Source organism: Microbacterium proteolyticum, from assembly GCF_014192415.1.
Classification (GTDB): Bacteria; Actinomycetota; Actinomycetes; order Actinomycetales; family Microbacteriaceae; genus Microbacterium; species Microbacterium proteolyticum.
Map to the genome: position 1 here is coordinate 683,104 of NZ_JACHXY010000002.1, position 112,814 is coordinate 795,917.

Here is a 112,814-nt window from a genome sequence, read left to right on the forward strand (position 1 = left end):
ATGCCACCGCGCCGGACGCGGGGGCATCGTCTAGGGGTGGACCGGCGCCGTCCCGCGGCCTCGGGCGAAGATACGCGCGACCATGTCGTCGGCCGTGGTGTTCTCGCCGGGCAGGTTGGGCTTGCCGAGGCCGTGATAATCGCTCGAGCCGGTCACGATGAGATCGCGCTCCGCGGCGAGTCGCGCCAGCAACGCGGTCGGCTCGGGCAGGTTCTCGCGATGAGCGATCTCGAAACCCGCGAGACCCGCGTCGAGCATCGCCTGCAGCACGCTGTCGGGCAGCAGAGCGCGGCCCGCCGGGTGCGCGATGATCGGCACACCGCCCGCACCGACGATGAGCTCCACCGCCGCCACGGGATCGGGGGCGTAAAGCGCCACGTAGTAGTCGCCCGCGGGATGCAGGATGCCGGCGAACGCCTCGGTGCGATCGACCACGATCCCTCGCGCCACGAGAGCATCGGCGATGTGCGGGCGCCCGACGGTGGCCCCATCGCCGGTCTGCGCGACGATGTCGGCCCACGCGATGTCGTAGTCGTGCGAGATGCGCTCGGCCATGATCTGCGCACGATCCACGCGGGACGACCGGATGCGATCGGTCATCGCCCGAAGCGCCGGGTCATCGGGGTCCACGAGGTAGGCGAGCAGGTGGACGCTGCGCCACCGGTGCCGCGCCGACAGCTCCATGCCGGGCACGAACGTCATCCCGAGAGATGTCGCCGCCTCCGCCGCCTCCGCCCATCCCGACGTGGTGTCGTGGTCGGTGAGGGCAGCGGTGCGCAGACCGTACCGGTGGGCCGCCGCCATGACCTCCGCGGGAGGTTCCGTGCCGTCGGAGTGCGACGAGTGCAGATGCAGGTCGCTCGGTCCGGTGAATCGAGGAGCGTGCGGCACCCATCGAGCGTAGCGCTCCGATCCCGCACCCGGACGGTGTCGCACCCGTCCTCCCCCGCAGGCGGCATCCGGCCGACGTCGGTCGATCTCCCAGACGTCTGACCTAAGGTCGGGTGCGTGCGTCGACTGCTCGGTTCCCTCGTCGCGCTCGTCGTGGCGGCGGGCGCTGCGGTGCTGACGTGGCCCTCCGCATTCGGTGTGGAACGCGTCTTCCCGATCGCGCAGGTGATTTCGTTCCGCGCTCCCCTGGCCGCCGTGATGATCGCCACGGCACTGCTCATGCTGCTGTTCGCGTTCATCCGCCCGCTGCGGGCGCTGGCTCTCGTGCTCGCTCTGATCTTCGGCGTCTCCGGCGGCGTCAACGCCGCCATCCTCTCGCAACGCGGCCTCGGCTCCGAGGATCTCCCCGCCAAGACGGCCACGAGCCTGCGCGTCATGACGTGGAACACCGCCGGGTCGGCCACGTCCGCCGAATCCATCGCCCAGTTCGCGGTGGGGATGCAGGCAGATGTCGTGACGCTCCCCGAGACGACGATCGACACCGGCGCCCAGGTGGCGGAGATGATGCGCGACATGGGCCAACCCATGTGGGCGCACCACGCGGAGTACGGCGAGTACGGCATCACCGGATGGGATGCCACCTCGACCACCGTCCTGATCCGCCCCGAGCTGGGCGACTACTCCGTCATCGAGTCGTCGCTCGACGGCTCCAGCAACACCTCCACCGTCCCAAGTGCGGTCGCCATGCCGACCTCCGGCGACGGCCCCATCATCGTCGCCGCCCACGCGGTCGCTCCGCGGCGGGACTACATGACGCAGTGGCGCAGCGACCTGCAGTGGCTAGCGGACCAGTGTGCGAGCGACAACGTCATCCTCGCGGGAGACTTCAACGCGACCCTCGACCACATGACGGGTATGGGCGTCGACGGGGGCACGCTCGGGCGTTGCCACGACACGGCATCCGAGAGCGGGAACGGCGGCGTGGGCACCTGGCCGACGGACGCCCCCGCGATGCTGGGCGCCCCCATCGACCACGTCATGGCCACCCCTGACTGGACCGTGTCGGGCTCCGTCGTCATGCGTTCGCTCGACGGCTCGGGGAGCGACCACCGCCCCATCGTCGTCCAGCTCGAGCGCACGGCCGGCTGAGAGGGTTCCCGAGCCGCGCCCGGTCGCGGCGCGCGTCGAACGAATCGGACGCCGCGCCCCCGTCCACGACCCCGTCGATGGAGTGGGGAAGCCGCAATCGCCGACCCCGTCGAGCAGCGGAATGCCACGGACCTCGACCCCGTCGAGCAGCGGAATGCCACGGACCTCGACCCCGTCGAGGCAACCGGATGCCGCGGGCGTCGACCCCGGGAAGGGAGCCGATGCCGCTCCTCCCCCGGCATCGACGAGCGCCGCGGCCCGTGGCATCCGTGCGCCCGTCACGAACCGATGCGAGACTGGAACGATGGATGCCCCCTCCACCAGCGACACGACCGCGCCGACCGCCGAGCCCCAGGCCGACGATGCCAAGCCCCTCGACGCCCCGAGCAATCGCAAGGCGCCGTTCCCCCGCGGCTTCCTCGACACCATCTCGACGGGGTGGGCAGAGCATCCGGACGCTCTCTCCGAGCCGCGGGAACAGGCCGCGTGGGCTGCGCGTCGGCGCGCGCGTGTGTCGGAGGCGTTCCCCGGCCGGCGGATCGTCGTACCCGCGGGGGTCCTGAAGCAACGCAGCAATGACACCGACTACCCGTTCCGCGCCCATTCCGCGTTCGCCCACCTGACGGGCTGGGGCCGTGACGCCGAGCCCGACGCCGTGCTCGTCTTCGAGCCGCGCGACGAAAGTCACGAGGCCGTCCTCTACTTCCGCGAGCGCGCCGATCGCACCACCGCCGAGTTCTACTCCGACGCCACGGTCGGCGAGTTCTGGATCGGGCCCCGCCCCGCGCTCGACGGCGTCGCCGCCGACCTCGCGCTCGCCACGGCGCACCTCTCCGACTTCCAGCCCGGCGACGACGATCGCACCGTCGGTGACGACGACGAGGTCACCCGGTTCGTGTCGGAGCTGCGTCTGGTCAAAGACGAGTACGAACTGGCCGAGATGGCCCTGGCCGTCGAGGTGACCGGACGCGGCTTCGACGACATCGTCGCCGAACTGCCCCGCATCATCGAACACCCCCGCGGCGAGCGTCTCGTCGAGGGCGTGTTCCACCAGCGCGCCCGGTCCGACGGCAACAGCGTCGGCTACGACACGATCGCCGCGTCGGGCCCGCACGCGTGCTACCTGCACTGGACGCGCAACGACGGTGCGGTGAAGCCCGGCGACCTCATCCTCGTCGACGCCGGCGTCGAGGTCGACAGCCTCTACACCGCCGACATCACCCGGACGCTGCCGGTGTCGGGCACGTTCACCGACGTCCAGCGCCGTGTCTACGAGGCGGTCCGCGAAGCCGCCGACGCATCGTTCGCTGCGGCGAAGGTGGGTGTGCCGTTCCGTCGCCTGCACGAGGCCGCGATGGAGGTCATCGCCGCGCGCGTAGCCGAATGGGGTCTGCTCCCCGTGACCGCCGAAGAGGCCCTGGATGCCGACACCGGCGGCCAGCATCGCCGTTACATGGTGCACGGAACGAGCCACCATCTCGGCATCGAAGTGCACGACTGCGCCCAGGCGCGGCGCGACATGTACTACGACGGTGCGCTCCAGCCGGGTATGGTCTTCACGATCGAGCCGGGTCTCTACTTCCAGATCGACGATCTCACCGTTCCCGAGGAGTACCGGGGCATCGGCGCGCGTATCGAAGACGACATCGTCATGACCTCCGACGGACCGGTCAACCTGTCGGCGGCGATCCCGCGCACCGCCGACGAGGTCGAGGAGTGGATCGCGCGGCTCTCGCGATGACGTTCACGCCTCCGGCATCGTTCACCACTCGTCCGACCCTGCGGGGCACCTTCGGCATGTCGGCGTCCACGCACTGGACGGCCACGGCGACCGCCCAGGCGGTGCTCGAGCGCGGGGGCAACGCGTTCGACGCCGCCGTCGCCGGCGCGTTCGTGCTGCACGTGGTCGAGCCGCACCTGAACGGTCCGGGCGGCGATCTCGTCGCCCTGATCCGACCGGCGGGAGAAGACCGTCCCCTGGTTCTGATGGGCCAGGGCCCGGCGCCCGCCGCCGCGAGCATCGACCATTTCCGCTCGCGCGGCCTCGACCTCGTGCCCGGAGCGGGCGGCCTGTCCGCCGCCGTTCCCGGCGCCGTCGACGCGTGGTTGCTGCTGCTGCGCGATCACGGCACCTGGGAGCTCGCCGACGCTCTCGCCTACGCCGTCGGCTACGCGCGTGACGGACACCCGCTCGTCGCGGGGGCCGCGGCCACGATCGCGAGGGTCGCCGACCTCTTCCGCGCACACTGGCCGACATCGGCGGAGCGGTGGATGCCGACCGGCTCGCCGCCGGCACCCGACACGGTCCTGAAGAACCCGGCGTGGGCGGATGTCCTCGACGGTCTCGTCGCGGCCGGATCCGACGCGACGGACCGAGAGGCGCGCATCGACGCGGCACGATCGCGGTGGATGACAGAGGTGCTGCCCGAGGCGGCCGCGTTCATCCGGCGTCCGCACCGGCACGCCGATGGCCGCGATCATGCCGGCATCCTGGATGCCGACGACCTCGCCTCGTGGCGTTCCGGGTACGAGCCCGCCGTGACCGTGCGATTCCGCGGGTGGGACGTCTACAAAGCCGGCATGTGGTCGCAGGGCCCCGCCCTGCTGCAGACGCTGCGCCTCATCGAGGACGCTGATGACGCCCACCTCGACCCCGCGACGGTAGACGGTGCACACCTGCTGCTCGAGGCGCAGAAGCTCGCCTACGCCGATCGCGACGCGTGGTTCGGCGATACCGACGGGGCCGTCGACATCGACGCCCTGCTCGACGACGACTACATCGCCGCTCGGCGCGCGCTCATCGGCACCGTGGCCTCGACCGAGTTGCGCCCCGGATCGCCTGACGGGCGGCCCCCGCGCCTTCCTCCCCTCCGCACGGACGCGGCCGCGGCCGACGGGTCGACGGGCGAGCCGACCGTCGATCGTTCGGGGCAGACGCGCGGAGACACCTGCCACATCGACGTGATCGACCGGTGGGGCAACGCCGTGTCGGCGACCCCGTCGGGCGGCTGGCTGCAATCGTCGCCGACAGTGCCCTCACTGGGGTTCTGCCTCGGTACCCGACTGCAGGCGACGTGGCTCATGCCCGACCACCCGGCATCCCTCGCACCGGGCCGACGACCGCGCACCACCCTGACCCCCACCCTGCTCACGCGGGGCGTCGAGGTGATCGCGATCGGCTCACCCGGCGGTGACCAGCAGGACCAGTGGCAACTGCCTGTCCTGCTGCGGCTGCTGGTCGGTGGGTACGCCGGTCAGCAGGCGATCGACGCGCCGACGCTCAACACGACCGCGCTCATCGACTCGTTCTGGCCGCGCACCTGGACGCCGGCCGGCGCGACCGTCGAGGACCGCCTCGGCGATGAGGTGGTCGCCGCCCTCGAAGCGCGCGGTCACCGGGTGCGCCGTACCGGCGACTGGTCGCTCGGGCGTGTGACCGCGGTCGGTCGTGACGCCGACGGGGTCTTGTGGGCCGCCGCCAACCCACGGGGTGCGCAGGGATACGCCGCCGGACGCTGACCCCGCACTGGCCTTCGGGCGAGCGCAGTGATGAATTCCGTGCCCTTATCCACAGGCGGGAAACGGGAGCGCGGGCGCTTTCACTAGCATCCGGGCATGTCGTTTTCCGTCCAGCCCGATGAGATCGTCGGCATCGCCGATCGTGTCCGTCTCGCCCTCGACGACGCCCTCGACCGCTCGCACGCACTGCGTGATGCGGTCGAGGCGTTGGACGCCGCTCTCGGCGGTCTCGCGCCGGCTCGCTCGGCGTTCGACGAGGTCGCCCGAGCTCGGGTGCAGCTGTCGCTCGGCATCGTGTCGCGAGGGCGCGCCGTGCTCTCGATACTCCGATCGGTCGTCCTCACCTACGTCGGCGCCGATGACGAGATGGCGACCACGACCGGACGCATCGACGACGCCACGCCGCTGTTCGACCCGTCGCGGTTCGGGGCGCGTCGCCGATGACACCGGCTCTCGACGACATCCCGACCTGTCCCGCCGATCCCGCCGAGTTGCGTCGACTGGCCGCGTCCGTCGCGGCAGCAGGATCGGCCCTGCGCGTGTCGACCGAGCACGTGGGGTTCGTCTGGGGGCTGCTCCCTGGGGTCTATCGCGCACCCGAAGCCCCCGAGCTGCAGCAGAGCATGCGCCTGTTGAGTCCCGCAGGGGCTGAGATCGAGACGGGTCTGCGCAGCGTGCGCGCGGCGATCGAAACCCTCGCCGACGACGTCGAGGCCGTGAACCTCCGACGCGACGCCCTGGTGGATGAGCTCCGCAACCTCTCGGCGACCGAGATCCTGGCCCTCCCGGAGCCCGACGACGCGTTCGTCGGACGCCTCCGGAATGCCGCGCACGCCGACCAGGCGACCGCATTCCGGCGGGATTGTGCGGCGCTCGTCGAGGGCTGGGCTGACGCGGCGAGGGCTTGCGCCGCCGCGCTGCGAGCGATCCCCGACCTGTCGTGGACCCTGACCCGAGATCTCGTCGTCGACGAGGCCGCGCTGGAGACCCCCTCGGCCTCGATTCTCGACGACGCGGCGGTCCCCCTCCTCCGACGCCTTGCGCGCGGAGGGGCCGCGGATGCCGCTCGGCTTCTCCGCGAGAACCCCGAATGGGCCGCGATCATCCGCCGTGGGCGACCCGAGGCGATAGCCGGGTGGTGGACGAGGATCTCGCCCTCCACCGCTGCCGGGCTGATCACCGGCGTACCCGCCCTGATCGGCACTCTCGACGGGATCGCCCTCGACGATCGAGTGGCGGCGAATCGCAGCCGCGCCGCGGCGCACCTGGCCGAGCTCCGCGCGAAGCGCGACAGGGCGGTCGGTATCCATCCCTCCCCGGGCGCTCGACGATCCCGCGCCCTTCCCTCGGCCGATATCGATGCCATTGATCGCGAGACGGCGTATTTCCAGGCAGTGGCCGACGGTCGGAAACAGCTGTACGCGTGGGACCCCCGTCACGGTTCACTGATCGAGATGTCGGGGAATCCGTCCACCGCGAAGGCCGCGCTCTTCGTCGTCCCCGGCACGAACACCACGGCCGACTCGTTCTACGGCGATGAACCCGTAACCCGGTTCGCGGACTGGCAGGTGCGAAGCGGACGCGAGCAGGTTGTGGCCTTCACCGTCATGACCGGCCCCATGCCCCAACTGAGCGATATCCCGTTCAACGGCGGTCCTCAATGGAACCAGTATGCGCACCAACGCGCGCCGGAGTATGCCCAGTTCGTCCAGGGTGTGCGCGCCGCAGAACCGAGCGTCCGGACCATGAGCTATGAGCATTCCTATGGCGGCGGCGTCGGTAGTGCCGCCGAGGCGTACGGCGGCATCGTCGATGCGCGGTTCCTGGCCGCGTCCGTTGGTGCTGTGGACGGGTACGAACCTTTGGACGGAACTACCTACTATTCGGCACAAGGGCCGGACGACATCAACCGCTATTACGCGGGCTTACAGCTGGGGCCGCTGGGGTTTGGTGAAGGGCCTGAGTCATTCGAGGGCGTCCGGCTGGTCGAGTCGGGGCTCCCGGGCATCAACCCGGCCAACGTCGCCCTCGGTGTCCCCTTAATCGTGGCCGAGAGCGTTGAGCATCACAACGCGCTGATGAGCGATGACGAGAGAGTTAACGGGACAGTTTTGAACGCGGTCAACCAAATACTGAACGAGTCAAAGGCACATCAATGAGACGACTGACGGCATCAGGCGTGATAGCTATGGTGGCATTCCTCTGCGGATGCTCCACGCCGGCAACCACCTACCCGGAGGTGCGCTCCGAGACACTGGATGCCCTGCAGATAGTTTCGGACTTCGTCCCAGAGCCGAAGGAGATACTCGTCACCCCAGAGTTCGAACCGTATCCGTGCGGAGAGGAGCTGGCGCTGCAAACCGGCCGTGGCGCGTTCTATACGGGCCAATGGGCGCTCTTCGTACAGGACGGTTTTGACATCCCCCAGTTCGTTCGAGAGGTCCCACGTCTCCTGGGTGAGGATTGGCGAGTCGAGGAGCTGGGCATACCGGTGAACTTTGCGGAGGTTTACCTCGTGCGGGATTCGCCGCGCATGACCCTGAAAGTCGAGGAGTCCACGATCGACGGGCGCAAAGCAATCGATCTCCTCGCGATTTCTCGATGCGGCGCCATGTCCGACGAGGAGCGATCCGCGACGTTCCCGCCGCCGACACCTCGACCGGCACTGTAAGAAGCGAGCGCCTCACAACACCCGGCGAACGAACTCCCCCACCACCGGAGCCAGCCCCGCGCCGATCTCGAGTGCCAGGCGCCGCGCCCCTTTCACCTCGAACGAGTGATTCCCGCCGGCGACCCAGTGCACCCGGGCATCCTGGCAAGAGGCGACGACCTCGTCGAACTGCGCGCGCGGGTGGATGAACGGGTCGTTCTCCCCCTCGATGAACAACTGGGGCACCGCGATCGCGGGGAGGTGCTCGCGCCGCGGCTTGTCGGAACGCCCGGGTGGGTGCAGGGGGTACCCCAGGTACACCAGCGCGGCCGGGTCGATGACCGCCTCTGCGCACGCGACCGACGCCATCCGTCCGCCGTACGACTTGCCGACGGCAGCCCAGGCCCCCGGTGCAACGTCACCGAGCCACGCCTGTACGCCCGCCCACGTCGCGACAGCGTGTGCGGCGGGCCCCGGCATCCGCCGTCCCGCTTCGACGTAGGGGAAGACGAACCGCAGCACCGACACACCGTCCGCCACCAGAGCGTCCGACAGTCCGATGAGGAACGGATGGTCCATGCCCGCGCCCGCTCCGTGAGCCAGGGCGACCGTGGCCGTCGGCGACTCGGCGCACGCCCACAGCCCCGATACCTCGGAGGGGCCGCTCGGCAACCCGACGGGAATGCGGATGTGTTCGGTCGTCACCGGGTGGGGCGCGCGGAGTCGCCGTCGGCGTCCTCGTCACCGCGCGACGACGGCGTCACACGTTCGCCGTAGCGGGGCGGCTGCTCACCGGTCGGAGCGGGCGACGAAGCGGGAGGCGTCGGCGCGCGCGGCGGAGCGGCGGGGGCATTGCCCGCGGGCGGCACGCGCTCTCCGTACTGCGGCGGCCCGGCTTCGCCGACGGGGACGGACACGGGCGGACGAGGCGGAGCCGCGGGGGCCTCGGTCCCCGGTGCCACCCGCTCGCCGTAGCGCGGGGGCTCCGCGTCATCCGGAGCGGGCCGCGACACGACGGTGCGCTGCGATCCCGTGGGTCCGACGATGCCGCGAGCCTTGTGGACACTGCTCGCGGCGACGCACACGTCGTAGTGGTCGGCGGCGACCTGCATGACCGACGCGAAATCACGACGACGGCGAACGATCGAGTAGGTGCCCAGGCTCAGCAGCATCCCGAGCGCCATTCCGACCAGCAGCACGCCGACGAAGGCGGAGATCTGCACCGTCGGCGTCCCGAGCACGAAGATGAACGCGAAGAGCAGACCGAGCATGAGGCCGTTCAGGGCACCCGAGCGGGCGGCCGTGGCGTAGCCGAGCTTGCCGGTGATGCGCTCGATCGAACGCAGACCCGACCCCACGATGGCGATGTCGCGCGCGGGGACCTCGCCGGCGATCAACGACGAGACCGTCTTCTGCGCCTGCTCGTACGTCGGAAACGAGGCGATCTTCTCGCCGACCTCGTCGCGACCGGCACCCGGACGCTGCGCGAACATACTCATTTCACCATCCTGTCACGCGCGCCTGACCGTTCCCGAGGTGTTCACCGAGACCTGCGGACTACGCTGGACCGGTGAGCACGCAGAGGGTTTTCGTCGCCCGCTTGACGGGCTGCACGGTGTTCGACCCGGCGGGAGACCGTCTGGGCAAGGTGCGCGACGTCGTGGTGATCTACCGCGCGTCTGCGGCGCCGCGCGTCGTGGGGCTCGTCGTCGAGATTCCCGGCCGTCGACATGTGTTCGTGTCCATCGGGCGGGTCACCTCCATCCAGTCCGGTCAGGTGATCACTACCGGCCTCATCAACGTGCGCCGCTTCCAGCAGCGCGGTGGCGAAGTGCGGGTGATGGCCGAGATGCTCGGGCGCCGAGTGAGCCTGGTCGACGGGTCGGGCGGCGCGGTGATCGAAGACGTCGCGATCGAACGCAACCGGCTCGGCGAATGGGACGTGGGCCAGCTGTTCCTCCGTCGCCCGCGCACGAGCGCCTCCCCGTTCGCCAAGGGAGCGACGACGTTCGCCGCCTGGGGCGAGGTGCGTGAGAACCAGACGCCCGGCGAGGCGCAGTCCGCCGAACAGCTCGTCGCCACCTACTCCGAGCTCAAGCCCGCCGATCTCGCCAACACCCTTCTCGACCTGCCCGAGGAGCGCCTCATCGAGGTGGCGGAAGAGCTCAGCGACGACCGCCTCGCCGACGCCCTCGAAGAGATGCCCGAAGACGAGCAGGTGCACATCCTCGAGCAGCTCGGCGACGAGCGCGCCGCCGACATCCTCGACGCCATGGAGCCCGACGACGCGGCCGACCTCCTCGGCCAGCTGCCCGAGTCCCGCTCCGAGCAGCTGCTCGAGCTGATGGAGCCCGAGGAGGCCGACGATGTGCGCGCCCTGCTGCAGTACGGGCCCGACACCGCCGGCGGTCTCATGACCCCCGAGCCCATCGTTCTGTCGGCGGATGCCACAGTGGCCGAGGCTCTCGCCCTCATCCGCCGTCACGAGCTGCACCCCGCACTCGCGGCATCCGTGTTCATCACCCTCCCGCCGTACGAGACGCCCACCGGGCGGCTTCTGGGCACGGTGCATTTCCAGCGGATGCTGCGCTACCCGCCGCACGAGCGACTCGGCGCCATCATCGACGACACCCTCGAGCCCGTGCCCGCCGACGCCAGCGCCGCCGAGGTGGCGCGCCTGCTCGCCAGCTACAACCTCGTGTCGCTGCCCGTGGTCGACCGGGCGCATCGTCTCGTCGGCTGCGTCAGCGTCGATGACGTGCTCGACTACCTGCTGCCCGACGACTGGCGCACGCACGACAGCGACGATCCGAAACCCAAGACGACGACCCGGCAGCTCGCGACGGGGAGCATTCCCACCCAGGTCCCGCACACCCCGAGGAGGCGCTGATGGCACGCACCAACCGACGTCCCGCCCTCGACGCACCCCGTGGACGCACCGGGGTTCTCGCCCCCCGCGCCCCGCAGCCGTCCCGCGATCGTTTCGGGCGCTTCACCGAGTGGGTCGCCCGCGCGATGGGAACGCCCACCTTCCTGCTCTCGCTCACGCTCTTCTGCGTCGTGTGGATGGCCTTCAACTCATTCGCACCCGACGAGTTGCGCTTCGACTCCGCCGCGATCGGCTTCACGGCTCTGACCCTCGTGCTCTCGCTGCAGGCATCGTATGCAGCCCCTCTCATCCTGCTCGCGCAGAACCGGCAGGACGACCGCGACCGCGTGCAGATCGAGCAGGACCGCCAGCGCGCCGAACGCAACCTCGCCGACACCGAGTACCTCGCCCGCGAGATCGTCGCACTGCGCATGGCCGTGCGTGACCTGACCGACGAGGTCATCACGAAAGACACGCTGCGCGCCGAGCTCAAAGCCGCCCTCGAGCGTCTCGACGAGCACGACGAGCACCCGCGGTCCGGCTCGTGACGGCGGCGCTCACGACGGCCGAGCTCGTTGAGCGCGTCCGCGCGTCCGTCGCAGCCGTCACCGATCCCGAGTTGCGCCGTCCCCTCGGGGAGCTCGACATGCTGCGCGGCGTCGAGGTGCACGGGTCCACCGCCCAGGTCGCGATAGCACTGACGATCGTCGGCTGCCCGGCCGCCGATCGCATCGAACGCGATGTCCGGGATGCCGCGGCCTCGGTCACCGGCATCGACGCCGTCGACGTGCGGATCGGCGTGATGTCGCCCGACGAGCGCAAGGCCCTCACCGAGAAGCTCCGCGGCGGGCGGGCGAAGCGGGAGATGCCCTTCGGCCCCGACTCGCTCACCCGCGTCATCGCCGTGACGAGCGGCAAGGGCGGCGTCGGCAAGTCCACCATCACCGCCAACCTCGCCGTGGCCCTCGCGGCGCGGGGCCTTCGCGTCGGACTCGTGGATGCCGACGTGCACGGCTTCTCGATCCCGGGCCTGCTCGGCCTGGTCGACGCCGACGGCCTGCCGCCGGCACCGACGAAGCTCGACGACCTCATCCTCCCGCCCGTCGCCTACGGCGTGAAGGTCATCTCCATCGGCATGTTCCTGCGCCGCCCGGGAGAAGACGCCGCGGGCGCGGTGGCCTGGCGCGGTCCGATGCTGCACCGTACCGTGCAGCAGTTCCTCACCGACGTGTTCTTCGGCGATCTCGACGTGCTGTTGCTCGACATGCCGCCGGGCACGGGCGACGTGGCGATCTCGGTCGGCCAGCTGCTCCCCCACGCCGACGTGCTCGTCGTGACGACCCCGCAGGCGGCCGCCGCCGACGTCGCCGTCCGGTCGGGGCTCGTGGCTCGCCAGACCGGCCAGCGCCCCATCGGCGTGATCGAGAACATGTCCGCGATGACCCTCCCCGACGGGACCCTGCTCGACCTGTTCGGCGCCGGCGGCGGCGAAGCCGTGGCCCGCGCCCTCTCGAGCGGGAACGACGACGTGCCCCTGCTGGCATCCGTCCCCCTGAGTTCCGCCCTGCGGACCGGCGGCGACGACGGGCGTCCGGTCGTCGTTGCGAACCCCGACGATCCCGCGGCCCGCGCGATAAACACCGCCGCCGCGGCCCTCGCGGTGCGTCCGCGTGGACTCGCCGGCAAGCCGCTGCGTCTCGGCGTCTGACCCCGATCCCTCAGCTGTCCGCGCGAGGGGCCGGCGTCAGGTGGCCTCGTCGTCGAACGGGGGACGCTCCCCCGCGACGAAGGGCGTCGTCTCGGGCTTCTCGCGGGCAGCCAGAGCCGCCGCTCCCGCCGCGCGCATCGTCGCGGTCGGAGTGTCGTCGAGCAGAGCCTCGCGGATGATGCGGCGCGGGTCGTACTGACGCGGATCGAGCTTCTTCCAGTCGACGTCGTCGAACTCGGGGCCCATCTCGTCGCGCATCCGCGACCGCGCGCCCTGCATGGTCTCTTTCGCGCGCCTCGTGAACTTGGCCAGCGCCTCTGCGTAGCGGGGCAGGCGCTCCGGTCCGATGAGGACCGCCGCGATCACGCCGATCAGCATGAGCTTCTCGATCGTGAGCCCGAAGAACATGGCTACAGATTACCGGCCGCGCCTGGGGGTCCCGCACCGATCGGCCGTCTAGCCTGAACGAGGAGGTCCACGTGAGCGGTCAGCAGGCGAACGAGCGGTTCGTGCAGGAGTCGACGGTCGAGCCCGAGCACATCGCTCGCGCACGGGCGCACGCTCTCGAACTGGGCGCTGCGCCCATCAGCGCGGCGGTCGGTGCGCAGGCGGCGGTCATCGCGGCGGCCTCCCGAGCCCTGAACATCGTCGAGGTCGGCACCGGCGGCGGTGTCTCCGGCCTCTGGCTGCTCCACGGTTCACCGCGCGCGACCCTCACGACCATCGACAACGAACCCGAGCATCTCGGTGCCGCGAGGTCCGCGTTCATCGAGGCGCGCGTCCCCGCCGCGCGTGCACGCTTCATCACCGGTCGGGCATCCGATGTCCTGCCGCGCATGAACGAGGCGTCGTACGACATCGTGTTCATCGACGCCGATCCCGAGGGCGTGATCGAATACGTCGAGCATGGGCTGCGACTGGTTCGCGCCGGCGGCACGGTCCTCATCCCCCGTGTGCTCGCGAACGGGGCGGTCGCCGACCCCGTGCGGCGCGACGCCGTGACGACGGCCTACCGCTCGCTCATCCAAGAGGTGCAGACCTCGCCCGCCGTGATCGGCGCCCTGTCGACCACCGGCGAGGGCCTCCTGCAGTTGACGACGCGCCCGACCGACGCCTGAGCGACGGAGAGCGGTCTCGCGATCGGTGGATTCTTCGTGGGTCCCGAGCCGATGGACCAGGCCTCGCTGTTCACCGGGCATTCCCGCGCACGCGGGGTTTCTTCCGCGCACGCCGGCAGGGCCCGTCGGAAGCACGGATCATCCGCAGAACCCGCGCAGCCCACCCGCCCCGGAAAACACGGAAGGCCGACCCCGAGGGGCCGGCCTTCACACGTTGACGGTCGTCAGGCGGTGACGACGCCACCGAGGACGTCGTAAAGTTCTTTCGCCTCGGCATCGTTCACGGAGACGACGAGTCGTCCACCCCCCTCGAGCGGCACGCGTACGATGATCAACCGACCCTCCTTCACGGCCTCCATCGGTCCGTCACCGGTACGTGGCTTCATGGCTGCCATCGCGGCCCCCTTCTCATGATTGCTCTTCGACTAGTTTAGTCGGTCACCGGCGCAACCCGCCGTCAAAGGTCGTCACCGGGCGACGCGAGGTCAGGGAATCTGCCAACGCCCCTGAACGACAGGTGGCGACTGGGAACGCAGGTACCGTGCCAAGTTCGTGCCAGCTTTGCTTCGACAAACGACCGCCTCAGGCGTACATGCCAGCAGGAGGTCAAGATGACGAAGGACACCGGGAGCGTTCGTAAGCTCCCGTCGGGCAAGCACCAGGCGCGGCGCTGGGACGCTGCACGCGGAACGTACGTGTCACTGGGCACGTTCTCCACGCCGCAGGAAGCTCACCGCGAACTGATGCGGGCCGACATCATCGCGGAGGCCGGGTACGTCCCAGTGTCCAGCGTGACGAAGGACCACAGCATCGCGGCGGGCAGGGAGCCGTTCGAGCGGTACGCGGAACGCACCCTAAGCACCCGGTACAGCAGTGGCGCGATTCAGAGGAGCACGTTCCATAAGTACAACAAGCTCCTCCAGGGCTACCTCATCCCCACCTTTGGGAAAATGGCCGTTGCTGACATCAGGATTTCCGACGTAGAACGTTGGTGGGCCGCGATGGACAACAACAGAAACCAGCGCAGGGGTGCGTACATGGTCATGTCCCGCCTCATGAGGAAGGCGCTCAAGGACGGACTCACCAAGAAGAATCCTTGTCAGGTGGAGGCCTCTAGCCGGGACCACTCCAACAAGCGCCCCACTTTCACCCTGGAGGACGTGAAGCTCCTCCTCTTGTTGGAACCCGACCTTCAGATGAGAACTCTCCTGTGGGTACTCCTGGGAACCGGGATGCGGGTTGGTGAGGCGCTGGCACTCGATTGGCAAGACGTAGACCTGAACCAGGGCATGATTCTGGTCAACAAGCATTATTCCGAGTTTGGGATGACGGAAGGCACCAAGGGCAAGAAGGACGGTAAGCGTCATCTTGCGGTCCCTCAGGAAGTTGTAGACGCCCTCCTGAGTCTCTGGAACGAACGGAAGCCCAGCGCCGAAGAACCGGTCTTCAAGACGAGCTTAGGGAAACGCATGGGCTACTACGGCTTGCTCAAGAGATTTACAGCCCTTCGCTCTCAGGCAGGTCTGACGGACTTGCACATTCACGACATCCGTCACGTGCACCTGACCCTGTTCGGTCAGCACGCGACTCTTGCCGACCTCATGGCGAGAGCAGGACATGACGACTACAGAAGTGCCATGCGGTACCAGCACAGCGACGCGGAGCGTCAGAAACAAATTGTGGGACAGATGAGTTTCTAGAAAGACGACGGGCATAGATAGCGCACCGCACCATGAACGTTGCGGCATGTGTACTGGCCCGCGCGTAAGGTCATCGGTGCGCGATATATAAAGCATGAATCTCCTACATGCAGTCGCAGAACTGCGCGCACTCAACCTTCCCGAGCTCCGCCAACGGCAACTCGTCGCGGAAGCCGCTTACGCACCCACAGACGACGCCAGAGGGCTTCTTGTGGCTCGTGCGCGCAGCGAGGCCCAGAAGGCCGTACATGCCAGCGCAGAGGCTTTCACAGCCCTCCAGACCGCGCGTGCGGAGTGGGCGGCACGCAATCCCCATGAGGTTCGGAGGGGATGCCCCGATGACCACCCACACGGCTCGACAAGTACCTGTTACAGCAAGCACGACTGCCGGTGCGACTCTTGTGTGAGCGCGCAGCGTGCTCGCACGGAGACACGTAGGCGTCAGCAGCGGGACATGACCCTCAGGCCCGTGGAGGTCAAGTTCGTGACCCCGACCAAGCCGGATGCAGTGCGTGTGCAAAAGCGTGCAGAGAAAATCAACACAACGCCCGTGGTAGGGACGCCGACCCGTAAATCTCCTGTTCGGCCTCTATCGGGCAAGCCCCCGGTCGACCTTCCCGAAGGGCAGGAACACGGCCAGCCAAAAATCTATTGGCATCACAAGTGCCGATGTGATGCCTGCACGCTGGCAGTTCGCGCCTATAACCGCGCCCTCCTTGAGAAGAAGAAAGCGCTGGAAGAAGAAAATAGGAAGTAAAATGGGGAAACGCCCTCCGCGGGGTTCTTTCCTCAAATCTGCACCGCGGAGGGTGGCTCGTTTTGCGCGATATATAGGAGGGACGTATAAGAGGTACGTCCAAACGATTTGAGGAAATCATGGCAAAGCCAAGCGACCCACAACAGTTGTCCGCTCCGGAATTTCGTGAGTTTCTGGAGCACATCCCGAATTACACCCTTGCCCTGAACGGAATCACCCGGCGAGCAGTATGGGGAGTCGGGATGTCCCTCGCTCAGCACGTGGATTATGGTTCGGGCACCCGTGCACGTGCAACTCAAATCACCCTGGCCGAAGATTCGGGAACCGACCGCAAGACGGTTCGACGCGTTCTCACCTTCCTGAAGGCCAAAGAAGTTCTTAAGGTCACGGGTGAGCAACGGCACAACGTAGGCACCACGAGCGAGATTTACAGCTTCCGCCGTTCAGTGTTCGTGGACCAGGTACTGAATCTGAAAGACCGGCACTGGACCCCCGAGGCCTTCACAGAGGAAACCTCAGCGGAAGAAATCCCACAGGCGCAAACTCCCGAAGCGAAACAGGAAGTGGTCAATTCCTCACCAGAAGGTCTCTATTCCCCATTGGAGGGGTGCGCAATCCCCATTGGAGGGGTGCGCAATCCCCACAATAAGACCTGTAACACAGGTAAGACCCTCGCGCCCACAGTCGCTCTCTCGCCTGACGGCGCGAGCGACGGCGCGGTGAAGATTGATGATGTGATTTCTGAATCGTGGATGGGTTCTGAAGTTGACTTCCTAGTAGCTGGGATTTGACCCATGAGCTTGCTTGCTGAATATGACCTAGTACTCAGCCGCATGTCGCTACGCGACGACAGGCTGACAGAAGCAGTGAAGCAGCTTGAGCTCATTCTTGAAAATAGCTCCCGTGACACGTATAGGAAATCATCATGAGCAATCACTCAGAACCCGCTACGCCGGGCCAAATCAGGCTGGGCCGTGGGATGGAGAAGCGCCTTCAAGTGGCACTCTCGCCGTGGGATTCCATGACACGCTCCCAAGCGACAGACCGCATCAAGATGCTGAGGGCTCTTAGCTCCTGTGTGTGGGACAGGGAGAAAACAGTCATCAATGAATGGAGCCCAGGTCACTGGACATGGGGATATGACCCTAACCGGGAGGTTGATGTCTCAGGCCTGTTGGGATAGCCCTTCGATAAACTGCGATACTTTGCCCATCCGTCGATAAGCCGAGTGAGAACGAGCGATAGTAATAGTAGGGCCGGTGTCTTGACTGGAATCCGCACCGGCCCTACATACTGACAAAACATTGGGAAATCATGGGGCGAATCAGTACTGTAAAGTCACATCCTGCTCGGGAAGAAATCGAGCGCGGAATCCTAGAGGGTGTCCCCATTGCCACGCTGGCACGTAAGTGGACGCTCTCTGAATCGAGCCTGCAAAGGCACAAATCCATCAGTATGAGCGATGTGCTAGGCAAGGTGCCGTCCGATGAGGCGGATATTCCTGATGTCCTTGCACGACTCCTGGCCCTGGCCAACTCCACGCGCCAGGCACGAGAGGTTGCCGACCGCACTGGGACACCGGCGTCACGAGCTACCGCGCAGAAGAACGAACTTTCCGTGTTGTCCATGCTCTCTAGCCGTCTCGGCGTCACGAATCTTGAAGAACTGGACTGGGCCAAGGCAACTCGTGATATCTCGCTGGGATTGCGGGACTTTCTCCTCATGAATCCCAGCGCGTTCGACTCTCTGAGCCGTGCACTCCTCTCACGTAGCGACGACCTCCGCGACCTTGTGGACCAGCTAGAGGCCCAACTGAAGAAGGACGACCGATGACCACGTACGAGACTTATCCGCGCCGAATCCGAGCGCTGAGCTTCTTCACAATGGCGGACGAGGGCGTGAGTGGCTACCCAGTAGCACCCGGCGACGTTATCGACATCAGCGCTCAGATGTTCGAGAACACCCGTGACACCCAGGGCCGTTCATGGCTCCAACTAACCCCAGCAGAGCAACGAGCCGCCTACGGTTCCGAGCGTTTTGAAGTACTTCTTCCCTAAGGACTAACCATGACAAACACCTTCCCGAAGACGCTCCATGCGTTGACGACCATCACCCTTCCCGACGCGAACCCAAACGCTGGCTGGGGGTCGATGGGGACACTCGTAAACCGTGGTCAGCAGGTAGAAATCTCTCAAGCCCGCTACGACGCGACCAAGGATGTCAACGGCGATAGCTGGCTGGACTACTCAGAAGACGAGCAGCAGGCCCGCTGGAACGAGGTCAGGTTCCGCTGGGGCGAGACTCCTGACAACGTGCGTCCGTGGGATAAGGACCCAAGCCTGGCAAATCTCCTACGCGAGACAGAGCTTGCCGAAGCTCGAAAGCTTGAGAACACAGCAGAGCGGGCCGACGCCGTAGCCGCCATTTTCCAGAAGTACGGTCGCGGCCAGACCTCGCAGACCATCGCCTACATCGGCTGACACAGGAGCACACCATGACCGACGACGCAGAATCCCGAGCCTGGCGCAGCGAGATGCGGAAGACCGCACTAGCCGAAGAGGCCATGCTGAAGACCATCTACCAGCCCGCACGATTCGGTGACGACCAGACCGAAGCCGACCGGGCCGCAATCGAACGGCTGTCGAACCTCTAAACCCCAGACTTGCCCGCTCCTCGACAAAAGCCGAACCTGCCGCTGTGTAGGACCGGGAGGAGGGGCACGAGTCACCCCCAGCCGTATGGGATTCTCCTCCTGTAGGGCGGCTGGGGGTGACTCACCACAAACTGCCCGCTCCTCGGCAAATACCGAACCCGTCCAGTGCGGGACCGGGAGGAGGGGCGAGAGCTTCACGTGATGCCTCGAACCCGGGACTCCTTAGCCCTTAGTCAGCCGGGGCGTCACGACGGATGCTCACAGCACGGCCCACCCTTTTTGAGATGCCGGGGTGGGCCGTTGCTGTCTCTCAGAAATGAAGGTCTGGTGAGAGTACGTGTAGGCACCCTCCCAGCTTGAAATCCTTCTCTCAAAAATATCTCTCACTTGAGGTAGTAATGAGAGCCAGGTTTTGAGAAACTTCTTTCATGGCAAGCTTCGGGTACATCCGCACCAGCACCAAGGACCAGTCCAGCCAACTCCAGCGTGACGCTATGGCAGGGCTGGACCTCAAGAAGATTTACGCCGACGAGGGCGTGAGCGGCACCCTGGCGTCCCGCCCTGAGTGGGACAAGCTCATCGACCGGCTGGAGGAGGGTGACGAGGTAGTCATCTGGAAGTTCGACCGCGTTGGACGAAAGACGATGCACGTACTTCAGGCAGTGGAGGACATCACCGCCAAGGGAGCCACGTTCCGGTCCCTCACGGAGAAGATTGATACCTCTGGGCCGATGGGACAGGCCATGCTCACCATCATGGCCGCGTTCGCTCAGCTTGAGCGAGACACCATCGTGGAACGCACGAAGGCAGGACTGGAGGCCGCGAAGGCACAGGGCCGCGTAGGTGGCCGTCGCTCCGTGGTGGACGCCAAGAAGCTGGCCACCATCAAGAAGCTCGTGAAGAGCGGTGACCACAGCCGCGCCGACATCGCCCGCATGGTCGACATCAGCCCGGCGACCTTGTACCGGGTTCTGGCGACCCTGTAGAAGATTCTGTAGTCGGAGTACTCCTCCACGATGCTGTCGTGGCAGGGAGGCCCGTAGACGACCATGCGTGCGTGCGCTTGACATCAAGACAAGCGTGCTTGCCCGGAGGTTGCATACATGCAACAGTTTGCGCGTACGATTATCCAAACGGATAGCCCCAAGGCCCACTCACAGTTGGCGCTGTGAGCAGGCCCTGCGCGGGGCAACCGTTAGTAGTCAGCCAGGACTACCGCTGTTCACGGTCAGACAGGACCGGAACTGTTTCTCAGGAGAAGGCTTCGGGTTCATAACTCCCGGAGCCTTTCTCCGTTCATAGCGTACGACGCCGTACGGACATCGCAGGGGCTTACGCATCTGTTTTTGCCCGCACAGCCTGCACAGACGGCTTAGGTATGACGGGAAATAGTCCCGTTACTCCCCCGCCGAGCGGCTACAGCCTTGGGTACACCAACGGCTGCACCGCGACACCAGAGAACCCCACATGCCACTGCATACCCACCGTTGCCACTGTCGACCTTTGGTTTCCGGGACCAAAGTTGAGGGCAAAAAATCGTGAGGTCGCGTTGGCACTGTGCCTACATCTGCCAATAGACATGGTCATGTAACGATTAGATTACGGCGCTCCACTAGTGAGTTCTCCACAGCCATACGTGACTGTGGACAAGTTGGCAAACGGTGTCCCGGCTGCCAGGCCTCGTTCGTGCCAACTCCGTGCCAACTGAGCTAGCCTGGTGCCGCCTGAGAGGTCGGGCAGTTTCTAGAAAATAGAACGAGAAGACGCCAAGTCAGGGAATCTGCCAATACGTGTTGCCAAGGGCGTACATGTTGTAGATCCACCACCACTGCCCGACCAGGGCGAGGGCGAGCATCCCGAGACGCCACGGCAACGATCGCGGCACCGCGAGAGCGCCGAAGAGTGGCGACGCCGGCACGAGCAATCGGAAGACGCTGGACTGCGGGAAGAACACCAGCAAGAGGTAGATGAGATAGCTCGCCGACCAGAGGCGCACCTCGATCCCGAGCTTCTTCACCTGCGGCAGCAACAGCAGACCCGCCGCGACGGCGATGACCAGGAGAAAGAGGAAGATGTAGCCCGTCTCGGGCCCGAGGCCCCACTGGGTGAACCAGAACCCCGCGGCCTGGACCCACCCGTCGACCGGCACGAACCCGCTCTCACCGCCGAGCCAGTTGCGCCGCCAGGCGAGTTCGGTGGCGAGGTAGGCGCCCGGGTCGCCGGTCACGACAGCGGCGATCCACTGCCATGAGAACCCCACGAGGGTGGCGAGAGCGCCCAGCGACACGATGTGCACCACGTCACGCGTGGGGAGTGTCTCGCGGCGTCGGCGAAGGAAACGATGGATGCCGTAGAGCCCGAGGAAGAGCGCGAAGGCCAGGATGCCGGGGCGGGTGAAGCCCATCGCCGGCACCAGGAGGTACAACCAGCCCCACCGACGTTGCTGGACGCACCGGATCGACAGGAACAGGAAGAAGAGGAAGAGCGTCTCGGCGTACCCGACCTGGAACAGCGCGGCGAGCGGGCCGCACGAGAAGAGCACGACCGCCCACATGGCGGCATCCGCTCCGATGCGTTCCCGCAGCATCGCGTGCAGCACGACGCACGCCCCGTAGCCCGCGACGAGCGAGACCATGACGGCGCCCGCGCCCCACGACCCGAAGAAGAATCCCAGGCCAGCCGAGAGATAGGCGTACAGCGGCATGAACGCCCACGCGTTCTCGGCGATGTGCCCCGCTTCGGCCAGCGGCAGCTGCGAGGGGTACCCCGACACCGCCACCGTCCAGTACCACTGCGCGTCCCAGCCGATGGCGAGATCCGACAGCGAGGGGGCGATCCCGAATCGCGACCCCTCGGTCGACAGCGACGCCGCGAACAGGAGGAACGCCGTCGTGATGAGACGTGCGACCACGTAGACGATGGCGATCCGCGCCGCGACGGGGAGTCGCGTCCACGCGTTCGCGGTGGTGGTGACGGCTGCGGGAGCGGTCACGACGCGCTCAGCCACGCGCGGAGTCCGCGCTCGACCGCGTCGATCTGGGCGACGGGCACGCGCTCCTCGTCGTGGTGCGCGAGGTGCGGATCACCGGGGCCGTAGTTCACCGCCGGGATGCCGAGCGCCGAGAATCGCGCCACGTCGGTCCAGCCGTACTTGGGTGTGGGCGTGGCGCCGACGGCATCCACGAATTCTTTCGCGAGAGGCGCGTCGAGCCCCGGGCGCGCCCCCTCGGCGATGTCGACGATATCGACCTCGAAACCGGTGAACACATCGCGGACGACGCGTGCGGCGCCCTCGGCGTCGCGGCTGGGGGCGAAGCGGTAGTTGACCTCCACCTCGCAGGCGTCGGGGATGACATTGCCCGCGACACCGCCCGAGATGCGCACGGCGTTGAGTCCTTCGCGGTAGACGAGTCCCTCGACCTCGATCTCGCGGGCCCGGTACTCGGCCAGGCGGGCGAGGATGGGGGCGGCCTTGTGGATCGCGTTCTCGCCGATCCAGGAACGGGCGCTGTGCGCCCGCACGCCGTCGGTGCGGATGAGGGCGCGGAGCGTGCCGTTGCAGCCCCCCTCGACCTCGCCGTTGCTCGGCTCACCGAGGATCGCGAAGTCGCCCTCGAACAGGTCGGGGCGGTTGCGCGACAGACGCCCGAGACCGTTGAGCGTGGAGTCGACCTCTTCGTGGTCGTACCACATCCACGTGATGTCGACCGCGGGGTCGGTGAGTTCCGCGGCGAGCTTGAGCTGCACCGCGACGCCGGCCTTCATGTCGACGGTGCCGCGACCCCAGAGGAACGCCTGTCCGTCGATCTCCCGGTCCTCGACGGGCAGGTTGCGGTTGATCGGGACCGTGTCGATGTGCCCGGCGATGACCACGCGTCGGCTGCGGCCGAGCGAGGTGCGCGCGACGATCGTGTCGCCGTCGCGGATGACCTCGAGGTGGTCGTAGGCGGAGACGGCGGCCTCGATGGCATCCGCGAGAGGAGTCTCGTCATCGGACACGCTGGGGATGTCGCAGATCGCCCGGGTGAGGTCGACGGACGAGGCGGTGAGGTCGAGCGCGGGCATGCCCCCGATCATTTCACACGCGCCCGCGCCGGTAGCCTGAAGGGGTGAGCAACGAACGACGCATCAGCGCTGCCGGCCTCTCTACGCGGACCCTCGACGGAACGGTGCTCGACGCCTGGTTCCCGCGTCCGGTCCTCGGCTCCTCCCCCGATCTGCATGCCGAGCAGACCGCCCTCGAGGCCTCGGCCGGTCCTGACGAGCGGCGCGGTGTCGTGGTCGAGACGGTGGCGCTCACGGTCGACGCCGACGCGGCGCCCAGCTCGACCGTCGACGCCTACCTTCGTCTGCACGCGCTGTCGCACCTGCTCGTGCGCCCCAACGAGATCAACCTCGACGGCATCTTCGGACACCTCCCCAACGTCGCGTGGACCAACGCCGGGCCCGTGCACCCCGACGATGCGGCGCGGCTGCTCCCGCAGCTGAAGCGCCACGGCATCCAGCTGCAGGGTCTCGACAAGTTCCCCCGGCTGACCGACTACGTGCTGCCCGCCGGGGTGCGCATCGCCGACGCGTCGCGCGTGCGCCTGGGTGCGCACCTCTCCCCCGGTACGACGGTGATGCACGAGGGCTTCGTCAACTTCAACGCCGGCACGCTCGGTTCCTCGATGATCGAGGGTCGCGTCTCGCAGGGCGTCGTCATCGGCGACGGTACCGACATCGGCGGCGGCGCGTCGATCATGGGCACGCTGTCGGGCGGCGGCACCCACCGCGTTTCGATCGGTGCGCGGACGCTCCTCGGTGCGAACGCGGGCATCGGCATCTCCCTCGGCGACGACTGCGTGGTGGAGGCAGGGCTCTACGTCACCGCCGGTACGAAGGTGAAGGTCGGCGACGACACGCTCAAGGCCGGCGAGCTGTCGGGCCGCGACGGCATCCTGTTCCGTCGCAACTCGCTGACCGGCGCCGTCGAGGCGTCGGCGCGCGCCGGTGTCGGCGTCACGCTGAACGAGGCGCTCCACGCCTGACGCCCCCTCCGAGAAACGCCTTCCGCGCGAAGAAACGCCCCGTCACGGCGTTTCTTCGGGCGGAAGGCGTTTCTCGCGGACAACGTGCTGCCGTCAGTCGCGCAGGCGCACCGACAGGCAGGTGACGCAGCCCTCGAGCTTCTCGAATTCGCTGACCTCGACCGTGACGACCTCGAGCCCGCGATCGCGATGCGACGCGGCCGTCAGCGGGGCATCCGCCGACATCAGCACCGTGCGCTCGTCGAGCACGACCACCGCGGTGCCGTGCTCCTCCGGAACCGCCGCGAAGACGGGAAACAGCGCGGGGTCGTCGACGAGCGGCTCGAACCCGACCACGGTGCCGTCCGGCAGCGCGGTCACACCCGACTTCAGGTGCAGCACCTTGGCCACGGGGATTTCGCGCACCTCCCAGCCGCGCGGTTCGACGATCTCGCGCAATTGCGCGATGCCCGCGGCGTTCGACCGCGACGAAGCGCCCACGTAGACCGTGCGACCGACCTTGAGCACGTCTCCGCCGTCGAGTGTCCCGGGTGCGACGATCTCGGCGGTCTCGATTCCGGATGCCACGAGCCCGGCACGCACCGTCTCAGCCTCTCCGCGGCGGGAAGCGGCGCCGGCTCGGCACAGCACGGCAAGCTCACCGCACATCACCACGGCATCCTCGACGAACACCCCGTCGGGCTGGCCGTCGGCGGGAGCGATCTGCACGATGTCCCAGCCGAGCCTGCGGAAAGCGTCGACGTACGCGTTCCATTGCGTGAGCGCGAGATCGGCGTCGACGGGGACCCGATCGAGGTGGGTGAGTTCGCCGTCGGCGAGCAGCGGCGAAGGGCGACGGACGAGCAGTCGTGGCATGCCCCGACCCTACTGCTCGCCTCGTCGGGCTCGGCCCTCCGTTCACCGGCATCCACCATCCGAGCCCAGACGTCGACATCCGGCATCCGTCATCCCCGTCCGGCGCCCGGTGCTCGGAACGCGTCGACAAACGCACTCCCGTCGAAGAAACAACTCGACGAGGCGTTTCTTCCACGCCGGTGCGTTTCTCGCACCTACCGCGTGACCGCACGATCGCGGCCGGCACACCGCAGCCCCCGCTCAGCACCGGGAACGACGGAACCAGCGCCCGGAACGACGAGACGCCCCACCCCTCGCGTGGAGGGACGGGGCGTCGTGGCGCGGCGTGTCAGCCGATGCCGGGGTAGTTCCGCTCGGCAGCGCCGGTGTACAGCTGCTGCGGGCGACCGATCTTGGTCTGCGGGTCGGTGATGGCCTCGCGCCACTGGGCGAGCCAGCCGGGGAGGCGCCCGATGGCGAACAGCACCGTGAACATGCGCGTCGGGAAGCCCATCGCCTTGTAGATCACGCCGGTGTAGAAGTCGACGTTCGGGTACAGACGACGCTCCTTGAAGTAGTCGTCTTCGAGGGCGATCTGCTCGAGCTCCTTGGCGAGGTCGAGGAGCGGGTCGCTGACGCCGAGGGCCTCGAGCACCTCATCTGCCGCACCCTTGACGAGCTTCGCGCGCGGGTCGTAGTTCTTGTAGACCCGGTGGCCGAATCCCATGAGCTTGACGCCTGCTTCTTTGTTCTTCACCCGCTCGACGAAGCGTTCGACGCTCTCGCCGGAATCGCGCATGCGTCCGAGCATCTGCAGCACGGCCTCGTTCGCTCCGCCGTGCAGAGGACCGGAGAGGGCCTGGATGCCGGCGGAGATCGACGCGAACTGGTTGGCGCCGGTGGAGCCCACCAGGCGGACGGTCGAGGTGGAGGCGTTCTGCTCGTGGTCCTCGTGCAGCATCAGAAGCAGATCGAGGGCCTTCGTCATGACGGGGTTGATCTCGTACGGCTCGCTCATGACGCCGAAGTTGAGCTTGAGGAAGTTGTCGACGAAGCCCATCGAGTTATCGGGGTAGAGGAACGCCTGCCCGATGCTCTTCTTGTGCGCGTACGCCGCGATCACCGGAAGCTTGGCGAGCATACGTACCGTATTGAGCTCGACGTGCTCGGGGTTGTGCGGGTCGGACTCCGACTCGTAATACGTCGACAGAGCAGCCGTCGCCGCCGACAGCACCGACATGGGGTGCGCGGTCGGCGGAAGCGACGAGAACAAGCTCTTCAGGTCTTCGTGCAGCAGTGTGTGACGACGGATGCGCTCGTCGAACGACGCCAGCTCGGACGCCGAGGGGAGCTCTCCGTAGATGAGCAGCCACGCCACCTCGAGGTAGGTGCTGTTCTTCGCGAGCTGCTCGATCGGATACCCGCGGTACCGCAGGATGCCCTGGTCGCCGTCGATGTACGTGATGTCGGACTTCGTCGAGGCGGTGTTGACGAACCCGTAATCGAGCGCCGTATGACCGGTCTGCTTGGTCAGCGACGCCATGTCGATGCTCGGTACACCGTCGGTACCTCGCAGCACCGGGAATTCGGCGGTGGTACCCCCCACCGTGAGGGTGGCCTTGTCGTGCTGCGTACCCGCGTAGCTCACCGCGCCTCCTTGCGATTTCTGGTCGCCCGTGTGGTCGATAGCGGGGTCCTGGGGCTCCCGCGTCACGTCGACCGGTGGATGCCACGGGTGTGTCATCCGGGTCGGCACGCGCACGGATGGTGACCCGGGCACAGTGCTTTTACAGCCTAGTAGGCACGCCGACGTACAGACGACACCGCCAAAGGATGTCCCCATCGAATGGAGGGATCCTCCTGAGAACCTCGCGTGGCGCGCCGGGCGAACCGCCTCAGCGAGCCCGCGGCGATGCGCGGGACTACGCCCGGAGCCGCTCCGCCGCCGCTGCGATCCGCTCGTCGGTCGCCGTGAGCGAGAACCGCACGTGGTTCGGAAAGTGCTCCCCGTAGAAGTGCCCCGGTCCGACCAGGATGCCGAGATCGGCCAGGCGGTCCACGCTCTCCCACGCGTCGCGCCCCTCCGTCGCCCACAGGTAGAGGCCGCCCTCGCTCCGGTCGATGGTGAAGCCGGCCGCTTCGACCGCAGGCTTGAGCAGGGCGCGACGGCGGGCGTACAGCGCGCGCTGCGCGGCCACGTGCGCGTCGTCGCCGAGAGCGACGGTCATCGCCCGCTGAACGGGAGCGGGCGGCATCAGCCCGAGGTGCTTTCGCCCTGTCAGCAGTCGCGCCACGAGCGCCGGGTCTCCGGCGAGGAACGCCGCGCGGTACCCGGCGAGGTTCGACTGCTTGCTGAGCGAGTACACCGACAGCACGCCGGCCAGGTCGTCGCCCACCACGGCCGGGTCGAGCACGCTGGGCACGCGTTCGGTGTCCCACGGCGCGTCCCACCCGAGCTCGGCGTAGCACTCGTCGGATGCCAGGACGGCGCCGATCTCGCGCGCCCGCGCCACGGCATCCTGAAGTTCATCGACCGAGAGCACGCGTCCGTCGGGATTGCCGGGCGAGTTGATCCAGACGAGCTTCGCCGCGGCGGGCCACTCGGCCGGGTCATCGGATGCCACGGCCTCGGCGCCCACGAGACGGGCACCGACCTCGTAGGTCGGGTACGCGGCGCGGGGGTGGACGACGACGTCACCGGGGCCGAGATTCAACAGGAGGGGCAGCAGTGCCACGAGCTCTTTCGAGCCGACTGTGGGAAGAACGTTCGCGGCTTCGAGACCGGGGACGCCGCGGCGGCGGTGATACCACTCGGCTATCGCCTCGCGGAGCGCCGGGGTGCCGGCGGTCTGCGGGTACGAATGAGCGTCGGTCGCGTCGGCGAGAGCTGCAGCCACGACGGCCGGCGTCGGGTCGACCGGGGAGCCGATCGAGAGATCGACGATGCCGTCGGGGTGTAGTCGAGCGCGCTCCGCATAGGGCGCGACCGCATCCCAGGGGTAATCCGCGAGGTCGGCGACGCCCACGGCTCAGTGGCTCTGCGGGGGCAGCTGCGAGATGACCGGGTGATCCTTGGCGATCACGCCGACCTTGGCGGCTCCACCGGGCGAGCCGATGTCGTCGAAGAACTCGACGTTGGCCTTGTAGTAGTCGGACCATTCCTCGGGCAGGTCGTCTTCGTAGTAGATCGCCTCGACGGGGCAGACCGGCTCGCACGCACCGCAGTCGACGCATTCGTCGGGGTGGATGTAGAGCGATCGTTCACCCTCGTAGATGCAGTCGACGGGGCACTCGTCGATGCAGGCGCGGTCCTTCACATCGACACACGGGAGGGCGATCACGTAAGTCACGCCCCCAGTCTAAGCGCGCTCGGGAGCTCGACTCCGCAGCGAGACCGGGGTCCTAAGATTCGGCGGGACGTTGAGCGGCGCGCAGCTTCGAGAAGTCGGGCCACATGGCCACGAGGACCATGAGCGCCGGACCCACGACCGTCCACACCAACGGGACCCACTCGGTGCCGACCGTCGGGGCCGAGACGATCGCGGAGCCCCCGGGGCCTACCTGCGAGAAGAGATAGGTCGCCGCGGTGATCCCGAGGCCCCCCGCGAGGGCGTTCACCCGATCACCGGTGAGGGTGCGAAGCGCGACCAGGAGCGCAGCGCTCCCGACGGTGGCCAGGACCAACCCGACCGGGACCGGCCCGACGAGGAACGCCTGGCCGACGGTTCCCGCCGTGCCGTAGAACGCGCCGATGAAGAAGGCGACCGCCCACCCGATGACGCGCAGAATCGTGGAACTCACCGCGTCAGTCTAGGAGCGGGCGTCGATGGTGAGGCTGGGAACAGGAATCGCCGGCGAGGTCGCCTCTCCACCTCGCAGCGGTCCACGGACTCATACGGCCCAGCCCCACAGCCGCAGAAGCGCCGCCGTCACCGCCGCGCCCGCGACAACAACGAGGAACGGCGCTCGCGCCCACAGCAGCAGGGCCGCCACCGCCACGGCGGGGAGTCGCGCGTCCACGACGATCGCCGGACCGGCCGCGACGGTCTGCACCATCACGAGCGCAGCCAGCAGCGCCACGGTGAGGAGGTCGGCGATGCGCGCCGGGCGCGGGGCATCGAGCCACCGCGCGGGGAGCAGATACCCCACCGCCTTCAGCGCGACACAGATGATGGATGCCACGAGCACCGCGGTCCACAGGGTCATGGCATCCCCGTCTCTTCCGCCGTCGCACCCGGCGCGGGCGACGGTGAACGCGGGTCGAACAGTCCCACCGCCACGGCCACGCCGGCGGCGGCGATGACGGGGATGCCGGGCATGAGCCACGGCGTGAGGAGTGCCGCGACCACCGCGGCACCGGCGGCGACAGCGAGGGGCTGGCGCCCGCGCAGCCGTGGCCACAGCAGCGCGAGGAAGGCCGCCGCCGCGGCGGCGTCGAGGCCGTAGGTGCGGGGGTCGCCCAGCACGTCACCCAGCAGGGCACCGACCAGCGTCGACACGTTCCATCCCAGCCAGATGGCGATGCCGGTGACCCAGAAGCCGCTCTGGCGTGCTCGCGGGGTGCTCTGCGACAGTCCGACAGCGACGGACTCGTCGATGGTGAACTGCATCGCGGCGGCCTTGCGCCAGAACCCGCCGGCGATGACCGGGGCCATCCGCATCGCGTAGGCGGCGTTGCGCACGCCGAGCAGAGCGGCCGACGCGATGGCCGCCGGGGCGGCGGCGAGTCCCCCGGCCGCGATGACGCCCACGAAGGCGAACTGCGACCCTCCGGTGAACATCAGCAGACTCAGCACGCACGTCTGCCAGACGTCGAGACCGGATGCCACCGACAGGGCCCCGAAGGAGATGCCGTATGCGCTCGTGGCCAGGGCGACGGCCAGACCCTGTCGGGACGCCACACCCTCGGGTGTTCGGTGAAACGAACGCATGAACATCATCGTGAACGACGACGAGGCGTTCGTCAAGTCGAACGATCGGTGAGCATAATGAACACATGACGGATCTCGGCGACCGTATCGCGACGACCCTCCGACGCGAACGCGAGAGGCGCGATCTCAGCGTCTCGGAGCTCGCCCGCCGCGCCGGCGTCGCGAAGGCGACGGTGTCCCAGCTCGAGAACGGCGGCGGAAACCCCAGCGTCGAGACGCTGTGGGCCCTCGCATCCGCTCTCGACGTGCCGTTCGCGATCCTCGTGGACGAGGGGGTGCGCTCCCCCACCCTGATCCGCGCGGGTGAGGCGGCCACGGCGGTGTCGTCGTCGGCATCCGACTATCTCGCTGTGCTGCTGTCGGCCAGCCCCCCGCACGCGCGGCGCGACATCTACCTGTTGAGCGCCGAACCGGGTTCACCACGCCTCTCCGACCCGCACCCCCGGGGCACGGTGGAGCACCTCGTGATGGTCACCGGCAGCGGCCGGGTGGGCCCTGCCGACGAGCCGTACGAGCTCTCGCCCGGCGACTACCTCTCGTATCCCGGTGACGCGCCGCACGTCTTCGAGGCGCTGACGCCCGGCATGAGCGCGGTGTGCGTGGTCGAGTCGCGCTGACCGCCGCCTCCCCCTCAGGTCGAGTGTCCAGGACACTCCGCGCCGACGGGTTCCCGCGCGGCGTTTCCTGGCCACTGAACGTTGTCTTGAGGCGGGACGGGTCGACGGGAGCGGGGAGGCGGACTAGCCTGCCGGGCATGTCCCGCATCTTCGGCGTCGCGTTCTCGGCCGTCTACCCGCTCTACATCGCGAAGGTCGAGCGCAAGGGACGCACCAAGGACGAGTTGGATGCCGTGATCCGGTGGGTCACGGGCTTCGACGATGAACAGCTCGCCCGTCACGCGAGCGGCACCACGACGTTCCGCGAATTCTTCGACGACGCGACGCTCAACCCGCGCGCCGACCTGGTCACGGGCGTCATCTGCGGCATCCGGGTCGAGGAGATCGAGGATCCCCTCATGTACCGCATCCGGGTGCTCGACAAGGTCGTCGACGAGCTGGCGAAGGGACGGCCGCTCGCGAAGGTGCTCCGTGAGGGTACGACGGCACCGGCGCCCGCGAGGTGACTGTCCGCCACACCTGGAGCCGTCGAGACGACGGCCGGGTGTCTCGGGCTTTCGACCCAGACCCCACGACGCGCAACCCGCGTCGCGAGCCGCCCGGGGCGTGCCTCGACCGCGGCATCCATCGGTCGAGTGTCCGAGACACCCGGAACCACCGACGGCTCGACCGGGTGTCGTGGACACTCGAACCGTGCCGCGACGACGAAAAGGCCCCGCCGAGCGCGAGGCTGGGCGGGGCCGATTCGAGGGGATAACGCTTACGCGTTGGCATCCTGACGCTTCAGGCGCGAGGCGGAACGGCCGCGCTCGGTCGCGTCGAGCACGACCTTGCGGATGCGCACCTTCTCGGGCGTCACCTCGACGCATTCGTCGTCACGGGCGAACTCGAGCGACTCCTCGAGGGTGAGCAGGCGCGGGGGCGTCATCGACTCGAAGGAGTCGGAGGTCGACGAACGCATGTTCGTGAGCTTCTTCTCTTTGGTGATGTTGACGTCCATGTCGTCGGCGCGCGAGTTCTCGCCGATGACCATGCCTTCGTAGACCTCTTCGGTCGGCTGCACGAAGAAACTCATGCGCTCCTGCAGGGCGATCATCGCGAACGGGGTGACGACGCCCGTGCGGTCGGCGACGATCGAGCCGTTCTGGCGCGTGGTGATCGCGCCGGCCCAGTCGTCGTAGCCGTGCGAGATGGCGTTGGCGATACCGGTGCCGCGCGTGACCGTGAGGAACTCGCTGCGGAAGCCGATGAGGCCGCGCGAGGGGACGACGAACTCCATGCGCACCCAGCCGGTGCCGTGGTTGGTCATGTTGTCCATGCGGCCCTTGCGGGCGGCCATGAGCTGCGTGATCGCGCCGAGGTGCTCTTCGGGGGCGTCGACGGTCAGGTGCTCGAAGGGCTCCTTGAGCTTGCCGTCTTCGCCGCGCTTGGTGACCACCTGGGGCTTGCCGACGGTGAGCTCGAAGCCCTCGCGGCGCATGTTCTCGACGAGGATCGCGAGCGCGAGCTCGCCACGGCCCTGGACCTCCCACGCATCGGGACGCCCGATGTCGACGACCTTCAGCGAGACGTTACCGATGAGCTCGCGGTCGAGGCGGTCCTTCACCATGCGCGCGGTGAGCTTGTGGCCCTTGACCTTGCCCATGAGCGGCGAGGTGTTGGTGCCGATCGTCATCGAGATGGCGGGGTCGTCGACCGTGATCGCCTTGAGCGGCCGCACGTCTTCGGGGTCGGCGATGGTCTCGCCGATCGTGATGTCGGGGAAACCGGCGATCGCGACGATGTCGCCGGGGCCGGCGTCTTCGGCGGGGTAGCGCTCGAGCGCGCGGGTCTTGAGCAGCTCGGTGATGCGGGCATTGCTGGTGCTGCCGTCGGCGCGGACCCAGGCGACCGTCTGACCCTTCTTGAGCGTGCCGTTGAAGACGCGCAGCAGCGCGAGGCGGCCGAGGAAGGGGCTCGAGTCGAGGTTGGTGACCCACGCCTGCAGCGGCGCCTCGTCGTCGAAGGACGGGGCGGGCACGTGCTCGAGGATCGCGCCGAACAGCGGCTCGAGGTCGTCGTTGTCGGGCAGCGAACCGTTGTCGGGACGGTTCAGCGATGCCGCACCCGCGCGGCCCGAGGCGTAGACCACGGGCACGTCGAGCAGCGCGTCGACGTCGAGGTCGGGCACGTCGTCGACGAGGTCGGACGCCAGGCCCAGCAGCAGGTCGTGCGCCTCTTCTTCGACCTCGGCGATGCGCGCGTCGGGGCGGTCGGTCTTGTTGACCAGCAGGATGACGGGGAGCTTGGCCTCGAGGGCCTTGCGCAGCACGAAGCGGGTCTGGGGCAGCGGGCCCTCGGACGCGTCGACGAGAAGTACGACGCCGTCGACCATCGACAGGCCGCGCTCGACCTCGCCTCCGAAGTCGGCGTGACCGGGGGTGTCGATGACGTTGATCGTCACCGGAACGTCGCTGTGCAGACCTTTGTAGGTGATCGCCGTGTTCTTGGCGAGGATCGTGATGCCTTTTTCACGCTCGAGGTCGTTGGAGTCCATCGCGCGTTCTTCGACGTGCGCGTGGTCACCGAACGAGCCGGTCTGGCGGAGCATGGCATCGACGAGGGTCGTCTTGCCGTGGTCGACGTGCGCGACGATCGCGACGTTGCGGAGGTCAGGACGAAGGGCGTGCGCCATGGAGGGTCTCCAGGAAAATTCGGGGTGGCGCCCGGAATCGGGCCTGCTCAGTCTACCGGGCCCCCGCGACACTCCCGGCAGGCGACGTTCAGGAATGGCTCGGGCACCCGATGGGGCCGGAATTCCGCACCTCCCGACGGAGTGCGAATCCCCGCAAGGGGAGGCGAATCCGCGAATCGCCCGGACGTCCCGACGAACGAGAAGGGGCGGCGTCCGCCCGGACGCCGCCCCTCGTGGCACCGATCAGGATGCCGGAGTGTTCTTCAGCAGCTCGTGACGCAACTCGCGGCGGGCGGCCTGCACCTCGACGTCGGGGACGGGGATCGCCGCGATCAGGCGCTGCGTGTACGGCTCCTTCGGCGCGCGCAGGATCTCGTCGCGGGTGCCCTGTTCCGCGATCTTTCCGCGGTTGAGCACGACGATGCGGTCGGCCATGGCATCCACCACGGCCAGGTCGTGACTGATGAACAGGCAGGCGAAGCGGTGTTCTTTCTGCAGCTCGCTCAGCAACTCGAGCACGCGCGCCTGCACCGAGACGTCGAGGGCGCTGGTCGGTTCGTCGGCGACGAGCAGACGCGGCTGCAGCGACAGGGCGCGGGCGATGCCGACGCGCTGCTTCTGTCCACCCGAGAGTTCGTGCGGGTAGCGGTTGCGGTAGCTCCGCGGCAGGCGCACCTCATCGAGGAGCTTCTCGACCCGGGCATCCAGAGCAGCACCCTTGGCCTCGCCCGCCAGGAACAGCGGCTCGCCGATGGACTCCCCGATCGGCAGACGAGGGTTGAGCGACGACGACGGGTCCTGGAACACGATGCCCACACGGCGACGCAGCGACTTGATGAGCTTGCGCGATCCGCTCGAGATGTCGACGCCGTCGACGACGAGCCGGCCGTCGGCGATGGGCTGGAGGCCGATCGCGGCGCGCCCGATGGTCGACTTGCCCGAGCCGGACTCCCCCACGAGGCCCACGATCTCGCCCTCGGCAATTCCGAGCGTGACTCCATCGACGGCACGGAACGCGGCGACCCGGCCCTTCTTGCCGTACTCGATGGAGACGTTATCGAGCTGAAGGACGGGATGCGCGATCTCGGGGGCGGCGGCGGCCAGGGCGAGGGCCTCGGTGCGCGCCGGACCTTCGGCGACCGCCGTGGCCAGGGCCTCCACCAGGTCGACCGACGACTCGCCCTCCAGCGTCTCGCCCAGGCGCGGCACCGAGGCCAGCAGCTCTTTGGTGTAGGCGTCCTTCGGCGCCCCGAGCACCTGGGCCGCCGGGCCCTGCTCGACGATGTCACCCGCCTTCATCACGACGATCCAGTCGGCGAGGTCGGCTACCACTCCCATGTCGTGGGTGATGAGCAGCACGGCGGAGTCCAGCCGATCACGCAGGTCGCGGATGAGGTCGAGGATCTCCGCCTGCACCGTGACATCGAGCGCGGTGGTCGGCTCGTCGGCGATCAGCAGGGCGGGCTCCAGGCTGATCGACTGGGCGATCATCGCGCGCTGACGCTGGCCGCCGGAGAGCTGATGCGGGTACGACGCGAACGCCTTCGCCGGGTCGGGCAATCCCACCATCTCGAGCAGTTCCAGCGCTCGCGCCTTCGCCTGCGTCGGGGCGATGGTGGTGTGGGCGCGCAGCGCCTCGATGATCTGGGAACCGACGGTGAGCACCGGGTTCAGCGCCGTCATGGGCTCCTGGAAGATCGCCGCGACCTCGGGGCCGCGCAACTGCCGCATCTGCGCGGTCGACAACCCGGTCACCTCGCGACCGTTCACCTTGATGCTGCCGGTGACGCGACTGTTGCGCGGCAGGAGGTCGAGCACGGCCATCGAGCTGACGCTCTTGCCCGAGCCGGACTCGCCCACCACCGCGACGACCTGGCCGCGGGCGATCGAGTACGTCAGGTGCTTCGCCGCGGGGACCCACACGTCGTCGACGGCGAAGTCGACGCTGACATCGGCCATCTCCAGGGCGGGGATGCCGGACTTCTCGGTCGTGCTCATGAGATTGTCCTCTCGTTCCCGCTGAGCGGGAGGGAGTGATCGGGGAATGGAAGAATCGGGGGATGCCACGCCAGACGTTCCGTTCGACGTTCACCCGGGTCCTGTGCGGGATCGTGTGGGCGATCATCGCCGTCGTGGCGGTCGGCCTGCTCGCGACACCTGCCGCCACCGACGCCCCGGCTCTGGTCATCGTGGGCGCACTGGGCGCGGCGGCCCTGGCGGGCGGCATCCTGTGGTCGCCCTCGGTCTCGGTCGACGACGAGGGAGTCCAGGTCGACAACATCGCCCTGCGCTACCGCGTGCCGTGGTCTGCGCTCGTGCACGTCGACACCCGCTATGCGCTGCAGCTGCACACCCCGCGCCGTCGCATCAGCGTCACCGCCGCGCCGTCGCCCGGAGCGGCCGGCGCGCTTCGTGCCGCGCGGGCCCATCGCCGGAGCGAGAGCGCGTCGACGCCGCAGGTGCGCCCCGGCGATCTGCCGAACACCGATTCCGGCCGCGCGGCCGAGATGGTGCGCACCCGGTGGTACGCGCTCCGCGACGCCGGCCGCATCGAGGCGGGCCGGGCCGAACAGACCCCCGTCGCCATCGCCGCACGCGTCGACAACGTCGTGCTGCTCGTCCTCGGCGCGGCCGGCGTCATCGCGGCGATCGCACTCGCGTGAGGTCCACGCGGAGACGGTCGTCATGACGACGGTGTCTCCGGATGCACCCGCGCCTGTGTGCTCGCCGGAGCCGTGACGGACGAGGCCGCCTGCTCCTTGGTGCGACGCAGCGAGAAGCGCTTCTGGCGCGGGTCGAATGCATCGCGCAGGCCGTCGCCGACGAAGTTGACGAGAACGGCCAGGAGCACGATGAACACGGCCGGCCACCAGAACAGCCACGGACGGGTCGAGAAGGCCGACTGGTTGTCGGAGATGATCAGACCCAGCGAGACGTCGGGCGCGCGCACACCGAGCTGCAGGTAGCTCAGCGCGGTCTCGAGGAGGATCGCGGATGCCGCGAGCAGTGTCGCGGCGACGATCACGACGCCGATGGCGTTGGGCAGGATGTGCTTGAAGATGATGCGGGCGTCGCTGGCTCCGGCCACGCGTGCGGCTTCGACGAACTCGCGCTCACGCAGCGAGAGGAATTCGGCTCGCACGAGGCGCGCGATCGTCGTCCAGGAGATCATCGCGAGGAAGAACGCCAGCGGCACGACACCCAGACCGCCCGTCGCGCGACCGACGACGGCACCGATGACGATGATCGGAATGACGATGAAGACGTCGGTGATGCGCATGAGCACGGCATCCACCCACCCGCGGTAGTAGCCGGCGAGGGCGCCGATCACGGTACCGACGGTCGTACCGACGACGCTGATGACCAACATGACGAGGATCGAGTTCTGGATGCCGCGCATCGTCATGGCGAAGTAGTCGATGCCGATGCGGTCCTGCCCGAACGGGTGGTCACCCCACACGAAGGGGAACACCGACAGGGTCGGTGCCCCGCTGTTGTTCTGCGGGTTCAGCGTCGTGAAGTCGTACTTCCACCAACCGGGGATGGGACCCAGGCCGATCGCCGAGACGGAAACGGCCGCCAGCAGGAGGAACAGGATGCCGGAGACGACGGCGACCTTGTTCGCGAGGAAACGCCGGAGGACGAGTCGGCCCTGGCTCACACCGACGGTGTTGCGCTCGTCTGCGGGGGCCGGAGCATCCACGTTCGCGGGCTCGGGAAGCATCTGGGTCATGAGGAGACCTCCGGGAATCGGACGGCGGCGATCATGCGACGACTCGCACGCGGGGGTCGAGCGCCGCGTAGGCGAGATCGGCCAGGAAGTTGAACACGATGGCGGTGATCGCGATGACGATGAAGTAGCCCATCACCGGGTTCACGTCCACGCGCTGGATCGAGGTCACGAACAGCTGACCCATGCCGGGGATGGCGAACACCTTCTCGGTGATCACGGCACCACCCAGCAACGCCCCCACGTCGGTGGCGATCAGCGTCACGATCGGGATCAACATGTTGCGGAGACCATGACGCATCACGACGGTGCGCTCGGGCAGACCCTTCGCGCGCGCCGTGCGGATGAAGTCCTGGTTCATCACCTCGAGCATGCCCGCACGGGCATATCGGGTGTACCCCGCGAACGAGATCAGCAGCAGCGAGATCGTCGGCAGTAGCAGGTGCGTGAACGTATCGATGCCGGTGATCCACATGTCGCCGCCGAATCCCGGAGTCGCCGCACCGACCGTGGCAATCGGGCGGCCGTTGATCCGAGGGTTGTCGACGTAGGCGGGCCACGACTGCATGTAGCGGTCGAGCACGACGAGACCGAACGAGAAGAAGGCGACGATCGCACCGATGCGCGCCGTCATCCCGCGGTCGGGCGCGCCGACGAGGTACCCGGTGACGAGACCCACCACGACGGCCACGACGATCAGGATGATGATCGTGGGGACCGTGGAGATGTCGAACAGTCCCTGCAGGACGTAGTAGGCGATGTACGAGATCGCACCGTTGCCTGCCGCGACGATCAGCGCACGACGGTTCGACAGGCCCGAGATGAGCGCGGTGGTGATGACGACCACTCCGGCGATCAGCAGGAGCAGACCCACCGGGCCGAAGCCGGGGTTGCGGAACCAGTCGGTGACGTTGAAGTACACCAGCAGGGCGATGGTCGCCGCGGCGGCGGTGCCGGCGACGATCGCACGTCGGCGCGCCGAGCCGCCGATCATCGCCTGCCAGATCACCGCTGCGACGACGGCGAGCAGCACGATCACCCACACCGGGATCGATGTCGCCGATTCGAGGAAGCTGTTGAACCCCAGGGCCAAGAACTCCTTGAGGAGCACGGCGACGAGGAACGACGGCAGCGAGAAGAGGAAGAAGCTCAGCAGGGTGATGCCGAAGTCGAAGCCGCTGTATTGACGGAGGGCCGACACGACGCCGACCACGATTCCGAGCACGATCGCCAGCACGAACGACGCCGTCACGAGCTGGAGGGTGGAGCCCACCGCAGTGGGCAGGATGTCGAGCACGGGGGCGTTGCTGATCGTGAGACCGAGGTCGCAGGTACCGGCGAACGGGATGAGGCAGCCGGCGGCACCGCCGAGCCACAGGAAGTAACGCAAGGGGGCGGGAACGCTGAGGTCGAGCGCGGCGACGCGCGCGGCGATCAGCTGATCGCGGTTGGCTGCTGTGCTGTCGCGGAGGTCCTGGAGCGGGTCTCCGGAGTTGGCGGCGAGCACGTACATGATGAACGACGCGGCAAGGAGAACCAGGATCGAGACGGCGATGCGCCTGAGAATGAATCCGACCATCGCGGGAGGTCTTCTTTCGATCGGGTGACGGGCACCGAAAAGGCGCCCTGGACAGGATAGTCGCGGGTGCGGCGAAACGGCGCTGCACGCACGCGAAGTGAGGCGCCGGAGCCGAGCGACTCCGGCGCCTCACGTGAACTCAACGGGTCATCAACCCGCCAGCGTCCACTCCTGCGCGTTCCAGACGATGCCGGTCTGGCCACCGAAGTAGTCGACGCCCGTCACGGAACCGTTGTCGGCGAACAGACCCGGCGACTGGAAGAGCGGAAGACCGTAGAAGTCCTTCGCCGTCGCCGTGTCGATCTGCACCTTGATGTCAGCGAGCTCGGTGGGGTCGACCGTCACCTGGCTCTCGTCGACGAGGGTGTCGACGGCGCTGTTGCTGTAGTTGTTGTAGTTTCCGCCGCCGCCGGTCTTGAAGATCTGCGGGAGGGCGGCGTTACCGGCGCCGGGCGAGACCCAGCCGAAGATCGAGGCGTCGTAGCTGCCGCTGCCGAGCAGCGAGCTCCAGTCGGGCGAGCCCGCGTCTTCGATCACGAAACCGGCCTGCTGCGCCGACTGCTGGATGGCGCGGAAGCTGTCGACACGGTTGGGGTTGTTGGTGTTGTAGAGGATGCGCACCGTCGGAGTCGCACCGTTCAGCAGAGCCGTGGCACCCGCGATGTCGGGCTCCGTGAAGGCGTCGTAGCCACTGGCCGCGACAGCGGTGGTGTACTGGTCGCCCTCGGTGGGGAGGAAGATCTGCGAGTTGAGGACCTCGGCGTCGGGGTTGACCGGCGTGACGATCGACTCGAGGATCTGCTGGCGCGGGATCGTCTTGAGGAAGGCCTCGCGGACGTTCGCGTCGGCGAAGACTCCGCCGAAGCTCAAGTCGACGTGGTCGTAGGCGAGCTGGTTGCCCGAGTGAACCGTGGCGTTCGCGTTCTCGAGAGCGGTCAGCGTGTCGGCGGAGGCCTGCGGCTGGATGGCCTGGACCTCGCCGTTCTGCAGGGCCGTCACCTGGGCGTTGGAGTCACCGATGAAGCGGATGATCAGCTGGTCGTACGAGGGCGACATCTCGCCCTTGTAGTTGGGGTTCTTGCCCAGCGTGATGCTCTGCTCGGGCGTGAAGTCGGTCACGATGAACGGACCACTCGCAACCAGCAGGCTCTCGTCGGTCGGCATGGCGGTGACGTCGTAGCCGGTGTTCCAGAAGTCCGCGGCGGCCTTCAGGGTCTCGTTCGGCGCGACCGGAGCGGCGGTGTCGCCCTTGGGCAGCGTCTTGAGCAGTTCGACGAAGTCGGCCTCGGAGACGCCGGCCTTCTCGGCGAGCACGTGGGCGGGCTTGCCGATCGGGTTGACGAGCTCGTAGTCGACGTACGGCGTCGCGTAGGTCAGCGTCATCGACATGTTGTCGTCGCCGATCTCGGGGAACGCGGTGGTGTCGAGTCCCGCGGTGCTGCCGGCGAGGCTGAAGTACTGGGTACCGCCGTTGGTGACGTCACCGGTCGCCGGGTCGAGGATCGCGTCGTTGTAGTAGCCCGAGTTGATGGCCCAGTTGACGAGCATGTCGTCGGCGTTGATGGGCTCGCCGTCGGACCAGGTCAATCCTTCGTTGATGGTGTACTTCACCGTCAGCGGGTCTTCGGAGACCGTCTCGTAGGTGCCGAAGTCGGTGTTGTTGAGGACCGAGAAGTCCTTGTCGAGGCGCTGGAAGCCGCCGAGACCCAGTCCGCCGCTGACACCGGTCAGGTAGCCGACCATGCCGTTCGTGTCGAGGTTGGCCTCGGGGGTGTCTCCGTTGAACGAGGTGAACGCGTTCGTCGTGGCGATCGTGATCGTGCCACCCGTGTTCGTCTCGCCCTCGGGCGTGGCGGTGGTGGTGCATCCGGCGAGTGCCAGAGCCGCGACCGCGACTCCTGCTCCCGCCGTGAGGGCGCGTGCGCGCCGGGTCTTTTCAGACACTTTGCCTCCAGTGCAAGGTTGACGAGCACCCCACCGCGCAGAACAGCCGGGGGGAGCCGTGGATACCGAAACGATAGGTACATGTCACCGGATGGTCAAAACATTTAGATGTTTCGTTACAGACCTTTAATCTCCGACGTGCTCATCCGAGCATTTTGACAATCCCACGGGTCGTCGCTCCTCGGCCGCCCTCTCTCAGCGGTGGCGCTCATCGGCATTCCATAGGGAGGTCCCGATCGAGCGGTGTTGAATGTGTCCCATGTCCCGGCATCCCTCGGCCACCCGCCCCGGTGCGGCTGACCTGTCGACGTCGACAGAGACGCTCGGCCCGTTTCCCTCCCCCATCGACCGCTCGGATCGTTACCGACGGAGTCGCCTCGCGTGGGAGGTCGCGCTCGTCCTCCTGATCAGCGTCGGCCAGTCCGCGATCTACTCGGTCGTGTCGTTCGTGCGGGCGGCCACGCGCGCACCCATCTCCCAGCAGCAGACGCAGCTGAATCCGTCGCGCAGTGCCGAGCCGTTGTGGGACGCGATCTACCAGTTCCTCGACATCTTCTTCTCGCTGGCCCTCGTCGCCGTCGCGATCTACCTGCTGTGGGAACCGGCGGGCAACGCCCTGCGGCGCATCGGTCTCGATTTCCGCCGGTTCGGGTCCGATGTGCTCCGCGGGCTCGCGCTCGTGCTGCTGATCGGCGTCCCCGGCATCGGGGTCTACGCCGTCGGCCGGGCGATCGGCCAAAGCATCGCGGTCGTCCCCGCGCCGCTCGACTCGTCGTGGTGGGTGATCGCGCTCCTCGTGCTCGCGGCGCTCCGCGCCGGCCTCACGGAGGAGGTCATCTTCCTCGGGTACCTGTTCGATCGGCTGCGCCGCCTGGGCTGGTCGTGGACGGGAGTGATCGTGTCGACCGCGCTGCTCCGAGGGAGCTACCACCTGTATCAGGGGTGGCCGTCGGCGCTCGGCAATGTCGTCATGGGACTGGTGTTCGGCTGGTGCTACAAGCGGTGGGGGCGGGTCATGCCACTGGTCGTGGCGCACACCGTCATCGACATCATCGCCTTCGTCGGTTACCCGCTGGCCGCCGCCTGGTGGCCGGGGATCTTCGCCCCGCCCGCGACCCCGGCGTCGTGATCGGTCCGGCCGCCCCTTACTGCGAGGGCGCGGACCAGGTCCAGAACGCCGGGGGCACACCGTCGGGCTCGGAGGTGTAGTCCACTCCCCCGACTCCCGCTGCCGAAACCACGGCACCCGTGCGTTCGAACAGCGGCACGCCGGCGAATGCGGCGAAGAGCGAGCGGTCGATCTCCTTCGCCTCTGCCAGGATGTCGACCGGATCGGTGTGCACGGTGAGCTCAGCGAAGAGCTCGTCGGTGTTCAGGCCGTCCACCCCCTCGGCGATGCGATCACGCGCCGACCGGTAGAGACTCTCGTCCTCGCCGACCCACGCGAGCGTGGCATCCGCGGTGTCGTCCGCCGTGGCTGCACGCACGGCGATGCCCGCACGCGCGCCCATCGACACGAGTCGTGGGAAGACCTGCGACGACAGCTCATCGGTCGCGTCGTAGGCCACGCGGAGCACGGCGGCGCGATCTCCGAGCGCGTTGCGCGCGGCATCCGCATCGCTGCCCGTGCCGGGCGCTCCGTTGCCCGCGACGAGGTCGTTGTACAGCTGCCCCGTCGCCGACGACGACAGGAACGACTGCAGCGGCTGCGCGTCGGGACGCATCGGACCGAGCACGTCACGCACGATCGAGGAGCGGTCGATGGCCAACGTCATGGCTTGACGCAGATCGGATGCCGTCCCTTCGCCGAATCGCAGGTGCAGGGTCTGGGTCGTGGGCCCGACCTGCACCTGGTAGCCCGCGTCGGTGAGCGTCTCACGTTCGGCCACGTCGATCTCGCCGACGTTGGCGATGTCGACGACCCCCGCTTCGAGGGCGGAGAGCTGCGCCGCCCGGTCGGGGAAGAAGCGCACGCTCAGAGCCTCGAGGCCGGGGAAGTGCGCGCCCTGATAACTGTCGCGTCGGGCGAGGGTCAGCGTGTCTGCTGTCGACTCCGTCACGGTCCAGGGACCGGCGGAGACGACACTCGCCGGGTCGACGGCCGTGCCGGCCGGCACATCGAAGCCGGTGTTCCACGCCTCGGCCGCGGCCATCAGCACCGGGTTGGGTGCGGCCGGAGCCTGCGGGTCGCCCTCGGGGACGGTGAGGATCGCCGTGAGCAGATCCTTCACGCTCACGCCCGCGCGTTCGGCCACGACGTGCACCGGCCGGTCGAGCAGCCACTGCCGGTTCCAGTCCGCGAACGGTTCGTCGTAGGTGAGGGTGAGGGTGTCGTCGGAGCGGTCGATGCTGGGCCGCGCGGTACGCGCGTTCGGGTCGGCGGGCATCGCGGTGTCGAAGTATCTCGTGCCCGAGACGATCTGACCGGCGTCGTCGTAGGTGGCGTCGTCGAAGAAATGCGAGGTGACGGCCCAGCCGAACAGCAGGTCGTCGAGGCTCACCGGCGTGCCGTCGGACCAGACGCGATCGTCGAACAGCTCGTAGCTGACCTTCAGCGGGTCGCCCTGCACGCGGGTGATGCGACCGAAGCCGTCGTTGGGGACCACCTGCAGGTCGCCGTCGAGCGACCCGAGCTTCTCGTCGAGGAGGGATGCCACGGCCCGGTTGGCGGCGGTGTCTCCCGTAGCGCTGGCGGCGTTGAAGCTGGTGAGCGAGCCGACGACGCCCACGGTCAAGGTGGTGGGAGCCGCTTCCTGCTCGGTCTCTGGAGCGGGCTCCGGAGCAGAGCACCCGGCGAGGACGATCCCCACGGCGGCGAGGAGTGCTATCGCGCGTCCCGGGCCGCGTCGTCGGGTCGGTCGAGGTTCCTCTTTCACGCCGTGATGCACATCGGGAACCTTACTAAACGCCCGCTGTGCGAATCCGGGGTGGATGGGGGTGCCGACGTGCACCACCCACCCCGAGGTGCCCGCGCGCTCGACTTCTCGGCGACCCTCACGAAGGACGGCCGCCGAGAAGTGAGTGCGTCAGGTGGACGTGTCAGGCGAACGCCTCCGGCGGCGGGCAGGAACACACCAGGTTGCGGTCGCCGTAGGCCTGGTCGATCCGGCGCACCGGGGGCCAGTACTTGCCACGGATGAGCGAGCGCACGGGGTACACCGCCGTCTCCCGCGGATACGGGTGCTCCCACTCGCCCACGACGACCGTCTCGGCGGTGTGCGGGGCGTTCACGAGCGGGTTGTCATCGGCGGGCCACTCCCCCGCGGCGACGGCGAGGGCCTCGTGCTTGATCGCGACCATGGCATCCACGAATCGATCGAGTTCGGCGAGGTCCTCGCTCTCGGTCGGCTCGACCATGAGCGTGCCGGCGACGGGGAACGACATCGTCGGAGCGTGGAAGCCGTAATCGATGAGGCGCTTGGCCACGTCGTCGACGGTGATCCCGGTCTGTTCCTTCAGCGGACGCAGATCGAGGATGCACTCGTGCGCGACCAGGCCGCCCTCCCCGGCGTAGAGCACCGGGTAGTGCTCCCGCAGGCGGGTGGCGATGTAGTTGGCCGACAGCACCGCGGCGGCGGTCGCCTCGCGGAGTCCCTCGGCGCCCATCATGCGCACGTACGCCCACGAGATCGGGAGGATGCCGGCCGAGCCGTGGGGTGCCGCCGACACGGGGCCACCGTCGAACGTGCCCCCGGCGTGATCGGCGCGCTGCGAGAACGGGTGCGACGGGAGGTGGGGCACGAGGTGCGCCTTCGCGGCGACCGGGCCGACGCCGGGTCCGCCACCGCCGTGCGGGATCGCGAACGTCTTGTGGAGGTTCAGGTGCGACACATCCCCGCCCAGATCGCCGAAGCGGGCGAAGCCGAGCAGCGCGTTGAGGTTCGCCCCGTCGACGTAGACCTGACCGCCGGCGTCGTGGACGGCCTGCGTGATCTCGAGCACGTCGTGCTCGTACACCCCGTGCGTCGAGGGGTAGGTGATCATCAGGGCCGACAGCTCGGCGGCGTGCTGCGCGATCTTGGCGCGGAGATCGCCGAGGTCGACGTTGCCGGCCTCGTCGCACGCGACGACGACGACCTTCATGCCCGCGAGGATCGCGGAAGCGGCGTTCGTGCCGTGGGCCGACGAGGGGATGAGGCATACCGTGCGCTCGATGTCGCCGTTCGCGAGGTGATAGCCGCGGATCGCCAGCAGGCCCGCGAGCTCGCCCTGCGAGCCGGCGTTGGGCTGCAGCGACACGGCGTCGTATCCGGTCACCTCGGCGAGCCAGCGTTCGAGCTGGTCGATCATCTCGAGGTAGCCGTGCACGTCGGCCTCGGGGGCGAAGGGGTGCACGCGCGAGAACTCGGGCCACGAGACCGCCGCCATCTCGGTGGCGGCGTTCAGCTTCATCGTGCACGAGCCCAGCGGGATCATGCCGCGGTCGAGCGCGTAGTCGCGGTCGGCGAGCGACTTGAGGTAGCGCATCATCGCCGTCTCGCTGCGGTGCGTGTGGAAGACGGGGTGGGTGAGGTACTCGTCTTCGCGGTGCAGGGCGTCGTCGACGCCGCGCAGGGCGATCCCCTCCGGCAGATCCTCGGTCGCGAGGCCGAACGCATCAAGGACGGCCGAGATGTCGGCATCCGTCGTCGTCTCATCGACCGAGACACCCACGGTGGCGTCGTCGACCCAGAGCAGCTGGTATCCGCGTTCGCGGGCGCGGTCGACCACGTCCTGCGCACGCCCCGGCACGTGCACGCGCACGGTGTCGAAGAACGCGTCGCTCGCCAGCGTCAGGTCGTACGCACGGAGGGCGGATGCCAGGGCGTCGGCCCGCTGCGCGACCCGCGTCGCGATGCCCTTTAGTCCCTGCGGGCCGTGGTAGACCGCGTACATCGCCGCCATGACGGCGAGCAGCACCTGTGCCGTGCAGATGTTCGAGGTCGCCTTCTCGCGCCGGATGTGCTGCTCGCGCGTCTGCAGCGACAGGCGGTAGGCGGGAGCGCCGACGGCATCCTGCGACACGCCGACGAGACGCCCCGGGAGCTGGCGTTCGAGGCCGCCGCGCACCGCCATGTACCCGGCGTGCGGGCCGCCGAAGCCGAGCGGAACGCCGAAGCGCTGGGTCGTTCCGACCGCGACGTCGGCGCCGAGTGCGCCCGGCGAGCGCAGCAGGGTCAGTGCCAGCAGGTCGGCGGCGGCGACGAGGAGGCCGCCCGCGGCGTGCACGGCCGCGGCGACGGCCGAGAAGTCCCACACGCGCCCGGTGGCGCCGGGGTACTGCACGAACGCTCCGAACGCCTCGGGGAGCTCACCGTCGAAGGAGGTCTCATGGACGCGGATGCCGACGGCCGCGGCGCGGTGGTGCAGCAGCGCCTTCGTCTGCGGCAGGGCGTCGACGTCGACGAGGAACACGCTCGTCTTGGCCTTCGACGCGCGGCGGGCGACGAGCATGCCCTCGACGACGGCGGTGGATTCGTCGAGCATCGACGCGTTCGCCGTGGCGAGTCCCGTCAGGTCGGTGACCATCGTCTGGAAGTTGATGAGCGCCTCGAGACGCCCCTGCGAGATCTCGGGCTGGTAGGGCGTGTACGCCGTGTACCACGAAGGGTTCTCGAGGACGTTTCGCGCGATCACGGACGGAGTGAAGGTGTCGTAGTAGCCCAGGCCGATCAACGGGCGCGCGGACCGGTTAATCGAGGCGAGTTCGCGGAGTTCGGCGAGCGCCTCGGCCTCGGTGGCCGCGGGCGGGATCGAACTCGTGGTGCGGGCCTGGACATGAATGGATGCCGGGACGGCGGTCTCCACGAGCGCGTCGACGCTGTCGTAGCCGACGACCTCGAGCATGCGGGCTTGCGCCGCGGCATCGATGCCGATGTGGCGGTCGACGAAGACGGCGGGCGCGGCGGCATCCGTTCGGGGAGGAAGAAGAGTGCTCATGCGGTGAGGTACTCGTAGGCTGCGCGGTCGAGGAGGTCGCCGGGCAGCTCGCCCTCGACGCGGATCTTGATGAGCCAGCCCCCGGCGAAGGGTTCGGCGTTCACGAGAGAGGGGTCGTCGACCACGGCGTCGTTCACCTCGACGACGGTGCCGGTGAGGGGTGCGTAAAGCTCGCCGACCGACTTGGTCGATTCGATCTCGCCGCAGACGTCGCCTGCCGAGACCGCGGAATCGGCGCCGGGCAGCTCGACGAAGACGACGTCGCCGAGCTTGTCGGCGGCGAAGTCGGTGATGCCGACCGTGGCGATCGTCGCCCCTTCGATCTCTGCGAGGGCGATCCACTCGTGCTCGGACGTGTAGCTGAGGGCGGTGAGGTCGGTCATGCGTTTCTCCGATAGAAGGGAAGGGCGGTGACGATGGCGGGGATGCGGGTTCCGCGCACGTCGATGGTCAGTTCGGTTCCAGGTCCGGATGCCGCGGGGGCGACGAACGCCATCGCGACCGGGTGACCGAGGGTGGGGCTGAGTGCGCCGCTGGTGATCTCGCCGACGGTGTCGTCGCCGTGCAGCACCGCGTAGCCGGCGCGACCGGCGCGGCGGCCTTCTGAGACGAGCCCTACCAGCACGGGCGCATCGGCGGGTCCGGATGAGAGTCCGTCCTTTCCGACGAACGCCTCCTTGTCGACGGCGACGATCCGACCGAGGCCGGCCTGGGCGGGAACGATGTCGCGTGAGAGCTCGTGGCCGTACAACGGCATGCCCGCTTCGAGCCGCAGGGTGTCGCGCGCGGCGAGGCCGCACGGGACCAGCCCTTTCTCGGCACCCGCGGCGAGCGCGGCGTCCCACAGGGCACCCGCGTGGGTGGTGGGGACGAGCAGTTCGTAGCCGTCTTCGCCGGTGTATCCGGTTCGGGCGACGAAGAGCGGCGCTCCCTCGAACGTCCCGTCGGTCCACGCGTAGTAGCCGAGTCCGTCGAGCGCGGTACCGGTGATGTCGACCCCCGGCGTGGAGCTCAGGATGCCGCGCGCCTCGGGGCCTTGAAGGGCGATGAGGGCGAACTGGTCGGTGACGTCTTCGATGGTCGGGCCCGGGGAGCCTGCGACGACGGCGAAGGAGCGGGTTCCGGCGGCCTCCGTCGCCGAGCCTGCGGCAGCGTCCGAGGCGGAAGCGCCCTCGCCGGCGTCGGTGGCTGAGCCTGTCGACGCTCCCGACGAGCGACCCCAGGTCACTTGAGCCGTCTCGAAGGCCGCGGCCACGGCATCCCGGTTTCCGGCGTTGGCGATCACGAGGAAGTGCTGCTCGCCGGTGCGGTACACGATGACGTCGTCGACGATGCCGCCGCTGGCTGCGAGCACGAGGGAGTACTTGGCCTTGCCGATCTTCATCGTCGACAGGCGGCCCGCGAGCACGTAGTCGAGGAAGCCCGCGGCGTGAGGGCCCTCGATGGTGAACTCGGCCATGTGCGAGATGTCGAAGAGCCCGGCCGCCCGCCGGACGGCGTGGTGCTCGGCGAGGTCGGAGGTGTAACGCACGGGCATGTTCCAGCCACCGAAGTCGGTGAACGAGGCGCCGAGGGCCTCGTGCCGATCGTGCAGCGGCGACGTGCGCGGTGGAGCGGGGGTAGTGGTCATGAGTTCTGCCGTTCGCGATGACGGACAGACGCCGGTCAGCGCCTGGAGAACTCCCCCTCTGTCATGGGCCTGAGAGTTTCGCCCGCGGCGTCGTTCACGAACGCGGGCTTTCACCGTCGGCGGATCCGGCGCGGTGCACCCGGATCACTTTCCAGAGTGGCCCGATCGACGCGGTACGCGTACCTGAGAGATTGGCGGGGAGGCTTGCTCCTTCGGTGCCCGGCTGTGTGCGCCGGAGCTCTCCCGCATCGATCATGGGGCCGGTGTGGACTTGTGCGGTCAGCCTACCGGAGCGGGGTGCGGGGTACAGCCCCGGCCTGAATCCCGACATTGTCATGGCCCTCAGGACGAGCCGCAGCCTCGAGCTCTAATACTTGTCGCCGGGCCACACATCCTCCGGAAGACGAATGCATGGTGAGAAGGAGGTGACGTAGACGTCTCCGTCCACGCGGTCGTATCGAACGACCCAGGCGGAGTGATGAGGACCGATGACGTCGATGATCGAGTCCTCATCGTCTTCGCGTCGGCTCACCGTCAGATCGTCGAGGTGCCTGACGCGTTGCTCGACTGGATCTAGTACGTTTTCGACCTCGAGCCCCTGTTGCAACTGAGCGGTCAAGCCCCCCGCCCACTGATAGCCCCCGTCTCGCGAGCACGAGAGGAAAGTCCCTGTTTCCTTCTGCTTCATCATCAGAAGCTCCTGCGCGGGCAGGGCCTCGGCAATCTCTCGCTCGATCGTCTGCGTGTACTCCTTCGCGTCGGGTAGCGAAAGGTCGGAGTCGACGTTCTCGATAATCGGCACGCAGCTGGCAAGAGTAAACACGGCCCCGACGAGGACCAAAAACACTCGAACGATCTTCAATCCCGTACCTCCATCACGCTGTTTCTGAAGTCTTCGCGCGGACGGAAGTTCTCCGGTCGGTCCGAGACAATGAGCTGGTGGTTCTCAAGAGGGCTGAGAGACATGCGCACAGACGGCCCGTGCGGATCGAGAAATGGCGCGAGCTCTCCGCCTAAAGGCACGGTGAAATCCCCAGGCCGATCGTAGATGTGAGTCTCGAATCCGGGAGTGACATCGGGGTTCCGCCCGTTCCCCACCCATCCCACGTCTTGCGCCATTGACAGAAAGTCGGTGTAACTCCAGTGGAAATACGTCGTGGTCGCGTCAGCGGTCCAACCCTGCGGCACCCACGCGCCGGCGAGGGAATGAACGGCGTCGAAATGGGTGCCAGCGAGCTCCGAACTCGTCACCGCGACGAGGCCCCAGCTGTATCCAGCCCCGATCTGACCCGCTCTCGAAATCTGTGGATCGCAGCGCATCTCCGCCGAGAACCGGGCCAACGCTTGTCCTGCCGGAACTGACCGAGATTGCGCGTTCGCTTCCACGATGCCGATCAGCTGCTCGGCCAGAACGGGACCCTCGTCATCTCCCGGGAAATCAGCACCCTTCCACACGAACGCCACCATTCCGGCATCCTGATCCGCCAGCCACGCAGGCATCAACTGGGCCCCACCCCCGTAGAAGCTGTCCACCGACGTGAACGTGCCTGGCACGAAGGTCAGCACACGCCGCGTGCCCGGCCCCGGGGTCCCGATCATCTCCGCGATCCGATTCTCCTCAGGCTGATAAAGCACGAGCTGCACCTCCCCGGCCACGACGTGACCCAGGTAGTCGCGCTCCGCGAGCAGGCGGTCGAGAGCGCTCCGGCGCTCTGCCCGCAGAGTCGCCATCGCACCTTCATCGAGCACCGACTCCAGACGCGCGATCTCCCGCTCCACCGTGGGCAGCCTGTCGCCTGCCACGATGCGGTTCGCTGCGACACGGGCAAGCGGCGGCACGCCTCCGAGGGCCCCCATCACCTCGGGCGCCCCGTCGATCAGCGCCGTCCGCCGCTCCGGCGGCAGCGCATCCCACCATGCCTTCACCGCACCCGGTGCGGGTGGACGCCGTCGAAGCCTTTCCACCCAGTCGGGGTGATCGGCGAGGATCTGCCTCATCCGCCCGGCTCCGCCTCGGGCGGTCTCGACCAGCGGCGTGAGCATCGTCTCGACGGCGACCGCTTCGGTGCGCATCTGCCACGTGATCCGCGGCCCGATCCGCGGCGACACCGCCCCGGTCGCCGCGAGCGGCAGCGGGGGCGGCTCGGCGATCCCGGAGAGGTCGCGGCACGCATCGTCGATAACAGAGGCGACGTCAGACTGCAGGCGCACGGTGGCCGATTCGACGTCCGCCTGACCGAACGCCGACCCCTCTGCCCCGAGAGAGGTCGGGACTTCCTCCTCGACCAGGGCTGAACGCCTTCTCTCCAGATGCGCGAGCGCATCCGCGAGTTCACCCAGCACCGCACCCACTCGCGCAAATGCCTCACTCGTCTGCCGTTCGCCCGTCGCGAGAATGCACATCCTCTCCGTCAGCTCCGCAGCCTCGGGAGCGTCGTAGGTCGTGCCCAGGTCGCGCCACCCCGCGATGATCTCGTCGGCCGCCGGTGCGACCGCGGCCGTGCGATCGCGCAGGCGGTGCGCGGCGTGCTCCAGCTCGTCAGAACGCTCGAGCAGTGACGGCACATCGAAACGCTGCTCGCTCAAGAGACCCTCCAGCGTCCGTGCCCGCGCGAACCGGCGGCGCGACCGGTGTCGACGGCCATCGCGGCGTCCGCGCGGCAGTATTCGATGACCGCGCGCTCGGCAGCCGACAGAACCGCTCCCCCGTGCTCCGCCAGCGCTGTCGCGCGCTCCACCCAAGGGTCGACCGCTCTGGCGAAGGCGCGAGCGAGATCGGGCGTGAGGGCCACGGCATCCCGCACCTCGTCCACGACGAACAGCACGCGGAAAACGGCCTCGGCGAGGGAGTCGAGACGCCGCGCGGTCCGCGACGCCAGGTCGAGGAAGCCGTTCACATCGATCGCATATCGGTCAGCCATGCGGAGACCCTAAGGAAATGCGCTCGGCAGCCTCGAAAATTGTCCACAGGCCGCGCGGGGTGAACCCCCGGCGCCTGTTCCCTCGCGTCTGAAACCGTCGGGCGTACCGACATCGCCGGCGCACCCGCCGACCGTCTCAGCTGCGGGCGGCCGAGTCACCGCCCCGCGCCGCGGATGACAGGGGCGCCCGACGGTCGAGCTCAGCCCCGCGTGCAGCTCCCGGATGCCACCGGCGCCGCCAGCGCGTCGATCTGCGCCATGACCGGCTCGAGCTCGACCGGCGTCATGGCGTACCCGACGTTGTCGTCGGTGTCGGAACGCGCGAAGACGATCCCGCCGACTTCGCCACCCGTGGTGAGGAGCGGTCCGCCGGAGTTGCCGGGGCGGACGACCGCGGCGAGGGCGAAGATGTCGCGCGGCGACGAGGAACCGTCGTAGATGTCGGGGACGGGGACCGTGCCCTCCGACAGCACCTGGGCGCTCCCCGATGTGAACGGCCCGCCGCCGGGGTATCCCTGCACGACGGCCGAGGATCCGACGTCGAGTGTCGAGACGACCGGGAGGGCCGCGGCATCCAGACCGTCGACAGCCACCACGGCTATGTCGTCGATGGGGTCGAAGTACACGACGCGTCCCTCGCGGGCGGGGCGACCGGGCAGTTCCACGACCGGGGTGTCGACACCGGCGACCACATGGGCATTGGTCACGACCCGGTCAGCGGCAACGACGAACCCGGACCCGCTGGATGTCACACCGCACGCGTAAGCGGTTCCCGATATGCGGGCGACCGACTGCGCCGCCTGCGTCAGAGCCGGATCGTCGAGGGCGACGGCGGGGGCGCTCGGCACGGGGCCGATCTGGATGAGCTGGCCGAGGCGCGGAATGCCCTCCGCGAAGACCGTTCCGCGAAGCTCCGCGAGAGCGCCGCGTACCGGCGCCGGAGTCAGGTGGTCGATCGTGCGCACCACGGTCGAGGAACCGAGGGCCGCCGACACGACCGGCAACCCCACGGGGGTCAACGACCCGGCGGCGAACGAGATGGCGAGCGCCGCGGCGGCGACGTTGACCACCCCGCCGAGGAGGCGTTCAGGCACCCGCAGCTTGATGCGATCGGCACCACGACGGACGAAACCGCCCACGGCGGTGCCGAGACCCGACCCGATGAGCAGGAGCAGGATGCCGGTCAGGATCATCGCCGGCCCGCGCCAGGATGGAGATGTGACCCACTGCCCCACGAACGGCGTCGCCCAATAGGCAGCGACCGCACCGACGGCGAGACCGGCGAAGAAGCCGATGGTCGCGAGGAATCCCCTCGACAGGCCCGTGATGAGCGCGATCACCAGAAGGGCGATCAGAACGATGTCGATGACCGGCATCCGACCTCCCCAATCCGACTCTCACGTTAAGCCGCGCGTCTGAGAGAACCCTTTCGACGCGGCCGGGGGTGGTGTGGTCGCGGGCTCGGGCTCCGAGTCGGGCTGACGCTCGGGTGTGGGGCACGTTTGGCGCATCGGGGCGGGCGGATCGCGCCCCGATGCGCAGATCACGCCCCAAACCCGCCTACCTCGCCTCGGGCCCCCGGCACCCGGCCGTCGCGCGCACCCGTCCCCGCCGCACCCCGCCTGCTCCGATTCGCCCTTCGGGTCGCAATGACACTAAGATCGACACGGAGATATGGTCACCATGACAAGAACCCCTGCCCCCGAGACTCGCGACGCCGACGTGCGCGTTGCGGTGTCGACCGTGATCTTCAGCGTGCGCCGGGACGAGCACGACGAACCCGTACTCTCGCTCCCCCTCGTCCGCCGCACCCGTGACCCTTTCGACGGCAGGTGGGCACTGCCCGGCGGCTGGCTCGACGCGACCGAAGGGCTCGACGTCGCGGCATCGCGCACCTTGGCCGAGACCACGGGACTCACGCCGAGCTACCTCGAGCAGCTCTACGCGTTCGGGGCGGTCGACCGCTCCCCCACGCGCGTCGTGTCGATCGTCTACTGGGCGCTGCTGCGCTCCGACGAGGTCGACGCGCAGGTCGCCGCTCACGCGCGGGGAGGCGATGCCCCTGAGAATGTCGAGTGGTTCGACGCCACTGATCTGCCGCCCCTGGCCTTCGACCACGACGACATCGTCGAATACACCCTGTGGCGCCTTCGCAACAAGGTCGGCTACAGCCGGATCGCCCACGGTCTCCTCCCCGACGAGTTCACGCTGGCCGACCTCCGCGAGGTCAACGAGACGATCCTCGGCAAGCGTCTCGACCCGGCGAACTTCCGCCGTCAGGTCGACACGTCCGACACCCTCATCCCCACCGAGCGCTTCCGCACCGGAAGCCACCGCCCCGCCCGTCTGTACCGCTACAACCGCGATGTGGAGCTCGCCGACCGCGGCCCGCTCCCTACCCGTCACTGATCGGAACGCCCATGGCCGCCACTCCCGTCTCCCTGCAGCCCCGACCCGCGATCGACCCGAGCGTCGACCACGCGATCCAGGCGATCGTCTCCGGCGCGTCCATCGACGCCACGTGCACCACCGACCTCGCCGTCGGCCCGTGGGACTTCGACACGCGCCCCGGGTACGGCCCCGGCTCCTCGATGGGCGACGTCATCCCCACCGGCGCGCCGCGCCAGGGTGAACTGCCGCAGCGCTACCGCGACGCTTCCGACGACGAGCTCGACGCACGCGTCCGCGCCGCGAAAGCCACGCTCGGCGACCGCGTCGTCGTGCTCGGGCACTTCTACCAGCGCGAAGAGGTCGTGCGGCACGCCGATTACGTCGGCGACTCGTTCCAGCTCGCCAACGCGGCCCTCGAGCACCCCGAGGCCGAGGCGATCGTGTTCTGCGGCGTGCATTTCATGGCCGAGACCGCCGACCTGCTGTCGACGCCCGAGCAGGCCGTCGTCCTGCCGAATCTCGCCGCCGGATGCTCGATGGCCGACATGGCCGACATCGACCAGGTCGAGGAGTGCTGGGAGCAGCTCGAAGACGTGCTCGGCGACCTCGAGACCCCGGATGCCGACGGCCTCGTTCCCGTCATCCCGGTGACCTACATGAACTCCTCCGCCGCCATCAAGGGCTTCGTGGGACGACACGGCGGTATCGTCTGCACCTCCTCGAACGCCCGCACGGTGCTGGAGTGGGCGTTCGCGCGCGGGCGTCGCGTGCTGTTCTTCCCCGACCAGCACCTCGGCCGCAACACCGCCAAGGCGATGGGAGTGCCGCTCGAGCAGATGCCGATGTGGAACCCCCGCAAGGCCCTCGGCGGCTCGACCGCCGAGCAGGTGCAGGACAGCCGCGTCATCCTCTGGCACGGCTTCTGCTCGGTGCACCGCCGCTTCACCGTCGATCAGATCGACAAGGCGCGTGCCGAGCACCCCGGCGTCCGCGTGATCGTGCACCCCGAGTGCCCGATGGACGTGGTGGATGCCGCTGACGAAGCAGGGTCCACCGACCTCATCCGCAAGGCGATCGCCGCCGCCACGGAGCCCACGACCTTCGCGATCGGCACCGAGATCAACCTCGTGCAGCGCCTGGCCGCCCAGTACCCGCAGCACGAGATCTTCTGCCTCGACCCCGTGGTCTGCCCGTGCTCGACGATGTACCGCATCCACCCCGGCTACCTCGCGTGGGTACTGGAGTCGCTCGTCGCGGGCGAGATCGTCAACCGCATCACGGTCCCGGCCGACGTCGCCGCCCCGGCTACCGTCGCCCTCGAGCGCATGCTCGCGGCCAAGCCCAGCGGTGCGGTGAAATGACCACCGTCGTCGTGGTGGGCAGCGGCATCGCCGGTCTCACGGCGGCGTTGCACGCGGCGGAGAACGGATGCCACGTCACCATCGTGACGAAGGGCGCACTGTCCGACACCAACACGCGCTGGGCGCAGGGCGGCGTGGCCGCCGTCACCCACCCCGCTGACAGTGTCGCCTCGCACGCGGCCGACACGCGAACCGCCGGCGCGGGACTCAATGACCCGGCCGCGGTGAACGTCCTCGTCGGTGAGGGGCCCGCGATCATCGCCGAACTCGTCGCACGCGGCGTCGACTTCGACCGCGCACCCGACGGCGACTTCGCCCGGGGGCTCGAGGCTGCGCACGCGATACCGCGGGTGCTGCACGCCGGCGGCGACGCGACCGGGGCGGAGATCCAGGCGGCGCTCGGCGCCGCCGTGCGTTCCGCCGGGCTGCGTGTGCGCGAGCACGCGCTGTTGCGCGACCTCGTGCTGCGGGGCGGGCGCGTCGTCGGCATCGAGCTCGGCGGCGGCGAGCGCATCGACGCCGACGCGGTGATTCTCGCGACGGGTGGTGCAGGCCAGCTCTACGCGCACACCACGAACCCGCAGGGGGCGACCGGCGACGGCATCGCCGCGGCTCTGCGAGCGGGAGCCGCGGTCGCCGACCTCGAGTTCGTGCAGTTCCATCCCACCGCCCTCGCCGTGGGCGCCCCCTTCCTCGTGTCCGAGGCCGTGCGCGGGGAGGGCGCGACCCTCATCGACGATGCCGGACGACGGTTCTGCTTCGACGCCCACCCCGACGGCGAGCTCGCTCCGCGCGATGTCGTCGCCCGCGCGAACGCCCGAGCGATGGCCGCCCAGAACGGGCGTCCGGTGCGTCTGGATGCCACGGCGCTGGGCGCGAGCCGTCTCGCGCGGCGCTTTCCCACCATCGATGCCGCCGGGCGCGAGCGCGGTCTCGATTGGGCTGTGCACCCGATTCCGGTCACCCCCGCGGCGCACTACCTCATGGGCGGCGTCGTGACCGACCTCGATGGACGCACCACCGTGCCGGGGCTGTACGCGGTGGGCGAGACGGCCCGCACGGGCGTGCACGGCGCGAACCGCCTGGCATCCAATTCGCTTCTCGAGGGAGCCGTGTTCGGTGCGCGAGCAGGCGATGCCGTGGCGCGTGACCGCGCGTGGCCCGTCCCTCCACCGGCGGAGCGCGAGCCCGCCGGGACGCTGCCGCTCCGGCCTCCGACGCCGGATGCCGTCCCCTTCTCTCGGGTCGCCTTGCAGCAGGTGATGTGGACCGAAGCCGGTCTCGTCCGCGACGCCGCCGGTCTGGAACGCGCGGCCGGGATCCTCGCCGCGTGGAACGCCGACCCCTCTCCCCGCTCCGTCGAAGACGCCAACCTGCTCCTCGTCGCCGTCCACGTCGTCGCCGCCGCCCGGGCGCGTACCGGATCGATCGGGGCGCACTACCGGTCGGATGCGCCGGATGCCGGGGTCCCGGTCCTCCCCGCGCCGGGCGGCGCTACGACGAGCGAGGCAGTCGACGCCGCGGTCGTCGCAACGCCCCACCCCGCCCGTTCCTCCGCCGCGCCCGACGACGCGGCATCCGCTCCCCTGCCCCAGGAGGTCCTCGCATGTTGACCCGTGCCGCCATCGATCGCGTCGTCTCGGCCGCCCTCGAGGAAGACGCGCCCTGGGGCGACCTCACCAGCGACACGCTCATCCCGGCCGATGCGACCGCGCGCGCGGCGCTCGTCGCGCGCGTCGACGGGGTCTTCAGCGGCGCCGCCGTCTTCGCGGCGGCATTCACGCTCACGGACTCATCCGTCGTGATCGAGCAGCGGGTCGCCGACGGAGAGCACTTCGCGACCGGTGACACGCTCGCGGTGGTCACCGGGCCCGCGCGAGCGGTGCTCACCGCCGAGCGGATCGGTCTGAACTTCGTTCAGCGCATGTCGGGGATCGCGACGCTGACCAACCGGTACGTGGCCGAGGTCGCGCACACCGGCGCCCGCATCGTCGACACCCGCAAGACCACTCCGGGCCTGCGCGCGATCGAACGTCAGGCGGTGCGCGACGGCGGCGGTCACAACCATCGCTTCTCGCTGTCCGACGCCGTGATGGCGAAGGACAACCACCTCGCCGTGCTCACCGCGAGCGGGCTGTCAGTGACGCAGGCTCTCGAGAGCGCGATCGCGAGGCTCCCGCACACCACGCACGTCGAGGTCGAGGTGGATCGACTCGACCAGATCGACGCCGTGCTCGCCGCGGGCGTCGGCACGATCATGCTCGACAACTTCTCGCTCGACGACCTACGGGTGGGGGTCGCCCGTATCGCGGGAGCCGCCCAGATCGAAGCCTCGGGCGGGGTGACGCTGGAGACCGTACGCGCGATCGCCGAGACCGGGGTCGACGTCATCTCGGTCGGAGCCCTCACCCACTCGGCTCCGTCACTGGACCTGGGCCTGGACATCCGCATCGAGACGGCGTGACGCTCTACCTCGACAACGCCGCGACCACCCCCGTGCGCCCCGAGGTGCTCGAGGCCATGGCTCCCTACCTCGCGCGGTTCTTCGGCAACCCGTCGAGCCATCACGAGGTGGGCGAGGCCGCGGCATCGGCCCTCGACGATGCCCGACGCCGCGTCGCCGCCGTCCTCGGGATGCGCGCCGGCGACGTGATGTTCACCTCCGGCGGTACCGAGTCGAACAACGCCGCCATCAAGGGGCTCGTCTTGGGGTCCGGGCGCCGGCACCTCGTCACGACGGCGATCGAGCACGAGTCGGTTCTCGCCTCCGCCGATTACCTCGCGCGCCTGCACGGCGTCGAGGTGACCCATGCGGCGGTCGACGCGACGGGGACCCTCACGCCCGAGGCCCTGGCCGCAGCGCTCCGCGACGATACGGCGCTGGTCAGCATCGGTTACGCCAACAACGAGGTCGGCACGATCCAGGATGCCGCAGCCCTCGCGGACGTCGCCCACGCCCGCGGCGTGCCGCTGCACCTCGACGCCGTCCAGGCCGCCGGATGGCTGCCCCTCGCCGGGCTCGGAGCGGATGCCGTGACCGTGGCCGGCCACAAGATCGCGGCCCCCAAGGGCACCGGCATCCTGGCCGTCCGGGGCCGGCTGCCGTTCGAGCCGCTGCTGCACGGCGGCGGGCAGGAGCGCGGGCGCCGTTCGGGTACCCCCGACGTCGCCGGCGCGGTGGCGATCGCCCGCGCGCTCCAACTCGCCGAGGCGGAGCGTCTCGACGAGGCGGCGCGACTGTCTGCCCTCCGCGACGCCTTCATCGCCCGGGTGCTCGCTCTCGTTCCCGGCGCCCGGCTGACCGGTCACCCGACGCGGCGGTTGCCGGGAACGGCGAGCTTCGTCTTCCCGGGCACCAACGGCGAGACGGTGCTGCTCGAGCTCGAACGTCGCGGGATCGTCTCCTCGAGCGGGTCCGCGTGCGCCGCGGGCAGTGACGAGGCTTCGCACGTGCTGACGGCGCTCGGCTTCGCACACGACGATGCGCGCACCGCGGTGCGTTTCACCCTGCCGCACGCGCTCGCGGCATCCCTCGATCCCGTCGCCGATGCCGTCGCCGACGCTGTTTCGGCCATAGGATCGCGCGGGTGAACTCCCCCGCGGTCACCGTCATCGTTCCCGGCTTCGACGTCGCCGAGTACGCCGAGGAGGTGCTGGACTCCTTGCGCGCGCAGACGCACGCGCGGTGGACCGCCGTGCTGGTCGACGACGCGTCCACCGACGACACGACCCGCATCTTCGCCGACGCCGCGGCCGCCGACCCGCGGTTCCGTTTCATCCGCCACGACCGGCAGCGCGGCCTCGGCGCCGCACGCAACACCGGACTCGCCCACGTCGACACCCCTTACACGGCCTTCCTCGACGCCGACGACCGGATGCGGCCCGATGCGCTGACGCGTCTCACCGACACCCTCGAACACACGGGCAGCGACTTCGTCGTCGGCGCGTACGTCCGTCTGCGACCCGATGCCGAAGGTCACGGCTACACCCCCGGCGACGTGCAGCCGTGGGTCGCCGCAGCCACCGACCCGCCGCGGGAGCGGACGAGCCTCGCGGCGCACCCCGCGGCATCCGGGAACATCGTCGCGTGGTCGAAGGTGAGCCGTACCGCCTTCTGGCGCGCGCACGACCTGCGCTTCCCCGAGGGGCGGTACTACGAGGATCAGGTGCTCGCGCAGCGCATGTACACGCTCGCTGCGACGTTCGACGTGGTGCCGGATGTGGTCGTCGAGTGGCGGCAGCGCCGCGACGGCGGCTCGATCACCCAGCGCCTCGGTGAACTCGACGTGCTACGCGATTACCTCGACGCGCTCGGCGAGGGCATCGCCCTGTTGCGGGCGGCCGGGGCCGACGCAGCGGTGCGGGAACGCGCGGTGCTCATCCGCACGCTCGACCTTCCGCCGTTGCTGCGCATCGCCGAGACGCATGCCGACCCTGCGTACCGGGTGGCGCTGGAGGCGTTCGTGGAGACGCTGCCCGACTGAGCAGGCGCGCCGGCCGGGGCGACTGTGCCCGGCTCCGCGTCGTGCTCGTGCCGGACGGGCTCTAGGCCGGAGCCTCGTCGGCCCGGCGGGTGGGCAGCGCGGCGCGCGCGAGGCCGGCCGCGTCGTGCTGCTCTTCTGCAAGGACGAACGAGGACGCGAGCTGCTCGGCGGCGAGGCTCGCGTAGAGGCCGCCGGCGGCGAGCAGCTCGCTGTGCGTCCCCGACTCGACGATGCGTCCGGCGTCGACGACGTGGATGCGGTCGGCGCCGATCACCGTCGACAGCCGGTGTGCGATCGACAGGGTGGTGCGCCCGTGCGACGCGGTCTCGAGAGCTTCCTGCACGATGCGTTCCGACACGGTGTCGAGGGCGCTCGTGGCCTCGTCGAGGAGGAGCACCGGCGGGTCCTTCAGCAGCACACGCGCAATGGCGATGCGTTGCTTCTCGCCGCCCGACAGGCGGTACCCGCGTTCCCCGACCACGGTGTCGTAGCCGTCCTCGAACGATGCGATCACGTGGTGGATGTTCGCGGCGCGGCAGGCGGCCACGATCTCATCGTCGGTGGCATCTGGACGCGCGTAGCGCAGGTTCTCGCGCACGGTGGCGTGGAAGAGGTAGGTCTCTTGCGAGACGATGCCGATCTCGTCGACGATCGAGGCGCGGTCGAGGGTGCGCACGTCGGCGCCCGAGAACATCACGGCGCCGCCGGACGCTTCGTACATGCGCGGCGTCAGATAGAGGATGGTCGTCTTGCCCGCGCCCGACGGTCCGACGAACGCGACGTGTTGCCCGGGCTCGACGGTGAACGACACCCCGTCGAGCGTGGGGCGCGTGTGCGCCGGAGCGTCGGGATAGCGGAACTCGACATCGCGGAACTCGATGCGTCCGAGCGGTCCGGGTGCCGCCGACACGAGTAGCGCCTCGGGCACGTCGACGATCGCCGGCTTCAGGTCGAGGTATTCGAAGATGCGGGCGAACAGCGCCGACGAGGTCTGCACGTCGAGCGCGACGCGCATGAGTCCCATGAGCGGCATGAGCAGTCGCGCCTGCACCGTGGTGAAGGCGACGATCGTTCCCGCCGTGATCGCCCCGGCACCCCCGCCGATGAGGTAACCGGAGACGAGGTAGATGATCGCCGGCACGCTCGACATGATCACCTGGACGACGGCGAAGAAACCCTGACCGCTCATCGCCCGGCGCACCTGCAGATGCACCTGGTTGTCGTTCTCGGCATCGAAGCGCGCTGATTCCGTCCGCTGGCGGTTGAACGACTTCGACAGCAGGATCCCCGAGACGCTCAGCGTCTCCTGCGTGATCGCCGACAGCTCCGACAGGGACTCCTGCGTCTCGCCCGCGATGCGCGCCCGCACTTGACCGACCCGCCGCTGCACGAAGATGAGGAACGGCATGAGCGCGACGGCGATCAACGTCAACCGCCAGTCGATGAGGATCATCGCGACCAGCGACGCGATCACGGTCACGGCGTTGCCCAGGATGCTGGTGACGGTGTTGGTGAGAACGCCCGAGACACCGCCGACGTCGTTCTGCAGACGCGACTGGATGACACCGGTCTTCGTGCGCGTGAAGAAGCCGAGCTCCATCGACTGGAGATGATCGAACAGACGCGTGCGCAGATCGCCCGTGACGCGATTGCCCACCGTGGCCGTGAGCCACGTCTGCCCGACGTTCAGGCCCGCCGAGAGCAGGAAGAGCACGATCATCACGCTGACGAGCTGTGCCAGCAACCCCAGGTCGGGGCTCGATCCGTCGACAGGGAACAGCGCGTCGTCGAAGATCCGCTGGACGAGCAACGGCGGGATGACGGCGACGGCGGCGCCCACCACGACGAGGAGAGCGGTGAAGGCGATCCTCCAGCGGTAGGGACGGAACAGCTCGACGACGCGGCCACCCAGGTCGGCGACACGCGGCGCCTGGGCGTTGCGTCGGCGCTGCACGTCGGCGTCGACGCCGCGGAACATGCTTCCGCCCACACCACCCGGGTTCATGCGGGCCAGCCTACGTCCGACCACCGACACCGGCTCGGCCTGACGGGTGTCGGAGGCGCCCGATAGACTCGGGCATCGCCCTCTGCGGCATCCCTCCCCCGGGTTTTTCTCTCGACGTCGGAATATCTCGACGTTCCGCTCCGTTTTCGCTCATCGCAGTCACCCCCGTGGCGCCACGAAGCCCCCCGTACGAAAAGGACCTCGTCATGGCCGCCACCGGCACCGTCTCCTCCGCTCCGCCCCAGACGTCCTCGGGCGTCACCGCCGAGCAGAGCCGCGTCATCTGGCTGCTGCTCACCGCTGCCTTCGTCGCGATCTTGAACGAGACGACGATGAACGTCGCGATCCCGTTCCTCATCCGCGACCTCGGCATCACCGCCGTCGCTGCCCAGTGGCTGACCACCGCGTTCATGCTGACGATGGCGGTCGTCATCCCGATCACCGGATTCCTTCTCCAGCGCTTCACCACGCGCCAGGTGTTCGTCACCGCGATGTCGCTGTTCTCCGCGGGCACCCTGGTCGCCTTCCTCGCCCCCGGGTTCGAAGTGCTCGTCGTGGCCCGCGTCATCCAGGCGTCCGGTACGGCGATCATGATGCCGCTGCTCATGACGACGATCATGACGATCGTGCCGCCCGCATAGCGCGGACGCATGATGGGGCGCGTCAGCATCGTCATGGCGCTCGCGCCCGCCATCGGCCCCACCATGTCGGGACTCGTCCTGCAGTCGCTGGGGTGGCACTGGATCTTCGGCATCGTTCTGCCCATCGCGCTGGTGGCGCTGTTCGTCGGCGCCCGGTGGATCCACAACCTCGGTGAGACCCGCAACGCCCCCATCGACGTGACCAGCGTCATCCTCTCGGCATTCGGTTTCGGTGGCCTCGTGTTCGGTCTCAGCCAGATCGGCGGTGGACACGGCGGTGACGCCGAAGCCGCCGGAGCATCGGTGGTCACCCTGGTCGTGTCGCTGGCCATCGGCGTATTCGGCCTCGCCGCGTTCGTCTGGCGACAGGTGCGCCTGCAGCGCACAGACTCCGCGCTGCTCGATCTGCGTGTCTTCCGCTCCCGCAACTTCACCCTGTCGGTTGCCCAGCTGGGTGTGATGTCACTGGCCTTCTTCGGCGCGATCACCCTGCTGCCGCTGTACCTGCAGACCGTGCTCGAGAAGACGCCGCTCGAGACCGGACTCGCCGTGCTGCCCGGTTCGCTCGCCATGGGTCTCGCCGGCCCCGTCATCGGCCGCATCTACGACCGGTTCGGCACGCAGATCCTGCTGGTCCCCGGCGCGATCATCGTCAGCGCGACCCTGTGGTTCTACACGACCCTCGGCACCGATACGTCGTTCCCCCTGCTCATCGTCGTGCAGACGATCATGATGCTCGGTCTCGCCCTGTCGTTCACGCCGCTGTTCACGGCATCCCTCGGCTCGCTCGAACCGCGGTTCTACTCGTACGGTTCGGCCGTCGTCGGAACCGTGCAGCAGGTCGCGGGAGCGGCGGGCATCGCATTGCTCGTCACCATCATGGCGTCGGTGTCGGCCTCGACGGGCACGGGCCTCGAGGCGGATGCCGCCGGCACGCGCATGGCGTTCCTGATCGCGGCGATCATCTCGCTGCCGCTCATCGTCGGCGCGTTCCTCGTCCGCAAGCCCGCCGACCAGCTCGAGGGAGCCGCGCCGCTCGCGCACTGATCAGAGCGAGCAGGAACCGCCGCCGCAGCACTGCGAGGCGGGCCGCGCAGCGTCATCCGCCTCGTCGGCAGGAGCGTTCAGCAGCGTGATCAGCGGCTTCTCAGCGGGCTTCGCGTCAGACATCGTGTCACCGGACATGCGCCCCATGCTACGCCCGTGGGTGCGCACCAGGGCCGCGGGCGCCGTCGCCGCATCCGGGGTCGCCGGCGATCCGAACGAAACGGCGCCGCGTCGGCCGTGCCGCGTCCCGGCGCCGCCGGGCCACAGGGCGGGGCCGTGTCGGCGGTCTTACGTCGCGGACGCCGCCGGAGCGAGAGGAATACCCTCCTCCCCCGGCATCCGCAACCCCCGCCTCGGGTGCGCCGCCGATTCCTACCGTGGCAACGACCCCCGATCGAGAAAGAGAGTCGAACCATGACTAATCTCAGCGGTAAGCGCATCGCCTTCCTGGCCACCGACGGATTCGAAGACAGCGAGCTCACCAGCCCGTGGGAGGCCGTGACCTCCGCCGGCGCCGAAGCCGTACTGGTCTCGCCCAACGAGGGCAGCATCAGCGGCGAGAAGGGCCATGAGCAGAAGGTCGATCTCGCAGTGTCGGGTGCGTCGGCCGGCGACTTCGACGCCTTGGTCCTGCCCGGAGGCGTGCAGAACGCCGACGACATCCGTATCGTCAAGGATGCCGTGTCGTTCACCCGCGACTTCTTCGATCAGCACAAGCCGGTCGCGGTCATCTGCCACGGAGGGTGGATCCTGACCGAGGCCGATGTACTCGAGGGCCGCACACTCACGAGCTACCCGACGCTGCAGACAGACCTGCGTAACGCCGGTGCGACGTGGGTCGACGAGGAGGTCCACGTCGACCAGGGGCTCGTGTCGAGCCGCAACCCCGACGACCTGCCGGCGTTCAACGCCAAGCTCGTCGAAGAGGTCGCCGAGGGCAAGCACTCCGGCCAGACGGCCTGACACCGCGACACCCGAGGGGCTCCGGACTGCGGTCCGGGGCCCCTTTCGTGCGACGGGGTCACCCGGCGCTCTGACACGACGGACACCACTGCCCGCCGCCCTTGGTTCCGGGGATGTCCTCGATGACGCCCTCGCAGTCCGGGCACGGCTCACCGGTACGACCGTGCACCCGCATCGCCGCGACCTTCGCTGACTTCTGTTCGGGGATCGGCACCCCGCGACGGGCGATCACCGCGGCGGTCATCGTGTCGTGCAACGCGCTCCACAGCCGCGTGATCTCGTCGTCCGTCAGGGCCGCCGCGTGCGCCACCGGCGACAGTCGTGCGGCGAAGAGGATCTCGTCGGAGTAGGCGTTGCCGATCCCGGCGAGCGTTTCCTGTTCCTGCAGCAGCGCCTTCAGCTGCTTGCGCCGATGCCCGAGCGCCTCGGCCAGCATCGCTCGCGAATACGCGGGATCCGCGGCATCCGGACCGAGCTTCGCCACCGAAGGGACCTCGTCCGCGGCATCCACGACGTGGAGCTGCACCGACAGCCAATCTCCTGCGTCGGTGACGCCCAGGACGGCGTCATCGAATATGAGTCGGACGATGATCGCGGCGACCGGCGCGTCGTCCGGACCTTCAGCGGCCGCCCCCTCGTGCCACGTCGCCCACCCCGCCCGCCCGAAGCCGAGGCCCAGGTGCGTGCCGTCGAGATCGACGTCGATGTGCTTGCCGAGGCGGGTCACGCCGGTGACCTCGCGTCCGATCAGCTCTTCGAGTGGACGACCACGTGTCTTCAACGCCCGGCCCTCGATCAGTTCGACACCCGTCACGGTGCGTCGAAGGAGGCGCTCGCGCAGGAACGACGCGAGCGCCTCGACCTCCGGGGCCTCGGGCACGGCGCGCGGCCCTCAGGCCCCCGACTGAGGTGCGGCGGGCTCTGCCGGCGGCACGGTGGGTGCGGGGTACGTCGAGTCCTCCGTGGATGCAGAGGGGCGGCGCGTCGATTCTGCGAAGGCGTCCGCCACCACGCGGCCCTGAATGATCTGGGTCAAATCGATGCCGGTCGCCGCACGCACGGCCTCGAACGAGGAGCGCAGGCCCGTGGCCGACTCTGCCGCCAGGTGTCCGCTGGCTCCCTCGCCGCCGAGGACGGTGATGTTGCCGACCCGGTCGTAGCCCTTCGCGAATTCGGCCATCATCGGTACCAGTGCTTCGAGCGCGCGCTGCGCCAGCAGCGCCTCCTGGTTGTGCGACAGCGCCTCCGCCTCCGCGCGGATGGCTTCCGCGCGAGCCTCGCCGGCCAGGCGCACGGCCTGCGCATCAGCCTCGGCGCGCACGCGCACGGCGGCCGCTTCCTGTTCGGCGATCGCGGCGCGCGCCTGGGCCGCCTTGATCTGCGAGTACGACTCGGCGTCAGCGTCTTTCTGACGCTGGTACAGGTCGGCGTCTGCGACGCGGGAGACCTCGGACTCCAGGCGGGCCTGCGTGTTCTGCGCCTCCTGCTGGAGGACGGCCTGCCGGCGTTCGGCTCGTGTCAACGCCTCGGCCTGCTCGGCCTCGGCGTTGGCGCGACCGACCTCCGCCTTGGCCGCGGCACTGTTCTTGTCGAGCGCCGTCTGCTCGATGAGGTTGGCCTCGTCGGTGGCGATCTGGCGGGCGCGGATCTCGCGCACGGCGTTGATGCGGGCGACCTCGGCCTCGCGCTTGACGCGCTCGACCTCGGTCGCGCCGAGCGCGGAGATGTAGCCGTTCAGGTCGGTGATGCCCTGGATCTGGAACGAGTCGAGGATCAGGCCCTGCGAGGAGAGGTCTTGCTTGATGCCCTCGGCGATCTGATCGGACAGGCGCTGGCGGTCGCGCATGAGTTCTTCGACGGTCAGGGTCGCGACCACGCCGCGCAGCGCACCCTCGAGCTGTTCGGTGGTGAACTGCTCGATCGCTTTGTCCTGCGAGGCGAAACGCTCGGCCGCGCGACGCACCGACTCGGGGTCGGAGCCGATCTTGACGAGTGCGACACCGCTGACGTTCACGGTGACGCCCGTGGATGACTGCGCGGTCGGCTCCATCTTGATCTGGCGAGCCCGCAGCGAGATCATCTCGCCGCGCTGCGTCAGCGGGTTGACGATCGCTCCGCCGCCCGTGATGACCGTGATGCGCGAGGAGTTCCCGTCAGAGCTCTTCTGCCGCTTACCGACGATGACCAGGGCTTCGTCGGCCTTCGCGACGCGGTACCAGCCGCGCACGACCAGGGCGAGCACGGCGATGACGACGACCGCGATCACCACGACGATGGCGACGACGATTCCGACGGCTCCCAATGCGGCGAGTTCCATGCTTCTCCTTCGACGGGCACCGCCGAAGGCGGCGCGGGGAATTCCTTCCAACCTAACGGGGGCCCGTGCGGCCGTGTCCACCCTTTACACGCACGATCGCGTCGCGCCGGGGTGGGGAGGAGCGTACCTTTGAGTAAGGCGGCCCGAACCGCCGAAGAAGGGTCCCCCACATGAAGATCGTCTCGTCACAGGACTGGCGCGATGCCATCCGCTTCGACGCCCCCGTCCTGGTCGCCGATGTCGTGCCGGGCGAAGCCACTCGCTGCGTCGCCTGCGGCACCGATGGTCCGCTCTACGAGCGCACCGAGCTGTGGGCGGTCAAGCACCGCCACCCCAAGCATCACGACGGGTTCGTCCGCTTCTACTGCGATGCGCACAAGCCCGCCGCCGCTCCCCCGCCGCCGGTCGCCCCCGTGGCCACCGCCCGCGCGCGGGCAGCCGCAGCCCCGCGCGCCGAGCGTCGCAGCACGAGCCCGAAGCCGACCCTGATCACCGATCGTCCGACGCGCACCATGTGCCCCGACTGCTTCGTCGAGGTCTCCGTCGGAGGCGACTGCGGCATGTGCGGTGCACAGGTCGTCTGACACACTCGCACAACACGAGAGAACCGCCCCGGTGATGCACCGGGGCGGTTCTTTCGTCGTCTGAGCGTCAGCGGGCCGAGATGGTCCACCCCGCCTCGTGCGACTCGCCCGGGTCGAGCGAGACGACGCCGGTGTCGAAGTCGTAGGCGTCGTCGTTGAACGCGTCGGGCGCGCAGGTCATCGGCTCCACCGCGAGCCCGGCCCGGTGTCCGGGCGTCTCAGGACCGGTGGGAAGGTCGGCCGTGTGGATCTGCACCCAGGGGCACTCACCGGCCCAGCTCATCGCCACGCCGGTGCCCGACGGATCGGTGACGACCACCTGAGCCCGGCCGTCGGCATCCCGGATCAGACCCGTGTAGGCATGGTCGATCTCGACCGCCCCGAGGACGCGATGATCGCGGAAGTCGAACCGGTCGGCGTCGACGGTGACGGATGCCAGGGCCACGGGCGACAGGCGGTCCGGCGTCACCTCGAGCACGGTGTCGGCCGGGAGGGTGAGGCTCCATTCGTCCAGGGTCGCGGGGCCGGCGACGAGGTACGGGTGGGGTCCGGTTCCCCACGGCGCGGGCGTGTCCGACAGGTTCGTCGCACGGACCGTCTGCGTGAGGCCGTCGACATCCAGTCGGTACGTCGTGGACACCACCAGCCACCACGGGTACCCCGCCTGGGCGGCGATCGTCGCGCTCAGCGTGACGGAGCTGTCGGAGGCGTCGGCGACGTTCCAGTCCGCCCACGACAGCAACCCGTGCAGAGCGTGACCGCGGTTGGGCTCGGTGAGGGGAAGCTGGTGCTCGACGCCGTCGAAGTGGTGGATGCCGTCGACCACGCGGTTGGGCCACGGCGCCAGCGTGGTTCCACGGTAGGCGGGACGCAGTTCGTCTGCGTCGAACGGTACGACGAGGTCACGACCCTCGTGGGTCAAGGAGCGGAGCGAGGCGCCGACACTCGCGACGGCGGCTTCATAGCCGTGAGCGCGGAGGACGACGGGGGTGCCCGAGACGAGCGTAGGGGTCTCGGTGGGAACGGCAGTGGTCATGTCGCCATTATCGCGGTCGCACCGTGGGAGCCACGGCATCCCCGCGGTCGCGTCGGAGAGCCCCGGGAACGACGAATGCCCCGACCGAAACGGTCGGGGCATTCGGGGAGGGCGCTTATTTGAAGGCGTCCTTGACGTTCTCGCCGGCCTTCTTGACGTGAGCCGAGCTCTGGTCGGCCTGGCCCTCAGCCTCGAGGCGCTCGTTGTCGGTGCCCTTGCCGAAGGCTTCCTTCGCCTTGCCGGCGATGTCTTCAGCGGCGTTCTTGATCTTGTCGTCGAGTCCCATGGCGGATCCTCCCGTGTGGTCCTCGGGTATTTCCCGATGGCATTCACGGTAGATCGCTTCCCCCGGAGCGCCGGGGGGCTTGATATTCGCCTCGGCGTGAGGCAACGCGTCGGGTTAGGTTCGAGAGGTGCGAGCCTGTCCTTCCCGCTTCCTGCTCACCTCCGAGGCCGCGACGTGAGCACCCTGGCCGATTTCCACAGCCTTCTCGACGAGGCGCCGCGCGAGCCACAGGGCAACGGGCGTGCCGGCCGCATCGCCCTCATCGTCTTCCTCGTCTTCACCTTCCTGGTGCTCGGCGGCGCGGGCGGATACGTCTGGTGGGCGTCTGCGGCCGCTCTTCCCGCACCGACCGTCACGTCGCAGACACCGATCGCGTCCGCGGGGCCGGCGGCATCCCTCGCCCTGCCCGCCGACGGCGAGATGCTGATGAGCGTCGAGGGCGGCGAGGACTACCTGGGACCGGATGCCGCGGGAGCGTTCGCCTCATCGGGCGGCGACGACGCACGACCCATCGCGAGCATCGCGAAGCTCGTCACGGCCCTCGTCGTGCTCGACGCCCACCCGCTCGACGGGCCGGGCGATCCCGGTCCGACGATCGCGTTCACCGAAGCCGACACCGACCTCTACGACCAGTTCTACGTGCAGGATGCGGTCATCGCCTCGATGCCCGACGGGCTCACGATGTCGCTGCACGACTCGCTCGCCACCATGTTGGTTCCGTCGGCCGCGAACTACGCCGTCGCCAATGCCCGCTGGGCTTTCGGCTCCGAAGGGGCGTACGTGCAGGCGGCACGGTCGTGGCTGAGCGCGAACGGCTTGAACGACACGCGGATCGTGGATGCCACCGGCATCGACGAGCGCAACACGAGCACGCCCAGCGACCTCGTGGCCCTCGGGCGCATCGCCGCGGCGAACCCCGTCGTCGCCGCGATCGTCCAAACACCCTGGATCACCGTCCGGGGTCCCGGGACCGTCACCAACACCAACGACCTGCTCGGAACCCTCGGGATCACGGGGATGAAGACCGGCAATCTGGGCGACGGCACCTTCAACCTGCTCTTCACCTCCACCCTCGACGTCGGCATCGGCGCCCCCCTCGACATCACGGGTGTGCGCCTGAGCGGTGCGACCCACGACAGCACCGACGAGGACGTGGCGCGCCTGCTGCAGAGCCTGCGGGACGGGTTCCACGACATCACCCTGGGTGCCGCCGGTGACGACATCGGCACGATCTCCACGCCCTGGGGCTCGGGCGCCTCGCTCGTGCTGGCGAAGAACGCGGCGCTGCGCACCTGGTCGGACACACCCATCGCGGTGAACCTCGACACCTCCACGCCGCAGGAGTACGCCGACGGCGAGGTCGTGGGCACGGTGACCTGGACGGCCGGTCCGCAGACGACGGCATCCGAGGTCAAGATCAAAGGCGCGATCGAAGAACCGACACTGTGGTGGCGTCTCACCCACCCGAACGAGCTCGGCTGACGGGCCTCGCGACCCGCGGGTCACACCGCCGGCAACTCCGCGTGAGCCACGACCGCGTCGCCCGTGTCGCGCAGTTCCATTCGTGCGGCGTCGCCGCGCAGGACCGCCGCGTTCATCCGGCAGACGATGGGGACGGCTGAACCGAGCACCTCCCCGGCGGGGAACTCGGTGCCGTCCTCGCCGACGAAGACGAGCTCGTACGTCGCACCCACGTCGAGTCCCGATGCCTCCAGGTACGCTTCCGTGCCCCACGTGTGGGCGACGACCTCCGCCGAGACATCGATGCCGCCGACGTCGTCGCGCACCTCGATCTGCTCGACGGCACCCAGGGTCCCCGGGGGACCCGACGGCACGGGTGCACGGAACGCGCCGGCACCGTTCGCACCGATCACCAGCCCCGCGGCGAGGCATGCCGCGCCCACGAGCGGCGCGACCCACCGGCGGCGACGCCGCTCGAGGGCGACCACCGGCGCTGCTCCGACCGCCGTCGGATCGCCGGGGTCGACCGAGGCCTCGATCCGCGCGAACAGGTCCCCCGCGTCGCGCGCGGTGGTCCATCCGAGATCGCCCTGGCGGAGGCGCCCGGCGACCTCTTCGAGCGCCTCGAATTCCTCGGCGCGCGCACGGTCGGAACGACGGAGCCCCTCGAATTCCGCCGACTCGGCGGGGGTCAATTCGCCCGCCAGCGCGGCGGCGACCAGTTCGGCCCAGCGGTCATCGGGAGTGCGCATCGGGCTCCTCCATCTCTTCGAGGTGCGCCCGGAGGGCGCGGAGTGCGTGAAAGGTTCGGGTGCGCCAGGTCGCAACGGGGACGCCCGTGGCATCCGACAGTTCCTGGTAGGTGCGACCGTGGAGGTGGATCGCGACGACGGCCGTGCGGTGCGCCTCGGTGAGCACCGACAGCGCCTCCAGCATCCGCAGACGTTCGAGAGGATCGATGGCCTCCGCCGCGCGACTCTCGAGCTCCGCGTGGTCGCCGATCAGAGGCAGCCGGGCGCGGGCGCGAAGGGCATCCACGATCACGTTCCGGGCGATCGAGAACAGCCAGGTGCGCTCGGAGGCCTCCCGGGGATCGAATCGCTCTCGCGCTCGCCAGGCCCGCAAGAACGTCTCCTGCACGCAGTCTTCGGCGAGCGGCCGGTCGCGGAGCGCGTTCACGGCATACCCCAGCAGCGCGCTTCCGTTGTCGTCGAAGGCGCGGCGGAGGTCGAATCCCACCCCCGTGATGCGTCGTCGAGACGCGTCCATGCGTCTCTCCCTGCTCTGTTCGGCGGACTCCGTCATGCGCGCCGTCCTCCCCCGAGGCTAACGGTCGCCCCGACGGCGGCCATGCGAGGTATACGTCGCCGACCGGCTCGGCGTTCATCGCGGAGCAATTCGCCGCCGCGATGAACGCTCCGTCGCTTCCTGTCGTATACGCCCGCAACCGGACGCTCCGCGTCCCGATCGAAAGGCACGACGATGACGAAGAAGACGTACGCCCGCCCGCTGACGATCGGCGCCCTGGCCGGTGTCGCTCTGCTGGCCGTGGGATCGCCCGCGTTCGCCGACACCGAGGTCGACGAACCGTCGCAGTTCACGAGCGCATTCACCGTGATGGCGACGCCCGACCAGGTGATCAACAACGACGGGGTCGCGACACCGGGCCAGAGCGGCGCGACCGGCACGTTCACGTTCCGCATCAACTCCGACCAGGAGATCATCTGCTACGACATCCGTCTCGAGGGGGTCAGCGGCGACTACCAGAGCCCGGCGAAGACGGCGACGCACATCCACGAGGCGGCCGTCGGCAAGCCCGGCCCGCCGCGCATCGCCTTCCCCAACCCCGCGCCGGTCGGCGACGGGCCGCGCACCTCGTCGGGGTGCCTGCAGGGACCCTTCACCACCGGCGTCGTCGCGAACGGCGCCGACACCGGGACGAACTTCTCGCTCAAGCAGATCGAAGCGAACCCCGCCGGCTTCACCGGCGACTCCCACACCGTCGACTTCGCCGCCGGAGTGGTCCGCGGCCAGCTGACGTCCATCCCCGTCGGCGGGGTCGACACCGGCGCCGGTGGAACCGCTACGGGTGAGCTCTCCGGCTGGGGACTCGCCGCCACGGCCGGCGGGCTCGGCCTCGTCGCCGCCACCGCCCTCGTCGTCCAGCGCCGACGCGCGGCCGCGGCCAAGTGATCGACGCGCGGCGCGGTGCGCACCGGCAGACCCCGCTGGGGTGGCCGGCGCGCACCGCGTGCGCGCTCGCGCTCGTCGCCGTGCTGAGTTGCGCGGGGTGCAGCGCGGTGCCGCAGGCGGCCTCCCCCGCGCCCGTCCCCTCGGCCCCGACGTCGGTCCCGACCCCGTCCGCGACGGTCGCCCCGCCCGTCGTCGTCGCGCCGTCCTCGCCCGCACCTGTCGCCCCCGCACGCGTCGTCATCCCGACCCTCGCGCTCGACGAACCCCTGATCGAACTGGGGATCGCCGACGACGGGGGCATGGAGGTCCCGGTCGACTACGACGAGGTCGGATGGTTCTCCGGCGGCGGGCGCCCCGGCGGAAACGGACCCACCGTCATCGCCGCCCACGTCGACTCGCCCACCGGCCCGGCAGTATTCCAGGCTCTCAAGAACCTCGCTGTGGGAGATGTCGTCGAGGTGTACGGGGAGGACGGCGTCGCGCACCTCTATCGCGTCACCGAGACCGCCGACTATCCCAAGTCAGCCTTCCCCACGGCCCGCGTCTTCGGAGCCACCGCGCGTGACGAGCTGCGGCTGATCACGTGCGGCGGCGTCTTCGATCGGGATGCCGGTTCGTACGTCGACAACCGGGTGGTCTACGCCGAGCCGGCCTGATCCGGGACCGTCACGACGGCAGGTTGTCCCGCGCCCACAACGCCGCGCTCGTGCGGTCGGCCACACCGATCTGTCGATAGCCTTGCCGCTGTGGCACAGAACGAACGCGGTCGAACCTCCGCCAGTCACCTGACGTTCCTCATCATCTTCACCGCGCTGTTCGCCGGTGGGATCGTCGTGACGTTCTTCGCCGCGCCGCTCTTCGCCCTGACGCCGTTGCAGGGGGCTGTCGCGCTCATCCTGACACTGCTGACGGGTTTGGCGGCCGCGTGGGAAGTGCGGTGTCTGGTGGTCGAGCGGAGGCGTCGCCGGTCTTCTGAGCGCACGCGGTCGATCTGACTGAGCCTCGACGGCAGGCTCACCTCCATCCGGATCCAGGGGCGGATTTACGCGAGAGCCCGCGATCAACCGCAGCTGATCGGTTCGTCGTACGTACTCACGGCCCTTCGCGGAATATCACCCGGCGATCCCTGGTCACGAAGGCGAAGAACCAGGTTCGATGCTCCTGATTACCGCGCTCGAATTTGCGACGTTTGGCCCGCGTCGGGACGCCCTCCAGCACACCGTCGGGCAGCGATACTCCGCGTCCTTCGGTTGGGGGTGTGCTCGAACCCGAACACCACTCAACCTTCCACGGAACGGTATCGTCGAGCAGTTCTGCGACTTCTTCGCGCGTCAGCGCGCCCTCCGGCCAGTTGTTCATCGCGTGGCGTCTCCTCGGGGTAGGGCGGAGTGGCGGCACTCGGCAATGATCCGCGCCGACCACATCACTCTGACGCTGCTCGGAAAGCTAACTGTGACGGAACTCCACCGCCATTCTGGCCAACGTCACCAATCCGTTGGGGTACTCGCGGGCATTTTCGGGCAGAGCCATAATCGTGCCCGCTAGACGGTTGCCTAGGGAGCGGAGTTCCTCACGTTCCATTTCGGTCAGTTTTCCTCGCAGCGAGGCCACGGCCCATCCATAGATGTCTGCGTCAGCCGTGACGAGATCGAGTCCGTTCACTTCGACGCCACGTCCAACGCTTACCGGTCACGCGGTGCTGAGGTGCACCTGCCGCGCTCTGCGGGGATCGCGTGAACGGCGAAACCTCGGCGACCCGTTATGCCTCACAACGAGGGAACTCCAACACATCGCCGTCCTGCGTCGATGTCACGCGCCCGGACCCGTGCCCGCTATCGCAGCCAGACCGGTCAAATATTTCGTGCCGGTCTCGACTGTCGTGATCGCCTTCAACGTGTATCCGAGCGCCGCGGAATCCCAGGACGCATCCGGGTTGACCTCGAGGAGGTAGACCTTCCGCTTCCGTAGTTGATCCAGCTGACCGATCCAGATAGCACTTCGTTCGTGGTCCTTCTGGATTCCCACGAGGGCACCGTCTCGGCCCATGCCACGGAGGACGCCACTGGTCGAACCCAAGTCGACCTCGAAAGGGACGACGGGAGGCCACTCGGGTTGCGTCCTCGCAAAAGCAGTCTCGAACGACTCGTCGAAGCTGATCCGCTTCACATCGCTGAGACGGAACGCAACATACCCGTTGAAAAACCCGCCATCAGAGGTCTGTGCCATGAGTGCCCACTCATCGCCGACAGCAATCACGAATCCATCGAGGCGGTCCGCGAACGTGGGCCGACGCTCGACCCGGACGATGTGCTGTTCTCCGACGCCGCGGATGAGTCTCGCGCGCACTTTGCTCTGCGATGGCATTCAGCCGACCTTTCCCAACTATCTCCAGCTACGACGGACCTCCACCGCGTCGCCGTCCATCGTCAGCTCAGATGGGTCGGGGTGAGGCGGCTTGACGAACCTCAAGACAATCGGGCCCCTCGACTCCGAACGATCGATAGCGCGGTCGGCCTCACTTCGCCTCGAGATCAGTTGTTGAAGCGGAACTCCACCACGTCGCCGTCCTGCATGACGTAGTCCTTGCCCTCGAGGCGCGCCTTGCCCTTCGAGCGGGCCTCGGCGACCGAGCCGAGCTCGACGAGGTCGGCGAACGAGATGACTTCGGCCTTGATGAAGCCCTTCTCGAAGTCGGTGTGGATGACCCCGGCCGCCTGGGGAGCCTTCGCGCCCTGCGGGATGGTCCACGCGCGCGCTTCCTTCGGCCCCGCGGTGAGGTAGGTCTGCAGCCCGAGCGTGTCGAAGCCGATGCGGGCGAGCTGGTCGAGACCGGACTCGTCCTGACCCGTGGATGCCAACAGCTCGGCGGCATCCTCGGGGTCGAGGTCGATCAGCTCGGACTCGATCTTGGCATCCAGGAAGACGGCCTTCGAGGGCGCGACGAGCGCCGACAGTTCGTCTTTACGGGCGGGGTCGGTGAGCACGGCCTCGTCGACGTTGAAGACGAAGATGAAGGGTTTCGCGGTCAGCAGACCCAACTCGCGGATCGGCGTCAGGTCGAGACCGGATGCCGAGAGCAGCACGCCCCGCTGCAGGGCGTCCTGCGCAGCCTTCGCTGCGTCGAGCACGGAGGGGTCGAGCTTTTTGCCCTTGACCTCTTTCTCGTACCGGGTGATCGCCTTCTCGAGCGTCTGGAGGTCGGCGAGCTGGAGCTCGGCGTTGATCGTCTCCATGTCGCTGGCGGGGTTCACCTGACCATCGACGTGGACCACGTCGTCGTCGGCGAATCCGCGGACGACCTGGGCGATGGCATCCGCCTCACGGATGTTCGCGAGGAACTGATTGCCGAGGCCTTCCCCCTCGCTGGCTCCGCGCACGATGCCGGCGATGTCGACGAACGACACCGCGGCGGGCACGAGACGCTCGCTGCCGAAGACATCGGCGAGCTTCTGCAGCCGCGCATCGGGAAGGTTCACGACCCCGACGTTGGGCTCGATGGTGGCGAACGGGTAGTTCGCGGCGAGCACCGAGTTCTTGGTCAGGGCGTTGAAGAGGGTCGACTTGCCGACGTTGGGAAGGCCGACGATTCCGATGGTAAGAGCCACGGGAGTCCAGGTTACCCGGCTGCTGCCCGCTCAACGTCCCCGGTTCCCCTCGCTGACGCGTCGAGCACCGGCACGTCACGTCGCCGACGCGATCAGGGTCGTCGCGCGCGGAACGCGTGCGTGACGTACGGCAACGCGACCGCCCCTCCGTCGGCGAGGTCGGGAAGGGATGCCACAACCACCTCGACCGCCGCGTCGACGCGTGCGCGCGTCTCGGGGTCGGCGGTGATGACGTCGCTGCGCGAGCCGACGAGGTCGCGCAGCTGAGCGAGCGTGATGCTGCGCTCCCACCGCCACTCGCGGTGCTCCAGCTCACCGAACGGCTCCGCGACGCGGGGTCCCGTCGTGGCGAGGAGGACCTCGGCGTTGGAGCCGCCCATCGCGTCCGTGAGACGCCGCACCCAGTCCACGGTGTCGTCGCGGACGTTCCAGATCAGGCCGAGCGCTCCCCCACTGCGCACCACCCGTCCGATCTCACGCGACCCCCGTTCGACATCGACCCAGTGCCACGCCTGCCCCATCACGACGGCGTCGAGACCGGCCTCGGGCAGCGGCAGTCGCTCGGCCGTCCCCGCGAAGGTCGGCACCCCGCGGAGGTTCTCCCGCAGGGTCGCGAGCATGTCGACATCCGGATCGATCGCCACCACGTCCGCACCCAGCTCGACGAGGGTGCGGGTGAGTTTGCCCGTGCCGGCACCCACGTCGGCGACCCGCGCCGCGCGTCCTCGCTCGAGCACAGGCCCGAGCAGCCACGCGACCGCCTCGGCGGGATAGCCCGGCCGTCCGGACTCGTAAGCGGACGCGGCCCGTCCGAACGACGTCGACTTCTCGCGGTCGGTCATGCCCCGACCCTACGCCGCCCCTCCGACACCGCTGTCCGGCCCGCATCGTCTCGCGGTCCGCGGCGTCAGGGCGGACACGACGCAGGACATCGGGCGCCACTCGCCACCGGCGCAGCAGTGTGTCCCGGCCCCGCACGCAAGTCTCCTGCGTTGTGGCTCGCTCGCTCCCCCTGAGGCGGCATCGGAACCGGATGCCGCCGACCCCGGCGCGCCTCACCCCCACGACGCGGCGGCGAGTGAGGGTGGATGCGTGGCCTTGGACTTCACCGCGATCGACTTCGAAACGGCGAACTCCAGCGGGGCATCCGCGTGTGCGGTCGGCCTCGCCCGAGTGCGCGGCGGCCGGGTGGTCGCGACCGCTGCCTGGTTGATCAAGCCCCCGGCCGGACACGACCACTTCGCGCCCATCAACGTCGGGATCCACGGCATCCAGCCCGCCCACGTGATCGACGCACCGTCGTGGAGCGATCAGCTTGCACGTCTCACGGCCTTCGCCGGAGCCGACGTGCTGGTCGCGCACAACGCCGGTTTCGACATGTCGGTGCTTCGTCGGGCCTGCGCTGCGACGGGCGACGAGTGCCCGCCCTACCGCTACCTCTGCAGCGTGCAGATGTCGCGCAAGACGTACGCCCTCGCGTCGTACCGTCTGCCGCTCGTCGCCGCCGAGGCCGGGTGCTCCCCCTTCGCGCACCATGACGCGCTCGCCGACGCCGTCGCCTGCGCGGAGATCACCATCGACTGCGCGCGCCGCGCGGGCGTCGACGACGTGCACGCCCTGGCTGCGCACCTCGGGGTGCGGGTCTCGCAGATCGCGGTGGAAACGGTCGAACGCGCGGTTGCCTGAGCGCCACGGGCGGCGTCCTTCCGGCGATGTCGGAGGTGTGGTGCATGCTCAGAACATGGATGCCAGCGCTCTCCTCTTCGTGATCCTCGCCCTCGCCCTCGGCGTCGCCGCGGGGTGGTTCGTGGGGTCGTCGCGGGCGTCCACGCGCGCAGCGGAAGAGCGACAGGCGCTGGCCACGCGTGCCGCCGCCGCCGAGACGGCGCGGGCGGGCGTAGAGGCCCAGCTCGAGCATCAGGTCGCGTTGTACCGAGAACTGGTCGGCCAGTCCCGCGCCGACCAAGCCGCTCGAGAAGAACGTGAGCGTCGCGAGCAGACGGTCCTGCGCGCGCTCGACCCCGTGCGCGACACGCTGGATGCGATGCAGCGCAAGGTCGACGGCCTCGAGCGCGACCGCGTCGAGCAATACTCCGCGCTCGGTGAGCAACTGCGACTCTCGCGCGAGGCCGACGAGGCTCTCCGCGCCACCACCGAATCACTCGCCTCCGCGATGCGCTCCGGCACCACGCGCGGCGTCTGGGGCGAGACGCAGTTGCGGCGGGTCGTCGAGGCGGCCGGCCTCACCCGTTACGTCGACTTCGACCTGCAGACGACGATCTCCAGCGACGCCGGCGCAGGTCGCCCCGACATGGTGGTGCGTCTCCCGGGCGGCAAGGCCCTCGCGGTGGATGCCAAGGTCCCCCTCGACGCCTACCTGCAGGCGAGCGCCATCGCCGTCACCGCCTCGGGCGACGAAGGAGCACGGCGCGCGGCCCTCCTGACGAAGCACGCGCGCGCGGTGCGCGCCCACGTCGACGCGCTCGCCAAGAAGGCCTACTGGGCGGGCCTGACCACGAGCCCCGAATTCGTCGTCTGCTTCCTGCCCAGTGAGTCGCTGCTGGCGTCCGCGCTCGACGAAGATCCCACCCTGCTCGACTACGCCTTCACGCGTCGAGTTGCCCTCGCCTCTCCCGTCAACCTCTGGGCGGTGCTCAAGACCGTCGCCTTCACCTGGACGCAGCAAGACGTCTCAGACGAGGCTCGCACCCTTTTCGCCCTCGGCACCGAGCTCTACGACCGGGTGGGCGTCCTCGCGAGCCACGCGGGCGACCTGCGCCGCGCCATCGAGCGCACCGTCGACAGCTACAACAAGTTCGCGGGATCGCTCGAGACGCGAGTACTCGTCACCGCACGCAAGTTCCCCGGGATCGACGAGACGAAGCTCGACGTGGTCGCGGCTCCCGACGCCCTCGATGCGGTACCCCGACGGTGGACGGCACCCGAGATGCTCGACCTGGATTCCGACCAGCCGCAGTCGTCGCTGACGCCGACGGATCGGGATATTTCGCCCCCGCGGTTGCCGGGAGCCGATCTCGGCCACGTGCGCGAGAGGGCCGGACTGGCGGATGACGCCTGACCGGTGTGACGGCGAACCCGCGGCTCAGGCGCCGCCGGGCACCCAACTCAGCAGGCTGATGACGGCGGCGGAGACGCCGACGAAGGCGCCGACCATCCACCACGCGCTGACTTCGTGGCCTTCGGCGCGGCGCACGCGCAGCAGCACGTCGGGGCGGCGGGCCGGGTCGACGGCGCTGGCGATGACCGCCTGGGCACCTGTCTGAGGTGCGGTCTGGTTCGTCGGAGCTGTAGTCACGGACGATCCCCCTTCGGGTCTCGGAAGAACACAGAGTCGCCGTTGACACTGCTGACGATTCTGCCAGAGTCCTCGCGACGGACCGGTCACACTTGCGTCACGACACGCCCGGCTGTACCTGCGCACGGCACCCGCCCGCCGCGCGGCCGCCCCGGAACGTCGAAACGGCACCCCACCGACGAGACGGTTGCACGAGGCAACCGGCCAGGTCAGCGAGATGCCGTCTCGCGAGATCCGTCGCTCAGGCCCTATGGGCGAGCGTCACAACCACTTCGACGTCAGGTGCTCCGACGTGATGCGGCGCAAGGTCCCCGATGCCCCGCGCAGAACAACGCTCTCGGTGTAGAGGAAGTCGCCCTCGCGACGCACGCCCTGCACGAGCTGGCCGTCGGTCACACCCGTGGCGACGAAGATCGTGTTCTTACCCTTCACCAGACCGTCGGCCTCGTACACCTCGCCGTCGATCAGGAGTCCGGCATCCCTGCCCTTCTCCTTCTCGTCGTCGGTGCGAGGCGCGAGCACGCCCTGGATGTGCCCGCCGAGCGCCTTGATCGCGCAGGCGGTGACGATCCCCTCGGGGCTGCCCCCGATACCGACGCACATGTCGGTGCGGGCGTTGTGACGGGCGGCGTTGATGCCGCCGGCCACGTCGCCGTCGCTCATCAGGCGGGTGCCGGCGCCGGCCTCGCGGATGTCGGCGATGAGCTGCTCGTGCCGCGGGCGGTTCAGCACCGAGACGACGATCTCGTCGACGGGCTTGCCGAGGGCCTTCGCCAGAAGGCGGATGTTCTCACCGATCGGGAGGCGGATGTCGACGACGCCCACGCCTGCGGGACCGGTCACGAGCTTGTCCATGTAGAAGACGCTCGACGCCTCGAGCATGGTGCCCTGGTCGGACACCGCGATGACCGACAGGGCGTTCTGGCGACCGGCTGCGGTCAGCGAGGTGCCGTCGATCGGATCCACGGCCACGTCGCACTGGGGGCCGCGGCCGCTGCCGACGCGCTCCCCGTTGTAGAGCATGGGCGCGTTGTCCTTCTCGCCCTCGCCGATGACGATCGTGCCGTCGAAGTTGACGGTGCTGAAGAAGGCGCGCATCGCGTCGACGGCGGCGCCGTCGGCGGCTTCTTTATCGCCTCGCCCGATGAAGGGGACGGCGCGAATGGATGCCGCTTCCGTCGCCCTCACCAACTCCAGAGCCAGGTTGCGGTCGGGGTGCAAAGGGCTCATGTCGGCAGTCAGGCTCACCATGGGGCCACTGTATCCAGCAGAGCGGCGACAATCGCGGGATTTCACTGCTTCCGAGGCGAAGGAATCGCGCTTCTTAACGATTCCGCAGAAGTGACCGGTTCCTGTCGCGCGCGCCGTGTCACGATCCGACGCCTTCGCTAGGCTGACGGTGTCCCGACAACACCAAGGAGCACCTCCATGCCCGTCGCTACCCCTGAGCAGTACGCCGACATGCTCGACCGCGCCAAGGCCGGCAGCTTCGCGTACCCCGCGATCAACGTCTCGAGCTCGCAGACCATCAACTCGGTGCTCCAGGGCCTGACCGAGGCCGGCTCCGACGGCATCCTCCAGGTCACCACCGGTGGCGCCGACTACTTCGCCGGCCACACCGTCAAGGCCCGTGCCACCGGCGCCCTCGCATTCGCCCGGTACGTGACCGAGGTCGCCAAGAACTACCCGATCACCGTCGCCCTGCACACCGATCACTGCCCGAAGGACGCCCTGCCCGGCTTCGTCCTCCCCCTTCTCGAGGCCTCCGAAGAAGAGGTGAAGGCGGGCCGCAACCCCATCTTCCAGTCGCACATGTGGGACGGCTCGGCCGTTCCCCTCGACGAGAACATCGACATCGCCGCCGATCTCCTCCCCCGCATGAAGAACATCAACGCCATCCTCGAGATCGAGGTCGGCGTCGTCGGCGGCGAAGAAGACGGCGTTCAGCACGAGGGCTCGAACGACGCCCTGTACACCACGGTCGCCGACGTCACCAAGGCCGTCGAGCGCCTCGGTCTCGGCGAGAACGGCCGCTACATCTCGGCCCTCACCTTCGGCAACGTGCACGGCGTGTACAAGCCCGGTGGCGTGAAGCTCCGCCCCGAGCTGCTCGGCGAGATCCAGGAAGGCATCGCCGCGCACTTCGGCACCGGGCCCAAGCCCCTCGACCTCGTCTTCCACGGCGGCAGCGGCTCGACCGACGACGAGATCGCCCTCGCCGTCGCCAACGGTGTCGTCAAGATGAACATCGACACCGACACCCAGTACGCCTTCACGCGCTCGATCGCGGGCTACATGTTCTCGAACTACGAGGGCGTGCTCAAGCTCGACGGCGAGGTCGGCAACAAGAAGCAGTACGACCCCCGCGCCTGGGGCAAGGTCGCCGAGTCGGCAATGGCCGTGCGCGTGGTCGAGGCCACCAAGCAGCTCGGCTCGTACGGCCAGTCCAAGAGCTGACACACCCTCTCGAGCGAACGCCCCGGTCTCCGTGCCGGGGCGTTCGTCGTTTCCGGATGCCCTGGCCCGAGCCCGAGGTGAAAAGACGCGCCCGCCGCGCACAACGGCCGCTCGGCTCCGCGACACGCCGATCTCACGCGCCCGGCAGCGGCTCGTCGCCGAAACGCCCCGCCGTTGTGCGCGCACCCCGCCTCGGGCGGCCGGATGCCGAGAGGCCGCGTCTCAGCTCCGGTACACCTCGATCACCGTCGGCGCGCCCTCGGGTACCGACAACACCTCGATGGCATCCCCCGCCCGTACGTCGCCGGCCCGGCGCACGCGCAGGTACGCGCCGAGGCGACCCTCGTCGGAGAAGCGCTTCACCCACCCGCGCGCAACGGAGCCGCCGACCCACCGCGCGAACGTCGCGCACGGGGTGCGGGGCATCGTCACCTCCACCTCGACGGTGTCGCCGATGCGCCAGACCTCCCCGATGCGGGCGCCGTTGACGTCGAGCCCCTCGACGCGGAGGTTCTCCCCGAACCATCCCGCGTCGAGATCTCGGCCGAGCTCGCCCTCCCAGAACGCGGCGTCCTCCTGGGCGTAGGCGTACACCGCCTTGTCGGGACCGCCGTGGTGCTTCCGGCTCGCCTGCACATCGGCGCGAACGCCCAGCTTCCCGACGCGCACAGCGCCCTCGATCGGGCGCTTGTCGATGGCGGTGACGCCGACGGATCCGGCATCCGGATGCAGGGTGTGGACGGCGCAGACGGCGACGAGACGAGGCATGCGTCGATGCTAAACGTCCACGCGGCAGTCGTTTCCCGCCCCGCACCGCCGGCTCACGGCGTGTCGAACGTCCGCCGCATCACGACCCGGTCGCCGTCGACCGTGCGGATCTCGACCGCGTCGATGTCCGCGGCGGCGAGGTCGGTTCCGGCGCTCAGCTCGGTCGTCGATCCCGGACCGGCGCGCCACGTCGACAGCACGCTCGTCGAGCCCGCGTCGTCGGTGACGGCGAGGGCGTACGGCCAGCCGCCGGGCGGCGCATCGAGCACTTGACCGGTGTACTGGCACACGAGGTCGATGCGCGTTCCCCAGGGCACGGAGGTGAGCTTGACCGACGCCTCGAGGGGCGCGCCCCCGATGTCGTCGAGCGCATAGACGGTCCCCGACGGCTGCACCGCACCGGCCACCGCGATGACGCTCGGCACGGCGATCGCGACCAGCGCGACGGATGCCGCCAGCGTCCACGCGGTGATGCGGCGCGCGCGCCGTCGACGCGCGGTTCGCACGAAGCGACCCCGCAACGACGGGTGGGGCACCGTGATCGGCACCGGGCCGGTCGACTCCCCCACCCCACGCGCCCGCTCGACGGACAGCCGCGACAGCAAGCCGGCGGTCGGCGCGAGTTCGGTGACGGCCGCGCGGCATTCGGCGCAGACGGCGAGATGCGCCTCGAACTCCGCTCGATCGGAGGCGTTCAGCGCTCCGAGGACGTAGGCGCCGTCCGAGGCGGACAGGCGCTTATGATCGGAGGTCATCGGGTCACCCCTCTCTCCTGCAGCGCGAGCCGCAGCGCCCGCACCGCGTAGTGCAGACGCGACTTCACGGTTCCGGCGGGGATGCCGAGCTCCTCGGCCGCCTGGGCGACGCTGCGCCCGCCGTAGTACGCACTGACGATGACGGCGCGGTGGTCGGGAGTGAGGGTGGCGAGCGCTTCCTCGACGAGCAGCGCGTCGAACATGGCATCCGTATCGTCGTCACGCACGCGTTCGGGCAGTTCGTCGACGGGCAGTTCGTGACGGCGCCGGGCGCTGCGCGCCTCGTCGATGACGATGTTGCGGGCGACGGTGTACATCCATGACCGCAACGACGACGGGTCGTCGCTCATCACCCGCGGCGTGCGCCATGCGCGCAGGAGCGTCTCCTGCACCACGTCGTCGGCGCCGGAGTGATCGCCCGTCAGGCTGACGACGTAGCGCCACACGGGGACGGCATGCGCGTCGTACAACGCCGTCAGCTGCGCGTGCTCGTTACGCACCACGCCCATCCCCTCTCCCGGTCTCGAGGAACCCTCTCAGGAGAACACGGGATGCCGGGCCCCGCGGTTCAGTTCGGGACGCTGCCGATGATGGCCGTCATGAACTGCTGGTCGCCGACCAGGGCGAGGGTGACGCACACACCGGCGATCAGTGCGGTGGCGACGAAGCCCGCGATGGGGATCCAGAACGCGATGCGGCCGCGCCTCAACCGACGCCAGGTGAGGAGGGCGGTGAGCAGCCATCCGACGCCGTAGACGAGTGCGGCGGCGGCGCCCCAGACGTAGCCGGCCTGCAGGTTCGTGTAGGTGGCGTCGACGCCCAGCACGCCGGCGGCCGACTCGGCGTAGCGCGGGAAATCGAGCAGCTGCACGATGGTCGACACCGTGGAGACGAGCCCGTAGGCCAGCAGACCACCCGTGACGATGCGGTCCCAGAGCGGCCCGCGCAGTGGCCCCGGTGGGGGGCCGGCTGCTGCGGGTGCGGGCGTCGGCGCGGGCTGCTCGGGCTGCGGGGCGACACCGGCGTCGAGCGCCTCGGTCACCTCGGGTCGCTGGATGCGTGCGCGCTGCTCCTCGGGGGTGGCGTACTCGCCGTACTGCGGGCGCGGCCGGGCCTCGGGGTTCTCGGACGATGCGCCGCTCACGCGCTGCTCCGCCCGCCGAGCGCGCGGCTGTCGCGCTGGCCGTTGGCATCCTGACGCAGCTCTTTGGGGAGCGAGAAGATGAGGTCTTCCTCGGCGGTGCGCACCTCTTCGACGTCGCGGTAGCCCGCGCCGGCGAGTTCTTCGAGCACCTCGGTGACGAGCACCTCGGGAACCGAGGCGCCACTGGTCACGCCGACGGTCTGAACACCCTCGAGCCACTCCTGCTTGACCTCGTCGACGTAGTCGACCCGGTAGGCCGCCTTCGCGCCGTACTCGAGCGCGACCTCGACGAGGCGAACGCTGTTGGAGGAGTTGGCAGAGCCCACGACGATCACGAGATCAGCGCCGACGGCGACCTTCTTGATCGCTACCTGGCGGTTCTGCGTGGCGTAGCAGATGTCGTCGGAGGGCGGATCCTGCAGCTGGGGGAAGCGCTCGCGCAGGCGGCGCACGGTCTCCATCGTCTCGTCGACCGAGAGGGTGGTCTGCGACAGCCACACGACCTTCGACGGATCGCGCACCTCGATCTCGTCGGCGTGCTCCGGGGAGTTCACGACGGTGACGTGCTCGGGGGCCTCGCCGGCCGTCCCCTCGACCTCTTCGTGGCCCTCGTGGCCGATCAGCAGGATCTCGAAGTCGTCGCGCGCGAAGCGCACGGCCTCGCGGTGCACCTTCGTCACGAGCGGGCAGGTGGCGTCGATCGCCTGGAGTCCGCGATCGGATGCCGCGGAGACCACAGCAGGCGACACACCGTGGGCGCTGAAGACGACGTGCGACCCGGTGGGCACCTCGTCGACCTCTTCGACGAAGATCGCGCCCTTCTTCTCGAGCTCGGTGACGACGTGGATGTTGTGCACGATCTGCTTGCGCACGTACACCGGGGCGCCGTAGCGCTCGAGTGCCTTCTCGACGGCGATGACCGCGCGATCGACACCCGCGCAGTATCCACGGGGTGCGGCCAGCAGCACCTTCTTCTGTCCGACGACGGGGATATCCTGGAGCCGCCCGCGTCGACCCGGGATGCGGGGAACGGGCAGGTGCACGGCAGGTGAGCTCACCCCGCGATTCTACCGGGGTGCCCCTGGACGCCGGCCGAACCTCCCCCACCGAGACCCGCATGGATACGATGAGCCTCTTCCCGTCCGAGAACCTCCCGGATCACGCATCCCCCGCCGCCGACGCGCATCCGAGCGAGTGACATGACCTCCTTCCAGCCCGAGACCGTCGCCGGGCAGGCGCCGCCCGCCGACAGCGTGCACCCGCGCGACTCCCGCACCGACGCCCCCACCTCGGTCTCCCGCCTCAACGACACGATCCGCGGCTTCATCGAGCGCTGGGGGTCGGTGTGGGTCGAGGGCGAGATCACCTCCTTCAACCGCCGCGGCGGCAACGTGTTCGGGCGCCTGAAAGACCTGGGAACCGAGTCGACCGTCGCGTTCCGCATCTGGTCGAGCACGCTGAACCGTCTGCCGAAAGACCTCAAGGTGGGCGACCATGTCGTCGCCTGCGTCAAGGCCGACTACTTCCCCCGCACCGGCGACTTCTCGTTCTCCATCTCGGCGATGCGCCACGTCGGCCTCGGTGAGCAGCTCGAGCGCCTCGAGGCCCTGCGCGTGCAGTTGCGAACGGAGGGGCTCTTCGACCCCGTCCGCAAGAAGAAGCTGCCCTTCCTCCCCCACTGCATCGGCCTCATCACGGGCGAGAACTCGGATGCCGAGAAAGACGTTCACCGCAACGCCGAGCTGCGCTGGCCGCGGGTGCGATTCCGCACGAAGCATGCCGCCGTGCAGGGCGAGCGCTGCGTACCGGAGACGATCGCGGCGCTGAAGGCACTCGACGCCGACCCCGACGTCGACGTGATCGTGATCGCGCGCGGCGGCGGCGATCCGCAGACACTGCTCGGCTTCAGCGACGAGCGGCTGCTGCGCGCGGTGGCCACGGCATCCACTCCGATCGTCAGCGCCATCGGCCACGAGAACGACCGACCCCTGCTCGACGACGTCGCCGACGTCCGCGCCTCGACCCCCACCGACGCCGCCAAGCGCGTCGTTCCCGACGTCAGCGAGCAGCGGGCGCTGGTGGCGCAACTGCGCGCGCGGCTGACGGGCCGCCTGACCCAGCGGGTGCTGCACGACATCGCCCAGCTCGAGCAGGTGCGCTCGCGCCCGGCGCTGCGCACACCCCACTCGATGCTCACCGCACGGGCGCAGGAGCTGTGGATGCTCTCGAACCGCGGCCGCGACATCGTCGACCGCCGCATCGAGGGCGAACGGCGTCGCACGAGCGAGCTCGGAGCGGGGCTCCGCGCGCTCTCGCCGCTCGCGACGCTGGCCCGCGGGTACGCCATCGCGCAACTACCCGACGGTTCGGTACTGCGCGACGCGGCCGATGCGCCCGTGGGGACCGTGCTGCGCGTGACGGTCGAACAGGGCAGCGTGGCCGCCCGCTCGGAGGGGGTCGTCCCCGACGCCGTCGCGCACACCGCGTCGACCGCGGCGGGGGCCGGCGAGCGACAGCCGGTCGCCACGGAGCGCTCCGACGCCCCGGCACCCGCGGAACGACCGCTCGACGCCGAGGCAACCGGCGACGGGGTGTCGGTGGGTCCCGCCTAGAATGGATGCCATGACCGCGACGACCCCCGGCTCCGCCGCCGACGTCGCGTCCCTCTCGTTCGAGCAGGCTCGCGACGAGCTCGTGCGCGTCGTCGCCGAACTCGAGCAGGGCGCACCGACTCTCGAGGAATCCTTGGCCCTCTGGGAGCGCGGCGAGAAGCTGTACGCCCGCTGCGAAGAGTGGTTGCTCGGCGCGAAACGCCGGCTCGACGCGGCCCGTGGCGAAGGAGACGAGTGATGGCCCGCGTCGTCGCGCACCTCGGTCGCCCCGAGACCCCGCAAGAGACAGCCGACCGCAAGGCCGAGTTCTCGCGTCGCTACCGCTCGAGCAAGACGTTCCGCAATCTCATCGCGGCGCTGCTCGTGATCATCGCGGTCGTGGTCGTCGTCATCGCCGCGGTTCCGCGGGGCGAACCGGCCCCGCGTCCCGCGCCCGACGTCCCGGCATTGGCCGCAGAGCTCGAAGCCGAGCGCGGGCGCCCCGTGCTGTCGCCCTCGCTCGGCGAGGGGTGGCGTGTCAACCAGGCCACCGTCGAGGGCGTCGGAGGCACCGAGGCGTGGACCATGGTCTACGTCCGCTCCGGCGAGACGGGCTTCCTCCGCGTGGCACAGGGGTTCGACGCCGACGAGGCGTGGGTCGGTCAGGTGCTCGACGGCACTCGCAGCACCGAGACCACCGAGATCGACGGCATCACCTGGAACATCTACCGGCCCGCCAACCCGTCGGGCACGGGGAACATCGATTACGCCCTGGCCACGCCGGCCGGCCCCGACTACGTGCTCGTCTACGGCGACGCAGCCCCCGAGACGGCGGCCCTGGCGGCCGCATCCGTCACCGACCAGGTCGAGCAGTTGAGAGAGGTCCCGTGAGCGAGCGCATGACCCCCCGTCAGGTGTGGCAGCAGATGGTGGAGGGAAACCAGCGATTCATCGCGGGGGCCCCCGCTCACCCCCGGCAAGACGTGGAGCGTCGCACCGAGCTCGCCAGCTCGCAGCACCCGACCGCGGCGCTGTTCGGCTGCTCCGACTCGCGCCTGGCCGCCGAGATCATCTTCGACGAGGGGCTCGGCGACCTGTTCGTCGTGCGCAATGCCGGCCAGGTCATCTCGGATTCGGTCATCGGCAGCCTCGAATACGCCGTCGGCGTGCTCGAAGTGCCGCTCATCGTGGTCCTCGCGCACGACGCCTGCGGCGCCGTGGGGGCCGCGATCGACAGCACCGGCCTCGACGCCCCGACCCTGCCGGCCTACATCTGGCGTCAGATCGCCCCCATCGTGCCGGCCGTGCGCCGCGTGCAGCGGGCGAGTGCGGTAGACGGGCGCCTGCCCGAGCACGTGGACCCCGAGCAGGTCGGCCGCGAGCATTTGCGCCACACCGTCGCCGAATTGCTGCGCGCCTCCGAACTCATCAGCGAGGCGGTGGCCGAGGGCCGCACCGCCGTCGTGGGCGCCAACTATCGACTCGACGAGGGAGAAGCGTTCCCCGTCGTCATCGTGGGCGACGTGGTAGACGATCGCGTCGAAACCGCCCGCCGCTGAGAACCACCGAACACCGACCTGGAGGAACGACGACGTGACCGACATCGAGTACCGCATCGAACACGACACCATGGGTGAAGTGCGAGTGCCCAAGGACGCACTCTACGCCGCGCAGACGCAGCGCGCCGTCGAGAACTTCCCCATCTCCGGGTCCGGGCTCGAATCGACGCAGATCGCCGCCCTCGCGCGCATCAAGAAGGCCGCCGCCCTCGCCAACAAAGAACTCGGCACCCTCGACGGGCAGATCGCGGATGCCATCGCCCAGGCCGCCGACGAGGTCGTCACCGGTCGCCACGACGCGCAGTTCCCCGTCGACACCTACCAGACCGGCAGCGGCACCTCGTCGAACATGAACATGAACGAGGTGCTCGCGACACTGGCGACCGGCATCCTGGGTTCTCCCGTTCACCCCAACGATCACGTCAATGCGTCGCAGTCGTCGAATGACGTCTTCCCCACCTCGGTGCACATCGCCGTCACCCAGGCCCTCATCACCGATCTCATCCCCTCTCTCGAGCACCTGTCGGTGGCGCTCGAGACCAAGGCCCAGGCGTGGAAGGGCATCGTGAAGTCGGGTCGTACCCACCTCATGGACGCCACCCCCGTCACCCTCGGCCAGGAGTTCGGCGGCTACGCCCGTCAGATGCGCCTCGGCATCGAGCGCGTGCAGGCGGTTCTCCCCCGCGTCGGAGAGGTGCCCCTCGGCGGCACCGCGGTCGGCACCGGCATCAACACTCCCCTCGGCTTCCCGCAGAAGGTCATCGAGCTGCTCGCGGCCGAGACCGAGCTGCCCATCACCGAGGCGAAGGACCACTTCGAGGCGCAGGCGAACCGCGACGGTCTCGTCGAGGCGTCCGGCGCACTGCGCACTATCGCCGTGTCGCTCACCAAGATCAACAACGACATCCGCTGGATGGGATCGGGACCGAACACCGGTCTCGGCGAGCTGCACATCCCCGACCTGCAGCCCGGCTCCTCGATCATGCCCGGCAAGGTCAACCCGGTCGTCCCCGAGGCGACCCTCATGGTCTGCGCACGCGTCATCGGCAACGACGCGACCGTCGCCTGGGCCGGCGCGTCGGGCTCGTTCGAGCTGAACGTCGCCATCCCCGTCATGGGAACGGCGCTGCTGGAGTCGATCCGTTTGCTCTCGAACGCCATGCGGGTGCTCGCCGACAAGACCATCGACGGCCTCGAGGCCAACGTCGCCCGCACCGAGGCGTTCGCCGGCATGTCGCCCTCGATCGTCACGCCGCTGAACAAGGTCATCGGCTACGAGGCCGCTGCCAAGATCGCCAAGCATTCCGTCGCGAAGGGCATCACCGTGCGCGAGGCGGTCATCGACCTCGGCTACGTCGAACGGGGCGAGATCACCGAAGAGGTGCTCGACGCCAAGCTCGACCTGCTGTCGATGACGCACCCCGGCTGAGCACCCCACGCACGTCCACGACGCCGAGGCGCGCCATAATCGGAGGATGAGCCCCGCGACGAGACCCGTCTCGACGCGCGTGCGACTTCTCGGTGCGATCCTCGGCGTCGTGCTGCTCGGCATGATCCTCGCCGGCGGCGTCACGTTCCTCGTGCAGAGCGACCGCGTGATCGCCAACGCCGAGCGTCAGCTCGACGGGTTCGTCTCGACGGTGTCCACGAGCGATCAGGATGCCGCTGACCTCGTCGCCGCAGCCATCCCGGGCCGCACCGACGGGACGCTCGCCCTCGCTGACGGCCAGGTGCTGGCGGCGACGCCCTCACCCCCGGGCCTGCGCCTGGCCGACGACGCCGAGCTTGTGGCATCCCTCGTCGGGGTGCTGGCCGATGGGCGTCTCACGGGGCGCCTCGACAGCGATCAGGGCCCCCTCCTCTACGCCGCCGTGCCGGCGCGCGGCGGCACCGTCGTGCAGGTCATCTCGGTCGATCAGCGGATGGAGCTCGTCGACCTCTCGACCGTCACCTACGGCATCACGGCACTGGCGGTGCTGATCCTCGTCGGCGTCGCGGGGTACTTCGTGACCGGCCGCCTGTTCTCGCCGCTGCGGCGCCTGCGCGCCACCGCCGACGCGATCACGATCGACGACCTGGGCACCCGCATCCGCGCACACGGCAACGACGAGATCTCCGATCTCACCGTGTCGGTCAATTCCATGCTCGACCGCCTCGCGATGTCGGTCGACGCGCAGCGCCAGCTGCTCGACGACGTTCGGCACGAACTCAAAACGCCCATCACCATCGTCCGCGGCCACCTCGAGATGATGGACCCCGCCGACCCGCACGACGTCGCCGAGACACGCGACCTCGGCATCGCCGAGCTCGACCGCCTCTCGCGCCTCGTCGACGACATCGACGCCCTCGCCGACATCGAAACCGGTGCGCTGTCGGACGCCGTCATCGACGTCGGCGCCCTCACCGACCGCGTCGCCGAACTCGCGGGAGCGATCGCGGGACACACCTGGAGCGTCGAGCAGCGAGCCCGCGCGCGCATCCGTGGCGACGCGGACCGTCTGGTGCAGGCATGGCTCCAGCTGGCCGACAACGCCGCGAAGTACACCCCCGAGGGCAGCCCCATCGAGATCGGCAGCTCCGTCGACGACGGCACCGCCCACCTGTGGGTCCGGGACCATGGTCCCGGCATCCCCCCGGCCGCCCGCCATCGCGTGTTCCGCCGCTTCGATCGCCTGTCCACCCGTCGGGGTGTCGAAGGTTCAGGTCTCGGCCTCTCGATCGTCGATGCCATCGCCAAAGCCCACGACGGACACTGCGCCGTCGTGGACACCCCCGGCGGCGGCGCCACGGTCGTGCTCCACATCCCCGTGGCCGGTGCGCAGACGCCGGCCGAACTCCCCACGCCCGTGCGCGCGGGCGACGTCGTCATGCAGAGAGAGGCCACCGGATGACCCGCATCCTCATCGCGGAAGACGAGGAGCGCATCTCCTCCTTCGTGGCGAAGGGGCTGGAGTCCGCGGGCTACCAGACGCTCATCGTCGACGACGGAGCCGATGCGCTCGACACCGCACTCGCCGGCGAGGTCGACCTGGTGCTGCTGGATGTGGGGCTGCCCTCCCTCGACGGTTTCGAGGTGCTGCGGAGCCTCCGCGGCCAGGGGTCGACGATCCCGGTCATCATGCTCACCGCGCGCACCAGCACGCGCGACACGGTCGACGGTCTCGACGCCGGGGCGAACGACTACGTCGCGAAACCCTTCAAGTTCGACGAGCTGCTCGCCCGCGTGCGCTCGCGCCTCCGCGAGCCGGTCACGGTGGGCTCGACGACGATCGGCCACGGCGATGTCTCGCTCGACATCCTCGCCCGGCGCGCCACGGTCGCCGGTCGCGAGATCGATCTGAGCGCCCGCGAGTTCGCCCTCGCCGAGGAGTTCCTGCGGCACGCCGGACAGGTGCTCAGCCGCGAGCAGTTGCTCAGCCGCGTCTGGGGGATGGACTTCGACCCGTCATCCAACGTCGTCGACGTCTACGTGCGGTATCTGCGCGCGAAGGTCGGGTCGGGGCATATCGTCACGGTGCGCGGGGCCGGCTACCGCTGGGAGTGAGTCGCCGCCCGCGGTGCCGTGGACCCCGAAAACCCCCGGCGGGGGGCACCGGGGGTTTCTGGGGAGACGCGTCCGGTGGTCTTCCGGCTCACCCGAAGAGCGGTGACCTGCGCGTGACGTGTTCTCTTGTTTCCATGGGGGAACCGCCGAGGCGGTGACGAAGTTTCCCTCGTCGACATGGATAACTCTGCCGGTTCTTCGTGAGAGGCCGGGGAGTCGAAGATGAGAAAGCTCTCATCTTCCCCGCGCGACCTGCCGCTCCCCCGCTCTTGAGGGTCCACGACACGCGGACGACCCTCGGAACGGTCCGCGTGTTCTGGACACTCAGCGGGTGATCCACCACCGCGAAGCAGCCCGCGGGGCACGACGCGAAGAGGGACCCGGATGCCACGGACCCGGGTCCCTCTTCACGTCGACGTCCGAGAAGGCAGCGTTACGACAGCTCGCCGGCCTCCAAGAGCTCGGTCACCAGCGCTGCGATGGCGGAGCGCTCGGACCGCGTCAGGGTGACGTGGCCGAAGAGGCCGTGACCCTTGAGCGTCTCGATCACCGACGCGACGCCGTCGTGACGCCCGACGCGCAGATTGTCGCGCTGACCGACATCGTGGGTCAGCACCACGCGGGAGTTCTGGCCGATGCGGCTGAGCACGGTCAACAGCACGTTGCGTTCGAGCGACTGCGCCTCGTCGACGATGACGAAGGCATCGTGCAGCGACCGACCGCGGATGTGCGTCAGCGGCAGCACTTCGAGCATGCCCCGCGCGAGCACCTCCTCGAGCACGTTGCCCGAGACGACCGAACCCAGCGTGTCGAAGACCGCCTGGCCCCACGGACCCATCTTCTCGGCCTGATCGCCCGGCAGATAGCCGAGCTCCTGCCCACCGACCGCGAAGAGGGGGCGGAAGACGATGATCTTCTTCTGCTGCTGTCGCTCCAGCACGGCCTCGAGCGCCGCACACAGGGCCAGGGCCGACTTGCCGGTGCCGGCGCGCCCGCCGAGCGAGACGATGCCCACCTCGGGGTCGAGCAGCAGGTCGAGCGCGATGCGCTGCTCGGCCGACCGGCCGTGCAGACCGAAGGCCTCGCGGTCGCCGCGGACGAGACGGTACTCGCCCTTGCCGGTGACGCGTCCGAGGGCGGAGCCGCGCTCGGAGTGGATCACGAGACCGGTGTTGACCGGCATTCCCCTCACCACGTCGCTGACGGCGACCTCGGTCTCGTACAGGTCGGCGAGGTCGTCGCCTGACACATCGATCGAGGCGATGCCCGTCCACCCGGAGTCCATCGCCTGCTCGGCGAGGTATTCCTCGGTGTTCAGCCCGAGCGATGCCGCCTTGACGCGCATCGGCAGGTCCTTCGACACCACGGTCACCTCGGCGCCGTCCTTGGCGATGTTCATCGCCACGGCGAGGATGCGGCTGTCGTTGCCGCCCGTGCGCATGCCGGAGGGCAGCACGGCGGGGTCGGTGTTGTTCAGTTCGACGCGGAGGGAACCGTTGTCGCCGACGGCGACCGGGAAGTCGAGACGGCCGTGCTCGACGCGGAGCTCGTCGAGGTGGCGCAGCGCCTGACGGGCGAAGTACCCGATCTCGGGGTCGTGACGTTTGCCCTCGAGTTCCATGATCACGACGACGGGGATCACCACCGCGTTCTCGGCGAAGCGGAAGAACGCCCGCGGATCGCTCAGAAGGACGGAGGTGTCCAGGACGTATGTGCGAAGCGCCTGATCGGCGCCCACTTCCGACTCCGCGCTCTCGACGACGTGACGCTGGTCGAACGGTGCTCGTGTAGCCACAACCCACTCCCGACCCGGGTGTTCCACCCGGTTGTCACGAGTCGACCTGTGGGTCACGAGTCGCAATCCGATGGCCGACTCGATCGGACTCCGTGTCCGATGTGTTCACCGTACGATGCTCCGAGAGCCGTGAGGGTCGTTAACACGCCGCGAATATGACGAGTTCGTGAACACCTCGTTCGCGCGGCCGAACGATCGAAAGTAGTTCGGTGGATGCCGCCCGTTCGCCCCGTGTGAGTGGTAAAACCTTCGACGCGTAGACGCCACGCGCGCGGGCGCTGGCGGCCATCTCGTGCCGACAGGTGACTGAGACCCCTCGAAGGCGTCGGGACTCGCGTGTCGCCCCCGACCCGTCGACGAGCTCGGGTGTTCCCCCGCCGGCCGAGCCCGTCTCAGCCGCAGGGCCTACTGCCCGAAGCGGCGGTCGCGCGCACCGAAGTCGCGAATCGCCCGCAGGAAGTCGACCTCGCGCAGGTCGGGTCCGAGGGCCTCGACGAAGTAGAACTCCGAGTGCGCCGACTGCCACAGGAGAAAATCACTGAGACGTTGCTCACCGGAAGTGCGGATGACGAGATCGGGATCGGCCTGACCGCCCGTGTACAGGTGCTCGCCGATCTGCTCGGGAGTGAGACTGGCGGCGAGCTCCTCCAACGAGCCACCCGACTCGTCGTGCTTGGCGATGATGGAGCGCACGGCATCCACGATCTCGCTGCGGCCGCCGTACCCGACCGCCAGGTTCACGTGCAGGCCCTTATGACCGCGCGTGCGTTCGGTGACCTCGTGCAGCACCTCGGCGAGCTCGGGGGGCAGTCCGTGCGCGCGTCCCACGTGCTTCACCCGCCAGTTCGGCTCGTGAGACAGTTCACGGGCGAGTTCCGCGATGATCTCGAGCAGATCCTGCAGCTCTTTGCTCTCGCGTTTGACGAGGTTGTCGTTCGACAGCAGGTACAGCGACACCACCTCGACCCCGAGGTCGTCGCACCACCTCAGGAACTCGTGCATCTTCGCCGCGCCGGCGCGGTGGCCATGGGCGGCGCTGTCGTACCCGAGCTGACGCGCCCAGCGGCGGTTGCCGTCGATCATCATCGCAACGTGGTGCGGCACGGTCGCCGGCATGCGGCGACGGAGGCGCGAGATGTACAGACGATAGAGGGGGCCTCGCCCCTCGTTCTTCCCCACGCGCGCCACCCGCATACGCTACCGCGTCCGACGGCCACGACACGGCGGGTCCGCCGGTGTCGTCGCCCGGGTGACGGGTGAACGCCGGCGCCATGTTCCGCCCGGAGCATGGGAGCGGACGTAGTGTCGAGGTGTGACACGTCCGACGCCCGCAGACGGCCCCGAAATGCCCCAGCTCCCCTTGATCGAAGCAGGCGCGGTGGGCGCCGCCGTCGAGCTGAAGCCGACGTGGCGCGGGTGGATCCATGCGGGAACGTTCCCGGTCGCGATCGCCGCGGGCATCGTCCTGATCGCGCTCGCGCAGGGCGGCCCCGCCAAGTGGGCCTCGGCGGTGTTCATGGCGACCTCCATGTTGCTGTTCGGCAACTCGGCGCTGTACCACCGCTTCCATTGGAAGCCGAAGACGCTGGCGGTACTCAAACGCATCGACCACGCCAACATCCTGTTGCTCATCGCGGGTACCTACACGCCGATCGCGGTGCTGGCGCTGCCGACGCCGAAGGCCGTGCTGCTGCTGTCGATCGTGTGGGGCGGGGCCCTGCTCGGCATCCTGTTCCGCGTGTTCTGGATCAACGCGCCGCGCTGGCTCTACGTCGCGCTGTATCTCGCGCTCGGGTGGGCGGCGGTGATGTACCTCGGCGATCTGCTCGCGGCCAATGTCGCGATGATGGTCCTGGTCGTCGTGGGCGGCTTGCTCTACACCGCGGGCGCCATCGTCTACGCGATGAAGAAGCCCAACCCGTGGCCGGGGCACTTCGGGTTCCACGAGATCTTCCACGTGTGCACCGTGCTGGCGTTCCTCTGCCATTGGACGGCGTGCCTGCTCATCGCCCTGCAGCCCGCGTACCACGGCGGCTGAGCACACGCCGGAGCAGCCGGGGGCCGCGCCTCCGTCGAGCCCGGCGCGAGTCAGCGCCGCGGCGGGGTGGGGTCGACGTCTTCGTCGTCGGTCTCGCTGGCTGTGGCCGCCGCGCGAGCCTGCTCCTCGGCATCCAACTCGGCATTCACTTCTTCGCGGTAGCGACCGCGACGGATGCGGCGCAGCATGTCCCACACGAGGAGGAACACCGCGATCGCGATGAAGGCGATCGCGGCGAAACCGAGCGGGCCGGGTGTGACGATCGACTCATCGGGGGTCACCACCGGTGAGGGCGTGGTCGCGAGAGCGACGATCACGGGGAGCATGGAGTCCTTCGTTGCGGGAGCGCGTAGCCTGGAACTCTAGCCTAAAGCCCGGGGAGACCATGACGACGCAAGAACTGCTCGACGACCGCTACGGGCGCACGCGCTCGCCGCGTCGACGCTTCCTCGGCTGGTCGATCGTCGCCGTGCTCGCCCTCGGCGCGATCGGTTACCTGGGCTGGACCACCGTGGCCAGCAGCGCCGGGTCGGTCACCGCGACCGACACCGGGTTCTCGGTCATCGACGACCGCTCCGTTTCCACCACGTTCCAGATCACGGCGCCCGTCGGCCAGCCGGTCGCGTGCGCTCTCGAGGCCCGCGACGAAGACCACGGCACCGTCGGGTGGCGGGTCGTGGAATACCCGGCATCCGAGGAACATTCCCGGGCCTTCACCGAGACGATTCCCACGCTCTCGCTGGCGACGACAGGTTTTGTCAACGCCTGCTGGGTGCCGTAAACTCGCGGAATCACGACGCGCCCCGGCTCGATGCCGGGGCGTTCGACATATGCCCGGTGGTTCCGTGCGACTGCCGCTCGCCCCTCGAAGAAGGAGTACCCGTGTCCAACGACGCTCAGGTGACGTTCCTCACGCAAGACGCCTACGACCGTCTCCACAACGAGCTGGAGCACCTCTCGACCACGGGGCGCGAAGAGATCGCCAAGCGCATCGAGGTCGCGCGCGAAGAGGGCGACCTGAAGGAGAACGGCGGCTACCACGCCGCGAAGGACGAGCAGGGCAAGCAGGAGGCGCGCATCCGCACCCTCCAGCAGCTGTTGAAGGACGCCAAGGTCGGCGAGGCCCCCGAGAGCCACGGTGTCGTGGAGTCGGGCACCGTCGTGACCGCCGTGATCGCCGGCGGCGAAGAGAAGTTCCTGCTCGGCAACCGCGAGATCGCCGCCGACTCCGAGCTCGACGTGTACAGCGAGGCGTCGCCGCTGGGTGCCGCCATCCTCGGCCTCAAGGAGGGCGACAAGGGCTCGTACACCGCCCCGAACGGCAAAGAGATCGCCGTCGAGATCGTCAAGGTCGAGACCTACTCGGGTCAGTAAGCCTTCGCTCGCGAGCCGCTCCCCCGGGTGAGGGGGGCGGCTCGCGGCATTCAGGCGCACGGGCGCACGGGCGCCGCTCCGACCCGCGCCGACGCTGCCGCACCGACGGCGGCGCCCCGCCGAGACTTTCCCGGCGCACCGGGGCACCCGATGTGCACCGGGGTGCGCACCGGCCGCCCCGCTGCACATATCGCGCCCCCGCGCACCGGGATGCGCACCGGCCGCCTCGCTGCCCGAAACAAGCCCCCCGCGAGACCGACCCCGCGGTGGGGCGGCGCCAACGCGTCGGGGGTCAGTCGGGAACGACGGTCGCGACGAACCCGGCGTCTTCCAGCGTCGAGATCACGAGCGCACGGTGCTCGGCGCCGCGCGTCTCGACGCTCAGCTGCAGGATGACCTCGCTGATCTGCAGCCCCTGCCCGTGGCGGGTGTGGAGCACCTCGATCACGTTCGCGCCGACGCCGGCCAGCAGCTCCGATACGCGGGCCAGCTGCCCGGGGCGGTCGGGCAGCGGGATGCGCAACGACATGTAACGACCGGATGCCGAGAGGCCGTGCGCCACGACCCGCTGCAGCAGAAGGGGGTCGATGTTGCCGCCCGACAGGATCGTGACGGTGGGGCCGCTGGCCGTGACCTTGCCGGCGAGGATCGCGGCCACGCCGACGGCACCGGCGGGCTCGACGACCTGCTTCGCTCGCTCCAGCAGCACGAGGAGCGCCCGCGCGATGTCGTCCTCGGTGACGGTGACGACCTCGTCGACGTACTGACGGATGAGCTCGAAAGGCAGGTCGCCGGGACGGGCGACGGCGATGCCGTCGGCGATGGTCGGCGTGGTCGGAACCTGCATCGGGTAACCCGCGGCCAGCGACGACGGGTAGGCGGCGGAGTTGTGCGCCTGCACGCCGATGATGCGCACCTGCCGTCCCTCAGCGGCGGCACGGGCCTTCACGGCCGCCGCGACACCCGCGGCCAGTCCTCCCCCGCCGATGCCGACGATCACGGTCTCGAGATCGGGCATGTCCTCCACGAGCTCGAGACCGAGGGTTCCCTGGCCCACGATGATGTCGCGGTGGTCGAACGGGTGGATCAGCACGGCGCCCGTACGCTCGGCGAACTCCGCGGCGAGGCGCAGCGGGGTCTCGACGGTCGCCCCCTCGAGGATGACCTCGGCGCCGTAGCCGCGCGTGGCGAGGAGCTTCGGAACCGGCACGCCCAGCGGCATGAAGATGGTCGCGGCGATGCCCAGCTGCTGTGCCGCCAGGGCCACACCTTGGGCGTGGTTTCCGGCCGACGCGGCGACGACGCCGCGGGCGCGCTCCTCGGCGGTGAGGCGCGAAAGGCGGTAGGTGGCTCCGCGGATCTTGAACGAGCCGGTGCGCTGCAGGTTCTCGAGCTTGAGGTTGACGGGCACACCGAGCAGTTCGCTGAGGTGCAGCGACTCATCGAGCGGCGTGCGCGTGATGATGCCGCGCAGAGCCTGCGCGGCATCCTCGAACTCGGCCAGGGTGGGGGTGTCGTTCATGGTCTCCTTGCGCGTTCGCGCGGGACGGTCTGCCAGATGAGATCTCGGGATGCCAGGGCTTCGCCCTCGTGCTGCCAGGCCTTCGAGGCGAGGTAGACGGCGACGACGTTGACGAACGCCGCGAGCGGCACGGCGAAGAGGGCACCGGCGATGCCGCCGATCATCGCGCCGCCGGCGACGACGAGCACGACGGCCAGCGGGTGCACTTTGACGGCGGAGCCCATGAGGATCGGCTGCAGGATGTGGCTCTCGACCTGCTGCACGCCCAAGACGACGATCAGCATGAACAGGGCGATCAGCGGGCCGTTGTAGACCAGCGCGATGAACACCGCGAGAGCGCCCGTCGCCACCGCTCCGACGAACGGGATGAACGCACCGAGGAAGACGAGCACGCCGATCGGGATGGAGAGGGGGACGCCGAGCAGGAAGGCGCCGAGACCGATGCCGACCGCATCGATGGTCGCGACCAGCAACTGCGTGCGGGCGTAACTCTTGACCGTGCCCCAGCCGGCGCGCCCGGCGCCATCGACGGCGGGGCGCGCGGCACGGGGGAAGAGCCGGGTCGTCCAGCGCCAGATGCCGCCGCCGTCCGCGAGCAGGCACAGCAGGATGAACAGAGTCAGCAGCACTCCCGTGGCCACATGGCCCAGGGTCGTGCCGATGGCGAGGGCACCGGTCCACAGCACCTCCGCCTGCTGCTGCAGGAAGGAGCCCGCCTGGCGCAGACCATCGTCGATCTGCTGCGCGCTGAGGTGGAGCGGCCCGTCGATGAGGTACAGGCGGAACTGCTCGACCGCCTGCGTGGTCCGCTCGCGCACAGACCCGAACTCACGGGTGATCTGCCACACCGCGAGCCAGACGAGCCCGGAGATGATGGCGATGGTCCCCAGCACCGTCACGATGATCGCGAGCCACTTCGGCCAGCGGTGGCGCAGCAGGAACGAGAACCCCGGCCATACCAGCGCCGTCACGAGGATGGCCACGAGCAGCGGGATGACGAGGAGCTTGAGCTGGATGACGAGGAAGACGACGACGGCGAGCGCCGCTGCGATGACGAGCAGCCGCCACGCATAGGCGGTGGCCTGGCGGAGCCCGGGAGGAACGGGGGGCTGGAGATCGCTCGAGACCGTGCGCCGTTTGAGGGCGTCGAGGAACGATCCGCGGGGTTCGGGATCGGCGCCACTCATTCCGCCAGCCTACCGCCGCCCTCCGACATCGTTCGCGGGCGCGATGTCGGTGGTCGGAGCTACCGTGAGGGACATGACGACGACCCTCCGTCGCGCCGAGGCGCGCCGAATCGCCCTGGCGGCCCAGGGCTTCGCCCGTCCGCGCCCCTCGACCGTCGGCACGCGTCAGATCACCGCTGCACTGCACCGCCTGCGCATCCTGCAGATCGACTCCGTCAACGTCTTCGCCCGTTCCCACTACATGCCCCTCTTCGCCCGCCTCGGCTCGTACGACCCCGCGCTGCTCGACAGACTGGCGTTCTCGCGTCGGCCGGCTTGGGTCGAGTCCTGGGCGCACGTGGCATCCCTCGTCTCGGTCGACGATTGGCCCCTGCTGCAGTTCCGACGCGATGACATGCGCCGCAAGTACGGTCACGACGCCTGGGCCGAGGCGAATCAGCCCCTCCTGCAATGGCTCCGCGACGAGTTGGCCGAGCGCGGGCCCCTCCGGCCGGCCGAGATCGACCACGATGCCCGAAGCGGCACCCGGGGCGCGTGGTGGGGCTGGGACGACGTCAAGAACGGTCTCGAGCGGTTGTGGTTGTTCGGCGACGTCGCGATCGCCGGGCGACGCGGGTTCGAGCGACGCTACGCCCTGGCCTCCGACGTGCTGCCCACCGCCGCCCTCGAGACGACGGTCCCCCGCGCCGAGGCCATCACCGAGCTGGTGCGCCGCGCCGCCGTCGCCTACGGCGTCGGAACGGCGTCCGATCTGGCCGATTACTGGCGTATCCGAGATCGGCCCGCCGTCTTGGCCGGTATCCGCGATCTCGTCGACGCCGGCGAACTGCTACCGGTCGAGGTGGAGGGGTGGCAGATCGCGGGTCGTCCCGCCAAGGCCTGGGTGCACCGAGACGCCGCCCGGCCGCGAAAGGTCGACGCCGCGGCGATCCTGACGCCCTTCGACCCGGTGGTGTGGTTCCGCGACCGCGCGGAGCGCCTGTTCGATTTCGACTACCGCATCGAGATCTACACCCCGGCGCCGCAGCGCCGGTTCGGCTACTACTCGCTGCCGGTGATCGTCGGTGACGACATCGTGGGCCGGCTCGATCTCAAGGCCGACCGCGCCTCGAGCGCCCTGCGCGTGCAATCGGCGTGGTGGGAGGTCGGTGCGCCCCCGGAAGCCGCGGAACGCATCGCCGCTGAACTTCTCGCGGCCGCGCGCTGGCAGGGTCTCGAGAAGGTGACCGTGTCGCGCTGGGGCGACGCGTCGGACGCCATCGCCGGTGCGCTCGCGGCGGAGCGGCACGAGCACCCCGACGGCCGGTCGAACTGAAGCGCCCCCTCCGCCGGAGCGGAGGGGGCGTGTTCGGTCAGAACTGCACGCGGGGTGGTTCCGAGATCGCGGCGCCGTCGATGACCTCGAAGAACTCGCGTTCGCGGAAGCCGAGCTGGCGCGCGAAAAGGTTGTTGGGGAACACCTTGATCTTGGTGTTCAGCTCTCGGACGCCGCCGTTGTAGAACCGGCGCGACGCCTGGATCTTGTCTTCGGTGTCGACGATCGAGTGCTGCAGCTGCAGGAAGTTCTGGCTCGCCTGCAGCTGCGGGTATGCCTCGGCCACGGCGAACAGCGACTTCAACGCTTGCTGCATGTGTCCCTCGGCGACACCGGCCTCAGCGGGGCTCTGCGCCGACAGTGTCTCGGCGCGGGCGCGCGTGACGTTCTCGAACACGGCCTTCTCGTGCGCCGCGTACCCCTTCACCGTCTCGATGAGGTTGGGCAGCAGGTCGGCGCGCCGTTTGAGCTGCACCGTGATGTCGCTCCATGCCTCGTCGACGCGCACGTTCAGCGCGACCAGAGCGTTGTAGGTGGCCCAGAGGTAGATGCCCGCGATCACCAGGATGCCGACGATCACAATGACCGGTACGAGCCACTCCCACATAAGTCCCCACACTTCCGTTCGAGAGATTGCTCTTCAGTGTAACTACGGGGTGGGGCGGGGGCCGGGCGGTGCTATGGACTCCCAGCGGATCTGGATCGAGTCGACGGCGATCCCGGCGAGCCGGATCGTCATGTACCCCCGGTGGGACTCGAACCCACACTGAAGCGATTTTAAGTCGCCTGCCTCTGCCATTGGGCTACGGGGGCCCTGTTCCACCGTATCGCGGGGCGACTCCGGCCCGCCGAGGTCCATCTTGAGGATCGGGTGGGCGACGCACCGGCGCCGGATGCCGCGGGCCCGGCGTATCGACACCGACTTCGCCGGACCGCGCGGGCCCGCAGACCCCCATCCGGAATCACGAGACCCCCGCACCCGGAAGGGTGCGGGGGTCTCGAAACGAAAGGTTCTACTTCGCCGCGACGGGCTCGGCTTTCTTTTCGACCGGAGCCGGAGCATCGGCCGCCGGAGCCGCCGGACGCGGGCGAGCGGCGAACTCCTCGAACGCGGCGCGCGGCTGCTGCACGGCCTCGAGCGACACGACCTCGCGGCCGTGCAGGAAGTTCTGCATCCAGTCGCCGACCACGCGGAACTTGCGCTCCCACGTGGGCATGGCCAGGCCGTGGTAGCCGCGGTGGGCGAACCAGGCGATCAGGCCGGTCAGGGCGATGTTGCCCGACTGGAAGGCACCGTTGTACAGGCCGAGACCTGCAACGGCACCGAGGTTCTTGTGGAAGTACTGCTTGGGCTCCTCGCCGCGCAGGACCGCCACGATGTTCTTCGCCATGAGCTTGCCCTGGCGCACCGCGTGCTGGGCGTTGGGGACGCAGAAGCCGCCCACGCCGCCACCCGACAGGTCGGGGACGGCCGAGACGTCACCGGCGGCCCAGGCACCCTCGACGATGTCCTCGTCGGTTCCGACGCGAAGGTCGGGGCGGGTGCGGATGCGACCGCGCTCCTCGACGGGCAGGTCGCTGCCGCGCACGACCGTGGGGTTGGCCATGACACCGGCGGTCCAGATGATGAGGTCGGTCGGCAGGTTCTCACCGGTGGAGAGCTCGACCACGCCGTCGACGGCGCCCTTGACCTGCGTGTCGAGGTGCACGAACGCACCCTTCTTCGCCAGGTCGGCAAGGACCCACTCGCTCGTCTTCTGCGACACCTCGGGCATGATGCGGCCCATTGCCTCGATGAGGTGGAAGTGCGTGTCGTCGAACGTCAGCGTCGGGTACTGCTTCAGCAGCGACGAGGCGTAGGCGCGGAGCTCGGCGAACACCTCGATGCCGGCGAAGCCACCGCCGACGACGACGACGGTCAGCAGACGGTCGCGCTCGGGACCCGCGGGCAGCACGGACGCCTTGTCGAAGTTCGAGGTGAGGCGGTCGCGGATGGCGACGGCCTCTTCGATGGTCTTGAGGCCGATCGCGTTGTCGGCGATGCCGGGGATCGGGAAGGTGCGCGAGACGGCGCCGGCGGTGACGACGATCTGGTCGTAGCCCTGCTCGAAGGTGTCGTCGCCCGCGATCGGAGTGATCGTGGCGGTCTTGGTCGCGTGCGAGATGCCCGTGATCTTGCCGGCGATGACCGTGGTGCGCTTGAGGTGGCGGCGAAGGCCCACCACGACATGGCGCGGCTCGATCTCGCCCGCGGCGACCTCGGGGAGGAAAGGCTGGTACGTCATGTACGGCAGCGGGTCGACGAGCGTGACTTCGGCTTCGCCTCGACCGAGGAGCTTCTCGAGCTTCCACGCGGTGTAGAAACCTGCGTAGCCCCCACCGACGATGAGGATTCTGGGCACGGTAGTGGTCACGATGGGAGGGACTCCTCGTTAATGATGCGGCTCGGCTCGCGGGAGGTGCGCGCCTGTCGGGATCGCCGGGCAGCAGCAGTGACGCCGAGCGCAATCATTATAGCGGCCAGCGTGGCAGCACCGAGCGGCAACGACCCGTAGAGCACGCTATCGCGCGACGGCAGCAGAGGCGAACTCGCCTGCGGGGCCGATTCGACGGGTGGGAGTGGCGGGATGGTGACGGGGCTCGCGCTCGGCTCGGGCGCCGGTGCGGCGTCCGCTCTGCGGTAGAGACGGACCCACTCCGTGAGGCTCCCCAGCGGGTTCTCGCTCACGGTCGCGACCGGGCTCGACGACACCGCGCCGGCGGCATCCACCAGGCCGTAGCCGTACAGCTTGTCGGGCTTGGCCGACGCGCCCGCGGCCGGCTTCGCCGTCTGGATCAGGCGGTTGAGGACGTTGTCGGCGTCGAGTTCGGGATGCGCGGCACGCACCAGCGCGGCGATGCCCGCGACGATGGGGGCCGCGCCGCTCGTGCCGTTCCACTGCACCAGGCTGCCGTCGGCTGAGACGCCGATCAGACGCTCACTGGGGGCGGAGAGGCCGATCGTGATGCCCTGTGTCGACGCACTGTTGCTCGCGGCGCCACTCGGGTCGACACCGCCCACGGCCAAGACGCCCGGGATCGTGGCCGGAGCGCCGACCCGGTCGGTGCCGCTCCCCCGGTTACCGGCCGCGACGACGACGACGACGTTCTTGTCGAAGGCGTACTCGAACGCTTCGTCCCAGCTGCGGTCCCAGTCCAGGGTGTTCGTCGTCAGGGAGAGGTTGATGACGGTGGCGCCGTTGTCGACGGCCCATTTCATGGCCTCGGCGATCTGCTCGGTGAACGGCTTCGACGTCGTCGCACCGAATCCGACCGAGATCGACAACAGCTCGGCCTCGGGGGCGACCCCGATCATGCCGCGGCCGTTGCCGGTGCCGCGGGCGGCGGCGAGCGAGGCGACCCAGCTGCCGTGGTTGGCATCCACCGCCCCGACGGGGGTGCGTCCGTCGGACGATCCGACGCCCGAGACGTCGATGCCGCCGACGACGGCGCCGCTGAACTCCGTCGGGCCGCGGCCGATGCCGGTGTCGATGATGGCGATCTTCTGACCGGCTCCCCGCGTGGTCTTCCACGCCTCGCGGACACCGTACTGGTCGAGCCAGTACTCCGCCGCGCGCACCGAGTCCGTGGGGTCTTCGGCGACGGGGCCGGCCGGCGCCTGCGGAGCCGCCGTCGACAGGACGGGTGTCGCCGTCGCGCCCGTCAGCAGCGTCACCAGGATGACGGACGCCACGGCGACGACGACGCGCTTCATCCGCCGGTCCCCGGGCTCTCGCACTGGCAGCGTTCCGGCGACCACGTGCCGCGCTCGAGGGCTCGGTCGCCGATGGGGTTCACGCCCGGACCGGCCGCCAGCGCATGCCCCGCGAGGGCGTGCAAGCACTTCACGCGGGTGGGCATGCCCCCGGCCGAGATACCCGCGATCTCTTCGGGCTCCCCGTAGGCGGCCCGGTCGCGGAGGTAGGCCTGGTGAGCCGCCTCGTACTGCTGCCGCAGGTCTTCGCTCTCGGCGAGCTCGTCGGAGAACTCCTTCATGACATGCCCCGCTTCGAGCACCGACATCGCGGCGGTCGCGGCCGGGTGGGTGAGGTAGTAGAACGTGGGGAACGGGCTGCCGTCATCGAGACGGGGCGAGGTCGCCACCACCGTCGGGTTCCCGCACGCGCATCGTGCGGCGATCCCGATGACTCCGCGGGGAACGCGTCCGAGCTGCGACTTGAGCACAGCCAGATCGGCGTCGGAGGCGGGGGGAAGAGTTGCGGTAGTCATCGCTTCCAGGGTACCCGGCCCCTCCGTTGCGCGTCGGGAGGCGGGACGGATGCCGTCAGGGTGCGGGAGCGTCGGGTGCGGGCGTCGGGTCGGGCACGCCGATCGTCGGCACCGCGACCTGCGCCGCACCGGACGCGGTGACCGAGCGCACCAGCTGCGCCATCCAGTCGGTCCGCGTCTGGCCGACGTCCCCGCTGACGTCGTCCTGCTCCTGAGGCGTCGCCGAAGCGGGCAGGTCGTTGTCGATGAGATAGACGACCTCACCGGGGAAGGTGTAGCCGAGGCGCTCGCGCGCCTGCGTACGGATGTACGCGGGGTCCGACCACCGGTCGCGCTGCATCTGCAGATCCTCGACCTCGGACTGGCTGATCTTCACCGCGCTCTCGAGCGCCTGGATCTGCTGACGCTGGTCCATGTACGTCCCCACCGTGGGCACGAGCACGAAGGTGCCCAGCACGACCAGCCCGAGCATAATCACCACGAAGCCCGAGACGCGCACGCGGCCGAGCCAGTCGCGCACGTCCACGCGGCGTTCGGGCACCGACGGTCGCGGCGGACGATCGGGCCGGGCGCCGGGCGCACGCTTCGGTGTCTTCTTCGCCTTCGGCACCTCGGATGCCACGGGGCGGCCGGGAGGAAGAGTCGGTCGTTCCACGTTCCCTTCCTTCGTTCCGTGTGCTGTCGTTCGGGCCGCAGGCGAGTCTACGTCGCGCCCTGGGGGCACTCCGGGGACGCGCCGAAGGCTCGGCGTCCGCTCAGACGGGGTCCCCCGTCTTCGGCCGGGACGGCGGGACCGCGGCCGCCGGGCATGCGCCACCGGGTACGCCCCGCGACCGCAGACCCGGGAAACGAGAGGGAGGGGAAGCCTCGCGGCTCCCCCTCCCTCGGATCGAACGGTCAGCCCTTGAAACGGGGGAACGCCGAGCGGCCGGCGAAGACCGCGGCGTCGCCGAGGTCTTCTTCGATGCGCAGCAGCTGGTTGTACTTCGCGACGCGCTCGCTGCGGGCCGGGGCACCGGTCTTGATCTGGCCGGCGTTGACCGCGACGGCCAGGTCGGCGATCGTGGTGTCTTCCGTCTCGCCCGAGCGGTGCGAGAGCATCGAGGTGTAGCCCGAGCGGGTGGCCAGGTTGATGGCGTCCAGCGTCTCGCTCAGCGTGCCGATCTGGTTGACCTTCACGAGCAGCGAGTTGGCGATGCCGAGGTCGATGCCCTTCTGCAGGCGCTGGGGGTTGGTGACGAACAGGTCGTCACCGACGAGCTGAACCTTGGAGCCGATGGCATCCGTCAGCTTCTTCCAACCGTCCCAGTCGTCCTCGGCGAGCGCGTCTTCGATGGTCACGATGGGGAAGTTGGCGACGAGGTCGGCGAAGTAGTCGACGAGCTGGTCGACGCTCCACTCCTTGCCCTCGACCGTGTAGACGCCGTCCGTGAAGAACTCGGTGGCGGCGACGTCGAGGCCGACGGCGATGTCCTGACCGGGGGTGAAGCCGGCCTTCTCGATCGCGCGGATGAGGAAGTCGAGGCCCTCGCGGTTGCTGGGCAGGTCGGGGGCGAAGCCGCCCTCGTCGCCGAGACCGGTGTTGTAGCCCGCGGACTTCAGCTCGCCCTTGAGGACGTGGTAGACCTCGGTGCCCCAGCGCAGCGACTCGCTGTAGGTGTCGGCGCCGATGGGCGCGAGGAAGAACTCCTGGAAGTCGATGCCGTTGTCGGCGTGCTCGCCACCGTTGATGACGTTGAACAGCGGCACGGGCAGCAGGTGCGCGTTGGGGCCGCCGAGGTAGCGGAACAGGGGCAGGTCGGCGCTGTCGGCGGCGGCCTTGGCGACGGCGAGCGAGACGCCGAGGATGGCGTTGGCGCCGGTGCGCGACTTGTTCTCGGTGCCGTCGGTCTCGATGAGGATCTCGTCGATGATGCGCTGCTCGCTGGCTTCGACGCCCTCGATGGCGGGGCCCAGCTCGTCGACGACCGCGGCGACGGCCTTGAGGACGCCCTTGCCGCTGTAGCGGCTCTTGTCGCCGTCGCGCAGCTCGTAGGCCTCGAACGCGCCGGTGGACGCGCCGGAGGGGACGGCCGCCCGCTGGACGATTCCGTCGTCGAGGAGCACCTCCACCTCGACGGTCGGGTTACCGCGCGAATCCAGGATCTCGCGCGCGTTGACAGCCTCGATAAGTGCCACGAAGGACTCCTCGTTGGTTCTGGGGAAAGAGGGCGGAACGTCGTCGGTCCGTCGTCGAGTCTAGTGACACGGGGTGGCGGCCGTGGGGACGGATGCCGGTCGGCCGCGGATTCGCGAATCGCGAGGCGACTCAGCCCTCGACGTCATCGTCGGGCGCGAGGCCGTCCGTTCGACGTGCTCGCGGACCTCGCGACGGGCTCAAGAGGTTGCGGTGCCCACGACGATCGCCAGCGCGATACCGTCCCACCCCTTGCGGTCGAGGGTCTGCAGGGCTGTGGCGTCGAAGCGGGGGTCTGCGCCGAGCATCTCCACGCCGCGGCGCGCGCCCTGGACCTTCGAGTCGGGGGTGTCGGCGTCGGCGACCTCTCCCCCGCGCACGACGTTGTCGAGCACGACGACGGTTCCGCGCCGCCCCAGGCGCGCCGCCCAGTCGAGATACAGGGGGTTGGATTCCTTGTCGGCGTCGATGAAGACGAGGTCGAACGCCTCCCCGCCAGCAAGCGTCGGCAGCACGTCCGCTCCGCTTCCGATGCGCACCTCGACACGGTCGCCAACCCCGGCGCGCTCGAGGTTGGCGCGGGCGATCTCGGCGTTGGCCGGTTCGGCCTCGATCGTCACGACACGGCCGGCGGGGCCGACGGCGCGGGCGAACCAGATCGTGGAGTATCCGCCGAGGGTGCCGATCTCGAGCACTCGCCGCGCGCCGGCGATGCGGGCGAGCAGATGCAGGAACTTCCCGTTGACGGGGGCCACCTCGATCGCCGGGAGGCCGGCGTCGTGCTGCGCCCGCAACGCGGCATCCAGCATCGGATCGTCACCGACGAGGGTCGCGGTGAGGAAGGCATCGACGTCAACGTGGGTGGGCACGATCCCACCCTGTCGGCGCGGGCGGCGCCGGTCAACGCCCACCGCGCGGAGGCACACGTCCCGTTCGAGGACGCACGGGCCCGACGTCGGTGACGTGTCACGGTGCGTCTGATCCCGCGGCCGCCTCGAGCGCCGCGAGCACCGCCGGCAGCAGCGCCTCGGCGGTGCGCCGGTATCCCAGGGCACTCGGGTGGAAGCGGTCGACACTGAACATCTCGTCGGGGTGCTCGGCAAACACCGGACCCACCGCCCGCGAGAGGGCGACGACGCGACCACCCGCGCGATGGACCGCGGTGGCCTGCGCGGCAGCCAACTGCCGTGAGGAGCGCGCGGCGAGCGCACGGAGAGGCTGCGGGATCGCGCGGAGCGTCCCGAGGTCCGGACACGTTCCCACCACCACCGGGATGCCGTCGTCGCGCAGCGCTCGCACGACCTCCTCGAGCTGCTCGGCGGAACGGGATGCCGGGATGCGATGCGTCACGTCGTTGCCACCGACGACGATCACGGCGGCATCCGCTCGGTACTTCACCGGAAGGGCGGCGATCTGCCCCGCGAGGGCCGATGTCTCGGACCCCACGACGGCGACGGTGCGCAACCGCACCGGGCGACCCGCCTGCCGCGCGATGCCCTTCGCCAGGCGCGCGCCGAGCGTATCGCGCCGGTGCCCCGCGCCGAGACCCGCGGCGATCGAGTCCCCGAGCAGCAGGAGCTCGACCGGCTCTCCCGGATGCTTCTTACGGCGCCAGACCCGGTCGGCATCCAGCGCGTCTTCGCCGAGGGGCTTGCCGATGCGGCGCCGGGCGATCGCCGCTTGGCGCGTGAGCAGGGCGCGCAGCCCCACCGCCGCCGCACTCAGCACGGCGATCGACGACGCGGCCGTCACGGTGAGGGGCCGACGCGCAGACATGCTCCGATGACACTCGCCCCTGGTGAACGCCCGGCGTACGCCGCATGACGGTGCGGCAACGGCGGGCTCCCGGCATCCCGTGTGTTCCCGACAAGACTCGGGATGCCGGCCGGACACGCGGCGGAGGCCGGCCCTCGCAGCCTCAGGATGCTGCCACGGGAGGGGTCGGCGTCCGCCGTCGGACGACCGCACCCCGGCGCGACTCAAGCCAGTGGTTTGAACTCCAGCTCATCGGCTGCGGTGTCGGTGCCGACGGAGGCGAACGAGGTGTAGCCGTCGGCCGCGGAGCGCTCGAGCAGGGCCTTCATGTTCTTCGCCCGCTGCTCTATTCGCACGCGCGCGCCCTCGGCGACGAGCTGCGCCTTCATCGCGAGCAGCCGGGCGAGAGGGACGTCTCGATCGTGCACGAGCACGATGGAGCGCTCTCCCTCGGCGTCGGTGTCGGGCAGCAGGTCGACGATCCTCTCGAAGCCGATCGAGAATCCCACGGCCGGGACCTGCTGGCCGAGGAAGCGACCGATCATGCCGTCGTAACGTCCTCCGCCGCCCAGCGAGTAGTCGACGCTCGGGTGCGCCAGCTCGAAGATGGTGCCGGTGTAGTAGCCCATCCCGCGCACGAGGAACGGGTCGAAGACCAGCGGCGCATCGGCACCTCGGGCTGCGGCGACGGTGTCGCCCAGGGCCACGAGGTGGGAGATGACCTCGTCGGGGATGCCGTCGGGAAGGGCCGCACGGATACCGACCTCGTCGAACGACGGCGACGTCGACGGCCGGTCGAGGTACGCGGCGAGAGCATCGACGGCGCCCGCGTCGGCTCCCCGCCCGCGGAGTTCCGCCACGACGCCCGAGGGGCCGACCTTGTCGAGCTTGTCGATCGTGATCAGCACGCCGGGTCGCTCGCCGGGGGCGAAGCCGAACACGTCGAGCATCGCGTCGAGCACGCGGCGGTCGTTCACCCGGATCGAGCCGCCCGTGAGTCCGAGGGCGTCGAGCACGTCGAGACTCGCGATCATGAGCTCGGCCTCGGCGCGGGCGGTGGCATCGCCGATGATGTCGATGTCGCACTGCAGGAACTGCCGATAGCGCCCCTTCTGCGGACGCTCGGCGCGCCACACCGGCGCCATCTGGACGGCGCGGAACACCGTCGGCAGCTGTGCACGGTTCGTCGCGTAGAAACGGGCGAGCGGAACGGTGAGGTCGTAGCGCAGACCCAGGTCGGCGAGGGCGGCCGGGTCGTCGGCCGCGGCGCGGATGCCCTCGGCATCCATCCCCCGCTTGAGGATGCTGAACGACAGCTTCTCGTTGTCACCGCCGATACCGGCGTGGAGGCGGTCGTAGTCCTCCATGACGGGGGTCTCGATCTCGTCGAACCCGTGCGCGCGGTAGCGCTCGCGGATGACGGCGAGCACGCGCTCGCGACGGGCCTTGTCAGCGGGGAGGAAGTCGCGCATGCCGCGCGGCGGGTTCACGGATGCCACGGTCCCATTGTTCCAGGCTCCGGCGGCAGGTCTGGATGCGGGCGGGGCGGCCGACGCCGGGTCCGCTCGAGGCGAGCGCTGATCGCCCGTCGCGCACTGTCACCGTGCCCCTGCGTGTCGAGGGGTGATCTCGCGGGAGGAGCCGCTCAGCCGGCCGGTGCTCCGCGGTCTCGCTCCGCGGTCTGCACCTCGGCGCGCAGAATGCGAAGGCGCTCGCGCAGGGCGCGTTCGGCATCCCACCCGCGGATGCGTCCCAGATGCACCAGCGTCAGCAGCGCGTCACCCAGCTCGGCCTCGGTCTCGGGATCCGCGAGCCGGTGCGACGGGGCGGGCACCCCGGTCTGCGCCGCCTTGCTCAGGACCTTCTGCGCGAGCGCGAGCGAGGGCATGTGGTCGCTGACTCCATCGAGGACGCTCGTGCGCGCACGCTTCTCGGCCGCCTTCGCCGCGTTCCAGTGAACGAGGACCTCCTCGGGAGTGGATGCCACGGCATCCCCGAACACGTGAGGATGACGCCGCACCATCTTCTCGGTCAGGCCGCGCGCCACATCGTCGATGTCGAAAGGATCGACGGGGTCGCCCGCGGCGATCTCGGCGTGGAACAACACCTGCCACAGCAGGTCGCCGAGCTCTTCGCGCAGGTCGGCACGGGTGCCCGCCTCGACCGCGTCGATCACCTCGGCGCTCTCCTCCACCAAGTACGGCACGAGGTCGCGATGGTCGATCTGCTGCGTCCACACGCACCGCTCGCGCACGGTGTGCATGGTCTCGGCGGCCTCGCGCAGGGCGTCGTCGCTCACGGGAACTCCTTCCGCGACCCGTGACGTCCGGCACCCACCGGTCCCGCGGGAAACGCTCCCCCGAGTATGCCCCCGCGCGCCGTCACCGGTCAGGCCCGCGTCCGTCACACGCTGTCCGATTCGCGGAGATCTCCCGAGTTCGAGACGGGTGGTGGTCCGACTCGGCCCCGATTGCACACCGGGGCGCCGAGGCTCGGCGAGTACGGGCGGAGCATGACCTGTGCGCAACTCCGGAAGATTGCGCTCGTACGCCTGCGGAAAGCGGGAAAGACGGTGTTCGGGCAACCGCAGCCCGGAGAATATCCGGATTTCGGCGCGGAGACGTTGCCCGTAAGCGGCGCCGCGCCGCCCCGCACGAGCACCCCACCGGTCCCGTGTCATCTGCGCGCAACGCGACGCCGATAATCTTGGCCGTGTGCGTGATCTGACCCCGACCGAGGCCATCGACCTCGTGGGCCGCTTCGAAGCCGGCCAAGAGCTCCCCGAACAGATGCGTGCCGACGTGCGCCTGCTCGGATCGCTATTGGGCCGAGTCCTTCGGGAGAGCGGCTCCCCTGGCCTGTACGACGACGTCGAAAGACTGCGTACAGCAACGATCCAGGCCTACACCGACGAGACGTCCGCGGCGTTCGAGCGAGCCGCGGCCATCGCCGACGACTTCTCGATCGAGCGGGCCGACGAAGTCGCCCGCGCCTTCACGGCGTACTTCCACCTCGTCAACCTCGTCGAAGAGCATCAGCGCGTGCGCGTCCTGCGCGAGCGCGGTGATCAGCCATCGCGCAGCGGCATCCCCGACACGATCGCCAGCGCCTTCGAGAGGCTGTCGAGCGAGGTCGGCGAAGAGACCGCCCTCGCGCGTCTCCAGGCCCTGCGCTTCCACCCGGTCTTCACCGCGCACCCCACTGAGGCCCGCCGCCGAGCGATCTCGACGAGCATCCGTCGCCTGTCGGAACTCCTCGGCGAACGCGACGCCGCGGGTGAGAACGCGGCCGAGACGCGCCGCACCGAGCGTCGCATGCTGGAAGAGATCGACACGCTCTGGCGAACTGCTCCCCTCCGCCGCGAGAAGCCGTCTCCCGTCGACGAGGTGCGGTCGGTCATGGCCGTGTTCGACGAGACCCTGTACACCGCCGTGCCTCACGTCTACCGCCGCATCGACGACATCCTCCAGGGCGAGAACGCGGGATCCCGTGCGCCCATCGTGAAGCCGTTCGTCCGCGTCGGCTCCTGGGTCGGTGGAGACCGTGACGGCAACCCGTTCGTCACGGCGTCCGTCACCCGCAAGGCCGCCTCGATCGCGAGCGAGCATGTGCTCCTGGGCCTCGAGCGCACCGCACTGCGCGTGGGACGAGGTCTGACGCTGGATGCCGGTACCACCCCGCCCAGCGACGCCCTCGTCGCCCTGTGGCACCGCCTCCGTGCCGCCGACGAAGACGCCGCAACGGAGATCGCCGAGCGCTCACCCGAGGAACCGCATCGCCGCATCCTGCTGCTGCTGGCCCGGAAGATCGCCGCGACCCGTACCCGTAACGCCGATCTGGCGTACCGCGACCCCGAGCACCTGCTGGCCGATCTGCGAACGGTGCAAGAATCGCTCGTCGCCGCCGGCGCCGCGCGGCAGGCCTACGGCGCACTGCAGAGACTGGTGTGGCAGGTCGAGACGTACGGCTTCCACCTCACCGAGCTCGAGGTCCGCCAGCACTCGGCGGTGCACCGCAAGGTGCTCGACGAGCTTCGCGCCGGCGGACAGCGC

At 69.1% G+C, this 112,814-nt stretch carries 111 protein-coding genes, 1 tRNA gene, 1 pseudogene and 2 riboswitches (1 of these 115 running past the window's edge); of the genes and pseudogenes, 51 read left to right on the top strand and 62 right to left on the bottom strand.

Annotated elements, in window-relative coordinates; genetic code table 11:
• Positions 1-30 precede the first annotated feature (30 nt).
• Positions 31-891, bottom strand: coding sequence for a PHP domain-containing protein (locus tag FHS07_RS11600; RefSeq protein WP_183420040.1), 861 nt, complete (start codon positions 889-891; stop codon positions 31-33).
• A gap of 117 nt (positions 892-1,008) precedes the next feature.
• Here FHS07_RS11600 and FHS07_RS11605 point away from each other — a divergent pair, with 117 nt between their 5' ends.
• From FHS07_RS11605 to FHS07_RS11630, 6 genes are all read left to right on the top strand, one after another.
• Positions 1,009-2,040: an endonuclease/exonuclease/phosphatase family protein gene (locus tag FHS07_RS11605; RefSeq protein ID WP_183420041.1), complete on the top strand. Its 1,032-nt coding sequence runs from the start codon at positions 1,009-1,011 to the stop codon at positions 2,038-2,040.
• A gap of 304 nt (positions 2,041-2,344) precedes the next feature.
• A complete protein-coding gene (locus tag FHS07_RS11610) occupies positions 2,345-3,781 on the top strand; it encodes an aminopeptidase P family protein (RefSeq protein ID WP_183420042.1) in 1,437 nt (478 codons plus the stop codon).
• Positions 3,778-5,559, top strand: coding sequence for a gamma-glutamyltransferase family protein (locus FHS07_RS11615; RefSeq protein ID WP_183420043.1), 1,782 nt, complete (start codon positions 3,778-3,780; stop codon positions 5,557-5,559). Before FHS07_RS11610 ends, FHS07_RS11615 begins: the two co-directional genes overlap by 4 nt.
• 96 nt (positions 5,560-5,655) lie before the next feature.
• On the top strand, positions 5,656-6,003 hold the full coding sequence (locus tag FHS07_RS11620; protein ID WP_183420044.1) for a hypothetical protein: 348 nt from the start codon (positions 5,656-5,658) through the stop codon (positions 6,001-6,003).
• Positions 6,000-7,718, top strand: coding sequence for a hypothetical protein (locus FHS07_RS11625; protein WP_183420045.1), 1,719 nt, complete (start codon positions 6,000-6,002; stop codon positions 7,716-7,718). The genes FHS07_RS11620 and FHS07_RS11625 overlap by 4 nt, the downstream gene beginning before the upstream one ends.
• Before the next feature lie 29 nt (positions 7,719-7,747).
• Positions 7,748-8,230, top strand: a complete 483-nt coding sequence (locus FHS07_RS11630) for a hypothetical protein (protein WP_183420046.1) — start codon at positions 7,748-7,750, stop codon at positions 8,228-8,230.
• Between the two features lie 12 nt (positions 8,231-8,242).
• Here the strand turns inward: FHS07_RS11630 and FHS07_RS11635 are convergent, their stop codons facing one another.
• Complete coding sequence (locus FHS07_RS11635; protein WP_343054697.1) at positions 8,243-8,914, bottom strand: alpha/beta hydrolase family protein; 672 nt, start codon at positions 8,912-8,914, stop codon at positions 8,243-8,245.
• Complete coding sequence (locus tag FHS07_RS16515; RefSeq protein WP_246383448.1) at positions 8,911-9,708, bottom strand: YflT domain-containing protein; 798 nt, start codon at positions 9,706-9,708, stop codon at positions 8,911-8,913. The genes FHS07_RS11635 and FHS07_RS16515 overlap by 4 nt, the downstream gene beginning before the upstream one ends.
• Before the next feature lie 71 nt (positions 9,709-9,779).
• On the opposite strand from FHS07_RS16515, the gene FHS07_RS11645 reads away from it, so the two are divergent.
• The 3 genes from FHS07_RS11645 to FHS07_RS11655 are packed head-to-tail and all read left to right on the top strand — an operon-like array spanning position 9,780 to position 12,786.
• Entirely contained in the window at positions 9,780-11,099 is a 1,320-nt protein-coding gene (locus FHS07_RS11645) for a magnesium transporter MgtE N-terminal domain-containing protein (protein ID WP_183420047.1), read from the top strand.
• Complete coding sequence (locus FHS07_RS11650; protein WP_183420048.1) at positions 11,099-11,626, top strand: DUF1003 domain-containing protein; 528 nt, start codon at positions 11,099-11,101, stop codon at positions 11,624-11,626. The genes FHS07_RS11645 and FHS07_RS11650 overlap by 1 nt, the downstream gene beginning before the upstream one ends.
• Entirely contained in the window at positions 11,623-12,786 is a 1,164-nt protein-coding gene (locus FHS07_RS11655) for a P-loop NTPase (protein ID WP_183420049.1), read from the top strand. The genes FHS07_RS11650 and FHS07_RS11655 overlap by 4 nt, the downstream gene beginning before the upstream one ends.
• 36 nt (positions 12,787-12,822) lie before the next feature.
• On the opposite strand, the gene FHS07_RS11660 is transcribed toward FHS07_RS11655, so the two are convergent.
• Entirely contained in the window at positions 12,823-13,194 is a 372-nt protein-coding gene (locus FHS07_RS11660) for a twin-arginine translocase TatA/TatE family subunit (RefSeq protein ID WP_183420050.1), read from the bottom strand.
• A gap of 71 nt (positions 13,195-13,265) precedes the next feature.
• Here FHS07_RS11660 and FHS07_RS11665 point away from each other — a divergent pair, with 71 nt between their 5' ends.
• Positions 13,266-13,904 (top strand): class I SAM-dependent methyltransferase, encoded by a 639-nt coding sequence (locus tag FHS07_RS11665; protein ID WP_183420051.1) that lies wholly within the window; start codon positions 13,266-13,268, stop codon positions 13,902-13,904.
• A gap of 224 nt (positions 13,905-14,128) precedes the next feature.
• Here the strand turns inward: FHS07_RS11665 and FHS07_RS11670 are convergent, their stop codons facing one another.
• Positions 14,129-14,299: a DUF3117 domain-containing protein gene (locus FHS07_RS11670; RefSeq protein WP_074615842.1), complete on the bottom strand. Its 171-nt coding sequence runs from the start codon at positions 14,297-14,299 to the stop codon at positions 14,129-14,131.
• A 216-nt stretch (positions 14,300-14,515) separates the two neighbouring features.
• Between FHS07_RS11670 and FHS07_RS11675 the strand changes: the two genes are divergently transcribed.
• The 8 genes from FHS07_RS11675 to FHS07_RS11710 all read left to right on the top strand — a co-directional run bounded on the left by FHS07_RS11675 (position 14,516) and on the right by FHS07_RS11710 (position 20,000).
• Positions 14,516-15,604 carry a tyrosine-type recombinase/integrase gene (locus FHS07_RS11675; RefSeq protein WP_183420052.1) on the top strand — a complete coding sequence of 363 codons (1,089 nt, stop codon included), beginning with the start codon at positions 14,516-14,518 and terminating at the stop codon, positions 15,602-15,604.
• Positions 15,605-16,073: 469 nt separating this feature from the next.
• Complete coding sequence (locus FHS07_RS11680; protein ID WP_183420053.1) at positions 16,074-16,361, top strand: hypothetical protein; 288 nt, start codon at positions 16,074-16,076, stop codon at positions 16,359-16,361.
• Positions 16,362-16,480: 119 nt separating this feature from the next.
• Positions 16,481-17,152 carry a hypothetical protein gene (locus FHS07_RS11685; RefSeq protein WP_183420054.1) on the top strand — a complete coding sequence of 224 codons (672 nt, stop codon included), beginning with the start codon at positions 16,481-16,483 and terminating at the stop codon, positions 17,150-17,152.
• Positions 17,153-17,675: 523 nt separating this feature from the next.
• Complete coding sequence (locus tag FHS07_RS11690; protein WP_183420055.1) at positions 17,676-18,194, top strand: hypothetical protein; 519 nt, start codon at positions 17,676-17,678, stop codon at positions 18,192-18,194.
• A complete protein-coding gene (locus FHS07_RS11695) occupies positions 18,191-18,418 on the top strand; it encodes a hypothetical protein (protein WP_183420056.1) in 228 nt (75 codons plus the stop codon). The genes FHS07_RS11690 and FHS07_RS11695 overlap by 4 nt, the downstream gene beginning before the upstream one ends.
• A 9-nt stretch (positions 18,419-18,427) precedes the next feature.
• On the top strand, positions 18,428-18,841 hold the full coding sequence (locus FHS07_RS11700; RefSeq protein WP_183420057.1) for a hypothetical protein: 414 nt from the start codon (positions 18,428-18,430) through the stop codon (positions 18,839-18,841).
• Positions 18,842-18,855: 14 nt separating this feature from the next.
• Positions 18,856-19,014, top strand: a complete 159-nt coding sequence (locus FHS07_RS11705; protein ID WP_183420058.1) for a hypothetical protein — start codon at positions 18,856-18,858, stop codon at positions 19,012-19,014.
• Between the two features lie 428 nt (positions 19,015-19,442).
• Positions 19,443-20,000, top strand: coding sequence for a recombinase family protein (locus FHS07_RS11710; RefSeq protein WP_183420059.1), 558 nt, complete (start codon positions 19,443-19,445; stop codon positions 19,998-20,000).
• A gap of 785 nt (positions 20,001-20,785) precedes the next feature.
• Here FHS07_RS11710 and FHS07_RS11715 read toward each other — a convergent pair.
• On the bottom strand, positions 20,786-22,021 hold the full coding sequence (locus FHS07_RS11715) for a hypothetical protein (protein WP_343054698.1): 1,236 nt from the start codon (positions 22,019-22,021) through the stop codon (positions 20,786-20,788).
• Positions 22,003-23,079, bottom strand: a complete 1,077-nt coding sequence (gene dapE, locus FHS07_RS11720) for a succinyl-diaminopimelate desuccinylase (RefSeq protein WP_183420060.1) — start codon at positions 23,077-23,079, stop codon at positions 22,003-22,005. The genes FHS07_RS11715 and dapE overlap by 19 nt, the downstream gene beginning before the upstream one ends.
• A gap of 44 nt (positions 23,080-23,123) precedes the next feature.
• On the opposite strand from dapE, the gene dapD reads away from it, so the two are divergent.
• On the top strand, positions 23,124-24,044 hold the full coding sequence (dapD, locus tag FHS07_RS11725; RefSeq protein ID WP_183420061.1) for a 2,3,4,5-tetrahydropyridine-2,6-dicarboxylate N-succinyltransferase: 921 nt from the start codon (positions 23,124-23,126) through the stop codon (positions 24,042-24,044).
• Between the two features lie 93 nt (positions 24,045-24,137).
• Here dapD and ddaH read toward each other — a convergent pair whose 3' ends face one another.
• The 7 genes from ddaH to FHS07_RS11760 form a co-directional block, all read right to left on the bottom strand.
• Positions 24,138-24,899 (bottom strand): dimethylargininase, encoded by a 762-nt coding sequence (ddaH, locus tag FHS07_RS11730; protein ID WP_183420062.1) that lies wholly within the window; start codon positions 24,897-24,899, stop codon positions 24,138-24,140.
• 328 nt (positions 24,900-25,227) lie between these two features.
• Positions 25,228-26,526 carry a citrate synthase gene (locus FHS07_RS11735; RefSeq protein WP_183420063.1) on the bottom strand — a complete coding sequence of 433 codons (1,299 nt, stop codon included), beginning with the start codon at positions 26,524-26,526 and terminating at the stop codon, positions 25,228-25,230.
• Between the two features lie 274 nt (positions 26,527-26,800).
• Positions 26,801-27,904 (bottom strand): succinyldiaminopimelate transaminase, encoded by a 1,104-nt coding sequence (gene dapC, locus FHS07_RS11740; RefSeq protein ID WP_183420064.1) that lies wholly within the window; start codon positions 27,902-27,904, stop codon positions 26,801-26,803.
• A gap of 3 nt (positions 27,905-27,907) precedes the next feature.
• Positions 27,908-28,228 (bottom strand): ferredoxin, encoded by a 321-nt coding sequence (fdxA, locus tag FHS07_RS11745; protein WP_055953658.1) that lies wholly within the window; start codon positions 28,226-28,228, stop codon positions 27,908-27,910.
• A 52-nt stretch (positions 28,229-28,280) separates the two neighbouring features.
• Positions 28,281-28,679 carry a histidinol dehydrogenase gene (locus FHS07_RS11750; RefSeq protein ID WP_183420065.1) on the bottom strand — a complete coding sequence of 133 codons (399 nt, stop codon included), beginning with the start codon at positions 28,677-28,679 and terminating at the stop codon, positions 28,281-28,283.
• Positions 28,680-28,769: 90 nt separating this feature from the next.
• Positions 28,770-29,084, bottom strand: a complete 315-nt coding sequence (locus tag FHS07_RS11755) for an AzlD domain-containing protein (protein WP_183420066.1) — start codon at positions 29,082-29,084, stop codon at positions 28,770-28,772.
• Complete coding sequence (locus FHS07_RS11760) at positions 29,081-29,809, bottom strand: AzlC family ABC transporter permease (RefSeq protein WP_183420067.1); 729 nt, start codon at positions 29,807-29,809, stop codon at positions 29,081-29,083. The genes FHS07_RS11755 and FHS07_RS11760 overlap by 4 nt, the downstream gene beginning before the upstream one ends.
• Positions 29,810-29,874: 65 nt before the next feature.
• Between FHS07_RS11760 and FHS07_RS11765 the strand changes: the two genes are divergently transcribed.
• Both FHS07_RS11765 and FHS07_RS11770 read left to right on the top strand, forming a co-directional pair.
• Positions 29,875-30,426: a helix-turn-helix domain-containing protein gene (locus FHS07_RS11765; protein ID WP_183420068.1), complete on the top strand. Its 552-nt coding sequence runs from the start codon at positions 29,875-29,877 to the stop codon at positions 30,424-30,426.
• A 137-nt stretch (positions 30,427-30,563) separates the two neighbouring features.
• A complete protein-coding gene (locus FHS07_RS11770; RefSeq protein ID WP_183420069.1) occupies positions 30,564-30,932 on the top strand; it encodes a DUF2200 domain-containing protein in 369 nt (122 codons plus the stop codon).
• A 254-nt stretch (positions 30,933-31,186) separates the two neighbouring features.
• Here FHS07_RS11770 and typA read toward each other — a convergent pair whose 3' ends face one another.
• The gene (gene typA / locus FHS07_RS11775; RefSeq protein WP_183420070.1) at positions 31,187-33,100 is read right to left on the bottom strand and encodes a translational GTPase TypA; all 1,914 of its coding nucleotides are present in this window, start codon (positions 33,098-33,100) and stop codon (positions 31,187-31,189) included.
• Between the two features lie 243 nt (positions 33,101-33,343).
• Entirely contained in the window at positions 33,344-35,098 is a 1,755-nt protein-coding gene (locus tag FHS07_RS11780) for an ABC transporter ATP-binding protein (RefSeq protein WP_183420071.1), read from the bottom strand.
• A gap of 62 nt (positions 35,099-35,160) precedes the next feature.
• On the opposite strand from FHS07_RS11780, the gene FHS07_RS11785 reads away from it, so the two are divergent.
• Positions 35,161-35,763, top strand: a complete 603-nt coding sequence (locus FHS07_RS11785; RefSeq protein ID WP_183420072.1) for a PH domain-containing protein — start codon at positions 35,161-35,163, stop codon at positions 35,761-35,763.
• Positions 35,764-35,783: 20 nt separating this feature from the next.
• Here the strand turns inward: FHS07_RS11785 and FHS07_RS11790 are convergent, their stop codons facing one another.
• From FHS07_RS11790 to FHS07_RS11800, 3 genes are all read right to left on the bottom strand, one after another.
• Positions 35,784-36,833, bottom strand: coding sequence for an ABC transporter permease (locus FHS07_RS11790; RefSeq protein ID WP_183420073.1), 1,050 nt, complete (start codon positions 36,831-36,833; stop codon positions 35,784-35,786).
• A gap of 31 nt (positions 36,834-36,864) precedes the next feature.
• Entirely contained in the window at positions 36,865-38,409 is a 1,545-nt protein-coding gene (locus FHS07_RS11795; protein ID WP_183420074.1) for an ABC transporter permease, read from the bottom strand.
• A gap of 150 nt (positions 38,410-38,559) precedes the next feature.
• On the bottom strand, positions 38,560-40,353 hold the full coding sequence (locus tag FHS07_RS11800; RefSeq protein WP_183420075.1) for an ABC transporter substrate-binding protein: 1,794 nt from the start codon (positions 40,351-40,353) through the stop codon (positions 38,560-38,562).
• A gap of 259 nt (positions 40,354-40,612) precedes the next feature.
• Between FHS07_RS11800 and FHS07_RS11805 the strand changes: the two genes are divergently transcribed.
• Positions 40,613-41,482, top strand: a complete 870-nt coding sequence (locus tag FHS07_RS11805) for a CPBP family intramembrane glutamic endopeptidase (RefSeq protein ID WP_183420076.1) — start codon at positions 40,613-40,615, stop codon at positions 41,480-41,482.
• A gap of 16 nt (positions 41,483-41,498) precedes the next feature.
• Here the strand turns inward: FHS07_RS11805 and FHS07_RS11810 are convergent, their stop codons facing one another.
• From FHS07_RS11810 to FHS07_RS11845, 8 genes are all read right to left on the bottom strand, one after another.
• A complete protein-coding gene (locus FHS07_RS11810; protein WP_183420077.1) occupies positions 41,499-43,163 on the bottom strand; it encodes an ABC transporter substrate-binding protein in 1,665 nt (554 codons plus the stop codon).
• Between the two features lie 229 nt (positions 43,164-43,392).
• Complete coding sequence (gene gcvP / locus FHS07_RS11815; protein ID WP_183420078.1) at positions 43,393-46,272, bottom strand: aminomethyl-transferring glycine dehydrogenase; 2,880 nt, start codon at positions 46,270-46,272, stop codon at positions 43,393-43,395.
• Entirely contained in the window at positions 46,269-46,655 is a 387-nt protein-coding gene (gene gcvH, locus FHS07_RS11820; RefSeq protein WP_183420079.1) for a glycine cleavage system protein GcvH, read from the bottom strand. Before gcvH ends, gcvP begins: the two co-directional genes overlap by 4 nt.
• Positions 46,652-47,902, bottom strand: a complete 1,251-nt coding sequence (locus FHS07_RS11825) for an aminomethyl transferase family protein (protein WP_183420080.1) — start codon at positions 47,900-47,902, stop codon at positions 46,652-46,654. The genes gcvH and FHS07_RS11825 overlap by 4 nt, the downstream gene beginning before the upstream one ends.
• A gap of 48 nt (positions 47,903-47,950) precedes the next feature.
• Positions 47,951-48,063, bottom strand: a riboswitch (glycine riboswitch).
• A riboswitch (glycine riboswitch) is annotated at positions 48,064-48,158 on the bottom strand.
• Positions 48,159-48,269: 111 nt separating this feature from the next.
• Positions 48,270-48,749: a hypothetical protein gene (locus FHS07_RS11830; protein ID WP_183420081.1), complete on the bottom strand. Its 480-nt coding sequence runs from the start codon at positions 48,747-48,749 to the stop codon at positions 48,270-48,272.
• Between the two features lie 11 nt (positions 48,750-48,760).
• Complete coding sequence (locus tag FHS07_RS11835; RefSeq protein ID WP_183420082.1) at positions 48,761-50,488, bottom strand: hypothetical protein; 1,728 nt, start codon at positions 50,486-50,488, stop codon at positions 48,761-48,763.
• A complete protein-coding gene (locus FHS07_RS11840; RefSeq protein ID WP_183420083.1) occupies positions 50,485-50,823 on the bottom strand; it encodes a hypothetical protein in 339 nt (112 codons plus the stop codon). Before FHS07_RS11840 ends, FHS07_RS11835 begins: the two co-directional genes overlap by 4 nt.
• Before the next feature lie 200 nt (positions 50,824-51,023).
• Positions 51,024-52,199 (bottom strand): MarP family serine protease, encoded by a 1,176-nt coding sequence (locus FHS07_RS11845; protein ID WP_183420084.1) that lies wholly within the window; start codon positions 52,197-52,199, stop codon positions 51,024-51,026.
• Between the two features lie 307 nt (positions 52,200-52,506).
• Here FHS07_RS11845 and FHS07_RS11850 point away from each other — a divergent pair, with 307 nt between their 5' ends.
• Genes FHS07_RS11850 through FHS07_RS11875 form a run of 6 tightly spaced genes read left to right on the top strand, consistent with a single transcriptional unit; the run spans position 52,507 to position 59,059 of the window.
• Positions 52,507-53,232 carry an NUDIX hydrolase gene (locus FHS07_RS11850; protein ID WP_183420085.1) on the top strand — a complete coding sequence of 242 codons (726 nt, stop codon included), beginning with the start codon at positions 52,507-52,509 and terminating at the stop codon, positions 53,230-53,232.
• An 11-nt stretch (positions 53,233-53,243) separates the two neighbouring features.
• Positions 53,244-54,575: a quinolinate synthase NadA gene (gene nadA, locus FHS07_RS11855; protein ID WP_183420086.1), complete on the top strand. Its 1,332-nt coding sequence runs from the start codon at positions 53,244-53,246 to the stop codon at positions 54,573-54,575.
• The gene (gene nadB / locus FHS07_RS11860; protein ID WP_183420087.1) at positions 54,572-56,188 is read left to right on the top strand and encodes an L-aspartate oxidase; all 1,617 of its coding nucleotides are present in this window, start codon (positions 54,572-54,574) and stop codon (positions 56,186-56,188) included. The genes nadA and nadB overlap by 4 nt, the downstream gene beginning before the upstream one ends.
• Positions 56,182-57,039: a carboxylating nicotinate-nucleotide diphosphorylase gene (nadC, locus tag FHS07_RS11865; RefSeq protein WP_183420088.1), complete on the top strand. Its 858-nt coding sequence runs from the start codon at positions 56,182-56,184 to the stop codon at positions 57,037-57,039. The genes nadB and nadC overlap by 7 nt, the downstream gene beginning before the upstream one ends.
• Entirely contained in the window at positions 57,036-58,166 is a 1,131-nt protein-coding gene (locus tag FHS07_RS11870; protein ID WP_183420089.1) for an aminotransferase class V-fold PLP-dependent enzyme, read from the top strand. Before nadC ends, FHS07_RS11870 begins: the two co-directional genes overlap by 4 nt.
• Positions 58,163-59,059, top strand: a complete 897-nt coding sequence (locus tag FHS07_RS11875; protein ID WP_183420090.1) for a glycosyltransferase — start codon at positions 58,163-58,165, stop codon at positions 59,057-59,059. Before FHS07_RS11870 ends, FHS07_RS11875 begins: the two co-directional genes overlap by 4 nt.
• 61 nt (positions 59,060-59,120) lie before the next feature.
• Here FHS07_RS11875 and FHS07_RS11880 read toward each other — a convergent pair whose 3' ends face one another.
• Positions 59,121-61,064 (bottom strand): ABC transporter ATP-binding protein, encoded by a 1,944-nt coding sequence (locus FHS07_RS11880; protein ID WP_246383450.1) that lies wholly within the window; start codon positions 61,062-61,064, stop codon positions 59,121-59,123.
• Positions 61,065-61,270: 206 nt separating this feature from the next.
• Between FHS07_RS11880 and FHS07_RS11885 the strand changes: the two are divergent.
• A pseudogene (locus FHS07_RS11885) lies at positions 61,271-62,752 on the top strand (MDR family MFS transporter).
• On the opposite strand, the gene FHS07_RS11890 reads toward FHS07_RS11885, so the two are convergent.
• A complete protein-coding gene (locus tag FHS07_RS11890; protein WP_183420091.1) occupies positions 62,753-62,890 on the bottom strand; it encodes a hypothetical protein in 138 nt (45 codons plus the stop codon).
• A gap of 276 nt (positions 62,891-63,166) precedes the next feature.
• Between FHS07_RS11890 and FHS07_RS11895 the strand changes: the two genes are divergently transcribed.
• Positions 63,167-63,715 carry a type 1 glutamine amidotransferase domain-containing protein gene (locus tag FHS07_RS11895; RefSeq protein WP_183420092.1) on the top strand — a complete coding sequence of 183 codons (549 nt, stop codon included), beginning with the start codon at positions 63,167-63,169 and terminating at the stop codon, positions 63,713-63,715.
• A 58-nt stretch (positions 63,716-63,773) separates the two neighbouring features.
• Here the strand turns inward: FHS07_RS11895 and FHS07_RS16825 are convergent, their stop codons facing one another.
• The gene (locus FHS07_RS16825) at positions 63,774-64,595 is read right to left on the bottom strand and encodes a DNA-formamidopyrimidine glycosylase family protein (RefSeq protein ID WP_183420093.1); all 822 of its coding nucleotides are present in this window, start codon (positions 64,593-64,595) and stop codon (positions 63,774-63,776) included.
• Between the two features lie 12 nt (positions 64,596-64,607).
• A complete protein-coding gene (locus FHS07_RS11905; protein ID WP_183420094.1) occupies positions 64,608-66,032 on the bottom strand; it encodes a flotillin family protein in 1,425 nt (474 codons plus the stop codon).
• 170 nt (positions 66,033-66,202) lie between these two features.
• Between FHS07_RS11905 and FHS07_RS11910 the strand changes: the two genes are divergently transcribed.
• A complete protein-coding gene (locus FHS07_RS11910; RefSeq protein ID WP_183420095.1) occupies positions 66,203-66,616 on the top strand; it encodes a glucose-6-phosphate dehydrogenase in 414 nt (137 codons plus the stop codon).
• 67 nt (positions 66,617-66,683) lie between these two features.
• On the opposite strand, the gene FHS07_RS11915 is transcribed toward FHS07_RS11910, so the two are convergent.
• Together FHS07_RS11915 and FHS07_RS11920 are read right to left on the bottom strand one after the other, a co-directional pair.
• Positions 66,684-67,652 (bottom strand): aldose 1-epimerase family protein, encoded by a 969-nt coding sequence (locus tag FHS07_RS11915; RefSeq protein WP_183420096.1) that lies wholly within the window; start codon positions 67,650-67,652, stop codon positions 66,684-66,686.
• Between the two features lie 115 nt (positions 67,653-67,767).
• Entirely contained in the window at positions 67,768-67,938 is a 171-nt protein-coding gene (locus FHS07_RS11920) for a CsbD family protein (protein ID WP_183420097.1), read from the bottom strand.
• Positions 67,939-68,112: 174 nt separating this feature from the next.
• Between FHS07_RS11920 and FHS07_RS11925 the strand changes: the two genes are divergently transcribed.
• The gene (locus FHS07_RS11925) at positions 68,113-69,420 is read left to right on the top strand and encodes a D-alanyl-D-alanine carboxypeptidase family protein (RefSeq protein ID WP_343054699.1); all 1,308 of its coding nucleotides are present in this window, start codon (positions 68,113-68,115) and stop codon (positions 69,418-69,420) included.
• Positions 69,421-69,440: 20 nt separating this feature from the next.
• Here FHS07_RS11925 and FHS07_RS11930 read toward each other — a convergent pair whose 3' ends face one another.
• Positions 69,441-70,151 (bottom strand): anti-sigma factor, encoded by a 711-nt coding sequence (locus FHS07_RS11930; protein WP_183420099.1) that lies wholly within the window; start codon positions 70,149-70,151, stop codon positions 69,441-69,443.
• Positions 70,135-70,668, bottom strand: a complete 534-nt coding sequence (locus FHS07_RS11935) for a sigma-70 family RNA polymerase sigma factor (protein WP_246383451.1) — start codon at positions 70,666-70,668, stop codon at positions 70,135-70,137. Before FHS07_RS11935 ends, FHS07_RS11930 begins: the two co-directional genes overlap by 17 nt.
• Positions 70,669-70,881: 213 nt before the next feature.
• Here FHS07_RS11935 and FHS07_RS11940 point away from each other — a divergent pair, with 213 nt between their 5' ends.
• The 3 genes from FHS07_RS11940 (at position 70,882) to FHS07_RS11950 (ending at position 72,587) form a co-directional block, all read left to right on the top strand.
• The gene (locus tag FHS07_RS11940; protein WP_183420101.1) at positions 70,882-71,592 is read left to right on the top strand and encodes a CHRD domain-containing protein; all 711 of its coding nucleotides are present in this window, start codon (positions 70,882-70,884) and stop codon (positions 71,590-71,592) included.
• Entirely contained in the window at positions 71,589-72,248 is a 660-nt protein-coding gene (locus FHS07_RS11945; protein WP_343054700.1) for a class F sortase, read from the top strand. Before FHS07_RS11940 ends, FHS07_RS11945 begins: the two co-directional genes overlap by 4 nt.
• Positions 72,249-72,338: 90 nt before the next feature.
• Positions 72,339-72,587 carry a hypothetical protein gene (locus tag FHS07_RS11950; RefSeq protein WP_183420102.1) on the top strand — a complete coding sequence of 83 codons (249 nt, stop codon included), beginning with the start codon at positions 72,339-72,341 and terminating at the stop codon, positions 72,585-72,587.
• Positions 72,588-72,684: 97 nt separating this feature from the next.
• On the opposite strand, the gene FHS07_RS11955 is transcribed toward FHS07_RS11950, so the two are convergent.
• The 4 genes from FHS07_RS11955 to FHS07_RS11970 form a co-directional block, all read right to left on the bottom strand.
• A complete protein-coding gene (locus tag FHS07_RS11955) occupies positions 72,685-72,951 on the bottom strand; it encodes a hypothetical protein (protein ID WP_183420103.1) in 267 nt (88 codons plus the stop codon).
• Positions 72,952-73,401: 450 nt separating this feature from the next.
• Entirely contained in the window at positions 73,402-73,956 is a 555-nt protein-coding gene (locus FHS07_RS11960; protein ID WP_183420104.1) for a hypothetical protein, read from the bottom strand.
• 167 nt (positions 73,957-74,123) lie between these two features.
• Entirely contained in the window at positions 74,124-75,197 is a 1,074-nt protein-coding gene (gene ychF, locus FHS07_RS11965) for a redox-regulated ATPase YchF (RefSeq protein ID WP_183420105.1), read from the bottom strand.
• Between the two features lie 92 nt (positions 75,198-75,289).
• Entirely contained in the window at positions 75,290-76,039 is a 750-nt protein-coding gene (locus tag FHS07_RS11970) for a class I SAM-dependent methyltransferase (protein ID WP_183420106.1), read from the bottom strand.
• A 250-nt stretch (positions 76,040-76,289) separates the two neighbouring features.
• On the opposite strand from FHS07_RS11970, the gene FHS07_RS11975 reads away from it, so the two are divergent.
• Both FHS07_RS11975 and FHS07_RS11980 read left to right on the top strand, forming a co-directional pair.
• Complete coding sequence (locus tag FHS07_RS11975; RefSeq protein WP_183420107.1) at positions 76,290-76,883, top strand: exonuclease domain-containing protein; 594 nt, start codon at positions 76,290-76,292, stop codon at positions 76,881-76,883.
• 55 nt (positions 76,884-76,938) lie between these two features.
• Positions 76,939-78,276, top strand: coding sequence for a DNA recombination protein RmuC (locus FHS07_RS11980; RefSeq protein WP_183420108.1), 1,338 nt, complete (start codon positions 76,939-76,941; stop codon positions 78,274-78,276).
• Between the two features lie 24 nt (positions 78,277-78,300).
• Here FHS07_RS11980 and FHS07_RS11985 read toward each other — a convergent pair whose 3' ends face one another.
• Together FHS07_RS11985 and glpX are read right to left on the bottom strand one after the other, a co-directional pair.
• The gene (locus tag FHS07_RS11985; protein WP_055953550.1) at positions 78,301-78,513 is read right to left on the bottom strand and encodes a hypothetical protein; all 213 of its coding nucleotides are present in this window, start codon (positions 78,511-78,513) and stop codon (positions 78,301-78,303) included.
• Between the two features lie 261 nt (positions 78,514-78,774).
• Positions 78,775-79,764 (bottom strand): class II fructose-bisphosphatase, encoded by a 990-nt coding sequence (gene glpX / locus FHS07_RS11990; RefSeq protein ID WP_183420109.1) that lies wholly within the window; start codon positions 79,762-79,764, stop codon positions 78,775-78,777.
• Positions 79,765-79,941: 177 nt separating this feature from the next.
• Between glpX and fbaA the strand changes: the two genes are divergently transcribed.
• Positions 79,942-80,970 carry a class II fructose-bisphosphate aldolase gene (fbaA, locus tag FHS07_RS11995; protein WP_055953545.1) on the top strand — a complete coding sequence of 343 codons (1,029 nt, stop codon included), beginning with the start codon at positions 79,942-79,944 and terminating at the stop codon, positions 80,968-80,970.
• Positions 80,971-81,192: 222 nt separating this feature from the next.
• Here fbaA and FHS07_RS12000 read toward each other — a convergent pair whose 3' ends face one another.
• The 5 genes from FHS07_RS12000 to FHS07_RS12020 form a co-directional block, all read right to left on the bottom strand.
• Positions 81,193-81,738: an MOSC domain-containing protein gene (locus FHS07_RS12000; protein WP_183420110.1), complete on the bottom strand. Its 546-nt coding sequence runs from the start codon at positions 81,736-81,738 to the stop codon at positions 81,193-81,195.
• A 53-nt stretch (positions 81,739-81,791) separates the two neighbouring features.
• A complete protein-coding gene (locus tag FHS07_RS12005; protein WP_183420111.1) occupies positions 81,792-82,493 on the bottom strand; it encodes a zf-HC2 domain-containing protein in 702 nt (233 codons plus the stop codon).
• The gene (locus tag FHS07_RS12010) at positions 82,490-82,996 is read right to left on the bottom strand and encodes a sigma-70 family RNA polymerase sigma factor (protein WP_343054702.1); all 507 of its coding nucleotides are present in this window, start codon (positions 82,994-82,996) and stop codon (positions 82,490-82,492) included. Before FHS07_RS12010 ends, FHS07_RS12005 begins: the two co-directional genes overlap by 4 nt.
• Before the next feature lie 65 nt (positions 82,997-83,061).
• Complete coding sequence (locus FHS07_RS12015; RefSeq protein ID WP_183420113.1) at positions 83,062-83,637, bottom strand: DUF6264 family protein; 576 nt, start codon at positions 83,635-83,637, stop codon at positions 83,062-83,064.
• The gene (locus FHS07_RS12020) at positions 83,634-84,695 is read right to left on the bottom strand and encodes a 4-hydroxy-3-methylbut-2-enyl diphosphate reductase (protein WP_183420114.1); all 1,062 of its coding nucleotides are present in this window, start codon (positions 84,693-84,695) and stop codon (positions 83,634-83,636) included. The genes FHS07_RS12015 and FHS07_RS12020 overlap by 4 nt, the downstream gene beginning before the upstream one ends.
• Positions 84,696-84,836: 141 nt before the next feature.
• Here FHS07_RS12020 and xseA point away from each other — a divergent pair, with 141 nt between their 5' ends.
• From xseA to FHS07_RS12055, 7 genes are read left to right on the top strand one after another with little or no spacing between them, the layout of a single operon-like run.
• A complete protein-coding gene (gene xseA, locus FHS07_RS12025; RefSeq protein ID WP_183420115.1) occupies positions 84,837-86,249 on the top strand; it encodes an exodeoxyribonuclease VII large subunit in 1,413 nt (470 codons plus the stop codon).
• A gap of 10 nt (positions 86,250-86,259) precedes the next feature.
• On the top strand, positions 86,260-86,487 hold the full coding sequence (locus tag FHS07_RS12030; protein WP_183420116.1) for an exodeoxyribonuclease VII small subunit: 228 nt from the start codon (positions 86,260-86,262) through the stop codon (positions 86,485-86,487).
• A complete protein-coding gene (locus FHS07_RS12035; RefSeq protein ID WP_183420117.1) occupies positions 86,487-87,119 on the top strand; it encodes a DUF4245 family protein in 633 nt (210 codons plus the stop codon). Before FHS07_RS12030 ends, FHS07_RS12035 begins: the two co-directional genes overlap by 1 nt.
• Positions 87,116-87,787, top strand: coding sequence for a carbonic anhydrase (locus FHS07_RS12040; RefSeq protein ID WP_425488152.1), 672 nt, complete (start codon positions 87,116-87,118; stop codon positions 87,785-87,787). The genes FHS07_RS12035 and FHS07_RS12040 overlap by 4 nt, the downstream gene beginning before the upstream one ends.
• Positions 87,788-87,821: 34 nt before the next feature.
• On the top strand, positions 87,822-89,216 hold the full coding sequence (locus FHS07_RS12045) for an aspartate ammonia-lyase (protein ID WP_183420118.1): 1,395 nt from the start codon (positions 87,822-87,824) through the stop codon (positions 89,214-89,216).
• Between the two features lie 46 nt (positions 89,217-89,262).
• Positions 89,263-90,678 (top strand): sensor histidine kinase, encoded by a 1,416-nt coding sequence (locus FHS07_RS12050; RefSeq protein ID WP_183420119.1) that lies wholly within the window; start codon positions 89,263-89,265, stop codon positions 90,676-90,678.
• Positions 90,675-91,331 (top strand): response regulator transcription factor, encoded by a 657-nt coding sequence (locus FHS07_RS12055; RefSeq protein ID WP_183420120.1) that lies wholly within the window; start codon positions 90,675-90,677, stop codon positions 91,329-91,331. Before FHS07_RS12050 ends, FHS07_RS12055 begins: the two co-directional genes overlap by 4 nt.
• Positions 91,332-91,764: 433 nt before the next feature.
• Here the strand turns inward: FHS07_RS12055 and phoH2 are convergent, their stop codons facing one another.
• Both phoH2 and FHS07_RS12065 read right to left on the bottom strand, forming a co-directional pair.
• Positions 91,765-93,126: an RNA 5'-3' helicase PhoH2 gene (gene phoH2, locus FHS07_RS12060; protein WP_425488153.1), complete on the bottom strand. Its 1,362-nt coding sequence runs from the start codon at positions 93,124-93,126 to the stop codon at positions 91,765-91,767.
• A 405-nt stretch (positions 93,127-93,531) separates the two neighbouring features.
• Positions 93,532-94,314, bottom strand: coding sequence for an isoprenyl transferase (locus tag FHS07_RS12065; protein ID WP_425488154.1), 783 nt, complete (start codon positions 94,312-94,314; stop codon positions 93,532-93,534).
• 157 nt (positions 94,315-94,471) lie between these two features.
• Between FHS07_RS12065 and trhA the strand changes: the two genes are divergently transcribed.
• Positions 94,472-95,164 carry a PAQR family membrane homeostasis protein TrhA gene (gene trhA, locus FHS07_RS12070; protein WP_183420172.1) on the top strand — a complete coding sequence of 231 codons (693 nt, stop codon included), beginning with the start codon at positions 94,472-94,474 and terminating at the stop codon, positions 95,162-95,164.
• A gap of 50 nt (positions 95,165-95,214) precedes the next feature.
• Here the strand turns inward: trhA and FHS07_RS12075 are convergent, their stop codons facing one another.
• Complete coding sequence (locus FHS07_RS12075; protein ID WP_183420122.1) at positions 95,215-95,490, bottom strand: hypothetical protein; 276 nt, start codon at positions 95,488-95,490, stop codon at positions 95,215-95,217.
• Positions 95,491-95,549: 59 nt separating this feature from the next.
• On the opposite strand from FHS07_RS12075, the gene FHS07_RS12080 reads away from it, so the two are divergent.
• On the top strand, positions 95,550-95,945 hold the full coding sequence (locus FHS07_RS12080) for a DUF4307 domain-containing protein (RefSeq protein WP_183420123.1): 396 nt from the start codon (positions 95,550-95,552) through the stop codon (positions 95,943-95,945).
• A 101-nt stretch (positions 95,946-96,046) separates the two neighbouring features.
• Positions 96,047-96,538 (top strand): transcription elongation factor GreA, encoded by a 492-nt coding sequence (gene greA, locus FHS07_RS12085; RefSeq protein WP_183420124.1) that lies wholly within the window; start codon positions 96,047-96,049, stop codon positions 96,536-96,538.
• Positions 96,539-96,830: 292 nt separating this feature from the next.
• On the opposite strand, the gene ilvA is transcribed toward greA, so the two are convergent.
• Together ilvA and FHS07_RS12095 are read right to left on the bottom strand one after the other, a co-directional pair.
• On the bottom strand, positions 96,831-98,060 hold the full coding sequence (ilvA, locus tag FHS07_RS12090) for a threonine ammonia-lyase (protein ID WP_183420125.1): 1,230 nt from the start codon (positions 98,058-98,060) through the stop codon (positions 96,831-96,833).
• A complete protein-coding gene (locus FHS07_RS12095) occupies positions 98,057-99,247 on the bottom strand; it encodes an AI-2E family transporter (RefSeq protein ID WP_183420126.1) in 1,191 nt (396 codons plus the stop codon). Before FHS07_RS12095 ends, ilvA begins: the two co-directional genes overlap by 4 nt.
• A 73-nt stretch (positions 99,248-99,320) precedes the next feature.
• Here FHS07_RS12095 and FHS07_RS12100 point away from each other — a divergent pair, with 73 nt between their 5' ends.
• Positions 99,321-100,562 (top strand): winged helix-turn-helix domain-containing protein, encoded by a 1,242-nt coding sequence (locus FHS07_RS12100; RefSeq protein WP_183420127.1) that lies wholly within the window; start codon positions 99,321-99,323, stop codon positions 100,560-100,562.
• A 37-nt stretch (positions 100,563-100,599) separates the two neighbouring features.
• On the opposite strand, the gene FHS07_RS12105 is transcribed toward FHS07_RS12100, so the two are convergent.
• The 11 genes from FHS07_RS12105 to FHS07_RS12155 form a co-directional block, all read right to left on the bottom strand.
• Complete coding sequence (locus tag FHS07_RS12105; RefSeq protein WP_183420173.1) at positions 100,600-101,169, bottom strand: LemA family protein; 570 nt, start codon at positions 101,167-101,169, stop codon at positions 100,600-100,602.
• A gap of 133 nt (positions 101,170-101,302) precedes the next feature.
• Positions 101,303-101,375 (bottom strand) — tRNA-Leu (locus tag FHS07_RS12110).
• 200 nt (positions 101,376-101,575) lie between these two features.
• A complete protein-coding gene (locus FHS07_RS12115; protein ID WP_183420128.1) occupies positions 101,576-102,964 on the bottom strand; it encodes an FAD-dependent oxidoreductase in 1,389 nt (462 codons plus the stop codon).
• Between the two features lie 8 nt (positions 102,965-102,972).
• Positions 102,973-104,316 (bottom strand): S8 family serine peptidase, encoded by a 1,344-nt coding sequence (locus tag FHS07_RS12120; RefSeq protein WP_183420129.1) that lies wholly within the window; start codon positions 104,314-104,316, stop codon positions 102,973-102,975.
• A complete protein-coding gene (locus tag FHS07_RS12125; protein ID WP_183420130.1) occupies positions 104,313-104,831 on the bottom strand; it encodes a DUF501 domain-containing protein in 519 nt (172 codons plus the stop codon). Before FHS07_RS12125 ends, FHS07_RS12120 begins: the two co-directional genes overlap by 4 nt.
• 55 nt (positions 104,832-104,886) lie before the next feature.
• Positions 104,887-105,486 carry an FtsB family cell division protein gene (locus FHS07_RS12130; RefSeq protein WP_343054704.1) on the bottom strand — a complete coding sequence of 200 codons (600 nt, stop codon included), beginning with the start codon at positions 105,484-105,486 and terminating at the stop codon, positions 104,887-104,889.
• Between the two features lie 242 nt (positions 105,487-105,728).
• On the bottom strand, positions 105,729-107,009 hold the full coding sequence (eno, locus tag FHS07_RS12135; protein ID WP_183420131.1) for a phosphopyruvate hydratase: 1,281 nt from the start codon (positions 107,007-107,009) through the stop codon (positions 105,729-105,731).
• A 198-nt stretch (positions 107,010-107,207) separates the two neighbouring features.
• Positions 107,208-107,876 (bottom strand): class I SAM-dependent methyltransferase, encoded by a 669-nt coding sequence (locus tag FHS07_RS12140; protein WP_183420132.1) that lies wholly within the window; start codon positions 107,874-107,876, stop codon positions 107,208-107,210.
• A gap of 97 nt (positions 107,877-107,973) precedes the next feature.
• Entirely contained in the window at positions 107,974-108,783 is an 810-nt protein-coding gene (locus FHS07_RS12145) for an SGNH/GDSL hydrolase family protein (RefSeq protein ID WP_183420133.1), read from the bottom strand.
• Between the two features lie 203 nt (positions 108,784-108,986).
• Entirely contained in the window at positions 108,987-110,234 is a 1,248-nt protein-coding gene (hisS, locus tag FHS07_RS12150) for a histidine--tRNA ligase (RefSeq protein WP_221189491.1), read from the bottom strand.
• Between the two features lie 173 nt (positions 110,235-110,407).
• The gene (locus FHS07_RS12155) at positions 110,408-111,025 is read right to left on the bottom strand and encodes a nucleoside triphosphate pyrophosphohydrolase (RefSeq protein ID WP_183420175.1); all 618 of its coding nucleotides are present in this window, start codon (positions 111,023-111,025) and stop codon (positions 110,408-110,410) included.
• Positions 111,026-111,476: 451 nt separating this feature from the next.
• Here FHS07_RS12155 and FHS07_RS12160 point away from each other — a divergent pair, with 451 nt between their 5' ends.
• Positions 111,477-112,814: the 5' portion of a phosphoenolpyruvate carboxylase gene (locus FHS07_RS12160; RefSeq protein WP_183420135.1), read on the top strand. The gene runs 1,335 nt beyond the window's last position; 1,338 of the gene's 2,673 nt are visible here — the first part of the coding sequence; the start codon lies at positions 111,477-111,479; its stop codon lies beyond the right edge, outside the window.

Excerpts from the sequence above, each read along its gene's own strand:
- FHS07_RS11610 (WP_183420042.1), top strand. The coding sequence starts at position 2,345 with ATGGATGCCCCCTCCACCAGCGACACGACCGCGCCGACCGCCGAGCCC.
- FHS07_RS11615 (WP_183420043.1), top strand. The coding sequence starts at position 3,778 with ATGACGTTCACGCCTCCGGCATCGTTCACCACTCGTCCGACCCTGCGG.
- FHS07_RS11620 (WP_183420044.1), top strand. The coding sequence starts at position 5,656 with ATGTCGTTTTCCGTCCAGCCCGATGAGATCGTCGGCATCGCCGATCGT.
- FHS07_RS11625 (WP_183420045.1), top strand. The coding sequence starts at position 6,000 with ATGACACCGGCTCTCGACGACATCCCGACCTGTCCCGCCGATCCCGCC.
- FHS07_RS11630 (WP_183420046.1), top strand. The coding sequence starts at position 7,748 with ATGGTGGCATTCCTCTGCGGATGCTCCACGCCGGCAACCACCTACCCG.
- FHS07_RS16515 (WP_246383448.1), bottom strand. The coding sequence starts at position 9,708 with ATGAGTATGTTCGCGCAGCGTCCGGGTGCCGGTCGCGACGAGGTCGGC.
- FHS07_RS11650 (WP_183420048.1), top strand. The coding sequence starts at position 11,099 with ATGGCACGCACCAACCGACGTCCCGCCCTCGACGCACCCCGTGGACGC.
- FHS07_RS11660 (WP_183420050.1), bottom strand. The coding sequence starts at position 13,194 with ATGTTCTTCGGGCTCACGATCGAGAAGCTCATGCTGATCGGCGTGATC.
- FHS07_RS11670 (WP_074615842.1), bottom strand. The coding sequence starts at position 14,299 with ATGGCAGCCATGAAGCCACGTACCGGTGACGGACCGATGGAGGCCGTG.
- FHS07_RS11675 (WP_183420052.1), top strand. The coding sequence starts at position 14,516 with ATGACGAAGGACACCGGGAGCGTTCGTAAGCTCCCGTCGGGCAAGCAC.
- FHS07_RS11685 (WP_183420054.1), top strand. The coding sequence starts at position 16,481 with ATGGCAAAGCCAAGCGACCCACAACAGTTGTCCGCTCCGGAATTTCGT.
- FHS07_RS11690 (WP_183420055.1), top strand. The coding sequence starts at position 17,676 with ATGGGGCGAATCAGTACTGTAAAGTCACATCCTGCTCGGGAAGAAATC.
- FHS07_RS11695 (WP_183420056.1), top strand. The coding sequence starts at position 18,191 with ATGACCACGTACGAGACTTATCCGCGCCGAATCCGAGCGCTGAGCTTC.
- FHS07_RS11700 (WP_183420057.1), top strand. The coding sequence starts at position 18,428 with ATGACAAACACCTTCCCGAAGACGCTCCATGCGTTGACGACCATCACC.
- FHS07_RS11705 (WP_183420058.1), top strand. The coding sequence starts at position 18,856 with ATGACCGACGACGCAGAATCCCGAGCCTGGCGCAGCGAGATGCGGAAG.
- FHS07_RS11710 (WP_183420059.1), top strand. The coding sequence starts at position 19,443 with ATGGCAAGCTTCGGGTACATCCGCACCAGCACCAAGGACCAGTCCAGC.
- dapE (WP_183420060.1), bottom strand. The coding sequence starts at position 23,079 with ATGCCCGCGCTCGACCTCACCGCCTCGTCCGTCGACCTCACCCGGGCG.
- ddaH (WP_183420062.1), bottom strand. The coding sequence starts at position 24,899 with ATGCCACGACTGCTCGTCCGTCGCCCTTCGCCGCTGCTCGCCGACGGC.
- FHS07_RS11755 (WP_183420066.1), bottom strand. The coding sequence starts at position 29,084 with ATGACCCTGTGGACCGCGGTGCTCGTGGCATCCATCATCTGTGTCGCG.
- FHS07_RS11760 (WP_183420067.1), bottom strand. The coding sequence starts at position 29,809 with ATGCGTTCGTTTCACCGAACACCCGAGGGTGTGGCGTCCCGACAGGGT.
- FHS07_RS11765 (WP_183420068.1), top strand. The coding sequence starts at position 29,875 with ATGACGGATCTCGGCGACCGTATCGCGACGACCCTCCGACGCGAACGC.
- FHS07_RS11770 (WP_183420069.1), top strand. The coding sequence starts at position 30,564 with ATGTCCCGCATCTTCGGCGTCGCGTTCTCGGCCGTCTACCCGCTCTAC.
- typA (WP_183420070.1), bottom strand. The coding sequence starts at position 33,100 with ATGGCGCACGCCCTTCGTCCTGACCTCCGCAACGTCGCGATCGTCGCG.
- FHS07_RS11780 (WP_183420071.1), bottom strand. The coding sequence starts at position 35,098 with ATGAGCACGACCGAGAAGTCCGGCATCCCCGCCCTGGAGATGGCCGAT.
- FHS07_RS11785 (WP_183420072.1), top strand. The coding sequence starts at position 35,161 with ATGCCACGCCAGACGTTCCGTTCGACGTTCACCCGGGTCCTGTGCGGG.
- FHS07_RS11790 (WP_183420073.1), bottom strand. The coding sequence starts at position 36,833 with ATGACCCAGATGCTTCCCGAGCCCGCGAACGTGGATGCTCCGGCCCCC.
- FHS07_RS11795 (WP_183420074.1), bottom strand. The coding sequence starts at position 38,409 with ATGGTCGGATTCATTCTCAGGCGCATCGCCGTCTCGATCCTGGTTCTC.
- FHS07_RS11805 (WP_183420076.1), top strand. The coding sequence starts at position 40,613 with ATGTCCCGGCATCCCTCGGCCACCCGCCCCGGTGCGGCTGACCTGTCG.
- gcvP (WP_183420078.1), bottom strand. The coding sequence starts at position 46,272 with ATGAGCACTCTTCTTCCTCCCCGAACGGATGCCGCCGCGCCCGCCGTC.
- gcvH (WP_183420079.1), bottom strand. The coding sequence starts at position 46,655 with ATGACCGACCTCACCGCCCTCAGCTACACGTCCGAGCACGAGTGGATC.
- FHS07_RS11825 (WP_183420080.1), bottom strand. The coding sequence starts at position 47,902 with ATGACCACTACCCCCGCTCCACCGCGCACGTCGCCGCTGCACGATCGG.
- FHS07_RS11840 (WP_183420083.1), bottom strand. The coding sequence starts at position 50,823 with ATGGCTGACCGATATGCGATCGATGTGAACGGCTTCCTCGACCTGGCG.
- FHS07_RS11845 (WP_183420084.1), bottom strand. The coding sequence starts at position 52,199 with ATGCCGGTCATCGACATCGTTCTGATCGCCCTTCTGGTGATCGCGCTC.
- FHS07_RS11850 (WP_183420085.1), top strand. The coding sequence starts at position 52,507 with ATGACAAGAACCCCTGCCCCCGAGACTCGCGACGCCGACGTGCGCGTT.
- nadA (WP_183420086.1), top strand. The coding sequence starts at position 53,244 with ATGGCCGCCACTCCCGTCTCCCTGCAGCCCCGACCCGCGATCGACCCG.
- nadB (WP_183420087.1), top strand. The coding sequence starts at position 54,572 with ATGACCACCGTCGTCGTGGTGGGCAGCGGCATCGCCGGTCTCACGGCG.
- nadC (WP_183420088.1), top strand. The coding sequence starts at position 56,182 with ATGTTGACCCGTGCCGCCATCGATCGCGTCGTCTCGGCCGCCCTCGAG.
- FHS07_RS11880 (WP_246383450.1), bottom strand. The coding sequence starts at position 61,064 with ATGAACCCGGGTGGTGTGGGCGGAAGCATGTTCCGCGGCGTCGACGCC.
- FHS07_RS11890 (WP_183420091.1), bottom strand. The coding sequence starts at position 62,890 with ATGTCCGGTGACACGATGTCTGACGCGAAGCCCGCTGAGAAGCCGCTG.
- FHS07_RS11895 (WP_183420092.1), top strand. The coding sequence starts at position 63,167 with ATGACTAATCTCAGCGGTAAGCGCATCGCCTTCCTGGCCACCGACGGA.
- FHS07_RS11905 (WP_183420094.1), bottom strand. The coding sequence starts at position 66,032 with ATGGAACTCGCCGCATTGGGAGCCGTCGGAATCGTCGTCGCCATCGTC.
- FHS07_RS11910 (WP_183420095.1), top strand. The coding sequence starts at position 66,203 with ATGAAGATCGTCTCGTCACAGGACTGGCGCGATGCCATCCGCTTCGAC.
- FHS07_RS11915 (WP_183420096.1), bottom strand. The coding sequence starts at position 67,652 with ATGACCACTGCCGTTCCCACCGAGACCCCTACGCTCGTCTCGGGCACC.
- FHS07_RS11920 (WP_183420097.1), bottom strand. The coding sequence starts at position 67,938 with ATGGGACTCGACGACAAGATCAAGAACGCCGCTGAAGACATCGCCGGC.
- FHS07_RS11930 (WP_183420099.1), bottom strand. The coding sequence starts at position 70,151 with ATGCGCACTCCCGATGACCGCTGGGCCGAACTGGTCGCCGCCGCGCTG.
- FHS07_RS11935 (WP_246383451.1), bottom strand. The coding sequence starts at position 70,668 with ATGGACGCGTCTCGACGACGCATCACGGGGGTGGGATTCGACCTCCGC.
- FHS07_RS11940 (WP_183420101.1), top strand. The coding sequence starts at position 70,882 with ATGACGAAGAAGACGTACGCCCGCCCGCTGACGATCGGCGCCCTGGCC.
- FHS07_RS11955 (WP_183420103.1), bottom strand. The coding sequence starts at position 72,951 with ATGAACAACTGGCCGGAGGGCGCGCTGACGCGCGAAGAAGTCGCAGAA.
- FHS07_RS11960 (WP_183420104.1), bottom strand. The coding sequence starts at position 73,956 with ATGCCATCGCAGAGCAAAGTGCGCGCGAGACTCATCCGCGGCGTCGGA.
- FHS07_RS11970 (WP_183420106.1), bottom strand. The coding sequence starts at position 76,039 with ATGACCGACCGCGAGAAGTCGACGTCGTTCGGACGGGCCGCGTCCGCT.
- FHS07_RS11980 (WP_183420108.1), top strand. The coding sequence starts at position 76,939 with ATGGATGCCAGCGCTCTCCTCTTCGTGATCCTCGCCCTCGCCCTCGGC.
- glpX (WP_183420109.1), bottom strand. The coding sequence starts at position 79,764 with ATGGTGAGCCTGACTGCCGACATGAGCCCTTTGCACCCCGACCGCAAC.
- fbaA (WP_055953545.1), top strand. The coding sequence starts at position 79,942 with ATGCCCGTCGCTACCCCTGAGCAGTACGCCGACATGCTCGACCGCGCC.
- FHS07_RS12000 (WP_183420110.1), bottom strand. The coding sequence starts at position 81,738 with ATGCCTCGTCTCGTCGCCGTCTGCGCCGTCCACACCCTGCATCCGGAT.
- FHS07_RS12005 (WP_183420111.1), bottom strand. The coding sequence starts at position 82,493 with ATGACCTCCGATCATAAGCGCCTGTCCGCCTCGGACGGCGCCTACGTC.
- xseA (WP_183420115.1), top strand. The coding sequence starts at position 84,837 with ATGACCTCCTTCCAGCCCGAGACCGTCGCCGGGCAGGCGCCGCCCGCC.
- FHS07_RS12030 (WP_183420116.1), top strand. The coding sequence starts at position 86,260 with ATGACCGCGACGACCCCCGGCTCCGCCGCCGACGTCGCGTCCCTCTCG.
- FHS07_RS12035 (WP_183420117.1), top strand. The coding sequence starts at position 86,487 with ATGGCCCGCGTCGTCGCGCACCTCGGTCGCCCCGAGACCCCGCAAGAG.
- FHS07_RS12050 (WP_183420119.1), top strand. The coding sequence starts at position 89,263 with ATGAGCCCCGCGACGAGACCCGTCTCGACGCGCGTGCGACTTCTCGGT.
- FHS07_RS12055 (WP_183420120.1), top strand. The coding sequence starts at position 90,675 with ATGACCCGCATCCTCATCGCGGAAGACGAGGAGCGCATCTCCTCCTTC.
- trhA (WP_183420172.1), top strand. The coding sequence starts at position 94,472 with ATGCCCCAGCTCCCCTTGATCGAAGCAGGCGCGGTGGGCGCCGCCGTC.
- FHS07_RS12075 (WP_183420122.1), bottom strand. The coding sequence starts at position 95,490 with ATGCTCCCCGTGATCGTCGCTCTCGCGACCACGCCCTCACCGGTGGTG.
- FHS07_RS12080 (WP_183420123.1), top strand. The coding sequence starts at position 95,550 with ATGACGACGCAAGAACTGCTCGACGACCGCTACGGGCGCACGCGCTCG.
- ilvA (WP_183420125.1), bottom strand. The coding sequence starts at position 98,060 with ATGAACGACACCCCCACCCTGGCCGAGTTCGAGGATGCCGCGCAGGCT.
- FHS07_RS12095 (WP_183420126.1), bottom strand. The coding sequence starts at position 99,247 with ATGAGTGGCGCCGATCCCGAACCCCGCGGATCGTTCCTCGACGCCCTC.
- FHS07_RS12100 (WP_183420127.1), top strand. The coding sequence starts at position 99,321 with ATGACGACGACCCTCCGTCGCGCCGAGGCGCGCCGAATCGCCCTGGCG.
- FHS07_RS12105 (WP_183420173.1), bottom strand. The coding sequence starts at position 101,169 with ATGTGGGAGTGGCTCGTACCGGTCATTGTGATCGTCGGCATCCTGGTG.
- FHS07_RS12120 (WP_183420129.1), bottom strand. The coding sequence starts at position 104,316 with ATGAAGCGCGTCGTCGTCGCCGTGGCGTCCGTCATCCTGGTGACGCTG.
- FHS07_RS12125 (WP_183420130.1), bottom strand. The coding sequence starts at position 104,831 with ATGACTACCGCAACTCTTCCCCCCGCCTCCGACGCCGATCTGGCTGTG.
- FHS07_RS12145 (WP_183420133.1), bottom strand. The coding sequence starts at position 108,783 with ATGTCTGCGCGTCGGCCCCTCACCGTGACGGCCGCGTCGTCGATCGCC.
- hisS (WP_221189491.1), bottom strand. The coding sequence starts at position 110,234 with ATGCGCGACTTCCTCCCCGCTGACAAGGCCCGTCGCGAGCGCGTGCTC.
- FHS07_RS12155 (WP_183420175.1), bottom strand. The coding sequence starts at position 111,025 with ATGCACACCGTGCGCGAGCGGTGCGTGTGGACGCAGCAGATCGACCAT.